The organism is Kribbella polygonati (genome assembly GCF_050320105.1).
Classification (GTDB): Bacteria; Actinomycetota; Actinomycetes; order Propionibacteriales; family Kribbellaceae; genus Kribbella.
On record NZ_CP190129.1, the window covers coordinates 1 to 115343 of the forward strand.

104 protein-coding genes, 1 tRNA gene and 3 rRNA genes (1 of these 108 running past the window's edge) are annotated in these 115343 nt (G+C 68.5%); 65 read left to right on the forward strand and 43 right to left on the reverse strand.

What is annotated here, in order from left to right; all coding sequences use genetic code 11:
* Positions 1–461: 461 nt before the first annotated feature.
* The 3 genes from ACQHIV_RS00005 (at position 462) to rrf (ending at position 5807) form a co-directional block, all read left to right on the forward strand.
* Positions 462–1986, forward strand: a 16S ribosomal RNA gene (locus ACQHIV_RS00005).
* 461 nt (positions 1987–2447) lie between these two features.
* Positions 2448–5563 (forward strand): 23S ribosomal RNA (locus tag ACQHIV_RS00010).
* Between the two features lie 126 nt (positions 5564–5689).
* Positions 5690–5807: ribosomal RNA gene (rrf, locus tag ACQHIV_RS00015) — 5S ribosomal RNA — on the forward strand.
* Together the 16S, 23S and 5S rRNA genes form the textbook arrangement of a ribosomal RNA operon.
* A 59-nt stretch (positions 5808–5866) precedes the next feature.
* Here rrf and ACQHIV_RS00020 read toward each other — a convergent pair.
* Together ACQHIV_RS00020 and ACQHIV_RS00025 are read right to left on the reverse strand one after the other, a co-directional pair.
* Entirely contained in the window at positions 5867–6340 is a 474-nt protein-coding gene (locus ACQHIV_RS00020) for a zinc-binding dehydrogenase (protein WP_427890372.1), read from the reverse strand.
* Positions 6341–6355: 15 nt separating this feature from the next.
* Positions 6356–7501, reverse strand: a complete 1146-nt coding sequence (locus ACQHIV_RS00025; RefSeq protein ID WP_427890374.1) for an alcohol dehydrogenase catalytic domain-containing protein — start codon at positions 7499–7501, stop codon at positions 6356–6358.
* A gap of 19 nt (positions 7502–7520) precedes the next feature.
* On the opposite strand from ACQHIV_RS00025, the gene ACQHIV_RS00030 reads away from it, so the two are divergent.
* From ACQHIV_RS00030 to ACQHIV_RS00050, 5 genes are all read left to right on the forward strand, one after another.
* The gene (locus tag ACQHIV_RS00030) at positions 7521–8099 is read left to right on the forward strand and encodes a TetR/AcrR family transcriptional regulator (RefSeq protein ID WP_427890375.1); all 579 of its coding nucleotides are present in this window, start codon (positions 7521–7523) and stop codon (positions 8097–8099) included.
* 120 nt (positions 8100–8219) lie between these two features.
* Complete coding sequence (gene bioB, locus ACQHIV_RS00035) at positions 8220–9269, forward strand: biotin synthase BioB (protein ID WP_427896376.1); 1050 nt, start codon at positions 8220–8222, stop codon at positions 9267–9269.
* Positions 9270–9959: 690 nt separating this feature from the next.
* A complete protein-coding gene (locus ACQHIV_RS00040; RefSeq protein ID WP_427890377.1) occupies positions 9960–10646 on the forward strand; it encodes a hypothetical protein in 687 nt (228 codons plus the stop codon).
* A gap of 410 nt (positions 10647–11056) precedes the next feature.
* Positions 11057–12088 carry a hypothetical protein gene (locus tag ACQHIV_RS00045; RefSeq protein ID WP_427890379.1) on the forward strand — a complete coding sequence of 344 codons (1032 nt, stop codon included), beginning with the start codon at positions 11057–11059 and terminating at the stop codon, positions 12086–12088.
* A gap of 42 nt (positions 12089–12130) precedes the next feature.
* Positions 12131–12952, forward strand: a complete 822-nt coding sequence (locus ACQHIV_RS00050) for a CHAD domain-containing protein (protein WP_427890380.1) — start codon at positions 12131–12133, stop codon at positions 12950–12952.
* 1 nt (position 12953) lies between these two features.
* Here the strand turns inward: ACQHIV_RS00050 and ACQHIV_RS00055 are convergent, their stop codons facing one another.
* Complete coding sequence (locus ACQHIV_RS00055; RefSeq protein WP_427890382.1) at positions 12954–14099, reverse strand: DUF1015 domain-containing protein; 1146 nt, start codon at positions 14097–14099, stop codon at positions 12954–12956.
* A 24-nt stretch (positions 14100–14123) separates the two neighbouring features.
* On the opposite strand from ACQHIV_RS00055, the gene ACQHIV_RS00060 reads away from it, so the two are divergent.
* From ACQHIV_RS00060 to ACQHIV_RS00125, 14 genes are all read left to right on the forward strand, one after another.
* A complete protein-coding gene (locus ACQHIV_RS00060) occupies positions 14124–15230 on the forward strand; it encodes an HAD-IIA family hydrolase (protein WP_427890384.1) in 1107 nt (368 codons plus the stop codon).
* Between the two features lie 65 nt (positions 15231–15295).
* Positions 15296–15808, forward strand: coding sequence for a phasin family protein (locus ACQHIV_RS00065; RefSeq protein WP_427890386.1), 513 nt, complete (start codon positions 15296–15298; stop codon positions 15806–15808).
* Position 15809: 1 nt separating this feature from the next.
* Entirely contained in the window at positions 15810–16229 is a 420-nt protein-coding gene (locus ACQHIV_RS00070) for a hypothetical protein (protein WP_427890388.1), read from the forward strand.
* 10 nt (positions 16230–16239) lie between these two features.
* Positions 16240–17055: a TlyA family RNA methyltransferase gene (locus ACQHIV_RS00075; RefSeq protein ID WP_427890390.1), complete on the forward strand. Its 816-nt coding sequence runs from the start codon at positions 16240–16242 to the stop codon at positions 17053–17055.
* 11 nt (positions 17056–17066) lie between these two features.
* Positions 17067–17990: an NAD kinase gene (locus tag ACQHIV_RS00080; RefSeq protein WP_427890392.1), complete on the forward strand. Its 924-nt coding sequence runs from the start codon at positions 17067–17069 to the stop codon at positions 17988–17990.
* Positions 17991–17993: 3 nt separating this feature from the next.
* The gene (gene recN, locus ACQHIV_RS00085; protein ID WP_427890393.1) at positions 17994–19724 is read left to right on the forward strand and encodes a DNA repair protein RecN; all 1731 of its coding nucleotides are present in this window, start codon (positions 17994–17996) and stop codon (positions 19722–19724) included.
* A 98-nt stretch (positions 19725–19822) separates the two neighbouring features.
* Entirely contained in the window at positions 19823–21004 is a 1182-nt protein-coding gene (gene steA, locus ACQHIV_RS00090) for a putative cytokinetic ring protein SteA (RefSeq protein ID WP_427890395.1), read from the forward strand.
* A complete protein-coding gene (locus ACQHIV_RS00095) occupies positions 21001–21948 on the forward strand; it encodes a copper transporter (protein ID WP_427890397.1) in 948 nt (315 codons plus the stop codon). Before steA ends, ACQHIV_RS00095 begins: the two co-directional genes overlap by 4 nt.
* A gap of 1 nt (position 21949) precedes the next feature.
* Entirely contained in the window at positions 21950–22759 is an 810-nt protein-coding gene (locus ACQHIV_RS00100; RefSeq protein WP_427890398.1) for a hypothetical protein, read from the forward strand.
* Positions 22756–24402, forward strand: a complete 1647-nt coding sequence (gene murJ, locus ACQHIV_RS00105; RefSeq protein WP_427890400.1) for a murein biosynthesis integral membrane protein MurJ — start codon at positions 22756–22758, stop codon at positions 24400–24402. Before ACQHIV_RS00100 ends, murJ begins: the two co-directional genes overlap by 4 nt.
* Positions 24399–25424, forward strand: a complete 1026-nt coding sequence (locus tag ACQHIV_RS00110) for a glycosyltransferase family 4 protein (protein WP_427890402.1) — start codon at positions 24399–24401, stop codon at positions 25422–25424. Before murJ ends, ACQHIV_RS00110 begins: the two co-directional genes overlap by 4 nt.
* A gap of 21 nt (positions 25425–25445) precedes the next feature.
* Positions 25446–27152, forward strand: coding sequence for a CTP synthase (locus ACQHIV_RS00115; protein ID WP_427890404.1), 1707 nt, complete (start codon positions 25446–25448; stop codon positions 27150–27152).
* The gene (locus ACQHIV_RS00120; protein ID WP_427896378.1) at positions 27152–27802 is read left to right on the forward strand and encodes an NUDIX domain-containing protein; all 651 of its coding nucleotides are present in this window, start codon (positions 27152–27154) and stop codon (positions 27800–27802) included. The genes ACQHIV_RS00115 and ACQHIV_RS00120 overlap by 1 nt, the downstream gene beginning before the upstream one ends.
* 237 nt (positions 27803–28039) lie before the next feature.
* Complete coding sequence (locus tag ACQHIV_RS00125; protein WP_427896380.1) at positions 28040–31246, forward strand: GH92 family glycosyl hydrolase; 3207 nt, start codon at positions 28040–28042, stop codon at positions 31244–31246.
* Here ACQHIV_RS00125 and ACQHIV_RS00130 read toward each other — a convergent pair.
* Complete coding sequence (locus ACQHIV_RS00130; RefSeq protein ID WP_427890406.1) at positions 31236–31820, reverse strand: hypothetical protein; 585 nt, start codon at positions 31818–31820, stop codon at positions 31236–31238. The genes ACQHIV_RS00125 and ACQHIV_RS00130 overlap by 11 nt on opposite strands.
* A 116-nt stretch (positions 31821–31936) precedes the next feature.
* Here ACQHIV_RS00130 and ACQHIV_RS00135 point away from each other — a divergent pair, with 116 nt between their 5' ends.
* Entirely contained in the window at positions 31937–33904 is a 1968-nt protein-coding gene (locus ACQHIV_RS00135; protein WP_427890408.1) for a family 43 glycosylhydrolase, read from the forward strand.
* Between the two features lies 1 nt (position 33905).
* Here ACQHIV_RS00135 and ACQHIV_RS00140 read toward each other — a convergent pair whose 3' ends face one another.
* Together ACQHIV_RS00140 and ACQHIV_RS00145 are read right to left on the reverse strand one after the other, a co-directional pair.
* Positions 33906–34604, reverse strand: a complete 699-nt coding sequence (locus ACQHIV_RS00140; RefSeq protein ID WP_427890410.1) for a DUF4386 family protein — start codon at positions 34602–34604, stop codon at positions 33906–33908.
* 81 nt (positions 34605–34685) lie between these two features.
* Positions 34686–35510 (reverse strand): LLM class F420-dependent oxidoreductase, encoded by an 825-nt coding sequence (locus ACQHIV_RS00145; RefSeq protein ID WP_427890412.1) that lies wholly within the window; start codon positions 35508–35510, stop codon positions 34686–34688.
* Positions 35511–35741: 231 nt separating this feature from the next.
* On the opposite strand from ACQHIV_RS00145, the gene ald reads away from it, so the two are divergent.
* The 8 genes from ald to ACQHIV_RS00185 all read left to right on the forward strand — a co-directional run bounded on the left by ald (position 35742) and on the right by ACQHIV_RS00185 (position 44650).
* Positions 35742–36857 (forward strand): alanine dehydrogenase, encoded by a 1116-nt coding sequence (gene ald, locus ACQHIV_RS00150; RefSeq protein WP_427890414.1) that lies wholly within the window; start codon positions 35742–35744, stop codon positions 36855–36857.
* On the forward strand, positions 36854–37789 hold the full coding sequence (gene xerD / locus ACQHIV_RS00155) for a site-specific tyrosine recombinase XerD (protein WP_427896382.1): 936 nt from the start codon (positions 36854–36856) through the stop codon (positions 37787–37789). Before ald ends, xerD begins: the two co-directional genes overlap by 4 nt.
* 11 nt (positions 37790–37800) lie before the next feature.
* On the forward strand, positions 37801–39054 hold the full coding sequence (locus ACQHIV_RS00160; RefSeq protein ID WP_427890416.1) for a low temperature requirement protein A: 1254 nt from the start codon (positions 37801–37803) through the stop codon (positions 39052–39054).
* Between the two features lie 345 nt (positions 39055–39399).
* Positions 39400–40311, forward strand: a complete 912-nt coding sequence (locus tag ACQHIV_RS00165) for a ParA family protein (protein ID WP_427896384.1) — start codon at positions 39400–39402, stop codon at positions 40309–40311.
* Positions 40296–40655 (forward strand): hypothetical protein, encoded by a 360-nt coding sequence (locus tag ACQHIV_RS00170; protein WP_427890417.1) that lies wholly within the window; start codon positions 40296–40298, stop codon positions 40653–40655. Before ACQHIV_RS00165 ends, ACQHIV_RS00170 begins: the two co-directional genes overlap by 16 nt.
* Complete coding sequence (locus tag ACQHIV_RS00175) at positions 40652–41638, forward strand: segregation and condensation protein A (RefSeq protein WP_427890419.1); 987 nt, start codon at positions 40652–40654, stop codon at positions 41636–41638. Before ACQHIV_RS00170 ends, ACQHIV_RS00175 begins: the two co-directional genes overlap by 4 nt.
* Positions 41639–42150: 512 nt before the next feature.
* On the forward strand, positions 42151–43926 hold the full coding sequence (gene scpB, locus ACQHIV_RS00180; RefSeq protein WP_427890421.1) for an SMC-Scp complex subunit ScpB: 1776 nt from the start codon (positions 42151–42153) through the stop codon (positions 43924–43926).
* Positions 43916–44650: a pseudouridine synthase gene (locus ACQHIV_RS00185; RefSeq protein WP_427890422.1), complete on the forward strand. Its 735-nt coding sequence runs from the start codon at positions 43916–43918 to the stop codon at positions 44648–44650. The genes scpB and ACQHIV_RS00185 overlap by 11 nt, the downstream gene beginning before the upstream one ends.
* A gap of 97 nt (positions 44651–44747) precedes the next feature.
* Here ACQHIV_RS00185 and ACQHIV_RS00190 read toward each other — a convergent pair whose 3' ends face one another.
* Positions 44748–46397, reverse strand: coding sequence for an APC family permease (locus ACQHIV_RS00190; protein WP_427890424.1), 1650 nt, complete (start codon positions 46395–46397; stop codon positions 44748–44750).
* A 166-nt stretch (positions 46398–46563) separates the two neighbouring features.
* Between ACQHIV_RS00190 and ACQHIV_RS00195 the strand changes: the two genes are divergently transcribed.
* Genes ACQHIV_RS00195 through ACQHIV_RS00205 form a run of 3 tightly spaced genes read left to right on the forward strand, consistent with a single transcriptional unit; the run spans position 46564 to position 49705 of the window.
* Complete coding sequence (locus ACQHIV_RS00195) at positions 46564–47673, forward strand: sugar ABC transporter substrate-binding protein (RefSeq protein ID WP_427890426.1); 1110 nt, start codon at positions 46564–46566, stop codon at positions 47671–47673.
* Positions 47670–48428 (forward strand): ATP-binding cassette domain-containing protein, encoded by a 759-nt coding sequence (locus ACQHIV_RS00200; protein WP_427890428.1) that lies wholly within the window; start codon positions 47670–47672, stop codon positions 48426–48428. The genes ACQHIV_RS00195 and ACQHIV_RS00200 overlap by 4 nt, the downstream gene beginning before the upstream one ends.
* Positions 48425–49705 carry a sugar ABC transporter permease gene (locus ACQHIV_RS00205; protein WP_427890430.1) on the forward strand — a complete coding sequence of 427 codons (1281 nt, stop codon included), beginning with the start codon at positions 48425–48427 and terminating at the stop codon, positions 49703–49705. The genes ACQHIV_RS00200 and ACQHIV_RS00205 overlap by 4 nt, the downstream gene beginning before the upstream one ends.
* A gap of 14 nt (positions 49706–49719) precedes the next feature.
* Here the strand turns inward: ACQHIV_RS00205 and ACQHIV_RS00210 are convergent, their stop codons facing one another.
* The 6 genes from ACQHIV_RS00210 to ACQHIV_RS00235 form a co-directional block, all read right to left on the reverse strand.
* Complete coding sequence (locus ACQHIV_RS00210) at positions 49720–50070, reverse strand: response regulator (RefSeq protein ID WP_427890431.1); 351 nt, start codon at positions 50068–50070, stop codon at positions 49720–49722.
* A gap of 49 nt (positions 50071–50119) precedes the next feature.
* On the reverse strand, positions 50120–51496 hold the full coding sequence (locus ACQHIV_RS00215; protein ID WP_427890433.1) for a CHASE3 domain-containing protein: 1377 nt from the start codon (positions 51494–51496) through the stop codon (positions 50120–50122).
* On the reverse strand, positions 51496–52149 hold the full coding sequence (locus ACQHIV_RS00220; protein ID WP_380202458.1) for a response regulator: 654 nt from the start codon (positions 52147–52149) through the stop codon (positions 51496–51498). Before ACQHIV_RS00220 ends, ACQHIV_RS00215 begins: the two co-directional genes overlap by 1 nt.
* A gap of 49 nt (positions 52150–52198) precedes the next feature.
* Positions 52199–53092 (reverse strand): hypothetical protein, encoded by an 894-nt coding sequence (locus ACQHIV_RS00225; RefSeq protein ID WP_427890435.1) that lies wholly within the window; start codon positions 53090–53092, stop codon positions 52199–52201.
* Between the two features lie 42 nt (positions 53093–53134).
* Entirely contained in the window at positions 53135–54190 is a 1056-nt protein-coding gene (locus ACQHIV_RS00230; RefSeq protein WP_427890437.1) for an alpha/beta hydrolase, read from the reverse strand.
* Positions 54191–54272: 82 nt separating this feature from the next.
* The gene (locus ACQHIV_RS00235) at positions 54273–55187 is read right to left on the reverse strand and encodes a hypothetical protein (protein ID WP_427890438.1); all 915 of its coding nucleotides are present in this window, start codon (positions 55185–55187) and stop codon (positions 54273–54275) included.
* 132 nt (positions 55188–55319) lie between these two features.
* Between ACQHIV_RS00235 and pafA the strand changes: the two genes are divergently transcribed.
* The 3 genes from pafA to ACQHIV_RS00250 all read left to right on the forward strand — a co-directional run bounded on the left by pafA (position 55320) and on the right by ACQHIV_RS00250 (position 59113).
* A complete protein-coding gene (pafA, locus tag ACQHIV_RS00240) occupies positions 55320–56681 on the forward strand; it encodes a Pup--protein ligase (protein ID WP_427890440.1) in 1362 nt (453 codons plus the stop codon).
* 51 nt (positions 56682–56732) lie between these two features.
* Positions 56733–57998, forward strand: coding sequence for a GNAT family N-acetyltransferase (locus ACQHIV_RS00245; RefSeq protein WP_427890442.1), 1266 nt, complete (start codon positions 56733–56735; stop codon positions 57996–57998).
* 143 nt (positions 57999–58141) lie between these two features.
* Complete coding sequence (locus ACQHIV_RS00250) at positions 58142–59113, forward strand: FKBP-type peptidyl-prolyl cis-trans isomerase (RefSeq protein ID WP_427890444.1); 972 nt, start codon at positions 58142–58144, stop codon at positions 59111–59113.
* A gap of 210 nt (positions 59114–59323) precedes the next feature.
* Here the strand turns inward: ACQHIV_RS00250 and ACQHIV_RS00255 are convergent, their stop codons facing one another.
* Both ACQHIV_RS00255 and ACQHIV_RS00260 read right to left on the reverse strand, forming a co-directional pair.
* A complete protein-coding gene (locus tag ACQHIV_RS00255; protein ID WP_427896684.1) occupies positions 59324–59971 on the reverse strand; it encodes a hypothetical protein in 648 nt (215 codons plus the stop codon).
* Complete coding sequence (locus ACQHIV_RS00260) at positions 59898–60980, reverse strand: DUF3866 family protein (RefSeq protein WP_427890445.1); 1083 nt, start codon at positions 60978–60980, stop codon at positions 59898–59900. The genes ACQHIV_RS00255 and ACQHIV_RS00260 overlap by 74 nt, the downstream gene beginning before the upstream one ends.
* An 87-nt stretch (positions 60981–61067) precedes the next feature.
* On the opposite strand from ACQHIV_RS00260, the gene ACQHIV_RS00265 reads away from it, so the two are divergent.
* Positions 61068–62024 (forward strand): helix-turn-helix transcriptional regulator, encoded by a 957-nt coding sequence (locus ACQHIV_RS00265; RefSeq protein WP_427890446.1) that lies wholly within the window; start codon positions 61068–61070, stop codon positions 62022–62024.
* A complete protein-coding gene (locus ACQHIV_RS00270; protein WP_427890447.1) occupies positions 62021–62992 on the forward strand; it encodes a helix-turn-helix transcriptional regulator in 972 nt (323 codons plus the stop codon). The genes ACQHIV_RS00265 and ACQHIV_RS00270 overlap by 4 nt, the downstream gene beginning before the upstream one ends.
* Here ACQHIV_RS00270 and ACQHIV_RS00275 read toward each other — a convergent pair.
* Entirely contained in the window at positions 62989–64179 is a 1191-nt protein-coding gene (locus ACQHIV_RS00275; RefSeq protein ID WP_427890449.1) for a winged helix DNA-binding domain-containing protein, read from the reverse strand. The genes ACQHIV_RS00270 and ACQHIV_RS00275 overlap by 4 nt on opposite strands.
* A 129-nt stretch (positions 64180–64308) precedes the next feature.
* On the opposite strand from ACQHIV_RS00275, the gene ACQHIV_RS00280 reads away from it, so the two are divergent.
* The 5 genes from ACQHIV_RS00280 to ACQHIV_RS00300 all read left to right on the forward strand — a co-directional run bounded on the left by ACQHIV_RS00280 (position 64309) and on the right by ACQHIV_RS00300 (position 67497).
* Positions 64309–64449 (forward strand): hypothetical protein, encoded by a 141-nt coding sequence (locus tag ACQHIV_RS00280; protein WP_427890451.1) that lies wholly within the window; start codon positions 64309–64311, stop codon positions 64447–64449.
* A 107-nt stretch (positions 64450–64556) separates the two neighbouring features.
* The gene (locus tag ACQHIV_RS00285) at positions 64557–64841 is read left to right on the forward strand and encodes a twin-arginine translocase TatA/TatE family subunit (protein WP_427890453.1); all 285 of its coding nucleotides are present in this window, start codon (positions 64557–64559) and stop codon (positions 64839–64841) included.
* 85 nt (positions 64842–64926) lie between these two features.
* Entirely contained in the window at positions 64927–65682 is a 756-nt protein-coding gene (gene tatC / locus ACQHIV_RS00290; protein ID WP_427890455.1) for a twin-arginine translocase subunit TatC, read from the forward strand.
* On the forward strand, positions 65683–66555 hold the full coding sequence (locus ACQHIV_RS00295) for a diacylglycerol/lipid kinase family protein (RefSeq protein ID WP_427890457.1): 873 nt from the start codon (positions 65683–65685) through the stop codon (positions 66553–66555).
* A gap of 99 nt (positions 66556–66654) precedes the next feature.
* The gene (locus ACQHIV_RS00300) at positions 66655–67497 is read left to right on the forward strand and encodes a chitosanase (RefSeq protein WP_427890458.1); all 843 of its coding nucleotides are present in this window, start codon (positions 66655–66657) and stop codon (positions 67495–67497) included.
* Between the two features lie 72 nt (positions 67498–67569).
* Here the strand turns inward: ACQHIV_RS00300 and ACQHIV_RS00305 are convergent, their stop codons facing one another.
* Positions 67570–68025, reverse strand: coding sequence for a MarR family winged helix-turn-helix transcriptional regulator (locus ACQHIV_RS00305; protein ID WP_427890460.1), 456 nt, complete (start codon positions 68023–68025; stop codon positions 67570–67572).
* A gap of 71 nt (positions 68026–68096) precedes the next feature.
* On the opposite strand from ACQHIV_RS00305, the gene ACQHIV_RS00310 reads away from it, so the two are divergent.
* Positions 68097–68981 (forward strand): alpha/beta hydrolase, encoded by an 885-nt coding sequence (locus ACQHIV_RS00310; RefSeq protein ID WP_427890462.1) that lies wholly within the window; start codon positions 68097–68099, stop codon positions 68979–68981.
* Here ACQHIV_RS00310 and ACQHIV_RS00315 read toward each other — a convergent pair.
* Positions 68944–70443 carry a carboxylesterase/lipase family protein gene (locus ACQHIV_RS00315; RefSeq protein WP_427890463.1) on the reverse strand — a complete coding sequence of 500 codons (1500 nt, stop codon included), beginning with the start codon at positions 70441–70443 and terminating at the stop codon, positions 68944–68946. The two genes, ACQHIV_RS00310 and ACQHIV_RS00315, sit on opposite strands and share 38 nt — an antisense overlap.
* A 122-nt stretch (positions 70444–70565) precedes the next feature.
* Here ACQHIV_RS00315 and ACQHIV_RS00320 point away from each other — a divergent pair, with 122 nt between their 5' ends.
* Together ACQHIV_RS00320 and ACQHIV_RS00325 are read left to right on the forward strand one after the other, a co-directional pair.
* A complete protein-coding gene (locus ACQHIV_RS00320; protein ID WP_427890465.1) occupies positions 70566–73373 on the forward strand; it encodes a DEAD/DEAH box helicase in 2808 nt (935 codons plus the stop codon).
* Between the two features lie 76 nt (positions 73374–73449).
* Entirely contained in the window at positions 73450–74718 is a 1269-nt protein-coding gene (locus tag ACQHIV_RS00325) for a serine hydrolase domain-containing protein (RefSeq protein WP_427890467.1), read from the forward strand.
* Here the strand turns inward: ACQHIV_RS00325 and ACQHIV_RS00330 are convergent.
* Positions 74715–75560: an NAD(P)H-binding protein gene (locus ACQHIV_RS00330; RefSeq protein ID WP_427890469.1), complete on the reverse strand. Its 846-nt coding sequence runs from the start codon at positions 75558–75560 to the stop codon at positions 74715–74717. The two genes, ACQHIV_RS00325 and ACQHIV_RS00330, sit on opposite strands and share 4 nt — an antisense overlap.
* Positions 75561–75649: 89 nt before the next feature.
* On the opposite strand from ACQHIV_RS00330, the gene ACQHIV_RS00335 reads away from it, so the two are divergent.
* Positions 75650–76252, forward strand: a complete 603-nt coding sequence (locus ACQHIV_RS00335) for a TetR/AcrR family transcriptional regulator (protein ID WP_427890471.1) — start codon at positions 75650–75652, stop codon at positions 76250–76252.
* On the opposite strand, the gene ACQHIV_RS00340 is transcribed toward ACQHIV_RS00335, so the two are convergent.
* Positions 76218–76682: a MarR family winged helix-turn-helix transcriptional regulator gene (locus ACQHIV_RS00340; RefSeq protein WP_427890473.1), complete on the reverse strand. Its 465-nt coding sequence runs from the start codon at positions 76680–76682 to the stop codon at positions 76218–76220. The genes ACQHIV_RS00335 and ACQHIV_RS00340 overlap by 35 nt on opposite strands.
* A 63-nt stretch (positions 76683–76745) precedes the next feature.
* On the opposite strand from ACQHIV_RS00340, the gene ACQHIV_RS00345 reads away from it, so the two are divergent.
* Genes ACQHIV_RS00345 through ACQHIV_RS00355 form a run of 3 tightly spaced genes read left to right on the forward strand, consistent with a single transcriptional unit; the run spans position 76746 to position 78681 of the window.
* A complete protein-coding gene (locus ACQHIV_RS00345) occupies positions 76746–77117 on the forward strand; it encodes a cupin domain-containing protein (protein ID WP_427890475.1) in 372 nt (123 codons plus the stop codon).
* Between the two features lie 40 nt (positions 77118–77157).
* Positions 77158–77631, forward strand: coding sequence for a GyrI-like domain-containing protein (locus tag ACQHIV_RS00350; protein WP_427890477.1), 474 nt, complete (start codon positions 77158–77160; stop codon positions 77629–77631).
* Positions 77632–78681: a DUF5937 family protein gene (locus ACQHIV_RS00355; RefSeq protein ID WP_427890479.1), complete on the forward strand. Its 1050-nt coding sequence runs from the start codon at positions 77632–77634 to the stop codon at positions 78679–78681.
* Here the strand turns inward: ACQHIV_RS00355 and ACQHIV_RS00360 are convergent.
* The 7 genes from ACQHIV_RS00360 to ACQHIV_RS00390 form a co-directional block, all read right to left on the reverse strand.
* On the reverse strand, positions 78646–79713 hold the full coding sequence (locus ACQHIV_RS00360) for an FAD-dependent oxidoreductase (RefSeq protein WP_427890481.1): 1068 nt from the start codon (positions 79711–79713) through the stop codon (positions 78646–78648). The two genes, ACQHIV_RS00355 and ACQHIV_RS00360, sit on opposite strands and share 36 nt — an antisense overlap.
* Before the next feature lie 40 nt (positions 79714–79753).
* Entirely contained in the window at positions 79754–80308 is a 555-nt protein-coding gene (locus tag ACQHIV_RS00365; RefSeq protein WP_427890483.1) for a hypothetical protein, read from the reverse strand.
* Between the two features lie 68 nt (positions 80309–80376).
* Positions 80377–81072, reverse strand: a complete 696-nt coding sequence (locus ACQHIV_RS00370; protein ID WP_427890485.1) for a hypothetical protein — start codon at positions 81070–81072, stop codon at positions 80377–80379.
* A gap of 94 nt (positions 81073–81166) precedes the next feature.
* Complete coding sequence (locus ACQHIV_RS00375; RefSeq protein ID WP_427890487.1) at positions 81167–82702, reverse strand: precorrin-2 C(20)-methyltransferase; 1536 nt, start codon at positions 82700–82702, stop codon at positions 81167–81169.
* Positions 82702–83331, reverse strand: a complete 630-nt coding sequence (locus ACQHIV_RS00380) for a precorrin-8X methylmutase (RefSeq protein WP_427890489.1) — start codon at positions 83329–83331, stop codon at positions 82702–82704. The genes ACQHIV_RS00375 and ACQHIV_RS00380 overlap by 1 nt, the downstream gene beginning before the upstream one ends.
* A complete protein-coding gene (locus ACQHIV_RS00385) occupies positions 83328–84395 on the reverse strand; it encodes a precorrin-3B synthase (protein WP_427890491.1) in 1068 nt (355 codons plus the stop codon). The genes ACQHIV_RS00380 and ACQHIV_RS00385 overlap by 4 nt, the downstream gene beginning before the upstream one ends.
* Positions 84396–84405: 10 nt before the next feature.
* Positions 84406–85575 carry an MFS transporter gene (locus ACQHIV_RS00390; protein WP_427890493.1) on the reverse strand — a complete coding sequence of 390 codons (1170 nt, stop codon included), beginning with the start codon at positions 85573–85575 and terminating at the stop codon, positions 84406–84408.
* Positions 85576–85738: 163 nt separating this feature from the next.
* On the opposite strand from ACQHIV_RS00390, the gene ACQHIV_RS00395 reads away from it, so the two are divergent.
* The 3 genes from ACQHIV_RS00395 (at position 85739) to ACQHIV_RS00405 (ending at position 88351) form a co-directional block, all read left to right on the forward strand.
* On the forward strand, positions 85739–86221 hold the full coding sequence (locus ACQHIV_RS00395; protein WP_427890495.1) for a MarR family winged helix-turn-helix transcriptional regulator: 483 nt from the start codon (positions 85739–85741) through the stop codon (positions 86219–86221).
* 83 nt (positions 86222–86304) lie between these two features.
* The gene (locus ACQHIV_RS00400) at positions 86305–87720 is read left to right on the forward strand and encodes an MFS transporter (RefSeq protein ID WP_427890497.1); all 1416 of its coding nucleotides are present in this window, start codon (positions 86305–86307) and stop codon (positions 87718–87720) included.
* On the forward strand, positions 87713–88351 hold the full coding sequence (locus tag ACQHIV_RS00405; protein ID WP_427890499.1) for a TMEM175 family protein: 639 nt from the start codon (positions 87713–87715) through the stop codon (positions 88349–88351). Before ACQHIV_RS00400 ends, ACQHIV_RS00405 begins: the two co-directional genes overlap by 8 nt.
* Here ACQHIV_RS00405 and ACQHIV_RS00410 read toward each other — a convergent pair.
* The 8 genes from ACQHIV_RS00410 to ACQHIV_RS00445 form a co-directional block, all read right to left on the reverse strand.
* Positions 88305–89843 carry a carboxylesterase/lipase family protein gene (locus ACQHIV_RS00410; RefSeq protein ID WP_427890501.1) on the reverse strand — a complete coding sequence of 513 codons (1539 nt, stop codon included), beginning with the start codon at positions 89841–89843 and terminating at the stop codon, positions 88305–88307. The two genes, ACQHIV_RS00405 and ACQHIV_RS00410, sit on opposite strands and share 47 nt — an antisense overlap.
* A 69-nt stretch (positions 89844–89912) precedes the next feature.
* Positions 89913–90311, reverse strand: coding sequence for a hypothetical protein (locus ACQHIV_RS00415; RefSeq protein WP_427890503.1), 399 nt, complete (start codon positions 90309–90311; stop codon positions 89913–89915).
* A gap of 20 nt (positions 90312–90331) precedes the next feature.
* On the reverse strand, positions 90332–91012 hold the full coding sequence (locus ACQHIV_RS00420) for a DUF433 domain-containing protein (protein WP_427890504.1): 681 nt from the start codon (positions 91010–91012) through the stop codon (positions 90332–90334).
* Positions 91013–91079: 67 nt separating this feature from the next.
* Positions 91080–91850 carry a precorrin-6A synthase (deacetylating) gene (gene cobF / locus ACQHIV_RS00425; RefSeq protein ID WP_427890506.1) on the reverse strand — a complete coding sequence of 257 codons (771 nt, stop codon included), beginning with the start codon at positions 91848–91850 and terminating at the stop codon, positions 91080–91082.
* Positions 91851–91865: 15 nt separating this feature from the next.
* Positions 91866–92738, reverse strand: coding sequence for a hypothetical protein (locus ACQHIV_RS00430; protein WP_427890508.1), 873 nt, complete (start codon positions 92736–92738; stop codon positions 91866–91868).
* Positions 92735–93394 (reverse strand): hypothetical protein, encoded by a 660-nt coding sequence (locus ACQHIV_RS00435; protein ID WP_427890509.1) that lies wholly within the window; start codon positions 93392–93394, stop codon positions 92735–92737. Before ACQHIV_RS00435 ends, ACQHIV_RS00430 begins: the two co-directional genes overlap by 4 nt.
* Positions 93395–93472: 78 nt before the next feature.
* On the reverse strand, positions 93473–94960 hold the full coding sequence (gene zwf / locus ACQHIV_RS00440) for a glucose-6-phosphate dehydrogenase (protein ID WP_427890511.1): 1488 nt from the start codon (positions 94958–94960) through the stop codon (positions 93473–93475).
* Between the two features lie 71 nt (positions 94961–95031).
* Positions 95032–95418 (reverse strand): VOC family protein, encoded by a 387-nt coding sequence (locus ACQHIV_RS00445; RefSeq protein ID WP_427890513.1) that lies wholly within the window; start codon positions 95416–95418, stop codon positions 95032–95034.
* A gap of 60 nt (positions 95419–95478) precedes the next feature.
* Here ACQHIV_RS00445 and ACQHIV_RS00450 point away from each other — a divergent pair, with 60 nt between their 5' ends.
* From ACQHIV_RS00450 to ACQHIV_RS00460, 3 genes are read left to right on the forward strand one after another with little or no spacing between them, the layout of a single operon-like run.
* On the forward strand, positions 95479–95808 hold the full coding sequence (locus ACQHIV_RS00450; RefSeq protein ID WP_427890515.1) for a YciI family protein: 330 nt from the start codon (positions 95479–95481) through the stop codon (positions 95806–95808).
* A complete protein-coding gene (locus ACQHIV_RS00455; RefSeq protein WP_427890517.1) occupies positions 95805–96995 on the forward strand; it encodes an RNA polymerase sigma factor in 1191 nt (396 codons plus the stop codon). The genes ACQHIV_RS00450 and ACQHIV_RS00455 overlap by 4 nt, the downstream gene beginning before the upstream one ends.
* A gap of 18 nt (positions 96996–97013) precedes the next feature.
* A complete protein-coding gene (locus tag ACQHIV_RS00460; RefSeq protein ID WP_427890519.1) occupies positions 97014–97580 on the forward strand; it encodes a maleylpyruvate isomerase family mycothiol-dependent enzyme in 567 nt (188 codons plus the stop codon).
* Here the strand turns inward: ACQHIV_RS00460 and ACQHIV_RS00465 are convergent.
* Complete coding sequence (locus ACQHIV_RS00465; RefSeq protein WP_427890521.1) at positions 97577–99067, reverse strand: serine hydrolase domain-containing protein; 1491 nt, start codon at positions 99065–99067, stop codon at positions 97577–97579. The genes ACQHIV_RS00460 and ACQHIV_RS00465 overlap by 4 nt on opposite strands.
* Positions 99068–99164: 97 nt before the next feature.
* Here ACQHIV_RS00465 and ACQHIV_RS00470 point away from each other — a divergent pair, with 97 nt between their 5' ends.
* Positions 99165–99698 carry a helix-turn-helix domain-containing protein gene (locus tag ACQHIV_RS00470; protein ID WP_427890523.1) on the forward strand — a complete coding sequence of 178 codons (534 nt, stop codon included), beginning with the start codon at positions 99165–99167 and terminating at the stop codon, positions 99696–99698.
* 308 nt (positions 99699–100006) lie between these two features.
* Here the strand turns inward: ACQHIV_RS00470 and ACQHIV_RS00475 are convergent, their stop codons facing one another.
* The 7 genes from ACQHIV_RS00475 to ACQHIV_RS00505 form a co-directional block, all read right to left on the reverse strand.
* A complete protein-coding gene (locus tag ACQHIV_RS00475; RefSeq protein ID WP_427890524.1) occupies positions 100007–100612 on the reverse strand; it encodes a hypothetical protein in 606 nt (201 codons plus the stop codon).
* Positions 100613–100625: 13 nt separating this feature from the next.
* A complete protein-coding gene (locus ACQHIV_RS00480) occupies positions 100626–101372 on the reverse strand; it encodes a very short patch repair endonuclease (protein ID WP_427890526.1) in 747 nt (248 codons plus the stop codon).
* Positions 101369–102676, reverse strand: a complete 1308-nt coding sequence (locus ACQHIV_RS00485) for a DNA cytosine methyltransferase (RefSeq protein WP_427890527.1) — start codon at positions 102674–102676, stop codon at positions 101369–101371. The genes ACQHIV_RS00480 and ACQHIV_RS00485 overlap by 4 nt, the downstream gene beginning before the upstream one ends.
* Before the next feature lie 76 nt (positions 102677–102752).
* The gene (locus ACQHIV_RS00490) at positions 102753–105587 is read right to left on the reverse strand and encodes a Z1 domain-containing protein (protein ID WP_427890528.1); all 2835 of its coding nucleotides are present in this window, start codon (positions 105585–105587) and stop codon (positions 102753–102755) included.
* Positions 105584–106621 carry a PD-(D/E)XK motif protein gene (locus ACQHIV_RS00495; RefSeq protein ID WP_427890530.1) on the reverse strand — a complete coding sequence of 346 codons (1038 nt, stop codon included), beginning with the start codon at positions 106619–106621 and terminating at the stop codon, positions 105584–105586. Before ACQHIV_RS00495 ends, ACQHIV_RS00490 begins: the two co-directional genes overlap by 4 nt.
* Entirely contained in the window at positions 106576–108153 is a 1578-nt protein-coding gene (locus tag ACQHIV_RS00500; RefSeq protein WP_427890532.1) for an ATP-binding protein, read from the reverse strand. Before ACQHIV_RS00500 ends, ACQHIV_RS00495 begins: the two co-directional genes overlap by 46 nt.
* 310 nt (positions 108154–108463) lie before the next feature.
* Positions 108464–108535, reverse strand: a tRNA-Arg gene (locus tag ACQHIV_RS00505).
* Positions 108536–108615: 80 nt separating this feature from the next.
* On the opposite strand from ACQHIV_RS00505, the gene ACQHIV_RS00510 reads away from it, so the two are divergent.
* From ACQHIV_RS00510 to thrC, 7 genes are all read left to right on the forward strand, one after another.
* A complete protein-coding gene (locus ACQHIV_RS00510) occupies positions 108616–109449 on the forward strand; it encodes a hypothetical protein (protein ID WP_427890534.1) in 834 nt (277 codons plus the stop codon).
* A gap of 122 nt (positions 109450–109571) precedes the next feature.
* Positions 109572–109757: a PspC domain-containing protein gene (locus ACQHIV_RS00515; protein WP_427890536.1), complete on the forward strand. Its 186-nt coding sequence runs from the start codon at positions 109572–109574 to the stop codon at positions 109755–109757.
* A 44-nt stretch (positions 109758–109801) separates the two neighbouring features.
* Positions 109802–110329 carry a hypothetical protein gene (locus tag ACQHIV_RS00520; protein ID WP_427890538.1) on the forward strand — a complete coding sequence of 176 codons (528 nt, stop codon included), beginning with the start codon at positions 109802–109804 and terminating at the stop codon, positions 110327–110329.
* Positions 110330–110394: 65 nt separating this feature from the next.
* Positions 110395–112053, forward strand: a complete 1659-nt coding sequence (argS, locus tag ACQHIV_RS00525; RefSeq protein WP_427890540.1) for an arginine--tRNA ligase — start codon at positions 110395–110397, stop codon at positions 112051–112053.
* Positions 112050–113456, forward strand: a complete 1407-nt coding sequence (gene lysA, locus ACQHIV_RS00530; protein ID WP_427890542.1) for a diaminopimelate decarboxylase — start codon at positions 112050–112052, stop codon at positions 113454–113456. Before argS ends, lysA begins: the two co-directional genes overlap by 4 nt.
* Positions 113453–114751, forward strand: a complete 1299-nt coding sequence (locus ACQHIV_RS00535; RefSeq protein ID WP_427890544.1) for a homoserine dehydrogenase — start codon at positions 113453–113455, stop codon at positions 114749–114751. Before lysA ends, ACQHIV_RS00535 begins: the two co-directional genes overlap by 4 nt.
* Before the next feature lie 5 nt (positions 114752–114756).
* On the forward strand, positions 114757–115343 hold the 5' portion of the coding sequence (gene thrC / locus ACQHIV_RS00540; RefSeq protein WP_427890546.1) for a threonine synthase. It continues 478 nt past the right edge of the window; the window shows 587 of its 1065 coding nt (coding positions 1–587); the start codon lies at positions 114757–114759; its stop codon lies beyond the right edge, outside the window.

Genomic DNA, 115343 nt, shown 5'->3' on the forward strand with positions numbered 1-115343 from the left:
TCTTGTTGGAAGCGAGGCGCGGGACGCGAAAGCGGCCGGTCGCTCCAAAACCCCCAAAGGCTAGCTCAGCCGGATCGTGTCTTCGGACTCGGGTCGGTCGACTGGACGCGGGTGGGGATCGAGAAAAACTGGGTCTTGACTCGGTGGATCTGATCCGGTAGAGTAACGCAGGTTGCCCCGGGAGCCTGGCTGCAAGGCCAGACTGCGGTGAGCGTCCGATTCTTGAGAACTCAACAGCGTGCCGAAAGTCAATGCCGAAAGATGCATTAACCCCGTCCACAGGCGTTGAACGATCCTCCTAGCCCCCCTGGTTTCAGGGAAGGGTGCGGGTGGTTGTTTGTCTGTGGCGGATTCCTTTGAAATATTTCTGGATTCAAGTCAGTTTGATTTGTTTCTGATGTTCAAAGGATCTACTCAAAGTAGTCTGTTATCCACAGCTTGCTGTGGTTGACATATAGATTTCAACGGAGAGTTTGATCCTGGCTCAGGACGAACGCTGGCGGCGTGCTTAACACATGCAAGTCGAGCGGTAAGGCCCCTTCGGGGGTACACGAGCGGCGAACGGGTGAGTAACACGTGAGCAACCTACCCTCAACTTTGGGATAAGCCTCGGAAACGGGGTCTAATACCGGATAATACTTCACTTCTCATGGGGTGGGGTTGAAAGTTCTGGCGGTTGGGGATGGGCTCGCGGCCTATCAGCTTGTTGGTGGGGTAATGGCCTACCAAGGCGTCGACGGGTAGCCGGCCTGAGAGGGCGACCGGCCACACTGGGACTGAGACACGGCCCAGACTCCTACGGGAGGCAGCAGTGGGGAATATTGCGCAATGGACGAAAGTCTGACGCAGCAACGCCGCGTGAGGGATGACGGCCTTCGGGTTGTAAACCTCTTTCAGCAGGGACGAAGCGAGAGTGACGGTACCTGCAGAAGAAGGACCGGCCAACTACGTGCCAGCAGCCGCGGTAATACGTAGGGTCCGAGCGTTGTCCGGAATTATTGGGCGTAAAGGGCTCGTAGGCGGTTCGTCACGTCGGGAGTGAAAACTCGGGGCTTAACCCCGAGCCTGCTTCCGATACGGGCAGACTAGAGGTAGGCAGGGGAGAGCGGAACTCCTGGTGTAGCGGTGGAATGCGCAGATATCAGGAAGAACACCGGTGGCGAAGGCGGCTCTCTGGGCCTTACCTGACGCTGAGGAGCGAAAGCGTGGGTAGCGAACAGGATTAGATACCCTGGTAGTCCACGCCGTAAACGTTGGGCGCTAGGTGTGGGGGACATTCCACGTCCTCCGTGCCGCAGCTAACGCATTAAGCGCCCCGCCTGGGGAGTACGGCCGCAAGGCTAAAACTCAAAGGAATTGACGGGGGCCCGCACAAGCGGCGGAGCATGCGGATTAATTCGATGCAACGCGAAGAACCTTACCTGGGTTTGACATATAGGGAAATCCTCCAGAGATGGGGGGTCCGTAAGGGTCCTATACAGGTGGTGCATGGCTGTCGTCAGCTCGTGTCGTGAGATGTTGGGTTAAGTCCCGCAACGAGCGCAACCCTCGTCCTATGTTGCCAGCACGCCCTTCGGGGTGGTGGGGACTCATAGGAGACTGCCGGGGTCAACTCGGAGGAAGGTGGGGATGACGTCAAGTCATCATGCCCCTTATGTCCAGGGCTTCACGCATGCTACAATGGCCGGTACAAAGGGCTGCGAAACTGTAAGGTGGAGCGAATCCCAAAAAGCCGGTCTCAGTTCGGATTGGGGTCTGCAACTCGACCCCATGAAGTCGGAGTCGCTAGTAATCGCAGATCAGCAACGCTGCGGTGAATACGTTCCCGGGCCTTGTACACACCGCCCGTCACGTCATGAAAGTCGGCAACACCCGAAGCCGGTGGCCTAACCCTTGTGGAGGGAGCCGTCGAAGGTGGGGCTGGCGATTAGGACGAAGTCGTAACAAGGTAGCCGTACCGGAAGGTGCGGCTGGATCACCTCCTTTCTAAGGAGCACTTGGCACTCCGCTTAGTGAGTGTCCATGTCATCGCTTTCCAGGACGAGTGTTTCTGGGGTGATGGTGCTTCGGAATGTGGAACATTGACCATTAGGCGGGATGCGGAGTTTCTGCTGCTAGTACTGCTCACTTGTGGGCGTGGAACGTGGACGGGGACCGAGTTGATCGCCGAGGCGCGCTGTTGGGTCCTGAGGAATCGGGCCGGAACCCGTAAGGGTTGTGGACTGTTTCTTCTTGGGTCACGGATCAACTGGTGACAGTTGGTTGGGTGGCTGGGGCCGGCTTCTGTACAGACTGTTGATGGTCTGCTGGATGGGGTGTGTTGTTTCCCTCTGATGGTGGGTTTGTCTTCAAGTGTCAGGTGTGAGCTGGTGTTCCTGCCCGTATTTTGAGAACTGTATAGTGGACGCGAGCATCTCTTTGTAGCGTAATTTTTGCTTTTAGTTTTGTGACAAGCTACTAAGGGCAATCGGTGGATGTCTTGGTACCAAGAGCCGATGAAGGACGTTGGAGCCTGCGATAAGCCCCGGGGAGTTGGCAACCGAGCTGTGATCCGGGGGTGTCCGAATGGGGAAACCCAGCTGGCATTCTAAAGCCAGTTACCAGTGCCTGAACACATAGGGTTCTGGAGGGAACGCGGGGAAGTGAAACATCTCAGTACCCGCAGGAAGAGAAAACAATAGTGATTCCGTGAGTAGTGGCGAGCGAAAGCGGATGAGGCTAAACCGTGTGCGTGTGATAGCCGGCGTGCGTTGCGTATTCGGGGTTGTGGGAGCATTCAGACACTAATGCCGTGGTGTCGGAGAGTTATCAATCGTTGTTGAAGTCGAATCTTCTGGAATGTTGAGCCGTAGTGGGTTATAGCCCTGTAGGCGTAAGACAGCGACTCTCGAGTGTTTTCCCAAGTAGCACGGGACTCTTGAAATTCCGTGTGAATCTGGCGGGACCACCCGCTAAGCCTAAATACTTCTTGGTGACCGATAGCGGACTAGTACCGTGAGGGAAAGATGAAAAGTACCCCGGGAGGGGAGTGAAATAGTACCTGAAACCGGTTGCCTACAATCCGTCGGAGCACTTTCGGGTGTGACGGCGTGCCTTTTGAAGAATGAGCCTGCGAGTTAGTGGTGTGTGGCGAGGTTAACCCGTGTGGGGTAGCCGTAGCGAAAGCGAGTCTGAATAGGGCGAAATAGTCGCATGCTCTAGACCCGAAGCGGAGTGATCTATCCATGGGCAGGTTGAAGCGTGGGTAAGACCGCGTGGAGGACCGAACCCACCAGGGTTGAAAACCTGGGGGATGACCTGTGGATAGGGGTGAAAGGCCAATCAAACTCCGTGATAGCTGGTTCTCCCCGAAATGCATATAGGTGCAGCGTCGTGTGTTTCTTACCGGAGGTAGAGCACTGGATGGTCTAGGGGGCTTACCGGCTTACCGAAATCAGCCAAACTCCGAATGCCGGTAAGTGAGAGCGCGGCAGTGAGACTGCGGGGGATAAGCTCCGTAGTCGAGAGGGAAACAGCCCAGATCACCAGCTAAGGCCCCTAAGCGATTGCTAAGTGGAAAAGGATGTGGAGTTGCCCAGACAACCAGGAGGTTGGCTTAGAAGCAGCCACCCTTGAAAGAGTGCGTAATAGCTCACTGGTCAAGTGATTCCGCGCCGACAATGTAGCGGGGCTCAAGCAATCCGCCGAAGCTGTGGCACTCACACAAGTACTCGGCCAACTTTGTTGGTCCAGGTGTGTGGGTGGGTAGGGGAGCGTCGTGCAGCGTGTGAAGCAGCCTAGTGATGGAGTTGTGGATGCTGCACGAGTGAGAATGCAGGCATGAGTAGCGAATGACGGGTGAGAAACCCGTCCGCCGGATGATCAAGGGTTCCAGGGTCAAGCTAATCTGCCCTGGGTAAGTCGGGACCTAAGGCGAGGCCGACAGGCGTAGTCGATGGACAACGGGTTGATATTCCCGTACCGGCATTAACACGACCCGACCGAACCCGCTGATGCTAAGAGTTGGAAGCCGCAAGACCTTCGGGTTGCGTGGTGGACATCTTGACCCGAGGTGGTAGTAGGTGCATTGAGGAGTGACGCAGGAGGGTAGTCCAACCGCGGCGATGGTAGGCGTAAGCTGATCCGCGGGCAAGGTGGTAGGGCGAGGCATAGGCAAATCCGTGTCTCACATAGCCTGAGAGCCGAGGCGGACCCGTTTAGGGGAAGTGGATGATCCCATGCTGCCGAGAAAAACTTCGCAGTGAGTGTTAGAGCCGCCCGTACCCCAAACCGACACAGGTGATCAGGTAGAGAATACCGAGGCGATCGAGTGAACCATGGTTAAGGAACTCGGCAAAATGCCCCCGTAACTTCGGGAGAAGGGGGACCGGATCCGTGACGCCACTTGCTGGTGGAAGCGGTGATGGTCGCAGAGACCAGGCCCAAGCGACTGTTTACTAAAAACACAGGTCCGTGCGAAGAAGTAATTCGATGTATACGGACTGACGCCTGCCCGGTGCTGGAACGTTAAGGGGACAGGTTAGCTGGTTTTGGCCGGCGAAGCTTTGAACTTAAGCGCCAGTAAACGGCGGTGGTAACTATAACCATCCTAAGGTAGCGAAATTCCTTGTCGGGTAAGTTCCGACCTGCACGAATGGCGTAACGACTTGGGCGCTGTCTCAACCGTGGACTCGGCGAAATTGCATTACGAGTAAAGATGCTCGTTACGCGCAGCAGGACGGAAAGACCCCGGGACCTTTACTACAACTTGGTATTGGTGGTCGGTACAATTTGTGTAGGATAGGTGGGAGACTGTGAAGCTCGGACGCCAGTTCGGGTGGAGTCATCGTTGAAATACCACTCTGATTGTTCTGGCTGTCTAACTTTGGTCCGTTATCCGGATCAGGGACAGTGCCTGGTGGGTAGTTTGACTGGGGCGGTCGCCTCCTAAAAGGTAACGGAGGCGCTCAAAGGTTCCCTCAGCCTGGTTGGCAATCAGGTGTTGAGTGTAAGTGCACAAGGGAGCTTGACTGTGAGACAGACATGTCGAGCAGGGACGAAAGTCGGAACTAGTGATCCGGCGGTGGCATGTGGGAGCACCGTCGCTCAACGGATAAAAGGTACCCCGGGGATAACAGGCTGATCTTCCCCAAGAGTCCATATCGACGGGATGGTTTGGCACCTCGATGTCGGCTCGTCGCATCCTGGGGCTGGAGTAGGTCCCAAGGGTTGGGCTGTTCGCCCATTAAAGCGGCACGCGAGCTGGGTTTAGAACGTCGTGAGACAGTTCGGTCCCTATCCGCTGCGCGCGCAGGAGACTTGAGAAGGGCTGCCCCTAGTACGAGAGGACCGGGGTGGACGAACCTCTGGTGTGCCAGTTGTTCCGCCAGGAGCACGGCTGGTTGGCTACGTTCGGGAGTGATAACCGCTGAAAGCATCTAAGCGGGAAGCACGCTTCAAGATGAGGTCTCCCACCGGGTTAACCGGGTAAGGCCCCCAGTAGACCACTGGGTTGATAGGCCAGAGGTGGAAGCGCCGTAAGGTGTGGAGCTGACTGGTACTAATAGGCCGAGGGCTTGTCTCATACCTATACTTCAAGCCTAGAATTTGCGCTATATGTAACGATGTTCGCGTTCACTGTACGGTTCCCAGGATACGGTCAACCCCAGCCCGTGTGGCTTGTGTTGGTTGATATGTGTTCTCATAGAGTTTCGGTGGCCATAGCGTCGGGGAAACACCCAGTCTCCATTCCGAACCTGGAAGTTAAGCCCTTCAGCGCCGATGGTACTGCGACCGGGAGGTCGTGGGAGAGTAGGACGCCGCCGGACATTCACACTGTTAAGGGCCACCCCCCTGGGGTGGCCCTTAACATTTCCCCAGGCATTGTCTAGAGGTCGATGACGACCTTGCCGTGCACATGCCGCCCGGCCTGAAGCTCAACCGCGGCGCGGATCTGCTCGACCGGAAAGGTAGCCGCGATCGGTACCCGTAGTCGGCCCGCGGCCACCAGCTCGGCAATCTCCTCGAGCGCCCCCGCAGCGGCGTTGGCGCCATTCGCCGACCTGATCCCTTCGACCCGCGCCGCAATGGTAGTGATGCGCTCGTCGGGCACCCCGAGCTCACGTCCGACCTGAGCCGTATCGGCCCCGTACAGATCCATCACCGCACTCACCCCGCCCCCGCGCCGGCCCGCGCTGGCCTCCACGCCGCCCCCGCGCCGGCCCATCACCGCGTCCACGCCGGTCTCGTGCCGGTCCGACGCCGCGTCCACCTTGGTACCGCGCCGGCCGGTCACCCCGTCCACGTCCGTCTCGTGCCGCTCCGACACCGCGTCCGCGCCGGTCTCGCGCTGGCCGGTCATCGCGTCCGCGTCGGCTCAGTGCTGGTCCGTGACCACGTCCACGTCCGCGCCGGTCTCGCGCTGGCCCGTCATCACGTCCGCGCCGGCCCGGTGCTGGCCCGTGACCACGTCCACGTCCGTCCCGTGCCGCTCCGACACCGCGTCCGCGCCGGTCTCGCGCTGGCCCGTCGTCACGTCCGCGCCGGCCCGGTGCTGGTCCGTGACCACGTCCACGTCCGACCCGTGCCGGTCCGCGCTCGCCTCCACGCCGCCCCCGCGCCGGCCCATCACCGCGTCCACGCCGGTCTCGTGCCGCTCCGACACCGCGTCCACCTCCGTACCGCGCCGGCCGGTCACCGCGTCCACGTTCGTCCCGTGCCGCTCCGATGTCGCGTCCGCGCCGGTCCCGTACTTGTCTGTGATGGCGTCCGCGTCGGTCCGGTATAGGGCCGCGGTCGCGTTTGGGTCGGTGGGGGCCAGTGCGCGGAGGCGGTCGGCCAGTGCGGGGCCGTACGTGATCGGTTCGGCGCCGAGGGCGCGTAGGGCATCGGCTGAGGCTGGTGAGCCCGTTCCGATGACTCGTGCGCCCGCGATCCGTGCGAGTTGGACGGCGAAGGCGCCGACACCGCCTCCAGCGCCGCCGATCAGGATCGTCTCACCCGGTGCCGGGTTGACCACGGCGAGGGCTGCGGCCGCTGTGCGACCGGCGATCGTGAGGGTGGCGGCCGTGCGGTCGTCGACGCCGTCCGGCGTACGGTGTGCCTCGCCGCCCAGTGCGATCGTGCCTGTTACGTCCACGACTACATGATCAGCGACGGCGCGCGACATCGCCCCGCCGTAGACCCGGTCGCCGACTGCGTACTCGCTCACTCCATCACCGACCTGGTCCACAACCCCGGCGTAGTCGGTGCCGAAGCCGCATGGCAGGCTCAATCCGAATCGCCCAGCGGTCTCGGCATCAGAGGTCATGTACCAGTCCATCGGATTCAGTCCCGCTGCGGTCACGCGCACGCGGATCTGTCCCGGGCCAGCCTGCGGCGCGGGTACCTCTCGCACGCTCAACGCCTCCGGCCCGCCGAATGACTCGAACTGGACCGCTCTGCTCGTTTCCTTCATGCTCACCTGCCAGCTCGTCACCCAAGATAAACGGAGTATGCTCCGTTTCGATACCGAATCTAGCATAAGTGGAGCGTGATCCGTTTTGCCTGCCGCGCAGAGCCGTCGACCGCGGGCGGACGCGAGCCGCAATCGCCAGCAGCTCCTCGACGTGGCGACCCAGCTGTTCGCCGCGGCCGACGCCGAGCCGTCGATGCGCGCGATCGCGACCGAAGCGGGAGTCGGCATCGCCACGCTGTACCGGCACTTCCCGACCCGCGAGTCCCTGGTCGACGCGGTCTACCAGGACCAGGTCCTGCGACTCACGGCCGGCGCCCGTGAGCTACTCGCCGAACTGGACCCGCCGGAAGCCCTGCGCCGCTGGATGGATCTGTTCGGCGACTGGATCGCAACCAAGAACGGGATGCTCGACACCCTGCTCGCCATGGTCGAGTCGGGCGAGATCGCCCATGCCCACACCCGGACCCAGCTGCTCGCCGCCATCGACGAGCTCCTCGACGCCGGCCGCGCGAGCGGGGAACTCCGCGGCGACGTACCCGCCGAGGACATCGCCGCCGCACTCATCGGCATCTTCACGGTGGCAAGCTCACCCGCGCACAAAGCATTGGCGGACCGCCTGCTGAACCTCTTGATGGACGGGCTCCGGCCCACGCCGGCCAGGTAGTCGACGGCGGCGCCTTGGGCGCCGTCGGCAAGCGGCGTACGCGAAAGTTCGGCGCTGGTGTGTTGTCGGTTTCTGCCAATTGCCGGGGCGTTCCGGTCGGGTCAGGATCGGACGGTGACGATGCTCGAGGAACTCGTACAGACGGCTCGCAACCGCGAATTGCCTTCGCGTACGGCAATGCTTCGGCTGCTGGCCGGGGAGGATGAGCTCGTTGACGTGGTCGCGGCTGCGTTTCGGGTCCGGCGGGAGTTCTTCGGGCGGCGGGTGAAGCTGAACACGATCGTCAATCTGAAGAGCGGACTGTGCCCGGAGGACTGCTCGTACTGTTCGCAGCGGCTCGGCTCGACCGCGGACATCCTGAAGTACTCGTGGATCGATCCTGACGAAGCTGCGCAGCTCGCCGGGCAGGCGGTGGTGGCCGGGGTGAAGCGGGTCTGCCTGGTGGCCAGTGGGCGCGGGCCTGGTGATCGCGACATCCGCCGCGTCGAAGGCGTGATCGGGAGGGTCAAGGACGAGCACCCGGGCGTGGAAGTCTGTGTGTGCCTCGGGCTGCTCCAGGACGGGCAGGCCGAGCGGTTGCGGGATGCCGGCGCGTATGCGTACAGCCATAATTTGAACACCAGCGAGCAGCGGTACGGCGAGATCTGTACGACGCACACGTACGCGGACCGGGTCGAGACGCTGCGGCGGGCGACGATGGGTGGGTTGTCGCCGTGTTCGGGGGCGATCTTCGGGATGGGGGAGTCGGACGAGGAGATCGTCGACCTGGCGTTCGCGCTGCGGGAGCTCGATCCGGACTCGGTGCCGGTGAACTTCCTGATCCCGTTCGAGGGGACGCCGCTCGGCGGGCGCTGGGAACTGACGCCGGAGCGGTGCCTGCGGATCCTCGCGCTGATCCGCTTCTGCTTTCCGGACGTCGAAGTACGCCTGGCCGGCGGTCGGGAGATCCATCTGCGCGGCTTGCAGGCGATGGCGCTGCACGTGGCCAACTCGATCTTCCTCGGCGACTACCTCACCAGCGAAGGACAGCCCGGTGCAGACGACCTACAACTGATCGCCGACGCCGGCTTCACCGTCGAGGGCCTCGACCACCCAACCCTCCCACCCGCCCGCCACGACCTGGTAACCCTCAGACACCGAGGCGCCGGAACCCACCCCCACAACCCCTGACCCAACCCCCACAACCACGAACCCAGCCACCCGCGCCCGACGTGCTCCCGCTGGGCGTGGGGCCGCGGAGTGGTCGCGCCGGGCGTGGGTCCGCTGGGCGTGGGGCCGCGGAGTGGTCGGGCCGGGCGTGGGTCCGCTGGGCGTGGGGCCGCGGAGTGGTCGGGCCGGGCGTGGGTCCGCTGGGCGTGGGCCTGCGGAGTGGTCCTGCCGGGCGTGCTTCCGCCGGGCGTGGGGCCGCGGAGTGGTCGGGCCGGGCGTGCTCCCGCTGGGCGTGGGCCTGCGGAGTGGTCCTGCCGGGCGTGGGCCCGCGGTGTCGTCCCGCGGTGTCGTCCCGCGGTGTCCGCCCAGGGGGTCCGCCCATCGTCCGCTCATCGTTCGCCCGTCGCGGCGAAGGCGTTGGGCCGTTCGGGGAGCACGGGAGGGTGGGGGTGGGACCGGGTGGGGTTGTGAGGGGTTGGGGGTGGGGTTGGTGGGGAGGCGTCGATGCGGTGGATCGTTGGTGGGGACGGTAACGTTTGTCCGATTACTGATCTTCAGCATTGTTAGGAGTCATCGTGGCGACGCCACCTCGCAATCCTCGCTCCGGTTCTGGGGACCGTCGCGGTTCCTCCGGGGGCGCCGGCCGTTCCGGCCGTGCCGGTGGTGGACGTTCTGACTCCGGCAATCGGTCGGGTTCCGGTGGGGCCGGGGGTGGCCGTTCTGGGGCTGGTGGTGCTGGGCGTTCGGGAGGGCGGCCGGCGGGTGGTGCTGGTGGGTCTGCGGGTCGCGGCGGTGCCGGTGGCGCTGGTGGCGGTCGGGCTGGGGCTGGGCGTGGGGCTGCGGGGAGTGGGCGGTCCGAGGCTGGAACTGGTGCTGGGCGTGGTGGTTCGGGGGCTGGGCGGTCTGGGGCTGGTGCGGGCTGGTCGGATTCCGGTGGTGGTCGGTCGGGTGATGGTCGGTCCGGCGGTGGTGCCTCTGGCGGTGGTATGTCGGGCGGTGGTCGGGCTGGGGGTGGGCCGCGATCGTCTGGTGGGCCTCGGGTGGGTGGTGCGCCGCGGTCCGGTGCTGGGCCTCGGTCTGGTGGTGCGCCTCGGTCGGCTGGTGGGCCTCGGGCCGGCGGTGGGGCCGGGTCGGGCGGTGCGGCTCGGTCTGGCGGTGGGGTCCGGTCGGGTGGTGGGGCTCGGGGTGGTGGGATTGCCGGGGGGCGGTCGCGTGGGTCGGGGTACGGCGATCGGGATGAGAACTCGTTCGAGGGTCGGCGGGGGTTTGCCGGGTCTCGGGGGGATGACAAGGCGCGGCGGGATCCGTTCGGCGGGCAGATGGCCGGTGACGAGCGGGCCGGTGGGTATCGGCGGGACGAGCGCGGCGGGCGTGGGCCTGGTGCGGGCCGTGGCGTAGCCGGCCCGCGACGCGACGACCGCGGTGGGTACCGGCGGGACGAGCGTGGTGGCGATGACCGTGGGTTCCGGCGGGACGAGCGCGGTGGTGACGACCGTGGGTATCGCCGTGATGAGCGTGGTGGTGATGACCGTGGGTTCCGCCGTGATGAGCGGGGTGGGGACTCGCGGGGTGGGTATCGGCGGGACGAGCGTGGCGATGAGCGCGGTGGGTTCCGGCGGGACGAGCGTGGGGATTCGCGGGGGCGGGCTGGTGGGCGTGGTGCTGTTGGGCGTGGGGGGCGGCGGGACGAGCGTGGGGAGGAGCGGCGTGGTGGGCCGCGGCGGGAGGACCGGGAGGAGAAGGTTGGGCCCCGGCGGGACGATCCGAAGATTCCGGAGGGGATCACGGGGGCCGAGCTCGATCGTGGGGTGAAGGCTGAGCTGCGGTCGTTGCCGCGGACGTTGGCGGACCTCGTGGCGCAGCACCTGGTGGCGTCGGGGCGGTTCCTCGACGACGACGCGGAGCTTGCGTACCAGCACGCGCGGACGGCGCGGCGGCTGGCGGCGCGGCTCGGCGGGGTGCGCGAGGCGGTCGCGATCACGGCGTACCTGGCTGAGCACTACGACGAGGCGCTGACCGAGTTCCGGGCCGTACGGCGGATGACCGGCAACCACGAGGTGCTCGCGATGATGGCCGACTGCGAGCGTGCGCTCGGGCGGCCGGACAAGGCGCTGGCGCTGACGAAGGACAAGCACGTTCGCGACCTGTCGGAGCCGACGCAGATCGAGCTGCTGATCGTGGCGGCCGGTGCGCGGCGGGATCTCGGGCAGACGGCGGCGGCGATCCAGATGCTCGAGGTGCCGGAGCTGACGAAGCGGACGCGGGCGGACTGGCTGCCGCGGCTGCGGTACGCGTACGCCGACGCGCTGGCGGAGGCGGGCCGTACCGACGAGGCGCTCGTGTGGTTCCACCGGGCGGCCGGTGTCGACGGTGACGGGGTGACCGGGGCGGCCGAGCGGGCGGCGGAGCTCGAAGGGCTGGAGTTCACCGACCTCGACGAGGACGATGTGGTCATGGACGACGAGGACTTCGACGACGTCGAGGACGAGAAGCCGGGCGACGAAGACCTGGACGACGAGTCCAGCGACAACGGAGACGACTCGGGCGAGAAGCCCGGCGAGGGCGACGAAGACCTCGACGGGGAGTCCGGCGACGGCGGCGGCGACTTGGGCGAGAAGCCCGGCGACGAAGACGTGGACGACGAGTCCAGCGACAACGGCGACGACTCGCGCGAGGAGTCGGGCGACGGCGACGACCAGGACGAGAAGTCGAGCGACGGCGACGACGACCTGGGCGGGGAGTCCGGCGACAGCGACGAAGACCTGGGCGGGGAGTCCGGCGACGGTGGGGGCGGGTCGGAGGAGAAGCCTCGCGGCGGCGACGAGTTGGACGCGGAGTAGGGCGTGGGGGTTGTGGGTCTGGTGGCTGAGGACCCTGTTGGTGTGTTGGTGGCGGCCGCGCTCGCGAAGGGAGCGCGGCGGCTGGAGAAGTCGGTGCGGATGGTGGCGGACGGCGAGGACGACGCCATCCACCAGGTGCGGGTGTCCTGCCGCCGGCTGCGGAGTGACCTGAAGCTGTTCCGCAAGCTGCTGGCGGGGGACTGGGCGACCGGCCTCCGGGCCGAGCTTGCCGCGCTGGCCCAGGCCTGCGGGGAGGCCCGCGACCTCGAGGTGATCGCGGACCTCGTCCGGGAGAACACCACCAGCGAGGACAACGCCGAACACGTCGACACGATCCTCACCACGCTCACCCTCGGCCTGGACCGCGCGGCTGCCCGTTCCGCCGAGGTCGTGCTGGGCGATTCGACGAAGGACCTGCTCGCAACCCTCGAGGCCGTTGCCGCGGCACCTGACCTGAAGCCCAAAGCAGACAAGCCCTGCAGCGAAGTCCTACCGCAGCTGCTGCGTTCAGCCACGGACAAGTTCACCCAGGAAGCCGACAAGCTCCAGCCCTGGACCCCTGACGACGACTGGCACGAGGTACGGCTGCTGGCGAAGCGGGTGCGGTACGCCGCCGACACCAGCGCCGCCGTACTCGGTGACGAGGCGAAAGCCACCGCCACGCACGCAGCGACATACCAAGAACTGCTGGGCCAGCACCAGGACCACTGCGCCGCTGCGGACGCTCTGACAGCGATGGCAGAGGATGCTGCCGCTCAGGACGACCCCGAGCTCTCGTTCACGCTAGGACGGCTCACAGAGCGCCACAGGGCCGCGCGGAAGCCGCTACGCGAGCAGTTCCTCAGCCTGTACCACCGGCCCTGACTCAGAGCGTCCGGAACAGCAGCCCTACACGCGGTTTCGGGCCGAACGACGTCGCCTTTTGCGGCAGTACGACGCCTTGCGCGGCGGAGCGCAGTACCTGATCCATGTGAGGTGCTGTGAGCTCTACAGCGACCTGTTGCGCGTCAGCGAGCGCTAGGGCGTCCGCAAGGGTGTGGTGGAAGCTGAGCGTGTCCTCAGCGACTCCCCACGCCGGCAACAGCACCTCGTGCAGCAAGGTGACGGTAGGAGCGTCCGATGCCGCGTGGAGGGTCAGCCAGCTGGAGCCGTCCGTGATCGAGATGCGGTTCGGGTCGCCCCCTACGCGGCCAGGCTGCATCTGCCAGCCGGACGGCGTACGTTGCTGCACCGTGGCGAGGTCCAGACCCGGTATGACGCGGTGGATCGGGTCCAGTGTCAACGGATGCCGTACGTAGTCCACCAGCATCGCCAGACCGACCTGTGTGCTCTCCCGATAGGGCTCGCGCAGTTGCCGTTCCAGGTACGCCGCATAGCGGTGGTGTCCGTCAGCAATGAGCGCCTCGTGCTTCGACAGCTCGTCCGCTATGTCAGCCAGCACAGCGGGGTCGGAGATGCGCCAGATGCGGTGTTCGGCGCCATTGTCGGTTTGTGCCTCCAGCCAGGGCTCCCCGGCGCGTGCTGCGTCCACAGCGTCGCTGGCAACGCCCCCGTCGGAGTACGCGAGCAGGATGGGCTCCAGGTCCGCGTCGGTCGCCTCCATCAGCCGCAGGCGGTCGTCGACCCAGTGCGGCATCACGTCCTCGTGCGGCAGTACGACGTGCCGTGTCGGGTCCAGCTGCAACGAGCCGACGAGCCCGCACAGTACGGCGTCGCCCAGGCGCTGCTCGTACACGTACAGTGCGGGCTGCTCGTCCTGCACCACCACACCGTCCCGCTGCCACCCGGACAGCCGGTGCGCCGGTTCGTCGTACCGGGCAGGTCCGAGGTCGGGATCGCGTGGAAGGATGAGCCTCACCATGTTGTGCAGATCAGAGTCAGTCAGCCGCCGGACGATGGCGGGTTCCAGCACGTCGTACGGCGGCGACGTGACCGCGCCCAGCGCGCTCACCTTGCCTGCCACGAACCGCCAGGCCCGCAAGGGATCGAGTCTCAGTACCGCATCCGGCATGCGCGGAATCGTACGGGGTGATTCATGAGCACGGAACGAACCGCCCCAGAACCGCTGTCGGCGTGTGACGAACCGCTCGCGAGCCGGTACGACGTGGCGCTGCTGGACCTCGACGGCGTCGTGTACGTCGGCCCGGACCCGGTGCCGGACGCGCCCGAGAACCTCCGCAAGGCGGCCAAGGAAGGCATGCGGATCGGGTTCATCACCAACAACGCCAGCCGCCCGGCCGCGATCGTTGCCGAGCACCTCGCGTCGTTCGGGCTGGACGTGATCGCCGACGACGTGGTGACGTCCGCGCAGGCCGCGGCGAAGCTGATCGCGGGCGAGTTCCCGAAGGGCTCGCCGGTGCTCGTGGTCGGCGGCGAGGGGCTGTACGCCGCGCTCGAGGAGTACGGCCTGACCCCGGTCAGGTCGAGCGACGCGCACCCGGTCGCGGTCGTCCAGGGCTTCGACCCGGACGTGAACTGGGTGATGCTCGCCGACGGTGCGCACGCGGTGAACGAGGGGGCGAAGTGGTTCGCGACCAATATGGACGCGACGATCCCGACCCCGGCCGGCAAGGCGCCCGGCAACGGCACGCTGGTACAGGTGATCCGGGCCGCCGTCGACGTCGACCCGGTGGTCGCCGGGAAGCCCGAGCCGCCGCTGCTGGAGACCAGCATCGAACGGCTGGAAGCCAAGCGCCCGTTGATGATCGGGGACCGGCTCGACTCCGACATCGAGGGCGCCCACAACGTCGGGATCGCGAGCCTGTGGGTGGCGACCGGCGTACACGACGCGTACGACCTGGCGCGGGCGCCGAAGAACCGGCGGCCGACGTACGTCGCTGCCGGGCTCGGCGCGCTGGCCGAGAAGCAGCCCGGGGTGAAGGTCGAGGGCGGCAGGCACACCTGCGAGGGCTGGACCGCCGAGGTCGTGAACAACGCCGTCACGGTGAAGGGCGAAGGCGAGCCGTACGACGGTCTGCGCGCGATCCTGTCCGCGGTCTGGGCGGCCGTCGACGCGCCGGCCGAGCCGGCGAAGCCCGCGAAGGCGACCGCCCGGGGCCGGCGGCCGCGGCCGAAGCCCGCGCCGACGGCCGATTCCATTGCGCTCGACGCCGCGCTGCACCGGATCGGCCTCGACAAGTAGGCGGGCCCGGCTGGTATTGCGGGAGCGAGGCGATACCGTTGCTGGGACGACGCTAGGAGGCAGTCATGGTGATGGACGCGCTGCGCGGGTACGTACAACTGGCGAACGGGTTGACCGAGGTCACCAAGCAGAAGGCCCAGTCGGCTGCGAAGGCGCTTTTGCAGCAGACCGGGGCGGACTCGCTGACGACCAGGGTGAGTGACCTGGCCGACGAGATCGTTGCCACCAGCAAGAGCAACCGTCAGCTGCTGCAGGCAATCGTGGCGAACGAGGTCGAGGGCGCGGTCGCGCGGCTCGGGTTCGTCCGGTCCGAGGAGGTCGCGGCGCTCACCCGGCGGGTGAAGGCGCTGGAGACCGAGCTCGCGGACGCGCACGCTGCCGCGGCGGAGCGGGCCGCGGCGCCGGCGCCGGTCGTCGAGGAGGTCGTCGAGGCGACGGTGGTCGAGGACGCGCCCGCTCCGGTGAAGAAGGTGGCTGCCAAGAAGGCCGCGCCGGCCAAGAAGGCCGCTGCCAAGAAGGCTCCGGCGAAGAAGGCGGCCAAGAAGGCGCCGGCCAAGAAGACGGCGAAGAAGGCCTGAGATGACCGAGCATCCTGGCGAGCAGTTCCCGCCGGACGTGGATCCGGACGTCGAGCCCGGGCTCGACCCGTATCGGCCGGACGAGACGCAGGAGCAGCCGGACTACGACACCGAGCCCGGTTCGCAGGACGTGCACGAGCATGTCGATCCGGCGGCGGTGGAGTTCGGCCCGGAGTTCGCGCGGGCGCCGGGGGAGGAGCACGAGCACTCCTTCGAAGCGGGCTCGGCCGAGGACCCGGCGTACGAAGACACTGCGGACGCCGGGGAAGGTGGGCATCCGTTGGTGGAGGAGACGATGGGGCGGCTGGACTCGTTGCGGGACAAGCCGGTCTCCGAACACGGCGAGGTGTACGCCGACCTGCACGAGCGGCTGCAGACCGCGCTGGTCGAGGCGGACGCCGAGCAGAGCGACCGGGGCTGAGCAGCCGCCGGTGGCCAAGGGAGTCAAGCGGTCGCGGCTCGATGCGGAGCTGGTACGGCGGGGTCTCGCGCGTTCCCGCGAGCACGCGAGCGAACTGATCGCGGCCGGCAAGGTGAAGGTGTCCGGGACCGTGGCCGGTAAGCCCGCGACCGGGGTCGGTGCGGACGCGCCGATCGTCGTCGACACGTCCGAGCACGAGGACCCCGGGTACGCGAGCCGCGGCGCGCACAAGCTGATCGGTGCGCTCGAGGCGTTCCCGGACGTGCGGGTGAAGGGCCGCCGTACGCTCGACGCCGGTGCGTCGACCGGCGGGTTCACCGACGTACTGCTGCGCAACGGGGCCGCGCACGTGATCGCGGTCGACGTCGGGTACGGGCAACTGGTCTGGGCGCTGCAGACCGACGACCGGGTCACCGTGATGGACCGGACCAATGTCCGGACGTTGACGCTGGCGGCGATCGGCGGCGATCCGGTCGACCTGGTGGTCAGCGATCTGAGCTTCATCAGCCTGACGCTCGTGCTGCCCGCGCTGCTCGGCGTGGTGAAGCCGGACGGCGAGCTGGTGCTGATGGTGAAGCCGCAGTTCGAGGTCGGCAAGGAGCGGCTCGGCAAGGGCGGTGTGGTCCGGGAGCCGGAGCTGCGGGCGGACGCGGTGCGTACAGTCGCCGGTAAGGCGCAAGAGCTGGGGTGGGGGATCGCGGGGGTGGCCGCCAGCCCGTTGCCTGGTCCGTCAGGAAATGTCGAATACTTCCTGTGGATACGCCGGGTTGCGCCGCCTCTCGATGAGACGATGCTCCGGACGGCCATCGAGCGTGGACCGCAATAAGGAGGCAAGGGTTGGCTGAGCACGAGCCGCGGCGCGTGCTGCTGGTGACGCACACCGGCCGGGAGCAGGCGGTCGAGGTCGCCCGGGAGGCACACCGGCTGCTGACCGACGCCGGGATGCAGGTCCGGCTGCTCGGCGGTGAGGCGGCGGAGCTCAAGCTCGACCCGGCCGAGATCGTCGACGACCCGGAGAAGGCGGCGAACGACGTCGAGCTGATCATGGTGCTCGGCGGCGACGGCTCGATCCTGCGCGGCGCCGAACTGGCCCGCCCGCACGGTACGCCGGTGCTCGGGGTGAACCTGGGGCACGTCGGGTTCCTCGCCGAGGCCGAGGTGGACGACCTGGAGCGGATCGTCCAGGTGGTGGTGAACCGGACGTACACGGTCGAGGAGCGGATGACGCTCGCGGTCGACGTCCGGTACGACGACGAGCTGATCTTCGAGACCTGGGCGCTGAACGAGGCCAGCGTGGAGAAGGCGGCCCGGGAGAAGATGCTCGAGGTGCTGGTCGAGGTGGACGAGCGGCCGCTGTCCCGCTGGGGCTGCGACGGCGTCGTCGTCGCCACGCCGACCGGCAGTACGGCGTACGCGTTCTCGGCCGGCGGGCCGATCGTCTGGCCCGAGGTGGAGGCGATCCTGATGGTGCCGCTGAGCGCGCACGCCTTGTTCTCGCGGCCGATCGTGGTGGCGCCGACGTCGCGGCTGTCGATCGAGCTGGTGCCGTCCTGGCACGGCCGCGGGGTGTTGTGGTGCGACGGCCGGCGGATGGTCGAGGTGCCGCCCGGCGCCGAGATCCAGGTCCGCCGGGGTACGACGCCGGTCCGGCTGGCCCGCGCCCACGAGGCGCCGTTCACCGACCGGCTGGTGGCGAAGTTCGACCTCCCGGTGCTCGGCTGGCGCGGAGCCGCCGAGCGCAAACGCAACGGAAACGGATGACCCATGCTGTCAGAGATCCGCATCACCGGGCTGGGCGTGATCGAGGACGCGACGCTGGACCTCGACCCGGGTTTCACCGCGGTCACGGGTGAGACCGGCGCCGGCAAGACGATGGTCGTGACCGGGGTGAACATGCTGCTCGGCGGCCGCGCCGACAGCGGGCTGGTGCGGCACGGGACGCGGCGGGCGCGGGTCGAGGGTCGGGCGAGCGCCGTACCGCGGGCGATCGTGCAGCAGGCCGAGGACCGGGGCGGCGAGCTGGACGACGACGAGTTGCTGATCGCGCGGGAGCTGTCGTCGGAGGGTCGTTCGCGGGCGTTCCTCGGTGGAGCGTCGGTGCCGGTGTCGGTGCTGGGCGAGGTGTCGGGCGACCTGGTCGCGATCCACGGGCAGGCCGACCAGTGGCGGTTGCTGCAGCCCGCGCGGCAGCGCGAGACGCTGGATACCTTTGCGGGCAAGGCGGTTCTGGTCCCGCTGCAGGAGTACTCCGCGGCGTACAAGCGGCATCGCGAGGTCGAGGCGGAGCTGACCGAGCTGATCACCCGCGAGCGTGATCGGCTGGCCGAGGCGGATCTGTTGCGGTTCGGGCTGGACGAGGTCGCGAAGGCGGAGCCCTTGCCCGGCGAGGATCTCGAGCTGGCCGCTGAGGAGCAGCGGCTCGCGTACGCCGACGGTCTGCGGACGGCGGCCACCACCGCCGCCGACGCGATCGCTTCCGAGGACCTCGACTCGACGCGGCCGAACGACGTACTCGGCCTGCTGGCGTTGACGAAACAGGTCCTGGACGGCGAGCGCGACCACGACCCGAAGCTGGCCGAGCTGGCCGACCGCGCGGGCGAGCTGGGCTACCTGGCGGCCGACCTGGCGCAGGAGCTTTCGTCGTACGCCGCTGATGTCGACACCGATCCGGCGCGGCTGTCCGTGGTGAGCGAACGGCGCGCGTTGCTGACCGCGCTGGTCCGCAAGTACGGCGCCGACGAGGGCATTGTCGACGAGGTGCTGGAGTGGGCGAAGCGGTCCGCGACCCGGCTGGCCGAGCTGGACGGCAGCGACGAACGTGTCGAGCAACTGAACGCCGAGCTGGCCGAGCTGGACGCGACGCTCGCGGACCTCGGGCAGCAGATGCGAGACGCCCGGATCGAGGCGGCCGAGCGGCTCGGTGTCGCGGTGTCGGAGGAGCTGACCGGGCTGGCGATGCCGCACGCGAAGCTGTCGGTCGAGGTGCACGAGACGACCGCCGGCCCGTTCGGGATCGACGAGGTCGAGTTCTGCTTCGCGGCGAACCCGGGCAGTCCGGCCCGCCCGCTGCAGAAGGCCGCGTCCGGCGGTGAGCTGTCCCGGGTGATGCTCGCGCTCGAGGTGATCCTGTCCGACACGCACCCGGTGCCGACGCTGGTGTTCGACGAGATCGACGCCGGGATCGGCGGCCGGGCCGCGGTCGAGGTCGGGAAACGGCTTGCCCGGCTGGCCGAGAAGGCCCAGGTGATCGTGGTCACCCACCTGCCGCAGGTCGCGGCGTTCGCGGATCGCCATGCCGTCGTACTGAAGAGTGACGACGGATCGGTGACCACCAGCGGCCTGGTCGCTCTGGACGACGACGCCCGGCTCAAGGAACTGTCGCGGATGATGGCCGGGCTGGAGAACTCCGAGGCCGCGCAGACGCACGCCGAGGAACTGCTCGCACTCGCCGCGAAACGGCACAAACCGCGCCGGAAAACTCGTTCCAAAGGATGATTTGACGCCACTGTCACCGTTAATTCGGTGCGTGAACAAGGGGCCTGCCGGGTAAATGCGCAGGTAAGGGGCTCTTGACATGGCAGGATGAGAGCGCGATGAAACTGCCCAGCCTGCGGAGAGCACGTACCACTGAACTGCCCGGCGTCACCGGCGTGGTCCGGCTGGATCGGCGTACCAAGAATCTCACCAAACGGCTCAAGCCGGGTGAGATCGCGGTCATCGATCACGTCGACCTGGACCGGGTGAGCGCCGAGGCGCTGGTCGACTGCAAGGTCGCCGGGGTGGTGAACGTGGCCGACTCGATCAGCGGCCGGTACCCGAACCTCGGGCCGGAGATCCTTGTCGACGCGGGCATCCCGCTGGTCGACGGGGTCGGTCGCGAGGTGTTCTCGGTACTGCACGAGGGCGAACACGTCCGGCTCGACGAGGGCACGCTGTACCGCGGCGGCGAGGCGGTCGCGAAGGGTGTCGCCCAAGACAGCCAGACGGTCGCGGAGCTGATGGACGAGGCCCGGTCGGGGCTGTCCACGCAGCTCGAGGCGTTCACCGCGAACACGCTGGAGTACCTGCGGCGCGAGAAGGACCTGCTGCTGGACGGTGTCGGCGTACCGGCGATCCACACGCCGATGGAGGGCAAGCACGTCCTGATCGTGGTCCGCGGGTACGACTACCGCGACGACCTGGTCGCGCTGAAGCCGTACATCCGCGAGTACCGGCCGGTGCTGATCGGGGTCGACGGCGGCGCGGACGCCCTGGTCGAGAACGGGTACGTCCCGGACCTGATCGTCGGCGACATGGACTCGGTCAAGGACGAGACGCTGAAGTGCGGCGCCGAGGTGATCGTGCACGCGTACCGCGACGGCCGCGCGCCCGGCTCCGAACGGCTCGAGCGGCTCGGCGTGGAGTCGATCGAGTTCCCGGCCACCGGCACCAGCGAGGACGTCGCGATGCTGCTGGCCGACTCCAAGGGCGCCTCGCTGATCGTCGCGGTCGGCACCCACAACTCGCTGGTGGAGTTCCTCGACAAGGGCCGCTCCGGGATGGCGAGCACCTTCATCACCCGGCTGCGGGTCGGTGCCAAGCTGGTGGACGCGAAGGGCGTCGGCCGGCTGTACCGGAGCCGGGTCTCGACGTTCCAGGTGGCCGCGCTGATCGTGGCCGGCCTGTTCGCGGTCGGCATGGCGCTGGTCGCCATCGGCGCCGACGATGTGCTCTGGTCGATCCTGCGGGCGCGCTGGAACGACCTCGTCTACTGGATCCGGGAGCTGTTCACGTGATCGACTTTCGTTACCACATCGTCTCGATCGTGGCGATCTTCTTCGCCCTGGGCGCCGGTGTGGTGCTCGGGGCCGGCCCGTTGAAGGGCACCGGAGACCAGTTCGTCCAGGCGCAGGCCGACCGGGATCGCCAGCAGCTCGCCGACGCGCGCGCGGAGCTCGTCCAGGTGAAGGCGCTGGACAAGTACCGCGACGACTACGTCGCCAAGGTGACCGCCGGGCTGACCGACGGCAAGCTGACGAACAAGAAGATCACGCTCGTGCTGATGCCGAACGCGGACAGCAACCTGAGCGACGGCGTCCAGGCCGAGCTGGAGAAGGCCGGCGGCACGGTGTCCACCAAGGTGTCGCTGGACCCGAAGCTGTTCGACACCGGGCAGCGTCAGCTGGTCGAGACGCTGGTCCAGCAGCTGGTCACGGCCGACATGAACATCGCGGCGAACAGCACGACGTACCAGCGGGCCGGTCTGCTGCTGGCCCGCGGGGTCGCGGCCAAGGACGAGGGCAAGTCCGTGGACGCGGACGCCACCAAGGTGCTGAGCGGGCTGACCGGCGCGAAGCTGCTGTCGCTGAAGCCGTCGACGGTGAAGGACCGGTCGAGCCTGATCGTGGTGATCGCCGCGGACCCGCCGACGCCGGTCCCGGACAACTCGACGTACACCGACGCCGTGGAGTTCATCAAGGGCCTGGACCTGGGCAGCGGCGGGGTCGTCGTGGCCGGTACGCCGGCCGCCGCGAACGACGGCGGACTGATCAAGGCCTTGCGGAGTGACTCCGACGCCACCAAGATCGTTTCCTCGGTGGACGTGGCCGATCTCCCCGCCGGCCAGATGACGGTCGTGTTCGCACTCGCGGAGCAGCTGACCGGGAAGGCGGGGCAGTACGGCGCGATCAACGCGAAGAACGGCATCGCGCCGGCAGCCGTACAGACCAAGGGAAACTGACGTGGGACTTCTGAGCGCGGCCGTCGCGGCGGCCGCTGTTTCCGGGCTCGAGCGTGCGGCGGAGAAGCTGCCGAAGGAGAACCGGGAGCCCTTCGAGCGCACGAACCATCGCGGTGAGCCGGTGACGCTGCTCGAGGGACCGGGCGCGGTGCTCGGCGCACTGGCCGGTGTGCTCGCTTCCCGCGGCAGCAACAAGGTCAAGGCCGCCGCGGTGGTCGCGGGCGCGGTGTCGGGCGCGGTCGGTGCGTACGACGATCTGCGCGGGACCACGCAGGCCAAGGGTTTCCGCGGTCACCTGAGCGCCTTGAAGCGCGGCGAGGTGACCAGCGGCGCGGTGAAGATCCTCGGCGTCGGCGCGGCCGGAGTCGCCGCGGCCGCACTGCTGCCACGCAAGTCGCGCGGGGTGAAGGCCTTCGTCGGAGTCGTTGCCGACGGCGCCTTGATCGCCGGTACGGCGAACCTCACCAACCTGCTGGATCTCCGTCCGGGCCGCGCGCTGAAGGCCGTGACCGCGCTGAACGCACCGCTCGCTGTGGTGAACGGTCCCGCCGGTGCGGTCGTCGGAGCGGCGGCTGCCTCCGCCCCGGCCGACCTCGGCGAGCGGGCGATGCTCGGCGACTGCGGCGCGAACGGCCTCGGCGCGATCACCGGTACGGCGCTCGCCGCCTCGCTGCCGCGCCCGCTGAAGATGCTCGCGCTGGCACTGGTCGTCGGTCTGAACCTGGCCAGCGAGAAGGTCAGCTTCACCAAGGTCATCGCCGACACCCCTGCCCTCGACAAGATCGACCAGTGGGGCCGACGACCCCGGTGAGTGAAGACGGCCGGGGCGCCGACCGCCCGGCCGACGCCCCGCACACCTCCTCCGCGCAGAACGGTTCGCCGGGTGGGTTCGGGGGCGCGCGGATCGCGCAGGCCGCGTTGCTGGTGGCTGCTGTCACCGTGCTCGCGCGGGTTGTCGGTTTCGGCCGGTGGCTGGTGTTCTCGAAGACCGTCGGCGCTGGGTGCCTGGCGGAGGCGTACACGACCGCCAACCAACTGCCGAACATCCTGTTCGAGGTCGTTGCCGGTGGCGCGTTGGCGGGCGCGGTCATCCCGGTGCTGGCCGGTCCGGTCGCCCGGGACGACAAGGCCGCGCAGGGGCGGATCATCGGGGCGCTGCTGTCCTGGTCGTTCGTGCTGCTCGCCCCGGTCGCCGTACTGGCGTGGCTGCTGGCCGGCCGGTACACCGACGCGATGCTCGACCCGGGCGCCGAGTGCGGTGGCTCGACGGCGACCGCGACCCGGATGCTGGCGATCTTCGTACCGCAGATCTTCGGGTACGCCGTGGCCGTGATCGCGACCGCGGTTCTCCAGTCCCACAAGCGTTTCGCGGCCGGTGCGCTGGCGCCGCTGATCTCCAGCCTGGTCGTGGTCGGGACGTACTTCGTGTTCGCGGCCGCCGCTCCGGACGCGGATCACGCCTCGCAGGGCGCCAACGACGTACTGGCCTGGGGCACTACGGCCGGTGTGCTCGCTCTTGCGCTCACGGTCCTCGTCCCGATGCTCGTACTGCGCCTGCCGATCAAGCCGACGCTCAGGCTCGACCCTGGCGTCGGTCCGGTACTACGGCGGCTCGCGCTGGCCGGCCTCGCCGTACTGATCGCGCAGCAGTTGACCTTTGTCGTCACGACGTACCTGGCGAACCACCGGGGCGTAGCGGGCAGCATTGCCGTCTACACGTGGGCGAACGCGATCTACCTCCTCCCGTACGCCGTCCTGGCCGTGCCGATCACGACCGCGGTCTTCCCGCGCCTGGCAACGGCCTTCGAGGCAGGGGAGGGGTTCGACCGGTACGCCGCCACCTCGACGCGGGCCGTGATGCTGGCCGGCGGTGCGGGTGCGGCCCTGCTGATCGGTACGGCGGTACCGGTCGCCAGGATCTTCGCGTACGACCACGGCGCGGTGCAGGCGGACAAGGCGACCTCGCTGGCCAACGGCCTGCTGGCGTTCGCGCCTGCTGCTATTGGGTTCGCCGTACTCATGCACCTCGGCCGTGTGCTCTATGCGCGCCACTCGGGGCGTGAGGTCGCTCTTGTCACCTCGGGCGCCTGGGTGGTCGTAGCGGTAGCCGGCGTGGTGCTCACGGCCCACTGGGACGCCGTACCGGCGCTGGCTGCGGCTATGTCGATCGGCATGGTCGTAGGGGCGTTCGTATTGCTGGTGGTGCTGCGTCGCGAGGCCGGTCCGGGTGTTCTGACTGGGGTGCCGCGTGCGCATCTCACAGCGCTCGCAGGTGCAGCCCTGGCAGGTGCTGCGGGCTGGGTGGTGGCACTGCCCGCCGGACACGGTGGAGTCGGCAAGGCGGTCCTGTTCGCGCTCCTGTCCGGGCTGGCCGTTGTCGTCGTGTACGCCGTTGTCGTGCTTGCATTGGACCGCGCGGACGCTCGCGCCCTCGTACGACGGGAGAAACCATGAGGATCGGGCTGCTGCTCGCGGAATCGCGGGGCGGGATCGGGCAGCACGTTGCCTCGCTGGTGCCGCGGTTCGTGAGCGCCGGGCACGAGGTCGTGGTGTGCGCCCCACCTGGTACGGCGGAGCACTTCGACTTCGCGCCCGCGACCGTAGTGGCCCAGGCGACCGGCCTGCGCGGCTGCGACGTGATCCACGCCCACGGGTACCGCGCCGGCATGGCCGCGCTGCGGGACAGGTCCCGCTTGCGGCCTCTTGTCGTCACTTGGCACAACGCGGTGATCGCGCCGGGCCCGCGGGGGCTGGTGATGCGCATGGGGCAGCGGCTGGTTGCCAAGGGCGCTGATCTGACCCTGGGCGCTTCCAGCGACCTCGTGGAGCTGGCCAAGAGCCTGGGCGCCCGCAACGCCCAGTTGGCGCCGGTAGCCGCTCCTGCGATGCCCACGGTGCGTACGTCGCGCGCGGCGGTCCGTCGTGAGCTAGGCCTCCGCGACCAGCCCGTCGTACTCACGGTGGGCCGGCTGGCGCCGCAGAAGGACTACCCGACGCTCCTGTCGGTAGCGGCGCGCGTACACGAGTCAACGCCGGACGCGGTGTTCGTGGTGGTCGGTGACGGGCCGTTGCGGGACAACCTGCAGGCGCGGATCGACGCGGAGCAGCTGCCGGTCCGCCTGCTGGGACACCGCAACGATGTGGCGGATCTTCTCGGGGCCGCGGACGTGTTTCTGCTCACGTCCCACTGGGAGGCCCGCGCGCTGGTCCTCCAGGAGGCGATGCAGGTCGGCGTACCGGTCGTCGCGACCGCGGTCGGCGGCGTACCCGAACTCGTCGACGACAGCGCCGTACTGGCGTTTCCGGGCGACGCGGACGGTCTCGCGGACGGCGTACGGGCGGTCCTGGCGGAGCCCGAGACGGCGAACGCTATGCGGACACGGGGCCGGGAGTTGGCCGCCAGATGGATGGACGAGGACGCGGTGGCAAAGAATCTGCTCGACATCTACGCGGGTCTCGTCGCGACCGGTGCTTGACACGAGGTAGGCTGGAGACCCGTGGACAGGGCTTCGACTTCCCAGCAGACCAAGCACGTATTCGTCACCGGTGGCGTGGCATCCAGTCTCGGCAAGGGACTGACAGCGTCCAGCCTCGGCAGTCTGCTGACGGCTCGGGGCATCCGCGTCACGATGCAGAAACTGGATCCGTACCTGAACGTGGATCCCGGCACGATGAACCCGTTCCAGCACGGCGAGGTGTTCGTCACCAACGACGGCGCCGAGACCGACCTCGACATCGGCCACTACGAGCGCTTCCTGGACCGGGACCTCTCCCAGGTCGCGAACGTGACCACCGGCCAGGTGTACTCGAGCGTGATCGCCAAGGAGCGCCGCGGCGAGTACCTCGGCGACACCGTGCAGGTGATCCCGCACATCACCAACGAGATCAAGGAACGGATGCTCGCGATGGCGGGCCCGGACGTGGACGTCGTACTGCACGAGATCGGCGGGACCGTCGGCGACATCGAGTCGCTGCCGTTCCTGGAGGCGGCCCGGCAGGTCCGGCACGACGTCGGCCGCGACAACGTGTTCTTCCTGCACATCTCGCTGGTGCCGTACATGGCGCCGAGCGGCGAGCTGAAGACCAAGCCGACCCAGCACTCGGTCGCGGCGCTGCGCTCGATCGGTATCCAGCCGGACGCGATCGTCTGCCGCGCCGACCGGCCGATCCCGGACAGCGTGAAGCGGAAGATCTCGCTGATGTGCGACGTCGACGTCGAGGCCGTGGTGGCCGCCGTCGACGCGCCGTCGATCTACGACATCCCGAAGGTGGTGCACGCCGAGGGCCTGGACGCGTACGTCGTGCGCCGGCTGAACCTGCAGTTCCGCGACGTCGACTGGACCCGGTGGGACGAGCTGCTCCGGGTCGTGCACCACCCGAAGGACGAGGTCACGGTCGCGCTGGTCGGCAAGTACATCGACCTGCCGGACGCGTACCTGTCGGTCGCCGAGGCGCTGCGGGCGGGCGGGTTCGACAACGACGCCCGGGTGAACCTGCGCTGGATCGCCTCCGACGAGTGCGCCACCCCCGAGGCCGCGGCCCGGCTGCTCGGCGACGTGGACGCGATCTGCATCCCGGGCGGGTTCGGGGTGCGCGGGATCGAGGGCAAGATCGGCGCGATCCGGTACGCCCGCGAGCAGGGCGTGCCGATCCTCGGGCTCTGCCTCGGCCTGCAGTGCATGGTGATCGAGGTGGCTCGCGACCTGGCCGGTCTGGACCAGGCGAACTCCAGCGAGTTCGACCCGGACGCCGAGCAGCCGGTGATCGCGACCATGGAGGAGCAGAAGCACATCGTCTCCGGCACCGGCGACATGGGCGGCACGATGCGGCTCGGCCTGTACCCGGCGAACCTGGCCGAGGGGTCGATCGTCCGCGGCCTGTACGGCGCACCGTCGATCCAGGAGCGGCACCGGCACCGCTACGAGGTGAACAACGCGTACCGGGACAAGCTGGAGGCCGCCGGACTGGTGTTCAGCGGGCTGTCGCCGGACCACGAGCTGGTCGAGTTCATCGAGCTGGACCGGGCCATCCACCCGTACTTCGTGGCCACCCAGGCGCACCCGGAGCTGCGATCCCGGCCGACCAAGCCGCACCCGCTGTTCTCCGGCCTGGTCGCGGCCGCCCTCGACCGGCAGCGCGAGTCCCGGCTCCCGGTGGAGGAGCCGAAGCCGGCCTCGTCGAAGAAGGCTGCGGTCAAGGCGTGATGAAGGACTACCCGGAGCTCCGGTTCGGCGCCGGCCTCGCCGACCGGCCGGAGCGCTGGCCGGTGTCGGCGTCCGAGACGGTGCACGAGACCGGCCGGGTCATCTCGGTACGCCGCGACACCATCGAACCCCCGGGCGGTACGCCGTTCGTCCGCGACGTCGTCGTACATCCCGGGGCTGTCGGCGTGGTGGCGCTGGACGAGAACAACCGGATGCTGCTGGTCCGCCAGTACCGCCACCCCGTCGGCCACAAGCTGCTGGAGGCGCCCGCCGGGCTGCTCGACGTCCAGGGCGAGCAGTACCGCCTCGGCGCCGAACGCGAGCTGTGGGAGGAAACCGCCACCAAGGCCGCCGACTGGCGGATCCTGGTCGACGCCTTCACCTCACCCGGCCTGACGAACGAGGCCGTCCGGATCTTCCTGGCCCGCGACCTCTCACCCGCCGACGAGTCCTTCGAACGCGAAGCCGAAGAAGCCGACATGGAAACCGTCTGGGCCCCGATCGTCGACGTCGTCGGCGCGGTCCTGGCCGGCCAGCTCCAGAACCCCATCCTGATCATGGGCGCCCTGGCCGCCTGGACCGCCCTCAACGGCCCGGGCTTCGACACCCTCCGCCCCGCGGACGCTCCCTGGCCGGCAAAGGACCGCTGAACTACGCGGAGGGCTTGACCGGTTGCGGTGGGTGCGGGTATTTGTTGCTGACAACGATGTCACCCATCCGTGAAGGTTGGTCCGCCCATGCGTCGTTCTGTGTTGTCGCGTTGTCTGTTGGCCGGTGCGTTGGTGGTGGCGGTTACGCCCGCCGCGCATGCCGTGCCGTCACCGTCACTGGCACCGTCACCTACTGCCTCTCATCCGACGACTGCGACGCCGCCTGATCCGTTGGCGGTGCGGGTATTCGGGCCGGAGGTGGTGGGGGAGAGCCGGATCACCGGGAGTTCGGGGGATCCGACGGAGCAGGTGGATCCGTTGGTGGGGACCTCCAACGCGGGGAACACCTTTCCGGGGGCGGTGATGCCGTTCGGGATGTTGTCGTTCAGTCCGGAGACGAGCCGGGGGAATGCTTACCGGACGGCCGCGCCGGGTGGGTACCTGTACTCGGCGACGAAGATCCGCGGGTTCAGCCTCACGCACATGAGCGGCAGCGGTTGTGCCGGCGGGTCGGGGGACATCCCGATCTTCCCGCTGGCGGGTGACGTGACGACCTCGCCGCAGAGTGATGCGAAGGACGTGGTCTACGCCTCGACGTTCAGTCATGCCAACGAGGTCGCGAAGCCGGGGTACTACAAGGTCGGCCTCGACTCCGGCGTGACCGCCGAGCTCGCCGCGACGACCCGCACCGGTTCGGCAGCCTTCACGTTCCCCGCGGACAAGGCCAAGACGGTGATGTTCCGTACGTCGAACTCCGAGGTCGGGTCGAGCGACGCGCAGCTCAGCATCGACCCGGCGCACCGGACCGTGAGCGGCTCGGTGACCAGCGGGAACTTCTGCGGCTACCTCGCCAGCGTCGGGCAGCGCAGCTACTACACGGTGCACTTCGTCGCCGAGTTCGACCAGCCGTTCGCGAACCAGGGCACCTGGACCGACACGACCGTGACGCCGGGCAGCACGAGCGCCCACGGCGGTACGACGTACGGCAAGGACGGCTGGATGCCGGCCGGCAAGGGCTCCGGCGGGTACGTCGGGTTCGCGAGCGACAAGGTGACGATGCGGATCGGTATCTCCTACGTCAGCGAGGCCAACGCCCGGCGGAACCTCCGTGCCGAGAACCCGCGCGGTACGTCGGTCAGCGTGACCGCCGCGATGGCCAAGCAGGCCTGGCGCCGGGAACTGGACCGCATCGAGGTGACAGGCGGTACGACGGACCAGCGCACGACGTTCTACACCGCGCTGTACCACGCCCTGCTGCATCCCAACGTGTTCAGCGACGTCAACGGCCAGTACTGGGGCTTCGACCAGAAACCGCACACGGTGTCCCGCGGGCAGCAGGCGCAGTACGCGACCTTCTCCGGCTGGGACGTGTATCGCTCACAGCTGCAGCTACTGACCCTGCTCGAGCCACGCCGGGCCGGTGACATCGCGCAGTCTCTGTACAACCAGGCCTCGCAGAACGGCGGGATCTGGGACCGTTGGACGCACGCCTCGGGCAGTACGGCGGTGATGACGGGCGACCCGTCCGCACCGGCTGTGGCTGGCATCTACGCGTTCGGGGGCACGAACTTCGACGTTCAGAAGGCCTTGAAGTCGCTGGTGCAGGCCGCGACCGTTCCGACCGCGAAGGACCTGAGCTCGGCCGGTAAGCCGGTGATGTCGATCGGTGAGCGGCCCTCGCTCGACAAGTACCTCGCGCTGCACTACATCCCCACCAAGTCGAACGCGTGGGGCGGCGCGGTCGAGACGCTCGAGGACGTGACGGACGACTTCGCGCTGGCCCAGCTGGCGCAGCGGACCGGCGACGCTTCGACGTACCAGAAGTTCCTGACCAGGTCGCAGTACTGGCAGAACGTGTTCAACCCGGACAACGGCGGCTACATGCAGAACCGGGACGACAACGGGGCCTGGCCTGCGTTCACGCCGTCGACGTACGACGGGTTCGCGGAGGGCAGCAGTGCGCAGTACACGTGGATGGTGCCGCACAACCGGGCCGGCCTGATCGAGGCGATGGGCGGTACCGACACGGCGAACCAGCGGTTGGACGCCTTCTTCAAGAACCCGGACGGGACGTGGGCGCTCACCGGTGCGGGTGAACTGCACGCGGAGATGGACAACGAGCCGTCGATCAGCACCCCGTGGATCTACAACTACACAGGCCGCCCGTACCAGACGCAGGAGACGTTGCGGCAGGCAATGAACCAGCTCTGGAACACCAGCACTGGTGGGATCCCGGGGAACGACGACTTGGGCGAGATGTCCTCCTGGTACGTGTGGACCGCGCTGGGCCTCTACCCGGACGTACCGAGCCGTGCAGAGCTGCAGGTCGCCGCACCGCTGTTCGAGCGGGCTGTGATCCACCGCGACGGCGGCAAGACGATCCGGATCAACGCTTCCGGTGCGGACGCGCAGTACGTGCAGTCCTTGAAGGTCAACGGGAAGCCTACGAACCAGCCGTGGCTGCCGGAGTCCTTTGTGCAGCACGGGGGAACGCTGGACTTCACTCTTGGTACGACGGCCAACAAGAGCTGGGGTACTGGGCAGGCACCGCCTTCGTGGCGGACCGGGGAGATCCCGTTCCAGACCTCTACCGACACCAGTCGAGTTGTCGTGGCTCCCGGTACCAGTGCATCGATCAAGCTGCAGGCGCACCGGTTGAGTGGGAGCGCGCAGGACGTCACCTACGCGGTCAACACGCCCGCAGGGCTGACAGCAACGCCCGCTACCGGAACCTTTCACGTAGACGAGGAGGGGAGTGCCGCAGTCACCATTGGTGCAGCTGCTGGTGCCCCTGACGGCCGCTACCCGGTGACGGTGCAGATGAAGGCAGCAGACGGGACCGTCCTGCCACAGGTCGGTTTCACTGTGGTCGTGGGTCAGCCGAACTCGTTCTTCGTACTACGGGAAGGCGTAGGCATCTCCGACGACAACGGCGACCACACCGAGGCCGACTACGACGGAGGCGGCGTCAGCTACTCCCGTCAGGCGCTGGCTGCGGCAGGGCTGACTCCTGGCGGGACAGGCATCGTGCAGGGCCTCGGCTTCACGTGGCCCGACGTACCGGCTGGCGACCCCGACAACGTGCCTGCCGACGGCCAGCGGCTCAACCTGAACCTGCCCTCGGGTACGACGAAGCTGTCGTTCATCGGCAGCGCCGTCAACGGCAACCAGCAGACGACCGCGACGCTCAACTACGCGGACGGTACGACGTCGCAGATCGACCTGTCCTTCAGCGACTGGACCCTTGGCGGCGGGGGCGACACCCTGCACTACGGCAACGTGATCGTCGCAACCACGCCGTACCGCAACGAGTCCGGCGGCGGCAAGGACAACGTGACGACCCACATCTTCGCCACCGCACCCGTCACCCTGACCCAGACCCCGGTCAGCATCACCCTGCCCAAGAACCGGGACCTGCGGCTGTTCACGCTCGCTAGCGGCTGATCGCCTCGCCGCCGCTCTCGGCCAGGGCGGCGGCGACCTGGCGGGCGTTCGCGGCGAACTCCTCGGCGGGGATCGGCGGCAGCAGGTCGTCCCAGGCCGCGATCATCGCGCCGCGGAGCTGCATCATCCCGAGCGGACGGGCCTGGAACCACAGGTGGAAGTGTTCGCTGCCGTCGCCCCAGCGGTTGAAGTGGGTGCGGGCGACCGGGTCGAGGTCCTGGATCGCCTTCGCGACCCGCTGGATCGTCGGGCCGAGGGTGGCGGTGAGTTCGGGTGGCAGGTTGTCGAGGCGGTAATGGTCGCGCGGCTCCAGGATCGCGACGAACGGCAGGCCGGACGGCTTGACGGCCTTGAGCTTCCACTGGTCGTCCCGCCAGATCACGTCGCGGTCCGGCTGAGCGCATGACCAGCAGTCCTCGCCGTTCTCGCCGCCGCGGGGCGGCTCGGGGAGCACCGGCTCGGCCAGGGGCACCACCTGGATGTCGCCTTCGAAGGGGAAGAATGGGTGGCCGACGAGGGGCTCGGCGGACATGCGTTCGCCGTACGGGAGCCGGCGGTGGTAGTCGGAGGTCATGCCCGCACTCTGCCCCAGCGGCCGGGCGCGGAGAAGTTTCGGTCGTCGTTTCACTGGTTGACCGGGTGCGGGGCGAGCGGGCACGCTGCGGGGAATCGATTTCCGTGAGGTGGCTGATGGAGCTGAGGCGACGGACTGTGATGCTGGGCGGACTAGGGCTCGCGGCTACCGGGCTGATCGGGCTACCAACGGAGGCACAGGCGGCGGCGTTGACGTGGGTAGGTGCGGGGCCGTTGCGGCACGTGTACGACCCGACGCCGGACGGACCGCCGTACGAGTACCTGAACGACCACTGCGTGATCCAGGGACCTGACGGCATTTGGCACCTGTACGGGATCATCGGCGACTCCGCACCGCCCGGCAGCTTCCCCGACGGTGCGAAGGAGATCCACTTCGCGCATGCGACCGCCCCGGCGCTGGACGGGCCGTGGACGACGCAACCGCCCGTACTGACCGTCGACCCGAACTACTACGGCGAAGTACACCTCTGGGCGCCGCACGTGATCGAAAGTGGCGGCACTTACTACATGTACTACGCAGCCGGCGGTAACGGCTGCGCGATCAACCTGGCAACGTCCACGGACCTCTTCACCTGGACACGGATCCCGCAGGGCCCGGTGTTCCGCGGCCTGGTCGCACGGGACCCGTACGTGACCCGCATCGGCGACCAGTGGGTCATGTACTACTGCGAGCTGAAGGACTGGCAGTCGAACCACATCGTCGCGGCCCGGACCAGCACCGATCTGATCCACTGGAGCGCCGCACGGACCGTCTTCACCGACCCGAGCACGGACGCGAACGCATCGGTCACCGAGTCGCCGGTCGTGGTCGAGCGCGACGGCACCTATTACCTGTTCATCGGCCCACGCTTCGGGTACGTCGGCACCGACGTGTTCCGCAGTACCGACCCGTTCACCTTCCAGCTGTCCAGCTACGCCGGCCACATCCCCGCGCACGCCGTTGAGGTCGTAGGCGACCACGTGACCGCGGCGGGCTCGTTCCAGCACGGCATCTACCTGGCCGACCTCCAATGGCGCAGTACGCCGCCTGTCTGGCACAGCCCGGACAACCCTGCCGCCGGCTTGAACCCGCAGGGCGCCATCGAGCTGTTTGCCCTCGACAACAACCACCGGATCGTACGGCGGGTGCTGCCGGGGGACTGGGAGTTGTTCAGCGACGAAGTGACCACCGTGCCGACCGTAGGCCGCAACGCGGACGGCAGGCTGGAGCTCTTCACGGTTGCGATGGACCAGGGCCTCATCCACCGCGTTCAGCGAGCAGACGGGACCTGGGGCGACTGGGAGGTGTTCGGAGGCGCTGCTGGTGCCGCACCGACCGTGTCACGCAACGCGGACGGCCGGCTCGAGGTGTTCGCGCTCGGCCCGGCCGGGGCGTACATCACGCACCGCTGGCAGAACGGGGGCGGCTCGGCGACCTGGAGCGACTGGGAGAGCTTCGGCGGCGCAGCAGGCGCACCACCGGTCGTCGGTGTGAACGCAGACGGCCGCATGGAGGTCTTCGCACTGGGCCCTGGCGGCGCTTACGTCGCACACCGCTGGCAGAACGCCCCGAACAGCGGCTGGAGCTCTTGGGACACGTCGTTCGGCGGACCGGCTGCTGCACTCAGTACGGTCAACCGTGACGGCCGTGGGCTGCTCAACGTGTTCGCGCTCGCTCCGGTGAGTACCGGCGTACACAGGAGAGTGCAGGCCGCACCGAGCGGTGGCTGGGGCGGTTGGCAGCAGGCGGACTCGTGGGCCGACGCATCCGCGCGTACTGCGGTCAACGCGGACGGCCGGCTGGAGATGTTCTGCATCCCGCCTGGTGGCGCACAGATCACGCATCGCTGGCAGACGACGCCAACCAGTGGTACGTGGAGCAGCAGCGAAGTCTTCGACACACAGCCGGCCGCAGCCAGTCCTACGGTGATCGTGGACGCGAGCGGCCGTCAGCACGTGTTCGCCGTATCACCCGACGGCGTACTGCGCGAACGCGTCCAGGTAGCGCCGAGCAGCGGCTGGGGACCCTGGCAGACGTTGCCAGGAGCCCCCATCGTGCCGCTGCCGACAGGCCACCCCTCCTAGCTCACATCTGCGGTACGGCGGTCTCCGGGCCGGTGGTCAGCTCCGGGAGGTGTTCACGGACCATGTAACCGCTCGCGGCCAGCACCCAGATCGCCGACAGCAGCAACGGGACCGTGCTCATCAACCAGCCCCCGGCCACGAAAGCGCCGCTGGTCGCGAAGACGCCGAACGCGCCGAGGAACGACACCACGGCGGCCAGCAGGGACAGGTAGCCGAGCCAGTCCGGCATCACGTGCGTCCGCAGTACGCCGATGCCGGCCGCGGCCAGCGGAAGCGCCGCGGCGAAGCCGATCAGTGTCGTCGTCAGTGCGCTGAGCTGGAACATCGACATCGTGATCGCCGCGTCCCGTCCACGGATGCCGGACGCGAGCGCTGCCTGCATGCCGGCGTTCACGAAGATCGCGCCGCCGACCAGGACCGCCCCGGCCATCAGCGCCAGGTGGACGTCGCTGCGCTCGGCCCGCTCGCGCATCGCCTCGGCGAACGCGACCGCGAACCAGATCACCAGTCCCGCCGCGGCCGCCCACAGCAGCGAGCTGAACAGGATCGTGGTCCGGTGGTCGCTGACCCAGCTCGAGATCGTGCTGTTCGAGTCACCGACCGTCGGAGGGTTACCGGGCAGGAACCTGCCCAGGATTGCGAGGACGACGAAGGCCAGGCCGGCGAGGCCGCCCCATCGCAACTCGTGTCGCTCAGTCATGGGGAAACACCTCCAACATGCACCACACCGATGTGGTGCACCTACTGCCGATGTTCCCCCGTTTCAGCCCGGAATCAAGACCTACTGGAGGACCGTCGCGAGCGCCTCGTAACCGGGCAGCAGGTCGATGCCTTCGTGGCCCAGCAGCTGGATCGCGACGTGGTCGGCGCCGGCGTCCAGGTGCGCCTTCAGGCCGGTCGCGACCTCGACCGCGGAGCCGTGCAGCACCATCGCGTCGACGAGCCGGTCGCTGCCGCCGTTCGCGAAGTCCTCCGGGGTGAACCCGAGCCGCTGGAAGTTGGTCGTGTAGTTGCTCAGCTGCAGGTACCGCTCCAGCCAGTCGCGGCCGGTGGCGCGGGCGATCTCCGGATCGGTCTCCAGCACGATCGCCTGCCCGGGCGCCAGCAGGACGCCGCCGCCGAGGATCCGCCGCGCCTCCCGGGTGTGCTCCGGCGTGACCAGGTAGGGGAGCGCGCCGGCCGTCCGCGCGCCGGACAGCTGCAGCACCTTCGGCCCGAGCGCGGCCAGTGCCCGCCGGTCCTCCGGCACCTTCGCGTCGTCGAGCTCGTCCAGGTAGCCGACGATCGTCCGGTACGGCGACCTGTACTCGCCGGTCGCTTCCCGGTGCCCGATCCCGACGCCGAGCAGGAACCGCCCGGGGTGCTCGTCCTCGAGCCGGTGGTACGACGCCGCGACCTCGGCCGCCGGCGACTTCCAGATGTTGACGATGCTGGTGCCGACGGCAACCGAGGACGTTGCGGCCAGCAACACCTCGGCGTCGCGGAGGCCGGCCTCCGGCGAGCCGCCCAGCCAGAGCGTGCCGTACCCGGCGCGCTCGAGTCCGGCCGCCAGTTCCGGGCCGTAGTGCTGCCCCGCGTGCCAGATCCCGTAGCGTCCCAGTTCCATCGCCACTCCAGTGTCCTCTCGTCGGGCGTCCTGTTCAAAGCATCCCTGACCACTACGAATAGCCGTCAATGATGGTTGCCGTGTCAGCCGCAGTACGATCAGACCATCCGGTCGAGTGGTATGAACCCGACGGGCATACACTCGGCAGCGACCTGGCAGCGTCCCCTCAACCGCCGGGCCGCGGACACAACGATGTGGGCCGCACACCTGGACGGGAAAGAAGGGCGTGTTGTGAAGGTCGGAGTTCCCAAGGAAGTCAAGAACCACGAGTACCGGGTGGCGATCACCCCGTCCGGCGTGCACGAGTTCGTACGCAACGGGCACGAGGTTCTGATCGAGCAGGGGGCAGGCGACGGTTCACTGATCCCGGACGACGAGTACGTCGCCGCCGGGGCGCGGATCGTGGCGGAAGCGGACGACGTGTGGGCGGACGCCGAGCTCGTGCTGAAGGTGAAGGAGCCGGTGGCGGAGGAGTACCACCGGATGCGCAAGGACCAGGTGCTGTTCACCTACCTGCACCTCGCCGCGAGCCAGGACTGCACCGAGGCGCTGCTCAGGTCCGGTATCACCGGGATCGCGTACGAGACCGTGCAACTGCCGGACGGCACGCTGCCGCTGCTGGCGCCGATGAGCGAGGTGGCGGGCCGGCTCGCGCCGCAGTCCGGCGCGTACCACCTGATGGCGCAGGGCGGCGGCCGCGGCGTGCTGCTCGGCGGCGTGTCCGGCGTCCACCCGGCGCGCGTGGTGATCCTCGGCGCCGGTGTCTCCGGGATGAACGCGGCCGCGATCGCGCTCGGGATGCAGGCGCAGGTGCAGCTGTTCGACCGGAACATCGCCCGGCTGCGGCAGGCCGACCAGATCTACCAGGGCCACCTGCTGACGATCGCCTCGAACGCGTACGAGATCGAGCGCGCGGTGCTCGAGGCCGACCTGGTCATCGGCGCGGTGCTGGTGGTCGGCGCGAAGGCGCCGAAGCTGGTCACCAACGACATGGTCAGCCGGATGAAGCCGGGCAGCGTGCTGGTGGACATCGCGATCGACCAGGGCGGCTGCTTCGAGGACTCGCGGCCGACCACGCACGCCGACCCTGTGTACAAGGTCCACAACTCGCTGTTCTACTGCGTCGCGAACATGCCCGGCGCGGTGCCGAACACATCGACGTACGCGCTCACCAACGTGACGCTGCCGTACGCGATCGAGCTGGCGAACCTCGGCTGGCGGGAGGCGCTGAAGTCGGACCACAGCCTCGCGCTCGGGCTGAACACGTTCGACGGTCACGTGACGTACGGCCCGGTCGCGGACGCACACGACCTGGCCCAGCTCAAGCTGGACGAGGTGCTGGTCTGAGCATCACCAGAGCGGTTGGCGCATACCTGGACCACCTGACGGTGGAACGCGGCCTGGCCGCCAACACTCTGGCGTCGTACCGGCGCGACCTGCGCCGGTACGGCGGCTACCTGGCGGCGGTGGGCATCGACAGCCTCGGCGGGATCACGGAGGCCGTGGTCGCCGACTTCCTGATGCGGCTGCGCGAAGGCGACGCCGACCACCCGCCGCTGACCGCTTCCAGCGCCGGACGGACCGTCGTCGCGGTCCGCGGGTTCCACAAGTTCTGCGTACGCGAGGGGCTGGCCGCAGTGGACCCTGCCGCGGCCGTGAAGCCCCCTGTGCCGCCGCAGCGGCTGCCCAAGGCACTGTCTGTCGACGAGGTCACCCGCATCCTCACAGCGGCCGCTGGCGCCGAGGCCGAACCGGCTGTTCTGGCCACCCGTGACGCGGCGTTGCTGGAGTTCCTGTACGGCACAGGCGCCCGCATCTCGGAGGCCGTCGGGCTGGACGTCGACGACATCGATATAGACGCCGGTGGAGTCCTGCTGCGCGGCAAGGGCAGCAAAGAGCGGGTAGTACCTGTCGGTACGTACGCTCGCGACGCTCTGTCGGCGTACCTGGTGCGTGGCCGGCCTGATCTGGTCGCACGCGGCCGAGGGACGCCCGCGCTGTTCTTGAATGCGCGGGGTGGTCGCTTGTCCCGGCAGAGCGCATGGACAGTACTGCGTCGCGCTGCGCAACGGGCCGGTATCTCCAAGGAGATCTCGCCGCACACGCTCCGCCACTCGTACGCAACGCACCTGCTCGACGGCGGAGCCGACGTACGTGTTGTCCAGGAGCTGTTGGGGCATGCGTCCGTGACGACGACCCAGCTGTACACCCTGGTCACTGTCGACAAGCTGCGCGAGGTCTACGCGACGTCGCATCCACGGGCCCTCTCCTCGTCGTAGTCTTGGCGGCCGTGGCTGACCAAGCTGAGGAACGGCACGCCAGCTGGCTAGAGCTGTTCTTTGATCTGACTGTGGTGGCGGCTGCCGCCCAGATCGCCCACAGGCTGCACGAGGCCGACACCGTTGGGCAGGTGGCCGCGTGTGCTGCGATGTTCTACGCGGTCTGGAGCGTGTGGACGACGACGAGCGTCTACGCGAACGTAGCCGGTGCGCGTACACGTCGCCGTGCGGTACTGCGGACCATGCTGGGCGTCGGCGTGATGGCTGCCGCCGTACCGGGTGTCTTCCCCGGGTTGCTGCCGCACCACGGCGAGACCGATCTGCAGGGGCGTACTGCGGCGTTCACGGTCGCTTTCATCATCTGTAGAGGCATCGCGTCGCGGGCCGCTTCTCGCGACGGGCAGGTGATCGCCTTCTGGCCGGCTACGCAGACGGCGGTGGCAGCTCCGTTCATCGTTTCGCTGTTCACCGACGAGCCCGTGACGTACTGGCTGTGGGGTGTGGGCGTCGTACTCGACCTGGTGACGTCTGTGCTCGGCGCACGGAACCCCCGCTCGATGGAGGAGCGCGCCAAGCGCATCAAGCACGACCTGGAGCAGGGGCAGCACCGAGGCCAGTGGCTCAGCCGCCTGCTGCGTGGTGGCTCGTCTTCAGAGCCTGCGACGCCCGCGTTGGTCACAGTCGCGCAGGCGGAGCGCGGTCACCTAGACGAGCGGCTCGGGTTGTTCGTGATCATCGTGCTGGGCGAGGCCGTCGCGCAGGTCGTCAGTGCGGACACCGGCAAGCCCTGGAACGGTGCTGTGGTCCTCTCGTCGGTCGCTGCGTTCTTCCTGGTCGTGATCCTGTGGCAGCTGACCACGCTGTACGGGTTCACCCCGGCGCCCCGCAGTACCAAACCGCTGGAGCCGTGGCAGGCGCTGCCCGCGCACCTGGGAGTGACCGCGGCGATCGTCTCCGTCGCGGCCGGTCTCGGCGCGCTCATCCCGGAGGCGGAGGGGCACCTGCTCACCAGGGACCGCTGGCTGATCTTCGGCGGGCTCGCGTTGTACCTGGTCAGCAGCGTAGGCGCCGGTGTCGCCGGGCGGGCGCCACTGCGGTGGTACGCCGGGTGGGCCGTGCCGAGCCTGGTGGCCGCCGTACTGCTCGGCGTCCTCGGGCAGGGACTGCAGGCGTGGCTGCTGGCGTCGCTGTCGGTGGTCGTGCTGGGCTGGTTCGCGCTGTACAACTGGTTCGCGAAGGGCCGGACCCCGGTGTCCGCGACCTAGAAACGGTGTGCGATCATCTGGTGACGGTTCGTCACTCGGGGAGGGTGACCGGCCACGTTCGGAGCTTTGTCGACAAACAGCCCCACCCCGGTGCGGAGTGGCTGGTTGAGAGTGCTTGAATGCACGCTTACAGTCGCTGGGATCGCCCGTATCGGTTGAAAGGTTTGACGAGTCATGAACGAGTCGACATTCCCGGGCACCGAACACGTGATGGGCCACTACGCCGCCCCGGAGCAGGCCCATTCGATCAGCACGCCCCTGAACCCTCAGGAGCAGCCTCAGCACAGCACCCCACCCCGGCCGGCCCCCGTGCCGGCGCGAGCCCTGCCCGACAACTATGCGGAGATGCCGAAGCCGACGGCCAAGCTCACCGCGGAGGACCTTGCACCCGTGAAAGACCCGAACGGCCCGCGCCACACGATCGGGCCGACCGGCCGGCCGATGCCGGACCTGCCCGAGCCACAGCCCCCGACCAAGACCGGTCCGGCGCAGGTGATCGCGATGTGCAACCAGAAGGGCGGCGTCGGCAAGACCACCACGACGATCAACCTCGGCGCGGCGATCGCCGAGACCGGTCGCAAGGTGCTGCTGATCGACTTCGACCCGCAGGGCTCCGCCTCGATCGGTCTCGGCGTCCAGCCGCACGACCTCGAACTGTCGGTCTACAACCTGCTGATGCAGCGCGACATCACCGCCGACGAGGTGATCCAGCCGACCAACGTGCCGAACCTCGACCTGCTGCCGGCCAACATCGACCTGTCCGCGGCCGAGGTCCAGCTGGTCCAGGAGGTCGCCCGCGAGTACACGCTGCAGCGCGTCCTGGACCCGATCATCCCGCTGTACGACGTGATCCTGATCGACTGCGCCCCGTCGCTCGGGCTGCTCACCGTGAACGCGCTGACCGCGTCGAACGGCATCGTCGTACCGCTCGAGTGTGAGTTCTTCGCGCTCCGCGGGCTGGCCATGCTGACCGACACGATCGCCAAGGTCCAGGACCGGCTGAACCCGAAGCTCGAGATCGTCGGGATCCTCGGCACCATGTTCGACGGGCGGACGACGCACGCCCGGGAGGTCCTCGACCGGGTGGTCCAGGCCTTCGACGAACGCGTCTTCCACACAGTCATCCGGCGTACCGTCAAGTTCCCCGAGACCACGGTCGTCGGCGAGCCGATCACGACGTACGCCCCGTCATCGAGCGCGGCCGCGCAGTACCGCGATCTCGCCAAGGAGGTGCTGGCGCGTTGTCCCGCCGGGTGAGCCTGCCAGGTGCCAGTGAACTCTTCGGGGGTGCGGCACCGAAGCAGACCCAACCCGAGAAGCGCACCGTGGACGGACCGTCGGCCACCGTACGGTCCCGTACGACCGTCGTCGACGAACGGAAGTCCAGCGGTCGGATCCGGCACGACACGAAGATCACCGTGTACGTGACCGAAGAAGAGCTGATCGGTTTGGAGAAGACCAGACTCGCGCTGCGCGAGGAGCACGGCCTGAACGCCGACCGGGGCCGGATCGTGCGCGAGGCGATCGACGTGCTGCTCGCCGACTTCGTCGACCACGGGCCGGACTCGGTGCTCGTACGGCGGTTGAAGGCCTCGGAGTGACCGTGTCCGCCACGGACCCGCTGGACCCCGTCGCCGACGGTGCTGTTGCCGACGGTGCTGTTGCCGAGGGCAAGGGGTTCAGCGTTCACCTGGTGAACTTCGAAGGACCGTTCGACCTGCTGCTGCAGCTGATCTCGAAACACAAGCTGGACATCACCGAGATCGCGCTGTCGGTGATCACCGACGACTTCATCGCGCACATCAAGGCGCTGGGGTCGGAGTGGGACCTCGACCAGACGTCGGAGTTCCTGCTGATCGCGGCGACCCTGCTCGACCTGAAGGCGGCCCGGCTGCTGCCCAAGGGCGAGGTCGAGGACGACGAGGACCTGGCGCTGCTGGAGGCGCGGGACCTGCTGTTCGCGCGGCTGCTGCAGTACCGGGCGTTCAAGCAGATCGCGGCGCTGATGCAGGAGCGGATGGCGCTCGAGGCGCGGCGGTTCCCGCGGGCCGTCGGGGTCGAGCCGCGGTTCGCGGAGCTGCTGCCCGAGGTGCTGCTCGGGATCGACCCGGCCGGGCTGGCCGCGCTCGCGGCGCGGGCGCTCGCGCCGAAGGACGACGTACCGCCCGGGGTCTCGCTGGCGCACCTGCACGCGCCGGCCGTCACCGTGCGGGAGCAGGCGGTCGTGATCGTCGACCGCTTGCGCCGGCAGCGGAGCGCGACGTTCCGCTCGCTGGTGGCGGATTCGCCGGACACGGTGACCACGGTCTGCCGGTTCCTGGCGTTGCTGGAGCTGTTCCGTGAGGCGGCGGTGTCGTTCGACCAGGTGACACCGTTGGGTGAGCTGACGATCCGGTGGACAGGCACCGACCAGGGCGACATCGACGTCAGCGACGAGTTCGACGAAGAACACCAACCCGAGGACGAGTCCGGCGAGGCCCCCCGCGTCGAGGAGGACCCCACCTTCCTCGAACCCGGCCCCAGCGCCACCGACGAATCCGACCTCCCCCCGCCCCCCACACCCGACGAGACGGCAAACCAGTGACCGACAACCCCACCCCCCACGAACCTGCCGCCAAAATCCCCGAGAACCACCAGCCGCCGGTCGCGGACGCCGACACCCCCCAGCCGACACCGGCCGCGGCGGACAAGCCCGACCGACCGTCCGCTGCAGAGGACGAGGATGCTCCCGCCCTCGGCGAACAGTCCTCGGCTGCAGCGGAGGCTTCCGCTTCCAGTGGACAGGCGTCAGCCGCGGCGGACGCTTCCGCCTCTGGCGCTTCCACTCCCGGCGACCGGCCCGCGCAAGACGCGTCGCCCGCGGCGGAGCGGGCACAGCAGGTGTCCGAGGGCGACCAGCCGTCAGTCGCAGACGACGAGGATGCACCCACCTCCGCCGATGGCTCGGCGCAGCCAGCACCCACCGACACCACCACCGTTGGCGTGGTCGGCGCGGGGGATGAGCCGGTAGCTGTGGAGGGCGAGGAAGGGTCCGCCTCTGGTGAGCGGCCGTCAGTTGCTGCTGGCGAGGATGGTTCGGGGGCCGGCGATCGGGCGGTGGAGGATGCGTCGGCCGGCGGTGCTGCTGGTGGGGATGAGGACTTCCTGCCGGCGGGGCAGTTGGTGTTGGGGGACGAGGGGGTTGTCGACGACGAAACGATGCGGCGGGCGCTCGAGGCGATCTTGATGGTGACGGATGAGCCGTTGCCGGTGTTGACGTTGGCGCGGGCGGTGGGGCGGCCTACCGGGGATATCGCGGCGGCGCTCGCGGGGCTGGCGGCGGAGTACACCGAGCAGGGGCGTGGGTTCGACCTGCGGGAGGTCGGCGGCGGGTGGCGGTACTACACACGCCCGGACGCCGCGCAGTACGTCGAACGCTTCGTGCTCGACGGCCAGCAGTCGCGGATCACCCAGGCGGCGCTGGAAACGCTGGCGGTGGTCGCGTACAAGCAGCCGGTCAGCCGGGCGCGCGTCTCCGCGATCCGTGGGGTGAACGTCGACGGCGTCATGCGTACGCTCGTCGCCCGCGGTCTGGTGGAGGAGGCGGGCTCGGACACGGAGTCGCAGGCCACGCTGTACCGCACCACGACGTACTTCCTGGAACGCATGGGCATGCAGTCCCTCGACGACCTCCCGGAGCTGGCGCCGTACCTCCCGGAGATGGACGACATCGAGGAAGAGCTGGCCGCCCAAACCCTCCCACCCGCCGAGCCCTCGGACACAGCCGAAGAACCCGGCGCCTCGGCCGACGACCCCACCACCGAACAACCCCAGCTGACACCCGCCGCCCCCACGGACGACGCGAACGACGAGCTCGAGCCGGGTACGCCGAACCCCACAGCAGCTGGCGACGCCTCGGCGAGCGAGCCGAGCGAGGATCCCGCGGAGGGTACGCAGGTCGACCAGTCGATGGCGGAGGAGCCGAGCGACTGGTCCGCGGGTGGTGCGCCGGCGGATCACGCGGCGGCGGACCACCTGTCGGCGGACCACGCGCCGGCTGACCACGGGTCGGAGGGTGAGCCGAGCGAGGATCCCGCGGAGGGTACGCAGGTCGACCGGTCGATGGCGGAGGAGCCGAGCGACTGGTCCGCGGGTGGTGCGCCGGCGGATCACGCGGCGGCGGATCACGCGCCGGCTGACCACGGGTCGGCGGGTGAGCCGAGCGAGGATCCCGCGGAGGGTACGCAGGTCGACCGGTCGATGGCGGAGGAGCCGAGCGGCTGGTCTGCGAGTGGTACGCCGGCGGACCACGAGCCGGCGGACCACGAGCCGGCCGACCACGGGTCGGCGGGCGAGCCGAGCGAGGATCCCACGGAGGGTACGCAGCCCGACCAGTCGATGGCGGACGAGCCGAGCGACTGGTCCGCGGGTGGTGCGCCGGCCGACCACGCGTCGGCGGACCACGAGCCGGCGGACCAGGCGGGTCATGGGCCCGCGGATGATGGGCAGATGGACGACGTGTTGGTGGAGGACACAAGCGAGCCTGGTGCGCACGCGGGGGAGCGGGTGGAGCTGGTTGGGTCGGCCTTGGTGGGTGCTGGGGCTGGCGGTGACGTCGTCGGTGGTGTGCCGGCGGACGAGGTGTTGGTGGACGACTCGAGCGATGAGTCTGGTGCGCACGCGGCGGAGGGGGACCGCGAGGAGCTGGAGCCGGGAGGGGTTACCTCCGGGGGTGGTGGTGTGCAGGTGGATGACGAGCCCACGGTTGAGGTGGACGAAGAGGTGTCCGTGGGTGACGGGGCCGACAGAGGCGTCGTCGGTGGTGGGGACGGCGTAGGTGAGCTGCACTCCGACGGTGAGTCGGCTGGGGATGGGGTGCGGTATGGGGGATGAGGCCGGGGTTCGGTTGCAGAAGGTGCTGGCTCGGGCGGGGGTGGCTTCGCGGCGGAACGCGGAGTTGATGATCGAGGAGGGGCGGGTCGAGGTCGACGGGCGGGTGGTGACCGAGTTCGGGGTGCGGGTCGATCCGGAGACCGCGGTCATCCGGGTGGACGGGGAGCGGATCCCGCCGGTCAGCGCGAACGTCTACCTGGTGCTGAACAAACCCCGCGGCGTCGTCACCACGATGTCCGACCCGCAGGGGCGGCCGTGTATCACCGACTTCGTCCAGGACCGCCCGGAGCGGCTGTTCCACATCGGGCGGCTGGACACCGACACCGAGGGCCTGCTGCTGCTCACGAACCACGGTGAGTTCGCGCACCGCCTCGCGCATCCGTCGTACGAGGTCTCCAAGACGTACGTCGCCGAGGTCGACGGCAACGTCAAACCGGCGGTACTGCGCCGGCTCCTGGACGGTGTGGATCTCGAGGACGGACCGGCGCGCGCCGACACCGTGAAGATCGTGTCCACCGTCCCCGGCCGGACGCTGGTGGAGATGAGCCTGCACGAGGGCCGGAACCGGATCGTACGGCGGATGTTCGACGCGGTCGGGCATCCGGTGAAGCGGCTGACCCGGACCGCGATCGGCCCGGTCCGCCGCGGCAACCTGCACACCGGGCAGCTGCGCGAGCTCGATTCCAAGGAGCTCGGGCAGCTGCTCGACCTGGTCGAGCTGTAGGCGCGGACCTGCACGCCATCACAACCGCACGCGATCGGCGCAGCTGAGCGTAGATCAGCTGCGCCGACGGCGATTGTGATGGCCTGGGGATCCGCCATCACGTCTGCAGGTCGGCCTCCTCCGGCAGTACGACCTGGTTGACCATGTCGGTGATCCGCTCGGACGGCAGCGCGACCGCCATCGCCCAGTAGTAGATGACCAGGCTGAAGACCGCCACCGCGACGATGTCCCACCAGAGCGGGAACCACGGGTGCTTGAGCGGTCCGAAGTCGCTCAGGTACACGATCAGCCCCATCCCGACCAGGTACACCGGCAGCCACTGCGCGGCCTTCAGGTCGAGCTGCGGCGTGATCGGGTTCATCTTGAAGACCCGGTTGGCGACCAGGATCACGTACCCGATCAGGATCGCGACGCCGAGCTTCCAGTCGGTGACCCAGCCGGACCACAGGATCAGCAGGTTCGCGACCACGAACGCCAGCGGCGACATCCACGACGCCCCCGGCAGCCGGTACGGGCGGGTCGCCTCGGGCAGCCGGCGCCGGAACACCCCGAGCGACAGCGGCGCCCCGGCGTACATCAGCACGCTCGCGCTGGTGATCAGCCCGACCAGCGACCGCCAGCTCGGGAACGGCAGGAAGCACACGCAGCCGATGACGAAGGCGGTGATCAGGCCGACCCACGGTACGCCGCGCTCGTTGGTCTTCTCGAACACCGACGGGACGTACCCGTTGCGGCTCAGCCCGTACGAGACCCGCGAGCTGCCGGTGATGTAGATCAGGCCGGTACCACCGGGCGAGACGATCGCGTCGATGTACAGGATCGTGGCCAGCCAGCCGAGTGACGCCAGCGTCGCGACCTGTGCGAACGGGCCGGTCAGCGTGTTGAACGCCGCGGTCGCCCAGGTGCCCTGGACCTGCGACGCGGGCAGCGCGCCGAGGAACACGACCTGCAGCGCGATGTAGATCAGCGCGCCGATCACGATCGAGCCGATCACCGCGCGCGGGATGTCACGGCGCGGGTTGCTGCTCTCGCCGGCCAGCTGGTCGGCCTGTTCGAAGCCGAGCAGGGCGAAGATGATGCCGCTGGTGGAGACCGCGGACAGGATGCCCTTCGCACCACCCGGGTTGAAGCCGTCGGCGGCGGTGAAGTTACTGCCGTGGAACTGCGCGATCGCCAGCACGAAGATGGTCAGCAGCGGGATGCCGACCTTCCACCAGGTGGCGGCGCTGTTGGTCCGGGCGAGCAGCCGGATGCTGAGGAAGTTGATCGCGGTGATCGCGGCCATCAGCAGCACGGCCACCACGATTCCCGGTCCGGTGAGGATGTGCTCGCCGCCGCTGGTCCGCTCCCACCCCTTTGCGAACGAGTAGTGGGTGCCGTAGGTGATCATGGCGAGCACCTCGATCGGTGCCACGGTGGCCGCCTGCAGCCAGGAGAACCAGCCGAACGAGGCCCCGGCCGCGCCACCGAAGGCGTAGTGCGGGAACCGCGCCGTACCGCCGGAGACCGGGTACATGCCGCCGAGCTCGGCGTGCGTCAGCGCCAGGATGAGGATCGCGACACCGCCGATCACCCACGAGATGATCGCCGCGGGGCCGGCCGTGGCCAGCGCGCCCTGGGCGCCGAACAGCCAGCCGGAGCCGATGATCGATCCCTCGGACGCCCAGATCAGGCCGACGAAACCGATGTCCCGTCGCAGTCCGGGCCGGCTCCGCTCCGTCGAGGGATGTGCAGTGGAAGTGGCCATACCTGCACCATCGCTCCGGTCCGCGACGGGTGCAGTCACGCTGGCTGGAGATCCGACCCCCTGCTAGCAGGTACGGCGGTGTTCCGGCCTGCAGCGAGGACGCGACGGCGTACCGGATCGCATGCTGGCGGGAAGAGAACCCTGCGGCGATCACGAAGGACGGACGATGCGAACATCATCCAGAGCTGTCGCGCTGACCGGGACCACCGTGGTACTGCTGGCCGGTCTCGTTGCTTGTGGCAACAGTAACAACAACTCGTCGTCGAGCGGCGGTACGACGGCGCCGCCGGCGAACGCGAAGGTCGGCGTGCTGCTGCCGGACACCGCGACCTCGCCCCGCTGGGTGTCGGCGGACCCGAACGAGCTGCGCAAGCAGTGCACCGACAACAAGCTGACCTGCTACATCGACAACGCCAACGGCAGCGCGACGAACATGGAGTCGCAGGCCCAGGCGCTGATCAACAAGGGCGTCGGCGTACTGCTGGTGACGAACCTGGACTCCGGGTCCGGCAAGGCGATCGAGTCGCTGGCCAAGCAGCACAACGTCGTCACGATCGACTACGACCGGCTGACCGCCGGCGGCTCCGCGGCGTACTACGTCTCGTTCGACGGCGTGAAGGTCGGCCAGGAGCAGGGCACCGCGCTGACGTCCTGCCCGCAGGTCGCGGGGAAGAGCGCGGTCGGGTACGTCGAGATCGACGGCGCGCCGACCGACAACAACGCGACTCTGTTCGCGGAGGGCTACAACTCGGTGCTGTCCAAGCAGAAGGGCTGGACGAAGCTCGGCGACCAGACCGGCAACTGGGACCCGGCGACCGCGCAGGCGGTGTTCACCACGATGCTCGGCAAGAACCCGAACCTGGGCGCGGTGATGGTCGCGAACGACACCATGGCGCAGTCGGTGATCAACGTGCTGAAGTCGCAGAACCTGTCCGGCAAGGTGGCGGTGTCCGGTCAGGACGCGACCGCGGGCGGCCTGGACAACGTGATGGCGGGCACCCAGTGCTTCACGATCTACAAGCCGGTCGCCGGTGAGGCAGACGTGGCGATCAAGCTGGCGGGCCAGATCCTGTCCGGCCAGAAGCCGACGGCTCCGGCGACGATCAAGGATCCAGCCAGCGGCCGTCAGGTCCCGTCGTACCTGGCGACGCCGACCGTGATCACCAAGAAGAACGTGGCGCTGCCGGTGACGGACGGGTACGTGCCGGCGAAGTCGGTCTGCCCGACGGCAGCACTGGTTCAGTTGTGCGCCCAGAACGGGATCCACACCCCGTGAGAACCCTGGAACTGCACGGCATCGGCAAGTCGTTCGGCCCGGTGATGGCGCTGACGTCGGTGGACTTCGGCGCCGAGGCCGGCGAGGTGACCGCGCTGGTCGGGGACAACGGCGCGGGCAAGTCGACGCTGGTGAAGTGCATCGGCGGCATCTACCGGATCGACGAGGGCGAGATCCTGGTCGACGGTACGGCGCACCAGTTGCACGAGCCGCGCGACGCCGCCCATCTGGGGATCGAGATCGTCCACCAGGACCTGGCGCTGTGCGACAACCTCGATGTGGTCGGCAACATGTTCCTCGGCCGGGAGCGGATCAGCCGGCTGCACACGCTGGACGAGAACTCGATGGAGCAGCTGGCCGCGCAGACGCTGGCGTCGCTGTCGGTCCGGACGGTGCGTTCGGTCCGGCAGAAGGTGGCCAGCCTGTCCGGTGGCCAGCGGCAGACGGTGGCGATCGCGAAGTCGGTGCTGTGGAGTTCGAAGATCGTGATCCTGGACGAGCCGACCGCGGCCCTCGGGGTCGCGCAGACCGAGCAGGTGCTGGAGCTGGTCCGGCGGCTCGCGGACCGCGGCGTCGCGGTCGTGCTGGTGTCGCACAACATGAACGACGTGATGCAGGTGGCGGACTCGATCGCCGTGCTGTTCCTGGGCCGGATGGCGACCCAGGTACGGCGTTCGGACGTGACGCAGACGCAGGTCGTCGAGCTGATCACGTCCGGCCGATCGGGCGACCTGGGACTGGCGGGAGCCGTATGAACACGGTGGTTGCCGACACACCACGGCACGACGACAAGGCACCGCGGCATCGGGAGGCGGCCGCGCTGAGTTCCTACCTGCGCGACTACCTCGCCCGGCTGCGCGGCGGCGAGCTGGGCTCCGCGCCGGCGATCGTCGGGCTGATCGTGATCACGGCGTTCTTCGCGATCGTCCACCAGGGCTTCCTGAGCGCGTACAACCTGGAGGCGCTGGTGATCCAGGCCGCGCCGATCATCGTGATGGCGATGGGTCTGGTGTTCGTGCTGCTGCTCGGTGAGATCGACCTGTCGGCCGGCACCACCGGCGGGTTGTGCTCGGCGATCACCGCGGTGCTGATGCTGCGGCACGGGTGGTACTGGTGGCTGGCGATCCTGGCCGGGCTCGCGGTCGGGCTGGTGATCGGGTTCGTGATGGGCTGGTTGCGGGCGCGGGCGGGGATCCCGTCGTTCGTGATCACGCTGGCGACGTTCCTGGCGTTCCAGGGCCTGACGCTGATCCTGATCGGCGGCCAGGGTTCGGTGACGCTGCCGGCAGGTACGCCGCTGATCTCGCTGGAGAACAGCTTCGTGCCGCTGTGGCTCGGCTGGGTGCTGCTAGGCGTGTACGTGCTCGGGTACGCCGCCTTGAAGCTGACCGACGCGCGGTCGCGGCGGCGGAACGGGCTGCCCGCGACCCCGGTGGTGGTGATTGCCGCGAAGGTGATCGGCGTGGGCCTGCTCGGCGTCGCGTTCACCTACGAGATGGGCATCAACCGGAACCTGGTCAGCAACGCGTTCTTCAGCAACAAGGCGGAGGGCGAGCCGTGGGTCGTCGTACTGCTGGCGGTGCTGTTCGTGGTCTGGCACTTCACGCTCAGCCGGACGCGGTACGGGCGGCACGTGTACGCGGTCGGCGGCAACGAGGAGGCGTCCCGGCGTGGCGGCGTCGCGGTCTCCCGGATCCGGATCTCGGTGTTCGTGCTGTGCTCCGGGATGGCGGCGATCTCGGGTCTGGTCGCGGCGTCGCTGCTGCAGTCGGTGCAGTCGAACGCGGGGGCCGGCAACACCCTGCTGCTGGCGGTCGGCGCGGCGGTGATCGGCGGTACGTCGTTGTTCGGCGGCCGCGGGCGGATGATCGACGCGGTCCTCGGCGGCCTGGTGGTGGCGGTGATCATCAACGGGATGAGCGACCTGATCCAGGGCTCGAACTCGTCCGGGTACGAGTGGGTCGTGACCGGCGCCGTACTGCTGCTGGCGGCCGGCTTCGACGCCGTCGTACGGCGTGGCCGAACAGCATGATCGAGCCGGCGTGATCAGGTGTTGAGGAGGCGGCGGATCGCGCCGGCCGAGAGGCTGGTCTTGGCGACGAACCCGATCGCCGGGCTGGCCGCGATCAGCTCCGCGTAGTCCTGCTCGGCGTGGCTGGAGATCAGGATCATCGGCGCGGACTCGCCGGCCGCGCGCAGCCGGGTGATCAGGTCGAACCCGCTCTCGCCGCCGAGGTCGATGTCCACCAGGACGACGTCCGGGCGGAGCTGCCCGATCAGTCCGGCGGCCTCGGCGGTCGTGGTCGCCGTACCGACGACCGCGACGCCCTCGCGGACCAGCAGTCGGTGAGCCGCGTCCAGGAAGCGCCGGCTGTCGTCGACGATCACGCACCGCATGGCACCAGGATCGCAGCGCCGGACCGCGGCGGCATCCCTGCTGCCTGTACTACACCGGCAGCGTCGCGGTGAGCGTAGTGCCTTTACCTGAAGGGCTTTCGACTTTCAGCGTGCCGTCGAGGGTCGCGATCCGGTCGGCGAGTCCGACCAGACCGGAACCTTTCGCCGGGTCCGCGCCGCCGCGGCCGTCGTCGCGGACCGAGAGCCGCAGCCGGTCCTGTTCGAGCCGTACGTCGACCACCGCGCCGGACGCGTCCGCGTGCTTGGCGGCGTTCGTCAGCGCCTCGGAGACCACGTAGTACGCCGCCGCCTCCACCGCTTCGGGGAGCCGGGCCGGTACGTCGACCGTGACCTCGACCGGGAGCTTCGAACGGCGGGCCAGCATCCGGACCGCCGGGGCGATCCCGCCCTGGCTGAGGATCGCCGGATGGATGCCGCGGGCAATCTCGCGGAGCTCGTCCAGGGCCGCCGCGAGACCGTTGGCCACGCCATCGAGTTCGGCGGCCGCGCCGTCGGCCTGCAGGGCGCGGACGTCCAGCGTGAGCGAGACCAGCCGCTGCTGGATGCCGTCGTGCAGGTCGCGCTCGATCCGCCGCCGGGTCTCGTCCGCGGACCGCACGATCCGGGCCCGGGACGCCTCCAGGTCCGCGCTCGCCCGGCCGAGGGAGGCCGCCATCGTGTTGAAGGTCCGCTCCAATGTGCGGATCTCGCCGACGCCGGTCTCCGGGACCCGGACGGCGAGGTCGCCCGCGGCCAGCCGGTTCGCCATCTCGGCGGTGACCCGGACCGGCCGGACGATCGCGCGGGTCAGGTACATCGTGAACCCGAGCACCAGGACGACGGAGCCGAACAGCCCCTCGACCGCCGCCACCACCGCCCGGTCGGCGATCGTGTCGGTCTGTTGCTGCTGGGTCGTGGACAGCTGCTGTTCGGACGTGATCAGCGCGTCCAGCACCGAACGGATGGCGGTGACCCGTTGCGTGCCTTCGGCAATGGCTGTCGCGGTCCGGGCCGAGTCCGGGTCCTTCTGGGCCGCCTCGATCTGCGGGAGCGAGTAGTTCTGCAGGTACGACGTGATCATGCGTCCCGCTTCCTGGACGCGGGAGAGCTCGTCCGGGGTGCCGGCCACCAACTGCTGCAGGCCTTTGGTCTGGGCAGGCAGTGCCTCGGCCGCCTGCTCCCACGGCTGCAGGAACTTCTTCTGACCGGTGATGACGAAGTCACGCTGCCCTGTCGCCAGGTCGGACACCAGCCGCTCGACCTGGTGCGCGCTGGCCAGTACTGCGGACGTGTGCTGCGCCTGGTGCTCCGACGTACGCAGACCCTGCACAGACACCAGCAGTACGACGAAGCCGGAGCCGACCAGCACCATCAGCAGGCCGCTGGCGATCACCACCCGTCCGGCAACGCCGGCGTGGCGGTTCATCAGCGGCCGTCCAGGTACCTCAGGACGGCCAGGACGCGACGGTGGTCATCAGTCGTCTCCGGAAGGTCCAGCTTGGTGAGGATGCTGCGGACATGCTTCTCCACGGTCCCCTCGGTGACCCAGAGCCGGCGGGCCACTCCGGCGTTCGAACGCCCTTGTGCGACAAGCGAAAGCACCTCCCGCTCGCGCTCGCTGAGCACGGCCAGGGGGTCGTTGCGGTGCTGGGCGTCGACCAGCTCCTGCACCAACGCCGGGTCGACCACGGACCCGCCACGGGCTACGCGGCGGAGGCTCTCCAGGAACTCCTCGACGTCGGTCACACGGCTCTTGAGGAGGTAGCCGACGCCGTGTCCCGCGGCCATGAGCTGTAGGGCGTGTTCGACCTCGACATGGGCGGACAGCAGGACCACGGCGGTGTCCGGGCGTTCGCGACGGATCACGTCCGCCGCGTCCAGTCCTTCGGTGAGGTGCTCCGGCGGCATGCGGATGTCCACCACGACCAGGTCCGGCCCGTGCCGCCGTACCAGCTCCAGCAGCTCCGGGCCGTCGCCCGCCGTACCGAGGACCGCGAACCCGGATCGCTCGAGCAGGCTGGCAAGTCCCTCGCGCAGCAGGACGTCGTCGTCCGCAATAGCCACTCGGGTCCGGGTCACGGTCTACCCCTTGGTTGCCTGGTGATTCCAGTGTCACCAGGCACTCAAGTCACTCTCCGTACAGCAGTGCGTCCGCTTCTGTGCTCGACGGGTAGTAGCGGAAGTACGCCTTGTCCTCCGGGGCCGCCAGCTGGTTGCCGACCTGGCCGAGGCCCTTGATGACGGTGGCCGCGCCGTTGGCGTGGCTCACGGCGTACAGGTAACCGGCCCTAGTGTCCTTGTCGATCGCCAGCAGCAGGGTGCTCTGCTTGCCGCACTTCTCCGCGACGAGCGTCTCGAACTTCTGCCAGGTCGCCGTACGCACCTTCTTGACGACAGGGGCGCCGCTCGACGGGATGCGGATCGTGTAGAGCGCCCCGCCGCGCGTATTGGCCAGGAACGTGTCGTAGGTCCGCGTCTGACTGAGCAGGGCCATCGTCTTGACAGCAGAGAACCCGGTGTACGTCGCCTTGTTGCGCCAGACGGACCCCTCCACCGTCCAGCGCGTGATGACGTTGCCTTCCAAGGCGTACGTGTGGTTGGTCGAGTTCTCGAAGTACGTCTGGTGGATCCAGCCGCCGCCCACCTTCGTCTTCTCGACTGACGCCGGGTCGAGCTGGCCTGTTGTCGTGTCGGTGACGTACCGGAACCGGTAGAGGTCGTTGACGATTCGTACGTACCCGCGGTTCGCCATGCCCGACGGTGGATCGGGCTCCCAGCCGACCGACGACGCGAGTCGTACCTGGTCCACCGGGAACAGCGCCTTCGGTCCCACGTGGGGCGCCCCGACCGTGATCGGTGCGGTCGCCGTGATCCGCTGGAACTTGTGATCGCCCTGCACGGTCACGGTGCCCAGGGTCATCGAACAGGCAGCTGTTGCCTGTTCAGTGGTGGCTTGTGCGGGCGCAGGTACAAGCGCCGCCACCGTCATCACCGCCCCCACGGCGATCGCCGTTCTGGCCATCCGGCCTCCTTCGGAGAGTCGTGTCACCCACCTCGATGCACGTCAACGCCGAAAGGTTGGGCCGAAGAATCCGCGGACCAGCCGCCGTACTTCGGGAACGCCGCAGGACGAGGAGCCGATCAGCTTGGCGCGTTGGGCCGCGGTCATCAGGCCGGCTGACTGCAGCTGGGGTGCCAGGGCCGCGTAGTCGGTCCAGATCCAGTGGTTGGCGTCGGTCAGTTGGACCCGGCGTACCGGACCGCCTTGGGCCATCACGGCGGACCAACTGCGGTCGAAACGGGCGTCGCGGAAGCCGTCGGTTCCGGCCAGTAGCAAGGGCTTCTTGGCGATGTCGTAGAGCTCGCCGTCCAGTGTGTCGAGATAGCCCTCAAGGTTGATGGCTGCGCGCACGTTTGGATGTGCCAACGAGACCGCGGCCGTGGCTCCGCCGGCCGAGTGCCCGTACACCCCGACAGGCTCGTCCAGCTGGTCCAGGACGAAGCGCATGTCCGCGAAGCGCGTGTCCATCATCAGCCGCGACTGCACCGGGTCCGTTTGAACGTCAGGGCTGATCTCGATGGTCCGCAGGCGCCCGTCCGGGAAGACGACCTCGCTGGCCTCACCAGGGTGGTCCATGGTCATCACGACGTACCCATGGCTCGCCAGGTCCTCGGCCAGTGAGGTGCCGATGGTCCGCGGGTCCGCGCCGGCCGGGCTGTACAGCAGGGTCGGGCGTCGGCCGGGCAGAGCGGGCGCGTCGACGTAAGAGTGCGTCAGGGTGGCTGCCCAGTCCACGCCGCTTGTGGGGAGCTCTGGATGCAGCAGACCGGCGTCCAGCTGCTTGAACACCTCAGCCGCGGCGGGGGCGAGCTGCGGTGCGCGTTGACACCCACGTACTCCGGTTGCCGGGTAGAACACGGTCAACGCGATCTCACGAGTGGGGGAGCCGTTCCACGGGTCGGAACGCGCCCGGTCAGTCAGGGCCCGGGTCGTCGTACCAACGGGCCACGGTCCGGTCGGAGCGGGCAGGCGCAGGATGCGGTCGGTGGCCGCGGACGCCGTCTGGATCCCTGTCAACGAAGCAGCGGCAACCGAAGCGAGGAAAGTACGTCTTCTCATGCGTCCGACGGTGTCAGCCGCGGACGGGCGCGTCAGTACCCATGAGGGCATCTCCACCCGGACTTCCAGCCCCGGGTGGAGGTCAGGCCCCGGCGAGGACGGTGCCGGCGTTGTAGTAGCGGAAGTACGAGTCGGCGGCGGGGAACGTGGTCGGGACCTTGCCCAGGCCCTTGATGACGGTGGCCGCGCCGTTCGCGTGGCCGACCGCGTACAAGTAGCCGGCGCCGGTGTCCTTGTCGATGCCGAGCAGCAGCGTCCCGTAGTTGCCGCACTTCTCCGCGATCAGCGTTTCGAACCCCTGCCACGTCGACGTGCGGATCTTGGTCACCACCGGCTTCCCGGAGCCCGTGGGTACCTTGACGGTGTAGAGCGCGCCGCCCTTGGTGGTCGCGAGGAACGTGTCGTACGTGCTGCCCTGACCGATCAGCACCATCGTCTTGACAGCACCGAAGCCGCCGAAGGTGGTGTAGTACTTCCAGCCGCTCGGCGTCACGGTCCACCGAGCGATGAGCCCGTCGGTGAACTGGTTGATCAGCGTGTACACGTTCGAGCGCTCGATGCCTCCGGGAGCGGCGTGGCTTAGCTCGACGTATCTGTGTAGGTCGTCCCAGCCCCCACCGATCAGGGTCTGCTTCAGAGTCCCCGGTACGACGGCTGTGCCGGTGGCGTCGGCGAAGTAGCTCGTCGAGTACATCCGGACGCCGAGCACGACCAGACCTTCGCGCTGCTCGAGGCCGTCCCACGGCTGGAACGACGTCCGGACGGAGGTCGGCAGGTGCGCCTGGCCGTCCGGATACAGGTCCTTCGGTCCCACGATGCGCGCGCTCGCCGACGGCGCGGCGGTGATGGTCTGGACCGTGTGGTCGCCACCGGTGGTGACGGAGCCGAGCCGCAGCGAGCAGGCCGCGGCGGTGGTGGCCGGTGCGGCGTGGGCCGGTGCGGTGAGACCGGCGGCGAGCAGCGCCCCGGCCGCGAGCGTTCGCCCGTATCTGATCATCTGAACACCTTTCGTCACCTGTCTCGATGCGGGCGGCCGGACCATTGTTGCGGGCATCAAAGGGATAACGGGAAACGACGGCGCGCCTGCGACAGCACCCGGTTGTCGGAGGGGCGCCGTAGTGTGGGTGATGTGAACCGGCGAATCTTCGGTCTCGAGAACGAGTACGGCGTCACCTGTACGTTCCGCGGGCAGCGGCGACTGACCCCGGACGAGGTCGCGCGGTACCTCTTCCGGCGCGTCGTGTCCTGGGGACGGAGCAGCAACGTCTTCCTCCGCAACGGCGCCCGGTTATACCTGGACGTGGGCTCGCACCCGGAGTACGCGACCGGCGAGTGCGACTCGGTCACCGACCTGATCGCGCACGACAAGGCCGGCGAGCGGATCCTCGAGGGCCTGCTGGTGGACGCGCAGAAGCGGCTGCACGACGAGGGCATCTTCGGCGACGTCTACCTGTTCAAGAACAACACCGACTCGGCCGGCAACAGCTACGGCTGCCACGAGAACTACCTGGTCTCCCGGCACGGCGACTTCGCCAAGCTCGCCGACGTACTGATCCCGTTCCTGGTCACCCGGCAGCTGATCTGCGGCGCCGGCAAGGTCCTGCAGACCCCGCGCGGCGCGGTGTACTCGGTCAGCCAGCGCGCCGAGCACATCTGGGAGGGCGTGTCGTCCGCGACCACCCGGTCCCGGCCGATCATCAACACCCGCGACGAGCCGCACGCCGACGCCGAGCGGTTCCGCCGGCTGCACGTGATCGTCGGCGACTCGAACATGTCCGAGACCACGATGCTGCTCAAGGTGGCCAGCACCGACCTGGTGCTGCGGATGATCGAGGCCGGCATCGTGATGCGCGACCTGACCCTGGACAACCCGATCCGGGCGATCCGGGAGATCAGCCACGACATGAGCGGCCGCCGCGAGGTCCGGCTGGCGAACGGCCGCGAGGCGTCGGCGCTGGACATCCAGACCGAGTACCTGACCAAGGCGCGCGACTTCGTCGACCGCCGCGAGCTCGGGACGCCGGACGTCGAGCGGGCGCTGTCGCTGTGGGAGCGGACGCTGAAGGCGATCGAGTCCGGCGACCTGTCCGGGATCGAGCGCGAGATCGACTGGGTGATCAAGTACCGGCTGATCGAGCGCTACCGCTCGCAGAACAACCTCGGCCTGGCCAGCCCGCGGGTCGCGCAGCTCGACCTGGCGTACCACGACATCCACCGGCCGCGCGGGCTGTACTACCTGCTCGAGCGCAAGGGCGCGGTCACCCGGGTCGTCGACGACCTGCGGGTCTTCGAGGCCAAGTCGGTGCCGCCGCAGACCACCCGGGCCCGGCTGCGTGGCGAGTTCATCAAGCGCGCCCAGGAGCGGCGCCGCGACTTCACCGTCGACTGGGTGCACCTGAAGCTGAACGACCAGGCCCAGCGGACCGTGCTGTGCAAGGACCCGTTCAAGTCCCACGACGAGCGAGTCGAGAAGCTCATCGCCAGCATGTAGTCGGGAACTAAATGAAGTGCTCGGTTGTCCTGCGCTGCTTAGAAAGGGCGCATGACGATCGAGATCCGGCCGGTGACTCCGGCTGAGGTAGTCGACTATTTGCGCGTGCTGCCGTACGTGAACGGCTTTCCACAGGAGGAGCCGGAGCCGTCGGCATGGTACGCCGGGAGCGCGGCCTGGCCGCCGCAGGTCCCGAAGACCGCTGCCGACCTGGAGCGGTACGCCGCGGAGCTGCAGGCGGACTGGTTCCGCCCGCAGGCCGCGTTCGTGGACGGGAAGATCGCGGGCGGATCGGCGATCGTCTCGGTCCAGCTGACCGTTCCGGGCGGTCGGCAGGTGGCACTCGGCGGCGTGACCTCGACGGCCGTGCTGCCGACGTACCGGCGGCGTGGGCTGTTGCGGAAGATCATGGCCGCGATGCTGGACGACTGCCGCGAGCGCGGTGAGTTCCTGGCGGGGCTGAGCGCGAGCGAGGGGAGCATCTACGGGCGGTACGGGTTCTCGCCGGCCACGTTCCAGCACCGCTGGGAGGTACGGCGTACCGACGTGGCGTTCCGCGACGACTTCACGGATCCCCGCCGGCTCGAACTGGTCGATGCCGGAACGGCGGCCGAAGTATGGCCGGTGCTGCACGAACAGGTGCGGGCCGAGCGCGTGGGGGAGATCAGCCCGCTGCCGGGGAAGTGGGACGGGCTGGACGGGTTGCCGGCGGACGGCTCCGGGCCGGGGCACCACCTTGTTCATCGGGATGTGTCCGGTGCGGTCGACGGGGCCGCGATCTTCCGGCTGCCGTGGTCGCCCGGCCCGGCGCAGGCCGGCGTACTGCGGGTGGAAGCGTTCGAGGCGCTGACGGCGGACGCTTACCGAGCGCTATGGGGCCTGTTGCTCGACTTCGACCTGACCAAGCGGGTCGTGGCCGCGCGCAGGCCCGTGGACGAGCCGCTGCGGTGGATGCTGACGAACCCGCGGGCGCTCAAGCTCACCCGTACGCGGGACAACCTGTGGCTGCGGATTCTCGACGTACCGGCTGCTTTGGAGGCACGTACGTACGCCGCGACGGACGCGTTGGTGCTGGAGGTGGAGTCGGCGCGATGGCTGTTGGACGCAGGGCCGGACGGTGCCGGCTGTACGGCGACCGACCGGGCCGCGGACCTCACGCTCGGGATGAACGAGCTGGGGTCGCTGTACCTGGGCGGCGTACGGGCGAGCGAGTTCGCCTACTCGCGCCGCGTCGTCGAACACACACCCGGAGCCGTGTCCCGGCTGGACGCGATGCTGCGACCGGATCGCGCACCGCACAACGCGGTGGGTTTCTGACCGTTGTGACTGTGTGTGGTGTGACGCAACGGTGACTCGGGCGCCTGCTGATCCGGTTGAATCCGCAAGCTAGGGTGGTCCGCGTCGTTGACCGGAGGCAATCGGCGCACACTCGCGCCGGGATGGTTCGAGGTGCTGGTTTCGTGCGCAAGCTGTTGAGTCTGGTCGTTGTCGCTGCGCTGGGGTCGTCCCTGGTGGCGTGCGGATCGGACAAGAAGAACGATTTCGACGCCGCCGGATTCAAGGTGACCTCCGACTTCGGCCAGAAGCCGACCGTCACGCACCGCGAGGGTGACCCGGACAAGCAGCTGGTCACCGAGGTCCTCAAGGAGGGCGACGGCCCGGAGGTGAAGAAGGGCGAGCTGCTCACCGCGAACTACCTCGGCCAGATCTGGCGGGACGGCAAGGTCTTCGACAACTCCTACGACCGCGGCGCGCCGTCGTCGTTCCCGATCGGGGTCGGCAGCGTCATCGGCGGCTGGGACGAGGGCCTGGTCGGCAAGAAGATCGGCAGCCGGGTGCTGCTGTCGGTCCCGTCCGACAAGGGCTACAAGTCCACGGGCAACTCGCAGGCCGGCATCACCGGCACCGACACGCTGATCTTCGTCGTCGACCTGGTCGGCGCGGCCGGCAACGACACCCCGCTGAACGCCGCCCCGGTGACCCCGTCGACGCCGACCAAGATCAGCGTCACCGGCGCCCTGAACGCCGAGCCGAAGGTCACCGTCGCGCCCGGCACCAAGCCGCCGGCGAAGCCCGGCAAGCCGATCGTGTTCGCGCTCGGTAAGGGCAAGCCGGTCGAGAAGTCCAGCCAGCTGATCGGCCGCTACGTGGTCTACGACTACACCGGCAAGAAGCAGGCCAGCACCTGGGAAGCCCAGCCCGCGACCGCGCAGAGCGCCGCCCAGCCGGCCGCCCCGACCGACCAGCTCCAGGTCGGCCCGGGCCCGAACGGCCAGACCGGCGCCCTCGACGGCCTCGCCGGCGTCCCGATCGGCAGCCGCGTCCTGGTCGAGCTCCCGGCCTCCAAGGACCAGGCCGGCAAGACGGTCAACGCGTTCGCCGTGATCGACATCCTGAACGCGTTCCCCGCAGCAAAGTCCACCGGCCAGTAAAAAGCACCGGCCTTCGGCCGGGGGTGGCGGCGAGTCGACCGGCCGGTAGAAGCACCGGCGTCCGGCCGGGGTGTGGGGGTGGCGGCGAAGTCGACCGGCCGGTAGAAGCATCGGCCTTCGGCCGGGGTGTGGGGGTGGCGGCGAAGTCGACGGGCTAGTAGCGCACTCCGAAGGGCCGGCTCCCAGTGTGGGAGTCGGTCCTTTGGTGTTTCAGTGGGTGCGGCGGACTGCGCGGCGGCTGAACCAGCGGTTCGCGTCGGGGTGGAAGCTGAGCAGGATCGCCGTGATCACCGCGGTGATGTGCACACAGCGGACCGCGCCGAACGCGATGAACGAGGCCGACCAGTGCAGCGTGCCGAAGTCGCCGTTGTGCAGCAGCCAGCCGATCGGGCCGACCACGAGCGACGCGATGCCGACCGTGCCGAGCAGTCCGGTCAGCAGCCACCGGGACCAGCCGACCCCGAGGCGGAAGTAGCGGTCGATGACGACGAACAGGCCGCCGTACACGATCACCCGGAAGGCGATCTGCATCGCCAGGCCGAGGAGGGGTGCGCCGTCGGCGATCGCGCCGGCGACACCGAGGACCGACTCCGCGACACCCGCACCGACGGCGGTGAGCCACAGCATGGTTGCTCCCCGGACGGCGAGCGGCGGCTGCGGCCGGGCGACGTCGTGGATCGTGAGGTTGCGGTGCTTGGTGCTGTTCATACCACCACTGTCGCGGCGGACGGCCTCCTGATCAGGAGTGCTGCGACCCCAGCCCGGGTAGACCTGGATCCACCGCTCAGCGACGTGCAGGCACGTCCACCAGTCCGGCGGCGTGGCGTCCGGCGGCGGCAGCGGCCTCGAAGTACGCACGGTCCTCGTCCAGGCCGCGGCCCATCGTCGACAGCTTCACAGGCGCGGCCTGCATCGCTTCGTACAGCCCGTCGACGCCTACGCGGACCACGTGGTGCCTGGCCTTCAAAGGCTCGGCTGCATCGCGTACGGCGTCCCCAAAGTCGCCGGCGAGATCCGGTACGACGACATCGGCCGGCTGGAGCGCTACCCGGCCGTACGCGGTCAGGCTGTGGTGGGAGATGCCACGGTGTCGCGGCCGCGGGTCTGCCTCGGAAATCCGGAGCGAAGCGACCGCCCTGCCGCCCAGGGTGCCAACGGCGTTCACAGCCTCGCCCGACTGCACACCGGAGAAGCCCCAGCGCGTACCTGTCCCCAGGTTGCCCGGGCCTTGCGTGATGACGACCAGCTCGGCTGCCAGCACCTGTACGGCGGTCAACAGCCCGGTGTGGACCGTTACGGCCTCACGGTCTCCGCCGTACGCCTGGCCGACTGTCACGGTGCCGCTGAGCCAGCCGGCGTCCCGTAGCGTCGCGACGTTCCGGGAGAACGCAAGAGGGAGCGCACCGCCGTCCGTCATCACGTACACGACCCGGGTGGTCGGCCTGGCCTCGTAGACCCCGGCCAGCACGGCCGGCAGCGCGGAGTGCAGGTCAGCGACGACCACGGGGGTACCGAAGAGGTCGTCCGCATCCCGCAGTACGTCGTGGTCGGGGGAGTCCTGCTCGTCCGCACCCATCACCATGGCCTGCAGCGGCGTGTAGCGCGCCTTCACCAGGTGACCGTGCTCCGGCGGGTCCTCCGGGAGCCTGTCCGGTACGGCGACCACCAGGGCGTAACCGCCCGTACCCAGACCGCGGTCCAGCGCGCCTACGTTCAACAGCACGCGATCGCCCACAACCGGCGTACCGACGAGCTCCGGGTACGCCAACGCACGCACGGTCTGTTCGACAACCGTCACACTCAGCTCAAGCGCCCCGGCCCAACTCTTCCCGACCTGTGACACCACACCGTCCCGCCAACGAATCACAGGGCCGACCCTACTGGGTCGAACCGGTGTTCGAAGTTTCGGTGCGGTAAGGCGGGTTTTGGACGCCCGAGGCCGTAAGGTGGTCGGGTGTCGGCGCGGAAGAGTGAGCGGCTGCTCAACGTGGTCATCTGCCTCCTGGTCGCGCGCACCTATGTGACCAAGGAGCGGATCCGCGAGGTCGTCGAGGGGTACGCGGGCCAGACCGACGACGCCTTCGAGAAGATGTTCGAGCGGGACAAGGACGAGCTGCGCGAGCTCGGGATCCCGATCGAGATGGGCACCATCGACAAGTTCTTCTCCGACGAGGTCGGGTACCGGATCCGCCGCGACGTGTTCGAGCTCCCCGAGGTGCACCTGGAGCCGGACGAGGCCGCGGTACTGGGTGTCGCCGCCCGGGTCTGGCAGCACGCCGGCCTGTCCGAGGCGACCACGTCCGCGGTACTGAAGCTGAAGGCGGCCGGCATCCAGACCGACCAGTCGGCGCTGAGCGCGATCGAGCCGCACGTCGGCGCCTCCGAGCCGTCGTTCGACCCGCTCTGGGCGGCCGTGGTGGCGCGCCAGGCGGTCCGGTTCCAGCACCTGCGCAGCGGCGCCTCCGAGCCGACCACACGCACCCTCGAGCCGTGGGGGATCGTCTCCTGGCACGGCCGCTGGTACGTCGTCGGGCGCGACCGCGACCGGCAGGCGACCCGGATGTTCCGGCTGTCGCGGATCGGCGGCGCCGTGAAGACGGTCGGCCAGCCCGGCGCGTTCACCGTGCCGCCCGGGACGGATCTGCGCTCGCTGGTGACCGAGCTGGCCCCGCCGCGGCCGACCTCCGAGGCGAAGGTCCGGGCGCGGACCGGATCCTGCGTCAGCCTCCGGCGCCGCGCGAACGCGATCGAGCCGTACGAGGAAGGCTGGGACCTCTTGCACGTCCCGTACGCCGACTCGTCGGTGCTGGCCGAGGAGATCGCGTCGTACGGAACGGACGCGGTCGTGGAGGGCCCGGGCGACGTACTCGACGGTGTGCTGTGGCGGCTGCGGACGGTGGCGGCCGGATGAGCAGTGCGCGTGACCAGGTGCAGCGGCTGCTGGCGTTGGTGCCGTACCTGCAGGAGAACGACGGCGCCCGCGTCGACGACGTCGCCAAGGAGTTCGGGGTCCGGCCGAAGCAGATCATCGCGGACCTGAAGGTCCTGTGGTTCTGCGGGCTGCCCGGTGCGCAGATGGGCGACCTGATCGAGATCGACATCGAGGCGGCCGAGGGCGACGGCGTCATCCACATCAACAACGCCGACTACCTGGCCCGTCCGCTGCGGCTGGCCGCGGACGAGGCGCTCGCGCTGCTGACCGCACTCCGGACGCTGCGTGAGGTCACGGCCGGGCCCGACCGGGACGCCGTCGACCGCGCGATCGCGAAGCTGGAACGCGCCGCCGGCGAGGCCGCCGCCGCGAGCGAGGGCGCCGCGGCCCACGTCCACGTCGAGCCGGCCGCGCCGGAGATCGCCGAGACCGTCAACCGCGGCCTCGCGACCAAGCGCCGCCTGCACCTGACGTACGACGTGCCGTCGCGCGACGAGACGACCGAGCGGGACGTGGACCCGATGCGGCTCGTGGTGTCCGAGGGCCGCACGTACCTCGAGGCGTGGTGCCGCCTGGCCGAGGACGTCCGGCTGTTCCGCCTGGACCGGATCGCCGGCGTCGAACTCCTCGACCTGCCGAGCGAACCGCCGCCGGAGGCGACCCCGCGCGACCTGTCGAACGGCATGTTCCAGCCCTCTGAGCAGGACCTGCTGGCGACCCTCCGCCTGGCCCCGCCCGCGCGCTGGGTCGCGGAGTACTACCCGAACGAGTCCGTCGAAGAGGGCCCGGAGAACTCGCTGATCGTCAGGCTCCGGGTCGCCGACACCAACTGGCTGCAACGCCTGGTCCTCCGCCTCGGTGGTGCCGCCACGGTCCTCGACCCACCCGACCTCAGCACCCAGATCGCCGCCACCGCCCGCGACGCCCTCTCGGCGTACGACGTCTAGCCTTTGCTGAGCTGCTTCTCCAAGGGGGAGCGGAAGCGCGGCGTGACGCGGACGCCGGCCAGCCAGGTGGTCCAGCGGTCGGCCTCGGACTCGACCCGCGCGGTGACGTCGGCGCCGACGTCTTCGAGGAGCTCGTACCGGACCTCGCCGGACTCGGGCTGGCCCCAGCCGCCGATGATGCGGCCGTCGGACCAGATCGTCGGGCCGATGTTGCCGGTGGTGTCGAACAGCTTGGACTTGTGCGGGCCGAGGAACCAGTCGCGCTCCTTCCAGCCCATCGGTGTCGGGTCCAGCCCGGGCAGGAAAGCGACCCATGGGTCGACCACGGCCTCAGGCTCTTCGTCTCCGGGCAGCACGTACCCGACCTGGCCGTCCAGGTCGACCTCGACGGCGTCCACGGCGGCCAGCGCCTTCCGGGTCTGCCCGAGCGTCCAACCGGCGTACCACTGGAGATCGGCCGCGGTGCCGGGGCCGAACGACGTCAGCCAGGCGCGCGCGAGCGACGTACGCGCCTCCTCCGCCGGCGGCTTGTCGCCGAGCCCGCCCGGCAGCCAGTCCGCGCTCGGTGACCACTGGTGCTGGCCGCTCAGCCAGGTCCCGATCGGGCGGCCGCGGACGATCCGGCCCTCGGCGGACAGCTGGAACAGGATCCGGCTCGTCACGTACGGCTGGGCGGCGTACGACTTGCCGGCCGCCATGCTCAGCCGGGTTCGCAGCCGTGGCTCGTCGGAGGACAGCTCCTGCGCGGTCGCGGACCCCCGCAGCGCCAGCGCCGTCGCCGTGGACTCCTCGACGGCCGCGAGCCAGCGCCCGCAGGAGTCCGCGTCCTCGGCGACCCCGGCCTCGGCCAGGTGCTTGACCAGCAGTTTCCGCTGTTTCACCGCGATGTCGTCCGTACACGCCGCCTGGACGACCGGCGCGAACGGCGTCGGTACGACGAACACGGTCCGGCGCATGCCCAGCATCCGGATCAGCGCCCGGTCGTCGTACAGCGCACGCTCCGTGCCCGCGACCTCACTCCCAGGCACCCGCGCGGCCACGCTCAGGTGCACGGTGGCCGGATCGGTCGCGTGCAGCGCGACCATCGACGCGGCCGCCTCGACCGGGTCCGCCGCCTGGCAGCCCGCGCCGAGCCGGTGCCGGCGCCCCAGCCGGGCCTGCCGCTCCGGCACCGCGATCCGCCTCATCCGCACCCCTTCGACCTGTCGAGAATCCCTGCGCGACACTCGGTTTTACCATCACGTTCCGACACCGTTGTCCGCGGAGACGCACCGCGGGTCGTGGGCGGCGGGCGGATACCGGCTAGGCTCCTGGGTATGTACTGGTTCCTGCTCTTCGTCGCGGTCGTGGTGGTGTGGACGGTCGTCCTCGCCCTGCTCGCGCTGAAGCTGTGGCGCCAGGGCAAGGCACTGACGCGTGAGTTGGTCGCCGCCCAGTCCAAGCTGGATGCTGCGTAGTCCTCGGCCGGGTCTGGACAGACCCGTGATCACTCAGCAGCCCCGGCGTAGTATTCGGCCACGAACTCAGGCTCGAGTCCCGAGCTGAAGGTGAAAGGGAGATCGACATGGCAGCACCGCTCCTCGGTATGCCCCAAGGCGCAGAGTGGCTCGTGATCCTCGCGATCGTCGTGCTGCTGTTCGGTTCGGCGAAGCTGCCGCAGCTGGTCAAGCAGCTCGGCAAGTCGAAGAAGATCTGGGAAGACGAAGTCGGCCCGAAGAAGAAGGATGCGGAGCTGACCGAAGAGGCCTCGCAGGCCCCGGCCCAGGTCCAGCAGCCGGTCCAGCAGGCGCAGGCGCAGCCGAACCAGACGCCTGGCGACGGCCTGCCGCCGACGCACACGGCCAACTGAACAGAACGCCTCACCTGTGTCAATGGTGAAGTTCGGGCGACGGAAGGCAAAAGAGGACCGCCGCCCGAAGGACCCAGAGGGTCGGATGACCCTGCGCGAACACATTGTCGAGCTCCGTAACCGGCTGCTCATCAGTGTGCTCGCGATCGTGGTGTGCACGGTCGCGGCCTGGTTCATCTACTACCAGGCGCTGGAGATCCTGAAGCACCCGTTCGAGATCGCCGTCAAGCCGTTCGCGGAGAACCGCGGCCTGAAGCCGCAGCTCACCTTCCAGGGCGTCGGTGACCCGCTGACGTTCCGGATCAAGGTGTCCGCGCTGCTCGGCCTGGTCGTGGCGGGCCCGATCTGGTTGTTCCAGCTCTGGGCGTTCATCGCGCCGGGTCTGCACCGCAACGAGAAGAAGTGGGCGTACCTGTTCGCCGCGATCGCCGCGCCGCTGTTCGCGACCGGTATCGCGCTCGGCTACTGGACGCTGCCGAAAGGCATCCAGATCCTGCTGGGCTTCACCCCGGACCAGGTGCAGAACCTGATCGAGCTCGGTCACTACCTGGACTTCGTGATCCGGACGTTGCTGGTGTTCGGGATCGCGTTCCTGATCCCGCTGGTGGTCGTGCTGCTGAACATGGTCGGCGTGGTGCCGGCCGCCGCGCTGGCGAAGTTCCGGCCGTACATCATCCTGGTGATCTTCGTGTTCGCCGCGGTCGCGACGCCGTCCGGCGACCCGTTCACGATGTGCCTGCTGGCGATCCCGATGTGCCTGCTGTTCTTCGCGTCCGAGGTGATCGCCCGGATCAACGACAAACGCCGCAAGGTGCGCAACGACGAGTTGCTGGCGGACTAGATGAGCCGTCGGATCGCGCTGGTGGTGAACCCCTCCAGCGGGCGGGGCCGTGGTGCCCGGATCGCTCCGGTGGTCCGCGAGCGGCTGGCGGCCGCGGGGCTGACCGTCGACGTCCACACCACCACGTGCGCCGACGACGTCGGGCGGATCGCGGCCGAGGTGGTCGCCTCCGGGGCGGACGCGGTCGCGCTGATCGGCGGCGACGGCACGATCCACCTCGGCGCGCAGGTGCTGGCGAACTCCGGGATGCCGTTCGGCGTCATCCCGGCCGGTACCGGCAACGACTTCGCCCGCGGCATCGGCGTACCGCTGGGTGATCCGGGCGCCGCGGCCGACCTGGTGATCGGCGGCCGGACCCGCGCGATCGACCTCGCGGTGGCGAAGGACGTGTTCATCACCACGGTCGTGGCCGGCGGCTTCGACTCGCTGGTGAACAAGCGCGCCAACGCGATGTCCTGGCCGAAGGGCAGTTCTCGCTACACACTCGCCACCTTCGCCGAGCTCCGGACGTTCACCCCGATCGAGTACGTCGTGACCGTGGACGGCGAGCCGATCGAGACCGCGGCGATGCTGGTCGCGGTCGGTACCGGGCCGACGTACGGCGGCGGGCTGCAGATCTGCGCCGGCGCCGAGATCGACGACGGGCTGCTGGACGTCACGATCATCAAGCCGGTCTCCCGGCTGACCCTGCTGCAGCTGTTCCCGAAGCTGTCCAAGGGCACCCACGTCGGCCACCCGGCGGTGCACGCCCTGCGCGGCCGTTCGGTGCGGATCGAGGCGCCGGAGATCACGGCGTACGCCGACGGCGAGCCGCTCGGGCCGCTGCCGGTGGAGATCGGGATCGCGCCCGGCGCGCTCACCGTGTTCCACTGAGACGAAAACATGAGGTTCCCAGGTATTCCGTTGCACGGCTCCGGTCTGATAGGAAAGGTTCCTAACAGTTCATTCCTCGGACGCCCCTCGGAGGACCCCATGGAAAACCGCCCCACCCGCCGGACCACGCTGCTGCTCGGTCTGTCGCTCGCCGCCGTACCGGCCGCCGGGCTCGCCGCCTCCCGCTACGCGTCGCCCGCCGGCGCCGCCGAATTGCCAGCGCGGGTGAAGGCGACCGGCCTGGACGATCCCGCGAAGAAGGAGATCGCGATGGAGATCGTCTGCAGCGCGGAGAACTCGTCGCTGGACTGGAAGGCGCAGTACAAGTACATCGAGGACATCAAGGACGGCCGCGGGTACACCGCGGGCATCATCGGGTTCTGCTCGGGTACCGGCGACATGCTCGACCTGGTCGAGCTGTACTCGAGCCGGAAGCCGGGCAATGTGCTGGAGAAGTACCTGCCTGCGCTGCGCAAGGTGAACGGCAGCGACTCGCACAAGGGTCTCGACCCGAACTTCACCCGGGACTGGAAGACCGCCGCGAAGGACTCGGCCTTCCAGAACTGCCAGAACGACGAGCGTGACCGGGTGTACTTCAACCCCGCCGTCAAGCAGGGCAAGTCCGACGGGATCGGCACCCTCGGGCAGTTCTGCTACTACGACGCGATCGTGATGCACGGCGACGGCGGCGACCCGACCAGCTTCGGCGGGATTCGCAAGCGTGCGCTCAGCCACGCGAAGCCGCCGTCGCAGGGCGGGAACGAGACGACCTACCTGAACGCGTTCCTGGACGCCCGCGTCTGGGCGATGAAGCAGGAGGAGGCGCACAGCGACACCAGCCGCGTCGACACCGCGCAGCGGGTCTGGCTGAAGAAGGGCAACCTCGCGCTGAACACCCCGCTGGACTGGAAGGTGTACGGCGACCCGTACCACATCAGCTAGTCACCCACCGGACCGCAGCCGGGCTCTCATCGGACCACCAGGGAAGAGAGCCCGGCTGCGTCATGTCTGGGGTCATGTCTCGGCGCGGTCCGTCCGCGGATCGACCTCCGCTCGCTGGCGGAGCATGGAGAGGTTGGTGGCGAGCTGCTCGAGGACCGGCGCGGGCAGTACCGAGCCGAGCCAGATCTGGAGTTCCGCCTCGACGGTCGGCGTCGCGGCCTCGAGTACCTCCCGGCCTTCGGTGGTGAGTTCGAGCAGGGACGAGCGGCGATCGGAGGGGTTCGCCGTCCGCCGGATCCGCCCGGCCGCCTCGAGCCGGTCGACGGCCTTGCTGGTGGCGCCGACGGTGATCGCCACCTCGCGGGCGAGGTCGAAGACCCGGGCGGTGTCGCGGGAGGCGACGTACCGGAGGAACTCGAACTGCCCGAGCGGCAGCTCGTGCTCCGCCTTCAGCCGGGTGTCGACCGCGTTGTAGATCCGTGTTTCCAGGCGGACCAGGTCCGTGAACAATGCTATGAGATCAGTCACGGAATTAGATTCCTCGGAATGTAGTTGGAGAGAACTATATTCCTTGGAACCTATCACCCTGGAGTCGGACGATGAGCGTTGAAGACCGGGCAGCAGCACGCGGGATGATGCAGAAGGGTGTGGTCGGGCAGTCGCCGGAGCAGCAACGGGCCGGGTTCGACGAGCTGTTCGCGAGCCGCCCGCTGGGCGACGACGTGACGCTGGCCGAGAGCACGTACGGCGGCGTACCGGCGCTCGACGTACGGGTCGACGGCGCGGACGCGGCGGGCGTGATCCTCTACCTGCACGGCGGTGGTTATGTGGTCGGCTCCGCGCGGACCGGGGCGAACCTGGCCGCCCCGCTGTCGCGGCGCAGCGGCGTACCGGCCGTCTCGCTGGAGTACCGGCTGGCGCCGGAGCATCCGTTCCCGGCCGGGATCCACGACGCGCTGGCGGCGTACCGGGAGCTGGCCGGGCGGCGGGTCGTGATCGCGGGCGACTCGGCCGGCGGCGGGCTGGCGCTGGCGACGGTGCTCGCGGCCCGCGCGGAAGGCCTGCCGATGCCGGCCGGGGTGGTGCTGTTCTCGCCGTGGACCGACGTGGCGCTGACCGGGCCGAGCATCGACTCGCGCGGCGACTTCGACCCGCTGTTCAGCCGCCCGAACATGGCGGAGTCCGCGGCGCTCTACCTCGGCGGCGCGGACCCGCGCAACGAGCTCGCCAGCCCGGTCCTCGCCGACCTGACGGGCCTGCCGCCGCTTCTGGTCCAGGTCGGTACGGCGGAGGTCCTGCTCGACGACTCGCTCCGCCTGGTGGCCCGGGCCGCCGAGCAGGAGGTCGACGTCAGCCTCGACGTGATCGCAGGCGCGCCGCACGTGTTCCAGTACTTCGCCGGCTACCTCCCCGAGGCCGACGAAGCCCTCGACCACGCGGCGACGTTCATCGCGACCAGAATCCGCAGTGGTGCTGCGAGCTGAGGTCGATCGGCACCGGGCGGCCGAGCTGGAGCGCCTGGGTGGTCCCGCCGCCACGGAAACGCGGCCACTCCGGCAGTCCTGATCCGTTGGGATTGCCGGAGCGGGCGAAGTTCGTCCAGTACTTCGTCATCTGCCGCGACAGCGCCGCCTGCCGCGGGGTGAACGTGACACCGGCGTCGAACAGGTACGGGACCTCCGACCCGTGGTACGCGCCCGGTACGTACCCGGCCGGGAACCCGATGAAGTCCGGCGCGGTCCGATCCGCGAACGAGAACGAGTAGACCTCGGTGAAGCGGGACATCGTCGTACTGCTGCGCACGGCAGGGCAGACCCACCCGCGGTCGGTCGTGACCGCGTTCCACGCCGTGATCCCGGTGCTCGTGTACTCCCGCTCCACCGCCGGGGCCCGGCTGCCGAAGCTCTTCACGAGATTCTCGCGGTACGACGCTGCCGTCATCGGGCCGTCCACTTCGTAGAGCCATCCGAAGAAGCCCTGCTCGTCACGGGTGTTGCCCTCCATCACCGGGACGTGGTTGAACAGCCCCGTCTTCAGGGCCGTCCGCGGGTCGAGCGGGAGCAGCGCCGTACCGGTGCCGGCCTGGGTGAAGTCGCCCATCCGCTGGAGTTTCAGCGGATCCGCCGTGCGCAGGCAGTCGAGGTCCGAGCAGCCGATCTTCAGCGCGGCGGCCTTGCCCTCGGCGGCGATCTGGTTCCGCGGCGCCCACCACTGCTTCACGGGGTTGTCCGGAAAGTTGCCGTTGGCCGGGAAGTTCGTCTCGCACGAGCCGCTCTCGATGATCGCGCGGTCCATCAGCGGGCCGGCGGCGGGCGAGGCGAGTTGCGCGCAGGTGGACAGCCCGCCGGCGGACTCGCCGAGTACGGTCACGTTGCCCGGGTCGCCGCCGAACGCGCGGGCGTTCCGCCGTACCCAGCGCAGCGCGGCCTGCTGGTCGGCGAGCCCGTACGTCCCGGAGTCGGGCAGGCCCGGGTACCCGAGGAAGCCGAACGTCCCGAGCCGGTAGTTGATCGTGACGACCACGACGTTCCCGGTCTCGGCGAGCCGGCGGCCGTCGTACTCGCTGCCGTTCCCGCTGTTCCAGCCGCCGCCGTGGATCCAGAACATCACCGGCCGCGGCCTGCCCGTGGTGCCGGGGGTGGTCACGTTGAGGTACAGGCAGTCCTCGGACGAGCCCGGTGCGAGCGCCGTACCCGTCTCGTCGAGCTGCGCGCACGGCGCACCGGGCTTGCTCCCGTCGCGGATCCCGGTCCACGCCGCGGCCGGTCGCGGCATCGTCCAGCGACGCTCACCGGTCGGCGGAGCGGCGTACGGAATGCCCTCGTAGACCTGCGAACCGCCCTTCACGACACCGCGAACGGCGCCCTCGTCGGTCTGCACGACCGGAGGCGCCGCACTCGACGGCACGGCGCCCGTGGCGAGCACCCCTGCGATGACGACTGCCAAGCTTCGAACACGAAATGTGGTCACCTCGCCACCGTAGGAAGTCCACCTGGCTCCTCGGATCAACCTTTGGTATCTGGCTGGGTACCCATGGGTTTGTCCGTGGCGTCGCATAGATTGGACCCATGAGCACCCCGTCCGAGAAGTACGCCACATTCCGCTCGGACCAGGAGCATCCCGCCGTGAAGGAGTTCCGGGCGCTCTACGACTTCGAGCTGGACGAGTTCCAGCTGCGCGCCTGCGCCGCGCTCGAGGACGGGCACCAGGTGCTGGTCGCGGCGCCGACCGGGTCCGGCAAGACGCTCGTCGGCGAGTTCGCCGTGCACCTGGCGCTCGAGCGCGGGCAGAAGTGCTTCTACACGACCCCGATCAAGGCGCTGAGCAACCAGAAGTACGCCGACCTCGTCAGGCGGTACGGCGCGGACAAGGTCGGGCTGCTGACCGGCGACAACTCGGTCAACTCCGAGGCCCCGATCGTGGTGATGACCACCGAGGTCCTGCGGAACATGCTGTACGCCGGCTCGCAGACCCTGCTCGGCCTGTCGTACGTCGTGATGGACGAGGTGCACTACCTGGCCGACCGGTCCCGCGGCGCGGTCTGGGAAGAGGTGCTGATCCACCTGCCGGACTCGGTGTCGGTGGTCTCGCTGTCGGCGACCGTGAGCAACGCGGAGGAGTTCGGCGACTGGCTGGAGACCGTCCGCGGCAACACGGTCGTCGTCCTGGAGGAGAAGCGGCCGGTGCCGCTGTTCCAGCACGTGATGGTCGGGAAGCGGCTGCACGACCTGTTCGCGGGTGAGGCGCCGACCGCTCGGGTCGGCGCTCCCGCGAAGTCGGGCAATCCGGCGAAGGCCGCCGCGGTGAAGGCCGATGTGCGCGACCTGGTGAACCCTCAGCTCGTCCGGATCGCGCGCGACGACAACCGGATCTTCCGGGACGACTCGCGCAAACCCCGGCGGCGCCGGGACCTGCCGAAGGGCCGGCCGGCCAAGACCCACTTCACGCCGTACCGCTCGGACGTCGTCGAGGAACTGGACGCCGGGGCGCTGCTGCCGGCGATCTACTTCATCTTCTCCCGCAAGGGCTGCGAGGACGCGGTCGTGCAGTGCCTGCGGTCCGGGCTGCGGCTGACCAAGCCGTCCGAGCGCGACGAGATCAAGCGGGTCGTGGCCGAGCGTACGGCCGACCTCCCGGACGAGGACCTCGGCGTGCTCGGGTACCACGACTTCGCCGAGGCGCTGTCCCGCGGGATCGCGGCGCACCACGCCGGCATGCTCGCGGCCTTCAAGGAGGTCGTCGAGGAGCTGTTCGCGCGCGGGCTGATCAAGGTCGTGTTCGCGACCGAGACGCTTGCCCTCGGCATCAACATGCCGGCCCGGACCGTCGTCCTCGAGAAGCTGTCCAAGTGGAACGGCGAGGCGCACGTCGACATCACGCCGGGGGAGTACACGCAGCTCACCGGGCGGGCCGGGCGGCGCGGCATCGACGTCGAGGGGCACGCGGTCGTGCTCTGGCAGCCCGGGTTCGACCCGCGCGCGGTGGCCGGGCTCGCGTCGACGCGTACGTATCCGCTGCGGTCGTCGTTCTCCCCGTCGTACAACATGGCCGTCAACCTGGTCCGCCAGGTCGGGCGGACGCGGGCGCGGGACATGCTGGAGCTGTCGTTCGCGCAGTTCCAGTCCGACCAGGCCGTGGTCGGGCTGGCGCGGCAGGTGCAGCGCAACACCGAGGCGCTCGAGGGGTACAAGGAGTCGATCGAGTGCCACCTCGGCGACTTCCTCGAGTACGCCGCCCTCCGCCGCCGGATCGGCGACCGCGAGGCGTCCGGATCGAAGCGCCGCAAGCTCGACCGCCGGGTCGAGGCGCAGGAGTCGATCGAGAAGCTGAAGACCGGCGACATCATCCGGATCCCCGCCGGGCGGAGCGCCGGCTGGGCCCTCGTGCTCGACCCGGGGATGCGGTCCGAGCGCGAAGGCCCGCGGCCGACCGTGCTGACCCTCGACCGGCAGGTGCGGAAGCTGTCGATGGTCGACTTCCCGGCACCGGTGGAGGCGATCGGGTCGCTGCGGATCCCGCGCAAGTTCAACCCGCGGAACCCGCAGCAGCGCCGCGAACTGGCCCAGGTACTGCGGACCCGCACCGACCTGCTCGGCGAGGACGGCCCGCCCTCGCGGCACCGCGACGTGATCTCGCACGCCGACGACCCGGAGCTGCAGGAGATGCGCGCCGCGTTGCGCGCCCATCCGTGCCACGGCTGCTCGGACCGCGAGGACCATGCCCGCTGGGCGGAACGGTACTTCCGCCTCGACCGCGAGAACCGCGACGTACAACGCAAGATCGAGCAGCGCACCAACACCATCGCCCGGCAGTTCGACCGGGTCTGCCAGGTGCTGGACGCGCTGCACTACCTCGACGGCGACAAGACCACCGAGGCCGGCGACCGGCTGGCCCGCATCTACACCGAGCTCGACCTGGTCGCCGCCGAATGCCTCCGCCAGGGCATCTTCGACGACCTCACCGTGCCGGAGCTGGCCGCCTGCCTGGCCGCGCTGGTCTACGAGTCCCGCTCCAAGGACGACCCGACATCACCCCGCCTGCCACGCGGCGACGTACGCCAGGCCCTGGAGAAGATGGGCGCCATCTGGCGCGACCTGTCCGCCCTGGAACGCGACATGCGCGTCGACTTCCTCCGCTCCATGGACCTCAACTTCTGCTGGCCCGCCTTCCGCTGGTCCTCCGGCGCCTCCCTCGCCGAAGTCCTCTACGAATCCGACCTCGCCGCCGGCGACTTCGTCCGCTGGGTCAAACAACTCATAGACCTCACCGAACAAATAGCCGACGCCGCCGGCCCCACCCCCCTCCGCACCACCGCCCGAGCCGTAGTAGACCAAATCCGCCGAGGCGTCATCTCCTACGCCACAGTCGTCGACTAGGTGACTTCGTCACCGGAGTGGACCTCTCGGGGTGAAAGACTTGCGGAGTCGTCCACCCCTGAAGGAGAAAACGTTCGTGGAGTTGTCGCGCCGGAGTCTGGGCAAGTTGGCTGTCGCAACCGGGGCCACCGCTGCGGTGGGTACGGGGGCTGGGTACTTGATCGGGCGGCCCGCCGACGCGGCCGCGACCTGGAAGGTGACCGGTACGGCGGTGCCCGCGCTGGCCGGGTTCGACAGTCAGATGAAGGCGTTCATGCAGGCCCGCGGGATCACCGCCGGGCAGGTCGCGGTGACGTACAAGGGCCGGCTGGTGCTTGCCCGCGGCTACAGTGCGTCGACCGCGCTGAGCGTGCAGCCGACCTCGCTGTTCCGGATCGCGAGCCTGTCGAAGTCGCTGACCGCGGCCGCGATCGTGAAGCTGGTCCAGGACGGCAAGGTGAGCCTGTCGACGCCGGTCGCGAACATCATCGACGTCAAGCCGGCGACCGGGCTGACCCGGGACGCGCGCTGGTCGAAGATCACGCTGTGGAAGGTGTTGCAGCACCTCGGCGGCTGGGACCGGGACGTGTCGGGCGACCCGGAGTGGAAGGACGCCACGATCTCGCGGACCCTCGGCGTACCGATGGAGCTGCACACCTCGGACGTGATCAAGTACGTCGCCGGGCAGAAGCTCGACTTCGACCCGGGCACGAAGTACGCGTACTCGAACTTCGGGTACACGCTGGCCGGCCGGGTGATCGAGAAGGTCAGCGGGCTCAGCTACGAGAACTACGTGAAGCAGAAGCTGCTCGCGCCGCTGAAGATCAAGCGGATGGCGCTCGGCTACTCGATCGCGAAGCACACCGGTGAGACCTCGTACGAGTCGCAGTACACCGGCCGGACGGTCCTCGACATGTCCGGGAAGACGGTGCCCGCGCCGTACGGCTCGTTCAGCATGCGGATCCAGGACGCGAACGGCGGCTGGATCGCGAGCGCGCCGGACCTGGTCCGCTGGGCGAAGATGTTCGACGCGCCGTCGAGCGTGCTGAACAGTACGTCGCTGGGCCACGTCTGGGCGAAGCCGTCGATCGGCGTGAACTCCGACGGCTGGTACTACGGTCTCGGCTGGCAGATCCGCCCGGTCACCGGCGGCACCGGCCGGAACACGTGGCACACCGGCAGCATGCCCGGCACCTACTCGATCGTCGTCCGCACGTACAACGGGATGAGCTGGGCGGCCGTCTTCAACCGCCGCGACGACGCCAGCGGCAAGTCGTACGGCGACATCGACGCGGCCCTGTGGACCGCCGCGAACGGCGTGAAGACCTGGCCGACGAACGACCTCTTCCCGCAGTACTTCAGCTAGCGGCTCTTGGCCTGCCGGACAGCATCCAGCGACGAAGCTGGGCGTCGGCCGAGCAGGTCGGCCAGGTCTGTGGTCGGTGCGCCGGCCCAGCCGGAGCGGAACGCCGCGTAGTAGTCGAGCAGCATGCCGACCGCTTCCGGTGGGAAGCCGGCCGCCTCGGCCTGAGTACGGAACTGGTCGTCGTCGATTGCGCGGTAGTCGACGCCGGCCAGTCCGGCCAGGTCGTTCCAGTCGATGGCGTCCGGGCCGGTCAGGTCGTAGGTCCGGGCCGCGGCCGCCGCCGTGAGTACGGCGTTCGCGGCGGCTGCCGCGAGGTCGTCCGTCGCGGCCGGGGCGACGCGCGCGGCACCGGCCGGAGCGGTCAGTACTCCCGTCGCTTCGGCCCACTGGACGTCGCGAGCGACCGAGGCGGCCATGCCGTACGTCATTCGCAGCACGATCGCCGTGGGGAAGGCGTTCCGGGCCAGGTCCTCGACGGTGCGGAAGTCCTGGGCGTACGGCAGTGGGCAGTTGTCCAGGTCCTGCCAGGTGGTGATCACGAGCCGTTCGGCGCCCGCCGCCTTGGCCGCTTGAAGGACGGGCGACAGTTGCGCCACGATCCGGCCGCTGACCGCCGACCCGTAGTTCGTCGCGTTGATCAGGATGGTTTCGGCGCCTTCGTACGCCTTGGCCAGCGTCTCGGGGACGTCGAAGTCCCCGTGCCGTACGTCGACGCCCTTGGCGGCCAGCGCCGCCGCCCGGGCGGGTTCGCGAACGCTGACGGCCAGTTTCGCGGGCCGGTCCAGCAGGTACTCGACGATGCGACGGCCGAACGCGCCGTTCGCCCCGGTGACCAGGATCATGGTGCTCCCATCGGATAAAGTGGGGCGCACGCCCCGGTTTGTGAATATACGGGGCGGTCGCCCCGGTTTTCAAGGGAGGTGTGTGTTCGTTGGCTGATCGGCCGCTGCGCGCGGATGCGCGGCGCAACCGGGACCGGATCCTCGAGGTGGCGCGCGCGGTCTTCGCCGCCGATGGTCCGGGGGTGAGCCTCGACGACCTGGCCCGCCGGGCGGGCGTCGGTCCGGGCACGCTGCATCGCCACTTCCCGACCAAGGCCGCACTGATCGCGGCGGTCATCGGCGATCGGCTGACCGGGCTCGCCGAGATCGCCGAGGGTTCCGCTACCGCGGCCGACCCCGCGGAGGCGTTCTTCGGGTTCCTGGAGCGGGTGGTCGCGGACTCTGCCCGGAATCTCGCGCTGGCGGCTGCGCTCGGTGATGGGGAGCAGGCCGAGCCTGGGCGTGCACGTGGTGCGCTGACTGCTGCGGTCGAGGGGCCGGCTGAGCGGGTGTACGCGGCGTTCGCGGCCTTGCTGACGCGGGCTCAGGGGGCCGGCGAGGTGCGTTCCGATGTCGCGGCCGATGAGTTGCACGCGATCGTCTCGGGTGTCCTGGTGATGGAGCAGGCGCTGCCCGAGCGGTCGCGCGGCCGTGGCATGTCGATCCTGGTCGCGGGCCTCAGAACATCAGCGCCCGGAAGTGCGGCGCACTGATCTGGGCCTCGCCGGCCATTTCGGTCAGTACGTCGCGCAGGGTGTCGACCGCCTCGTTGCCGAGCCGTTTGCGGAGCCGGCGTTCGTAGTCGCGGTGGAACCGGCGCGCCTCGGACAGCGCGGCATGGCCGCGGTCGGTGAGGTGCAGGAGGCGGGCGCGGGCGTCGGACGGGTCGGGCCGGCGCTCGACGTACCCGCGGCGTTCCAGGCCGTCGGCGATCTGGCCGGCGCCCTGCTTGGTGATCTCCAGCCGCTCGGCGAGCCGGCTGATCGTGGTCGGGCCGTCGGCCAGCGTGCGGAACACGAAGCCGTCCGAGCGGCCCTGGTCCTCGTACCCCTGCGCGGCCAGCTGTGTCCGCAGTTCACGGACGAACTCCTGGTCGGCCAGCAGCAGCAGGATGCCGATATCCGGCTTGCCCGATTGCGTCATGCCCGTCATGATAGTCAAGCTGACTTGGTCAAGTCAGCTTGACTAAATGGGAAGGGGAGCGGGATGCGGGTCATCCATGCGGACGAGGCGGCGCGGTTCCGGCTGCCGGGGGTCGAGTTTACCGGGTACGCCGCGCCGAGCCGCGGGTCGGCCGGGCTCTGCACGTGGCGGCTCACGGTCGACGCCGGCCACCGCGGCGACGCGCCACACACGCTCGACCGGGACGAGGTGTTCATGGTGCTCAGCGGCACCGTGCAGCTCGGCCCGGACGGCGACAAGCTCGGCCCGGGCGACGCAGCCGTCGTACCAGCCGGTGAGCCGATCTCACTGAGCAACCTGGGCGAGGTCAAGGCCGAGCTGATCGTCGCCATCACGGCAGGCTTCACCGGATACCTGGCTGACGGCACGGCTGTGCAGCCGCCCTGGGCGCAGTAGGTTGTCCCTGCTGGGACTGTCGAGCCGGAAGGGGCGGGTCATGCCGGAGATCGTGGAGTTGGGGGAGCGGCCGTACGTCGCGCTGCGGGGGACCGTGCCGATGGACGGGATCGCGGCGTTCGCGGATCGGTTGCGGGAGGTGATCGACTGGCTGGCGGCGCGGGAGATCGCGCCGAACGACGCGCCGTTCTTCAAGTACGACGTGGTCGACATGGAGCACGAGCTGACGATGGAGATCGGCTTCCCGGTCGACGACGAGCACTCCGGGGAGGGCGAGATCGTCACCGGCGTACTCCCGGCCGGCCGGTACGCGACCGTCACGTACCACGGCCACCCCGACGGTCTGGTCAAAGCCACCGGCGCCCTGCTCGACTGGGGCGCCGCGCAGGGTGTCGAGTGGGACGCCGAGGGCGACAACTGGGCCGCCCGGCTGGAGATCTACCGCTCCGACCCACGCGAGGTGCCGAACATGGACGACTGGGTCACCGACCTGCAGTTCAAACTGAAGGACTGAGTGCCGACCGTTCTCGCGGGTGTCAGCCGGCTCGATCCTGAGCGGATCCGGCATGTCGCCTCGCCGCTGATCGAGCTCGGCAGCGCGCTGCACGTACTGGCGGAGCCCGCACACCACGGCCGTGCCGACTGGGCGGCCGCGGTGCCGCTCCCGGACGACCTGCGTGGGGAGCTCGCACAGTGGACTTGGACGGTACGAGCGGTCCGGGCACGCTTCTTCGCGACGTCGAGCGCCACCGGTATGCCGTTGTGGGACGACGAACTGGCAGCGCTGCGTGAACGTCCGCCCGAGGACGTGGCCGCAGAACTCGTCCGCCCGCTGCATGGCCGTCCGCTGAGTTCAACCGACAACACCGCAGCACTGCATTGGGCGCGTAGCCGAGGCCGTGCGACCGCTGCACTGGTCGAGTCGCTGCTTACGGACCCAGCCGAGCCTGTACGTCGTTTTGTGGAGCTACTGGACGCCTGCTGGCGAGAGTGGTTCTGCGGCGTTTGGGAAGAGTCACGGGACGCCCTTGCGGCACGAGGTCGTCAGGACCGCGACCTGGCGGTACGGGACGGCGTCGGGGCGATGCTGCGTTCGCTGGACGCGTCGCTCGACGTACGGGACAAAGACAGCGTTGTGGTGCAGAAGGTGCAGAGCAAGCGGATCGACATCAGCAGCCGCTCGCTGTTGCTTGTCCCGAGCAACTACATCGCGCCGCATCTGTTCATCGGGGAGATCCCGGGCGAGCCGATCACCGTCATCTACCCGACCGGCGGGCGTACGGCCGGCGTACCGACGGCGCAGCAGATCCGGGCACGCCTGGACGCGCTCGCGTCGCCGGATCGCCTACAGGTGTGCCGTGCCGTGGCCAGCGAGCCGCGTACTGCCGGTGAGATCGCCGCGTTGTGGGGTCTGCACCCAACGCAGGTCACCCGTCATCTGCGGGCGCTCACGAGAGCCGGTCTGGTCACGGCTGAACGCGAGGGCCGGTTTGTTGCCTACAGGTTGAACAACGACGCGCTCACGACGCTAGGCGCTGACCTGCTGACGCTCATCATGCGCTAGCAGATCGCGTAGCGCTCTGGCTGCTGCAAAGCCGGCCCGGTTGGCGCCGATGGTGCTGGCTGACGGGCCGTAGCCCACCAGGCGGATGCGTGGGTCGGCTGCGGTGGCCGTGCCGTTGATCCGGATGCCACCGGACGGCTCACGCAGGTGAAGGGGCGACAGGTGCGCCAGGTCGGCGCGGAACCCAGTAGCCCAGAGGATGGTGTCCACGTGCTGCTTGCTGCCGTCGGCCCACTCCACACCGTCCGGTGTGATCCGCGAGAACATCGGCAGCCGCGTGTAGACGCCACGGTCCCAGGCAGCCTGCTCCTGTTGCCGCAGATGCAGTCCTGTCACGCTGACGACGCTGCGCGGCGGTAGACCCGCACGGACGCGTTCCTCCACTCGGGCCACGACCTGACGCCCGTACTCCGGTGTGAAGTCCACCCCGGTGCGCCACTCGGGAGGACGTCGAGTCACCCACGTCGTGGTCGCAACCTCCGAGACCTCCGCCAGCAGCTGTACCGCGGACGCTCCACCGCCAACGACGAGCACGTGCTGCCCGGAGAGCTCAGCCGCGCCACGGTAGTCGGCCGTGTGCAGTTGCCTGCCGCGGAACGTCTCGATCCCCGGGTACCACGGGATGAACGGCCGGTCCCAGGTCCCGGTCGCGTTCACCAGCGCGGCAGCGGCGTACTCCCCGGCGGACGTGTCCAGCGCGAACCCGCCGTCGATCTCCCGCACGCTCTCCACCGCCACCGGCCGTACGACGGGAAGCTCGAAGCGCTTCTCGTAGTCCGCGAAGTACGCCGGCACGAACGCGTTCGCCCGCTCCGCGCCCACGCTCTCCGGCACGGGTACACCGGGCAGGTTGGCGATCCCGTGCACGTCATGCATCGTCAACGAGTCCCACCGGTGCTGCCACGCACCACCCGGCGCCGGGTTGCGGTCCAGCACGACCACCTCGTCGTACGGCGTGAACCCGAAGCGCACCAGGTGGTACGCAGCCGACAACCCAGCCTGCCCCGCCCCGATCACCGCTACGTCAAGCACACTGACAGCAACGCGATGCAAGCCTCAGGTCTTCCCCGAGCTACTCGACCCGTCGCTGCCCTGACCGCCCGCCGGCAACCGCCGCGATCAGTGTCACCAGCACCGCGGCGCCAGCCGCGACCATGCCACCGGTCGTCAGCGTCCGGTCGGCGATGGGCAGCCCCAGCCGGTTCAGGACGTTGTACTCCGACCCGGCGAGCCCCGCGAGTACGGCGACGATCGCGGTGACGACCACACCGAGCAGCCAGACACCGAAGCCGTGCCGGGCACCGTGCGTGCGGGCCAGGCGTCCGGCCACCGATCCACCGCTGTAGTAGGCGATCGCCAGGATCAGCAACAGGACCGCACCGGACGCGATCCCGATGGTGCCGGCGCTGCCCTTGGCGTCGTTCCAGTTGAACGTCACCGCGTAGCCGACGGCCGCCGCGGCCGCACCGACGACCACGGTCAGTAGCCCGACCATCCCCAGCGCGACCAGCCAGCCGTAGAACGTCGCCCCACCGGTGGAGGCCCGGTGTGCGGGTTCAACGCGCTCATCGTCCGCGTAGAGCTCGGACGGCCCGACGCGGGTGTCTTCCTGATACTGCTGCGTCATGTCAGCTTCTCCTTACCGGACAAGCCCCGTGTGACTACCAGGTACCCGGGTGGGAAACCGACGATGACTCAGAGCAGTTCGTCGATGCGGTCGTGGTAGCGGCGGCCGGCTTTGCCGCCGATGATCGCGGCGAGGAGCGTGAGGACCAGCAGGGCGGCGGCTGCGGCGGCGCTGCCGAGCAGGAGGGTGTTGTCGGACAGTGACACGCCGCTCGGGCGGTGGACGTTGCCGAAGAGGTCGTACTGGCCGTCCAGGAACCAGATGAGGCCGCCTGCGACCGCTCCGACGAGTACGGCGATCATCCAGACGCCGAAGCCCTGCCGGCCACCGTCGAAGCGGGCCAGCCGGCCGGCGACGTACCCGCCGGTGTAGAACGCCAGCGCGAGCATGAAGATCGAGACCGCGGCCGCGGTGATCGACGCCGCGCCGGCCTGGGCCTTCGCGTCGCTGGTCGTGTAGTCGAGGACCTGCGCGGTCCCGAACGCTGCGGCGGACGCGGCCGCCATCAGCAGCACGGACATCGAGATGGCGATCAGCCAGCCGAAGAACGCCGCGCCGAACTTGAACCCGCGGTACGACAGCAGGTCCGGATCGACCTCGGACTTCGCTGCGGCCGGCGGCGGCGTGCGCAACGGCTGGTCCGCCGGCACGGTGATCGTGCTGATCGCCCGGCTGGCCGCGGCCCGTGCCTCCTCGTACCGCTGGGTGCTGTCACCGGCGGGCGTGGTGATCGTGGCGGTGTCACCCGGGTACTGCTGACTCATGTCCGCTGGCTCCTCACTGGTCTGCCGAATATCAAGCGCTGTGCGGACGCCCCCTACCCGTCCGAACGCTTCCTGACACAGGCGGAGTGCGGATTTAACCGACTCCTGGTGTGGTTTCACTGACCGTCGCCGGGTATCGGCGCGGAGTGAAGACCAACGGTCCGGCCGGACGGGGCACGGTACGCGTCTGTGACGAGCCGACCAGCAGCAGGCACCGCATGTCAACCGTTTGAGTGTCCAGTTGGCCCAGAGTTGTCACAGTGATCTCCTCCGCGGGGCCGCCGACATCACGCCCGACAACCACCGGTGTGTCCGCGGAACGGTGTTCCAGCAGCAGGTCCCGGGTGGCAGCCACCTGCCAGGTACGGGACCTCGAGGCAGGGTTGTAGATCGCGATGGCCAGGTCTGCCTGGGCCGCCGCGGTCAGCCGCTGCGCGATGACTTCCCACGGCTTCAGCCGATCCGAGAGCGACAGCACACAGTAGTCGTGCCCCAGCGGTGCTCCCACGCGGCTGGCGACCGCTTGTGCCGCGGTCATACCCGGCAGCACGTGTACGGCGATGTCGGCGTACTCCGGCTCCGCTGCCACCTCGGTGACCGCACTGGCCATCGCGAACACGCCAGGGTCGCCGGACGAGACCACGACGACGCGGGAGCCCTTACGTGCCAGGTCCAGCGCGAACGCGGCCCGCTCCGACTCAACCCGGTTGTCGGACCCGTGCTTGCGCTGCCGAGCCCTGTCAGGCAGCCGGTCGACGTACGTCGTGTAGCCGATCACGTCGTCCGCACCGGCGATGGCGGCGCGTACTTCGGGTGTCATCCACTCCGGGCCGGCCGGGCCGAGGCCTACAACGGTGACGGAGCCCTCGGTCGCGGTCTTGGTGGCTGGGGGCGTGAACGTGTTGTTGATGGGACTAGGGAGGAGTGCCAGCGAGAAGTACGGGACCTGGTCCGGGTCGACCTCGTTGAGGGGGGCCGTGCGCTGGGCGTCGGTGGTGGCGCGCTCGACGTACCAGGCCTCGTCGGCGCGGCCGGCCAGCTCGAACGCCTCCCGTACGCTCGCGAACGTACGGCCGAGCTTCATTACCGCGGCCGCGTCCGTCGAGCGGAGCCGGTCGGCGAGGACATCCGGCGGCAGGGTCCCCGGAAGGACCGTGAGGATCTCGTCGCGTTCGCAGAGCGGACGGCCGAGTACGGCGGCGGCCGCGCTCACCGACGTCACGCCGGGCACCACCTCGCACGGATAGCGGTCGGCGAGCCGTTTGTGCATGTGCATGTACGAGCCGTAGAAGAGCGGGTCGCCCTCCGCCAGCACGACGACGTCCCGGCCCGCGTCGAGATGGGCCGCCAGCCGGGCGGCGCAGTCGGCGTAGAAATCGTCCATCGCGCCCTGGTAGCCGCCCGGGTGGTCCGTGGTCTCGGTGGTGAGCGGATAGACGAGGTGCTCCTCGAGCTGCCCTTCGGTCAGGTACGGCGCGGCGACCGACCGCGCGATGCTGCGCCCGTGCCGCGCGCTGTGGAACGCGATCACGTCCGCGGCCCCGATCAGCCGCGCCGCCTTCACCGTGACGAGCTCGGGGTCCCCGGGACCCAGGCCGACACCCCACAACCGCCCAGTCGTCACCGTCATCACTCCGCCTCGCTTGCGATCGCGTTGACGGCGGCCGCGGTGATCGCGCTGCCGCCCCTGCGCCCTCGGACCACCAGGTACTCGAGGCCGAGCTCGTTCCCGGCCAGCGCCTCCTTGGACTCGGCCGCGCCGATGAACCCGACCGGGATCCCGAGCACCGCGGCCGGCCGCGGACCGCCCGCCGCGAGCACCTCCAGCAACCGGAACAACGTCGTCGGAGCGTTGCCGATAGCAACAACCGCGCCGTCGAGGCGGTCCGCCCACAGCTCCACGGCCGCCGCGCTCCGGGTGGTCCGCAGCTGCTGCGCCAGCTCGACGGTGCGCGGGTCCCGCAGCGTGCAGATCACCTCGTTGTCCGCGGGCAGCCGGCGCCGGGTGATGCCGGCCGCGACCATCTGCGCGTCACACAGCACCGGGGCACCGCCCTGCAGCGCGGCGCGGGCGTTCTGCACCACGTCCGGCGACCAGGCCAGGTCCGCGACCAAGTCGGTCATCCCGCACGCGTGGATCATCCGTACGGCGACCTGCAACACGTCGGCGGGCAACCCGTCGAGCGCCGCCTCGGCCCGGATCGTCGCGAACGACCGCCGGTAGATCTCCGCGCCGTCCCGCTCGTACTCGTCACTCACAGCCGTTCCCCGTCCACCAGATATCCGTCACCGACAGCAACCACGTCCACGAACTCGCCGGCCGGTTTCCCGCACCGCCGTTCACACCCCGACCAGTGCACCCGACCACCACGGGGGATGAGGTGCTTGGCCGCGTCCGTTCGTACGTCGGCCAACGCCTTCGCGCACCCCGGGCGGCCGGCACACGCCGTGACGCCCTCCCACGGGGAGTCCGGCGTGGTGACCAGCCCGACCTCCTCCAGCCCGCGCGTACCGGCCGGCACCACAACGGACCGCCAAGGCGTGACCCGTACCTCTCCAAGCGCGGCGGCCTGTTCCTGCGTGAGACTCCCGAGCGGCACCGTGACAACCAGAGCGGTCCCGTGCACACCAGCAACGACCCGTGTGCTCTCAACAGGTGCGACGTCAACCGACCGCAACCCAAGGCTTTCAAGAATCCGCCCGGCACCACCAGCAACCTCAGCGACCCGCCATTCCTGCTCACGCACCCGCAGGAACGCCTCAGCCGCAGCAAGCATCAGCTCAGGCACCGTGCTCCAGCCGACCCGGACACCCAGGTCGCCAACGCTCAGCAGTGCAGTCCGTTCGTCCAACGCCCGCACAGCCACATCCGCCTGCAGCTCAGCCAGGTCCCCGCGCCCGTCGTCCAGTGCGAACAAGAATCGTCCCGGCAGCTCAGCCAGCACAGGGCGGTCGCACAGCGCCTCGTCAAGCGCAGCCACCACCGGCATCACGTCGTACCGCGTCTCTCCGTCCAGACCGGACAGCGGGGACGCCATGATGTTGCGGACGCGCTCGTGGGCGATCGACGGCAGCAGATCGGCGGCGTACAGCCGGTCGGACAGCTCCCGCGGTCCATCGGCGGCCAGCCCGCGCAGTTGGATGTTGGCGCGCGACGTGAGCTCCAGCCGCCCGTCACCCAGCTCAGCGGCAGCAACACGCAGTACGTCGAGCTGTGCGGCGGTCAGGCGTCCACCAGGCAGCCGTACGCGGGCGAGACCGCCGTCAGCGGCCTGGTGCACCGCCAGCACGCCAGGGCACCGATCGCCTTCAGTCCTCGCCACAGGCGTGATGCTACGTGCCCGAAACCCGCTGTGTTCTGGACCACAGCAGCACCGCGACGGTCAGCACCGCGCAGCAACCGCCGGCCACCATCACCACCGACACCGACGACGCGTCCACCACCAGACCGCCCAGCAGCGCGCCCGTCGACAGCACGGCCTGGAACGACGACGTGAACCACACCGTCGCCGCCTCCCGCGACTCCGGCGCGGCCTGGGCGAACATCGTCATCGAGCACACCGGTACGCCGCCGTACCCGAGGCCCCACACCACGAGCAGCAGCAAGGCTCCCGCCGTACTGCGACCGAGGACTGGCATCAGCAACGTCGACACCGCGATCAGCCCGGCGCAGGTAATGAACGTGGCCGTGAGGTTGCGCGCGGCGTACGTCCCAGCGACAGCGTTGCCGACCAGACCCGCGGCGCCATACACGAGCAGGAACAGGCCGATGAGCTCCGGGCGGATCACCTCCCGTAGGAACGGCGTGATGTACGTGTAGGTCGCGAAGTGCGCCGTGACGATCAGACAGGTGACAAGCAAGGCCTTGGGACTGCTACGAAGAGCCCTTGCGAGTACGGCGGCCCGGGTGACCTGCAACGGCGGCAGGGGAGGGACCGTGGTCCGAAGCGCGACCAGGGCCAGTAGTGCGAGTACGCCGAGCGCGGCGAACGACGTACGCCAGCCGGCCAGCTGGCCGAGGAACGTGCCCGCCGGTACGCCGAGCACCGACCCGAGAGGTACCGCCGAGAAGATGACCGCGGTGGCTCTTGTCGACTGTGGTCCGGGTACCAGTCGGCCGGCGAGGCTGGCGCCGATCGACCAGAAGGCGCCGAGCGTGAGGCCGACGAAGAACCTGGCGACCAGCTCCAGCCAGAACGCGGGCGCCGCGGCCGCGAGGAAGCCCGCGGTGGCCAGCAGGACCATGAGCGCGCACAGCATCAGCCGCCGGTCCAGCCGGGCGGTGACGAGTGTGACGACCGGAGCGGAGACGGCCGCGACCAGCCCGGGCATCGTCATCAGTAGTCCGGTACGGCCCGGGGTGAGTGCGAACGACGTGCCGATCGGAGTCAGCAGGCCGATCGGGAGGATCTCGGTGGTGGCGATCGCGAAGATCCCGAGCGTCACCGCGCCGACGCCGTACCAGCGCACCGCCGGCGACCTGGTTGCCGTCTGGAGTGTCATGTCCTCCAGGCAACCGGCACCACCCGCCGCAGGCTCGCGGTTTCGCGACAGCTCGGTCCGGCCCGAGCAAGCCGTCGCATTCCCGCGATTGACCGACGGTGCGACGGGAATGATCCGGATCGAGATCATCTGTGGGTAGACGGTTCCGCGTTACTCTCGGAGTATGGCGGAACTCCCGGAACGCACCGTGCCCGACCTCACCGGCTACCTGACCCACGCCGGCCACGTCCTGGAGACCCAGTTGTCCGCGGCGCTGGCCGAGATCGGGCTGACGCTGCGGATGCAGTGCGTCCTGCGGCACGCCCTGGAGGCGGAGCGGACGCAGATCCAGATCGCCGAGCTGTCGTACATGGACAAGACCACGATGGTGGTCACGGTCGACGCGCTCGAACAGGCCGGGTACGCCGAGCGCAAGCCGTCGGCCACCGACCGGCGCGCGCGGATCATCGCGGTCACCGACGCCGGCGCCCGGATCGCCGCCGAGGGTCAGCGGATCGTCGACCGTGTCCACGCCGACGCCCTGGCCGCCCTCGCCGCGCCGCAGCGGCAGCCGTTCGTCGAGGCGATGACGACGCTCGTCGACGGCCCGCTGGCGAACCCGGTCACCGCGCAGCCCGTCCGCCGCTCACGGCAGCGGGCAGGGTAAGAGGTAGTTCGCTAAAAGATCGTCCGCTACAGAACTATCTGTTATGGTCTCTCCTGTCGGTACAAGGACAGGAGAGGGCTGTGGTGACGGACGTTGCGGTACGGGGCCGGGCGAAGGCGCTCGTGGTGCTCTGCGTGATGCAGTTGATGATCATCCTCGACGGGACCGTGGTGACGGTCGCGTTGCCCACGATCCAAGGGGATCTGGGCTTCTCGCAGGCCGGGCTGGCCTGGGTGATGAACTCGTACCTGATCGCGTTCGCGGGCCTGCTGCTGCTCGCCGGGCGGATCGGCGACCTGATCGGCAGCAAGCGGGTGTTCCTCGCCGGGCTCGGGCTGTTCACCGCGGCCTCGCTGCTGTGCGGTCTGGCGACCAGCGCGGGGACCCTGATCGCCGGGCGCTTCCTGCAAGGCGTTGGTGGAGCCCTGGCATCGGCGGTGATTCTCGGGATGATCGTGAGCCTCTTCCCGGCTCCTGCCGAACAAGCGCGTGCCATGGGCGTCTACAGCTTCACGGCCGCCAGCGGGGCGTCGATCGGGCTCATCTTCGGTGGCGTGATCACCCAGACCGTCGGCTGGCACTGGGCGTTCCTCATCAACGTGCCGATCGGCCTTGGTGCGCTGGTGTTCGCCGTGCGGCTCCTGCAGCGGCAGCCTGGGCTCGGTTTGGCCAACGGGGCCGACGTATTAGGGGCCGTGCTGGTCACGGCTGGGCTCTCGTTGGGCGTCTACACGATCGTCCAGACAGCAGAGCCCCACGCGACGCTCACGCGCACCCTGGTGCAAGCAGGCGCGGCAGTCGTGCTGCTGGCGGCGTTCGTCGTACGGCAGGCGCGGATCAAGCACCCACTGCTTGCCCTGCGCATCTTCCGGCGCCGTCAGCTCAGCGTCGCGAACGGTATCGTCGTACTGCTGTTCGCTGCCGGCTTCGGGTTCCAGTTCACGACCGCTCTCTACGTGCAGCGTGTGCTCGGCTACGACTCCCTGACGACCGGCCTGGCCTTCCTGCCGTCGCCCCTGATGAACGCGCTCATGTCCCTGTCCCTGGCGCCGCGTCTGACGGTCCGCTTCGGCCCTCGCAAGATGCTGATCGCCGGGCTGGTCGTCTTCATGCTCTCCCTGCTCTGGATCAGCAGGGCGCCGGTCGACGGCACATACCTCGTCAACGTCGGGCCCGTGCTCGCCGTGATGGGTGCCGGGATCGGTGTGGCCATTCCTGCCTCGATCATGCTGGCCATGTCCGCCGCAGACCCGGCCGACGCCGGACTGGCCTCAGGACTCAACAACACCGCCCAACAAACCGGAGCAGCCATCGGTACGGCGGTACTCGCCACCCTGGCTGCCTCGACGACGGCGCACCGTGCCGCAGAAGGCGAGCTGCTCGCTCTGCGGGACGGCTACGGCGCCGCCTGGCTCGCTGCGGCCGGGTTCGTGCTCGCCGCGGTAGTGTTGTCGATCACCCTGCTCCGAAGTACGGCTACTGTTGTCGGCCGTGAGTAGGACGAGAGATCCCGACCGCTTGGTGCTGTTCACGGACGCGGTCGTGGCGATCGCGATCACGCTGCTCGTCCTGCCCTTGGTCGACCTGGTCCCGGAGGTCAAGAGCCACGGCGGCGACGCGGTCAGCGTGATCACCGAGCACCGGCAGGAGATCTTCACGTTCCTGCTGAGCTTCGTGGTGATCGCCAACTTCTGGCTCGGACACCACCGGGTCTTCGAGCACGTCCGCGCGTACACCCCGGCCATCATGCGGCTGAACCTGCTCTGGCTGCTGACGATCGTCGTCCTGCCGTTCCCGACGGAGATCGTGGGGGCGTTCCACAGCGACCGGTTCACCGCCGGGGTGTACACCGGCACGATCCTTGCCCTCAGCATCACCCAGACCGCCATCACCTGGCTGGTGAGTGGTCACAAGGAGCTCGAGAACCCGGCCGACCCGGTCGGCAGGCGGGAGCTCATCGGCTCCTTGCTGCTGACCGGGCTGACCGCTGTCGCCTTTCTGCTGGCGTCTCTGGTGCCAGGGGTGGCTTTCTACGCGTTGTTGCTGCTACTCCTGTCGCCGATCACCATGCGGGTGTGGCGCGTTACGCACCCAGAGCAGCCCAGAACCGACACTGGTGTTCAGAGCTGAGACTGACCTGCTGGATGCCGGTCTGGTCGGTCGGCGCGAGTGAAAGACCCTTGACGTTGCTGCTGCCGGTCGGGGACCAAACCGGGCGGCCAGGGCCGTTCGGGTCGCCGGTTCGGGCGAACGCGGTCCAGTAGTCGATCATCTGGTTCGACAGTTGCTGCTGTGGCTCCGACATCGGGAAGTCGTAGCCGCCCAGCCGGAACAGGTAGGGCAACTCCATGGCGTGTGCAGCCCCCAGGCCGGGTGTTGCGATCGGTGAGTGCTTGTCGGCGAACTCGTACGCGTATACCGGCACCTTGCGCGCTGCTTGCTGGTCTGACGCGACCTGGGTGCAAGACCAGATCCTGTCCGTCGTCACCGCACCCCAGGCCGCCGCGGGCGACCCGTAACGGGACTGCCGGTAGTGCTGCAGTACCTGTGCCGCCTTGGACTCGCCGACCATGTTCTTCACCAGCGCCGGGTAGTCCTTGATGTCACCGAACGCGGCAAGCCACCCGTTGGCCTCGTCGTGGTTGTTGCCCGAGATGATCGGCACCCGGTGGAACAGCCCTGCCTGCAGGGCCTTCGCGGGGGAGTACGGCATGACCGCGGTCCCGCCGTACCCGATCTGGGTGAAGGCGAGCGTGTCGTCGACGAGTGCATCGGCCTTGAGCGCGCGGAGGCAGTCGATCGTCGTACAGGCCAGCTTCTTGCCGGCGGCCCATTCCTTGCCGTTCGCCTCGACCTGGCGGACCGGGATCCACGGGGAGTCCGCGGTCTGGCCCGGGTACTGGCTGCTCGCGGCCCAGTTGAACGCGCACGAGCCGCTCTGCATGACCGCCTTCGCGAACAGGCCCGTCGACGTCGGCGAGGTCAGCTGCGCGCAGACGCTCATCCCGCCGGCCGACTCGCCCGCGACCGTCACGTTGCGGGCGTCGCCGCCGAACGCGGCGGCGTTCCGCTGCACCCACCGCAGCGCCGCCTGCTGGTCCTGCAGGCCGAACGTGCCGGAGCCGGGCAGACCCGGGTACCCGAAGAAGCCGAAGATGCCGAGCCGGTAGTTGACCGTGACAACGACCACGTCGCCGCGGGCCGCGAACTTCGACGCCTCGTAGCTGCTGCCGGCCCCTGAGAAGAACCCGCCGCCGGGCAGCCACACGACCACCGCGCGCGGCTTGGCGGACGGTCTCGCGGGCGTGGTGACGTTCAGGTAGAGGCAGTCCTCGGCCGTCGAGCCCTTCGGCGCCTCGGAGTTCGCCTGCTGCGGGCACACGTCCCGGATCTCCGACTGCCGTACGCCGTGCCACGCCGCCGCCGGCTGCGGCGCCTTCCACCGGAGCCCGCCGACCGGGGGAGCGGCGTACGGAATCCCGTCGTACACCATGGAATCGCCGACGGCCTTGCCGGCGATCAAACCCTTGTCTGTTCGTATGGATTGCGCAGCCTCACCGGGGCCCGCGAAGGCCACCAGCAAGCTGCCTGCTGCTGCCGTTATCGCCAAGATTCGCTTCATGCCGACAGCCTCGGCCGGGAAGCACCTGGCCGACTTCGGTCGGGCGGCCAGACCCACTAAGACTTTGGTCTACGGCTCGCGCAACTGCAGGGGTCTGACGCCTGACGCACTCATTGCCAAGGCCCACGGACCGCGTCCACGCTTGATGATCTCGCGTTGGAGCCGAGCCTCGTGCTGCAGAAACAGCTCGAACTGGTCGCGTGGCCCGAGGTCCTGCTTGGCGCCGATCCAGACAGAGCGGATACCGAACTCCGTGTACGCCCGCAGCTCGGCCGGTCTGGTGCGGATGCGACGGTCTCTGGTCACGACAACGAATCCGCGTCGTGCCACCACAGGCATCCAGTCAAGATCCGGCATTCCGAGTGGCACCTCGTCCAGGTCCTCGTGGCCCGGATAGACGATGTCATCGCGCCCGGTGCGGCGGAGCAGCTTACCGAGGCCCAGGGTGTTCTCGTCGGTGAAGTACACCGGTCCGAGAGCCCCAGGCATCAGGAGGCGCGCTCGCTGCCGGCGATCAGTTCGAAGCGGATGGCCTCGTCAACCTGGCCCGCGCTCAGATCGTACAAGTCGGCCAATTCCTCCCGAGTCGTGCCGGCGCGGAAGTCCTCAGCAAGAGCGTCGGTGCGCACATTGCGGACAGCAGGCTGTCCGAAGGATCGACTCGGGTCCATCAGGACATCCGGCGTACGGGCGTCCGGCTTCAGCCGACCGACTACGTCGCCGACGTATTCGACGGCTGTTCTGAACCGCGCCGCGGACTCGGCGAGCACAAGTTGTCCGTTGCGGATCACTACCAGTTGCAGGGACCGCTCCAGCCCAACCTGCTCCTGGACGATCCTCACCAGCTCGCGGCCATCGACGTCGAGGAACGGACGGGCGTGTGCGAGCGGGTATCGACCGAATTCCTTGCGGAGCCTGATGATGGCGGGGCGTAGCCGCTGCACCGGTACGTCGCGGCTACGGAACTCCGCCAGCAGCCTGGCCTCGACCATCTCACCCCAGGTGACCACGTCCCCACCCGTCGGCTCCACACGCAGCACGGGGTCGTAGAACCGGCCGGACCGTTGATACCCCTCAAGCCAGCGCCGCGCGGTCCCGGACCGCAAGCCGACGAGACGGTCCACATCCGGGTACGAGTAGATCGCTCGATCGAGCAGTGAGTCGGCCATGAAGACAATCCTGTCACCGACCTGGGACAAAGTACGAAACGTACCGCTCGTGTCGACGTGTCCGCTCTCAGGAAGCACCCGCGCTGTGTCTGCGCAGCAGGTAGGTATCCATGATCCACCCCTTGCGCTCACGAGCCTCCGCGCGGACCTTCTCGATCTCCGCCGCCACCTCGCGCACCGGCCCCGAGATCAGCAGCTCGTCCGGTGTCCCCAGATACGCACCCCAGTAGATCACCGCATCCTGCTCCAGATGCTCCGTGAACGCCGTCTGCGCGTCCAGCATCACCACGACGTCGTCGACCCCGTCCGGCCACCCGGCCGCCAGCCGCCGTCCGGTGGTGATCTGGATCGGCCGCCCCACCTGGTTCAGCCCGACCCGGTGCCGGGCCGCCAGTGTCGACACGCTGCTGATCCCCGGAATCACCTCGACCTCGAACGCCAGCTCGCCCCGCGCCGCGATGTCGTCCAGAATCGCCAGCGTGCTGTCGTACAGCGCCGGATCGCCCCACACCAGGAACGCCCCGACCTGGTCCTCGCCGAGCTCGGCCGCGATCATCCCCGCGATCACGTCGGCCCGGCGCCGCCGCCAGTCGTCCACGGCCTCGACGTACGCCGGCGTCGTCCGGTCCCGCTCCGGGTCCTGCCCGACGACGACGCGGTACTCCTTCGACGTCGCGTACCGCCGCAGGATCTCGGCGCGCAGGTCGACCAGCTCCTGCTTGACCTCGCCCTTGTCGAGCACGAAGAACACGTCGGCCCGGTTCAGCGCCGACACGCCCTGCATCGTCACCTGTGCCGGATCGCCCGCACCGACGCCGATGACCAGAATCTCCCGCATGACCGGGAGCCTATGTCAGCGAGAGAACTGCCAGCGGATCTGGTCGCTGTCCGGCAGCACGATCACCGTCCCGTGCCGCGGCGTCCAGCCGTCGTGCAGGAGGAACATCCGGCCGCCCGACCCGGCGAGCAGCCGCAGGCCAGTGGTGCGGTAGTACAGCACCTTCCCGCCTTGGACGACCGGGGTCTCGGTCACACCGGGGCCCTGGACGCCGAGCGAGGTCGTGCTGATCGCGGTCACCCGGGGCAGCTGGGAGACGCCGGCCTGGATCTGCAGCGCGTACCCTCGTCCGACGATCGTCGCGTAGTCGGAGACCGCCCAGAACAACGCGGCCGTGACGACGGCGCCGATCAGCAGCATCCGCAGCGCCCGGTGCCAGACCGGCAGGACCTCCGGTGCGGCCGCGGCCGCCGCGTTCCGGAGCCAGCCGCCGTACGCCGCGACAACGGTGCCGATGGCAACTACCAGCGGGGCGAACAGCTGGACGCCGCTGCGCAGTACCGCGGCGAGGACGACGGCGGCGGCGATCGCCACGAGTCCGCCGATCAGCGCGACCAGCGCCGACGTCCGCAGGACCGGTCGGGCTTCCGGACGCCGGAGGGCGGCGTCGACCCGGCGATGGACGGCCAGGCCGCCGAGGGTGAGGCCGGCGATCACGAGCAGCGGCAGGTACAGCGAGCTGATGCTGTTCATGATGTAGTCCTGCGCGGAGAACCCGAACAGGCTGACGTCCAGCCCCATCTCCCGCGCCTGCGTGTCGCTCCGCGCCCAGCCGAAGTAGATCATCAGGGCGGTCGCGATCGTCAGCGGCGGGCCGAGCGTGGTGAGTACCGACAGCACCGCCTGGAGCGGCGACTCCCGCGACGGGCCGCCGGCCGCCTCGGTCATCCCGGTGACTCGCTCGGGCCCGGCACGGACTCAGGACTCGACGACGAACCCGGCGACCCTTCGTCGGTCGGCTCGGTGCTCGGGGCCTCGGCCTGCCCGCACTGCGTCTGACCCGTCGTCCGTCGGTACTGCACGGTGACCTTCCCGGCCGGATGCGCCTGATGCCAGGCGACGGCGCGGGCCAGCAGGTCGGTCACCAACGCGGCGAGACAGTCGTTGCCCAGCGGCGCCGGATCAGCGCCCACGTTCTGCTCGACGGCCGGCCACTGGGCGGTGTCGCCGTCCACGGCCGCCCGGCAGACCGCCAGCATCGCCGTCGCGATCCCGGTGCCCTGGAGCCCGCCGGTGTCGTGGCTCAGGTAGTCCTGCAGCTCCGGACACTTCCCGGCCGCCAGCGCGTTGTACGCCGGCCAGGACGGCGTCGGGAACTGCGGATCCTTCGGCCCGAACGGTACCCAGGCCAACGATCCACCGCCTTGGCCGCCACCGCCTCCAGTGTTGCCGCCAGTGTTGCCGCTGCCTGGCCCGCTGCCCTGTCCGCCGGGCGTCGACGTGCCGATCTCCGGCGTACCGGAGCCGGACGAGTCGTTGGTCGCGCCACAGCCGGCGAGTACGCCGGCCAGGACCAGCAGCGCGACGGGACGGCCCCATGCCATCGCCCCACCCCCAAAGGAACTCCACCCCTCTGGAATCTCAGGGTGCCCGGGCCACGGCGCAGCGTCAACGACGAACGGCTACTCGCGCCACTCGCGTTCGAAGGGGAGCCGCCAGGCGCGCGGGGCGATCAACTGGTGGATCGCGTTCGGGCCCCAGGTGCCCGGCTGGTACGGCTTCGCGGGCGGCGGGTCCTCCAGCAGCGGCGCCGAGCGGTCCCACAGGGACTCGATGCCTTCGGCCGTGGTGAACAGCGTGTGGTCGCCGCGCATCGCGTCCAGGATCAGGCGCTCGTACGCCTCCAGTACGTCGGCCGCGCCCGCGGTCTCCTGCGTCGAGAACTGCATCGACAGCTTCTCCAGCCGCATCCCGGGCCCGGGGCGCTTGCCGTAGAACGACAGCGAGACCCGCGACGAGTCGGCGAGGTCGAAGGTCAGGTGGTCCGGCCCCTCGGAGCCGACACCGGAGCCGGCCGGGAACATCGTCTTCGGCGCCTCCTTGAACGCGATCGAGATGATCCGCTGGCCCTCGGCCATCTTCTTGCCGGTGCGCAGGAAGAACGGCACGCCGGCCCAGCGCCAGTTGTCGATCTCGACCTTCAGTGCGATGAACGTCTCGGTGTCGGAGTCCGGCGCGACGCCCTCCTCGTGGCGGTACCCGGTGTACTGCCCGCGGACCACGTCGCCGGGGTTGATCGGCAGCATCGACCGGAAGACCTTGTTCTTCTCCTCCGAGATCGCCCGCGGCTCCAGGGCGGTCGGCGGCTCCATCGCGACGAACGACATCACCTGCATCAGGTGCGTGACGACCATGTCCTTGAACGCGCCGGTCGGCTCGTAGAACGTCGCCCGCTGGTCCAGGCCGAGCGACTCCGGGATGTCGATCTGCACGTGGTCGATGAAGTTCCGGTTCCAGATCGGCTCGAACAGGCCGTTCGCGAACCGGAACGCGAGGATGTTCAGCGCCGCTTCCTTGCCGAGGAAGTGGTCGATCCGGAAGATCTGCGACTCGTCGAAGGTCTCGTGGACGAAGTCGTTCAGCTCGATCGCGCTGGCCAGGTCGTCGCCGAACGGCTTCTCCATCACCACCCGGGCGCGCTCCACCAGGCCGGCGTCGCGGAGCATCGCGATCACCGACTGGGCCGCCTTCGGGGGCACCGACAGGTAGTGCAGCCGCCGGGTGTCCGGGCCGAGCAGCTCCTCGGCCTTCTGTACCGCGGCCGCGAGCGCCTCCGGACCCGCCGTCACCGGCACGTACTCCAGCCGGTCGGCGAACTGTGCCCACTGCTCGTCGGTCATCTTGTGGGTGCCGAACTTCTCCACCGCCTGCCGGGCCCGGTCCCGGAACTCGTCGCAGGTCAGGTCCTCGGTCGCGGTCCCGATGATCCGCACGTCCGGCGCGAACTTGGACTGCTGCAGGTAGGCCAGCCCGGGCAGCAGCTTGCGCTTGGCCAGGTCGCCGGTCGCGCCGAACAGCACGATCACGTGCGGCGCCAGCGGCTCGGGATCCCGCCGCGACGGACGCGACCCGGGGGCCGGGTACGCGATGGTCTGGGTACGGTCTGGCATTTTGCGGTCCTCCCGAGGACGTCACCGGAGCCAACTGTCGCAGTCTAGGTGGCTCCGGTGACGCTCAGGCGTCAGGCTGATTGCCAGAGGCCGAGGATGTTGCCCTCCGGGTCCTTGAAGTAGGCGGCGAAGCCCATGTCGCCGACCGGGAGTTTCTCGCCGACGCGCTCGCCGCCGAGACTCTCGATGGTCTTCCAGGCGGCGTCGATGTCCGGTACGTCGACGGTCAGCACCGGCCGGGTCAGGTCGGTGTTCTCGGCGCTGCGCTGGAACATCCCGCCGTTGATGAAGCCCGGTTCGGCCGGCATCTGCTGCTCGTCCACCGGCCCGGTGGACACCATCGTGTAGTTCATCTCGGGCATCTCCATCAGGCTCCACCCGAACGCCTCGCGGTAGAACGCCCGCGCTCGCTCACCGTCGTCGTACGGCACCTCGAAGTGCACGATCCGACCAGTCATCGCCCGTACCTCCCCCAAAGAGTTCCTTGCTGCCGACGCTAGACCTGCGAGGATGAGGGCGTGAAGTACCTGCTGATGATTGCCGGCGACGAGTCCGCGGCCGCGCACGCGAACGACGGGTGTGGTGGCTGGACCGAGGAGATGGAAGCGCGCGGCGTGGTCGCCGGCGGGGCCGGGCTGCGGCCGCCGGACGAGGCGACCACGGTCCGGGTGCGGGACGGCGACGTACTGCTGACGGACGGGCCGTTCGCGGAGACCAAGGAGCAGATCGGCGGCTTCGTGCTGATCGACTGCGCCGACCTGGACGAGGCGATCGAGATCGCGGCGAAGCACCCGGCGGCGGGCTACGGCACGATCGAGATCCGCCCGGTGCTCGAGCCGCCGGTGTGACGTTCGAGGAGATCTACCGGCAGGAGTGGGGCCAGGTGGTCGCCACCCTGATCCGCGTGACCGGTGACTGGGAGCTGGCCGAGGAGTGCGCGCAGGAAGCGTTCGCGGCGGCGCTGCAGCGGTGGCCTTCCGATGGTGTGCCGGATCGCCCTGGCGCGTGGCTGACGACGACCGCGCGCAACCGTGCGATCGACTGGTTGCGGCGGGAGGCTGTGGGCGCTGCCAAGCTGCAGCAGGTGGCCGCGCTGGGCGTTGAGCCGTCAGAGCCGGCGTACGACGTACCTGACGACCGGCTGCGGCTCATGTACACCTGTTGTCATCCCGCGCTGGCGATGGAGGCCAGGGTGGCGTTGACGCTGCGGACACTGGCTGGTCTGAGTACGGCGGAGATCGCACGCGCGTTCTTGGTCCCGGAAACGACCATGTCCAAGCGGTTGACCCGGGCGAAGCAGAAGATCCAGCACGCCGGCATCCCGTACCGCGTACCGCCCGCACACCTGCTGCCCGAGCGCACACCCGCCGTACTGGCCGTTCTGTACCTGCTGTTCAACGAGGGGTACTCCGACGTCGTCCGGAGCCAGCTGAGCAGTGAAGCGATCAGGCTGGCGCGGCTGCTCGTCCAGCTGATGCCCTCCGAGCCGGAGGCCGGTGGACTGCTCGCGCTAATGCTGCTGCATGACTCCCGCCGGAACACCCGGCTGGCGCCCGACGGCGCACTGGTCACGCTTGAGGAGCAGGACCGCACCCAATGGGACCACGGCCAGATCGCTGAGGGCACCCAGGTCCTGGACACCGCGCTAGGTCTCGGTGCGCCCGGTCCGTACCAGATCCAGGCGGCGGTTGCGGCCTGCCACGCGACCGCGCGTACTGCGGACGACACCGACTGGCCCCAGATCGCCGGGCTCTACGCCCAGCTCCCACAGACGCCTGTGGTCGCATTGAACCGGGCCGTGGCGATCGGTATGGCGGACGGTCCCGCTGTAGGTCTACGCCTGGTCGAGGAGCTCGCGGCCGGCCCACTGACCGGCTACCACCTGCTCCCGGCGACCCGTGCGGACTTCCTCCGCCGGATGAACCGTCCGACCGAGGCGGCCACCGCCTACCGCGAGGCCTTCGATCTCGCGGCCACCGAAGCCGAACGCCTGTACCTGCAGAAAAGGCTCAAAGAGGTGTCTGTCCCGCGCTGACCCGTTCGTCGGTGGGGTATGACGGACATCAGAAGTGCTGTGGCGGGTGAACGGACCGACCTGGCGAACATCCTGGCCGGGCTGACCGAGAAGGACTGGGACAAGCCGTCCCTGTGCGCCGGCTGGCGGATCCGTGAGGTGGCCGCGCACATCACCATGGCGTACCGGATCCCGATGCCGCGGTTCCTGGCCGGGATGGTGCGGGCCGGCGGCAACTTCAACCGGTACGCCGACCGGCAGGCGCGGCAGGACGCGGCGACGCTGACGTCGGCCGAGCTGGTCGACTGTCTGCGGCAGAACGTCGACAGCCCGTGGAAGCCGCCGGGCGGTGGCTACGAGGGCGCCCTGTCACACGACGTGATCCACGGGCTCGACATGACCGTTGCACTGGGCATCGACCGCCAGGTACCGCTGGATCGGCTCCGGCTCATCTTCGACGCGATGAAGCCACGGCAAATCAAGTACTTCGGCGTGGACCTCACCGGCGTACAGCTGCAGGCTACGGACCTCGACTGGGCCCACGGTGCCGGTGAGCCACGCACCGGCACCGCCCAGGACCTCCTGCTGCTGCTGAGTGGCCGCTAAAGAACGCGGCGGCTGTAGGCCGATGCCTTGCGTGTGCCTGCGGCGTGGAAGCGGAACAGCCGACCGCCGTCGCGCAGCCACGCCACCTTGCCGTCGGCGCCGCGGACGAAGTTGGCGCGGGTGTGCGAGGGTCTACCGTCCGGGTTGAGCGCCAGGACGTAATCCTTGCGGTAAAAGACGAAGCGGAGCATCGTCTGACCGCCGACACTCGCCACCAGCTCGCCGTTGTCGGCTGTGACGTCCAGCCCGATCTCCTCGGGCTTACCGTCGAAGCCGATCTGTTGGGCGACGTACGTACCGACGTACTCCTCCACCCGGCGTGGACGCGGTACGGCAGGCAGGTTGTTGACCCCTGCGAACTCCTGCAGCGCCCAGTCGTCCGCGAACAGCTCGGCCACCAAGAACGGCCCGCTCTCCGAGTTGGTGAGCAAGGTGATCGCGAAGTCCCGCTGCGGTACGAACAGGAACCCGGAGTGCTGGCCCGACCAGTCACCACCGTGCTGCACCACCGTGGGGCCCTGTGCGGTCGGCCGCAGCATCCAGCTGACACCAACGCCGTTCAGCTCGACGAAGAGCGTGCCGCCGGGACCAGGGTGCGACTGCATGGACAGCCTGGTGCGGTCGCTGATCACCTGGGGGAGACCGCGGTGGCCCAGGTGGAACCGTGCGTACCGCAGCTGGTCCCGCGGGCTCGAGATCAGCCCACCGGCCGCATGCAGCCCGCGCGGCACGCGGTCGAACGACGGCTCCACCACGGGCTTGCCGTCCACGATGTTGTGCGACGCGGCGACGCTGAACCCGGTCAGCTCGCTACGGAAGTACCTGCTGTGGTCCAGCCCGAGCGGATCGATGACCAGCTCGCGTACGGCGGTCTCGTACGTCTTCCCGTACACGGTCTCGAGGATCAGCCCGGCGACGCCGATCGCCGCGTTGTTGTACGAGAACACCTTCCCGAGTGGTGTCAGCTGCGGGACCTTCGTCATGTCCGCGACGTACTTCCGCAGCGCGTCGTCGCCGTCGCCGGTGTCCTCGAAGTAGTCGCCCTGCCAGCCGGCCGAGTGGTTCAGCAGCTGCCGCACCGTGACCCGGGCGGAGACGGCCGGGTCCGCGGTCGCGAAATCCGGCAGGTACGCGCGGACCGGCCGGTCCAGGCTGATCCGGCCGCGCTCGGCGAGCCGCATGATCGCGGTCGCGGTGAACGTCTTGGTGGTCGAGCCGATCCGGAACACGGTGTCCGCGGTCACCGGCTCGTTCGTGTCCACGCTGGTCACGCCGAAGCCGCGGAGGTACTCGCGGCCGCGGTACCAGACGCCGAGCCCGGCGCCGGGGATCGCGTACTTGGCCATCCCGGCCTGGATCTTCTCCGCCAGCCGCCCGATCGCGGCGGGTTCGGTGACAGTGGTTGCGGAGGAGGGCAGAGTTCTGGCCGCGGCGACCGGAACGGCAGCGGCGGCGGACTTGAGCACGGTACGACGAGTGAGCGACACGTCAACGTCTCCTTGGGCGAGTGAATGGTACCGATGCCGCTATTATTACCACTGTTGGTATCAATGGATACCCTGAAAGAACCCTGATGGAGAGCCGATGGAGGAGTCACCGACCCCGGTGCTGGACGTCCTGCTGCACCCGATCCGCTGGCGGATCGCGCAGCGCGTACTGGGCCGCGAGGTCACCACCACCGACCTCAAACGGGACCTGCCCGACATCCCGACGACCACCCTGTATCGGCACGTCGCCGCACTGATCGACGCCGGCTATCTGACCGTCGTCCGGGAACGCAAGGTCCGCGGCACCACCGAACGAACCCTCAGCCTCGACCAGACCACGGTCGGCCGCATCGACGCCCGCGAGGCCCGCGCGATGACCCCCGACCAGCACCGCCAGGCCTTCCTCCTGCTGCTCACCCGCCTGGCCGCCGACTTCGACCGCCTGGTCGACAGCGGCGACCTCTATCCCCGCATGGACCAGCTCGGCTACTCCCAACTGGCGATGTACCTGAGCCCGGAGGACCTGACCGACTTCCGCACCCGCTTCGCCGCCCTGATCGCCCCCTACCTGGCCGAGTCCCCAGGCAAGGACCGAGTCGTGCTGTCGATGTTCTCGCTCCCCGACAGCTGATCCCAGTCGGCCGCGGCTGCGCGGCGTCGACGGGCCCCGGAGGCGAACCGCTTCGCTGTAGGCCAGGCAGAACTTTCAGGTACGGCGGAACGTTTCGTCGAACCTCTGTGCCCGGACCGCTGCCCAGCAAACAACGAAGCTCCGCCGCCGCAGCCACCGCCTAGACAGCATCGAACCTGGAAGTCGTCCTCGACCGCCAGCGTCGTGTGGGTTATCACTGGGTTGAGCAACGAATCAAACAAGCATTCCATGATCGTTGGAGCACGGATGCTGCTCCGGACGCCCGGCCTCGGATGGCAGCACCTATCTCAGGCCGGATCGTGCTGCTTCCAGCGCCTTTCCACGTACATAAGCTCAACGCCGCAGTGTTCGGCGAGTTGCTCCTGCTGCTTCTGCTGGGATTTCTGAACCTGCTCACCCTCGAAGGTGTACACGACGATCAGGGGTACCGCTCGCAGCCGCACCGCCTCGTTGATCGCCGCCCAGAGAAGGTCGCGATACGTTCTCTGGCCACCCCAGCAGACGTATCGTTGGGTAATCTCGTTAGAGATGAGGCAGTGCATGGGCTTCTCGCCGATGCTCTCGGGAACCACGCGCCACTGCTGGCCAAGGAGCGCTCGCAGGAACCCGGAGGGCGGCGTGAGGCGCCTCGTGGTGTACCGGGCGTAGGGTCCCACCCCCTCGATCGCGCGTGCGTACTCCTTCAAAGGGCCGTCCTTCAGCCAGACGCGCATTCCTTCGGCCGTCTGATAGTCCGCCAGCTCACCCCCGATCGAGGGGTCCTCGATCCATTCGGAGTACCACCGCGTCTTCTGCCGGCCCGGCATCATCATCCATGGCAATTCGCCGATCTGTCGGTACAACTCGGTCAACACCGCGTCGCGGACGTCTTTAGGCAATGAGATGTCTGGCATCGGCATCCTTGAGCTAGGTTCGGCGGGCAGGGCGTTGATTTACGGCGGCGATCACTTCGTCGGCGACGACCTCGGCGTCATCATGTTCCCAACGACGGATAACCGTCCAGCCCGCGTCGGCAAGGAGACGGTTCGTGTCGCGGTCACGCCGCTTGTTGCCTTCGATTTTCTCGCGCCAGAACTGAGAATTGCGGGATGCCGCACGGTAGTGTTCTGCGCAGCCATGCCAGTAACAACCGTCGATAAAGACAGCGACCTTCGCTCTGGTGAACACGATGTCAGCCGTCCGCGGGACGTCGGGGAGCGGCCGAGCTGAGACGCGGTAGCGAAGACCGCGACCGTGGAGCAGTCGGCGTATTCGCAGCTCGGGGCTTGTATCCCGAGGGCGGTTCCCGCGCATGGAGGCCCGCACCTCGGGGGAGGCGGCCCACGACGCGCTCGGCACCTCCTCATCGCCCACTAGATCCCGCTGCCTGGCGAGGCTCCATGCCTCAGCGAGGGCGGCCGATCGGCGGTTAATGGCAATGAAACCGAGCGAGCGAGTCATCGACTTACCGCCCGCCCGCCATCGGAGCTCAGCTAGGAACCCTTGTCTGTTGGCAGGCTGACGAAGGCCGATAGTGCCCTTAGCTGACGAGCCATCCGGAAGCCGCACCTGTCGACGGCGCCCACCACCCGCGGCCTTGTTCTGTTCCACCTGGGCGCCCGCTGACGATCGGCCACGTCGGGCGCTCCCCCGGGGCAGCCGAGCATTGCTCATGCCCTGAGCTCAGCGTCCTTCAGAACCTCAGAGACCGCCGAGGCGAACTTGTGGCCGAGTAGCACCGGTACGGCGTTTCCGAGTTGACGCATCTGCTCGCCTCGTGGGCCGCAGAGCTTCCAGGTATCAGGGAACGTCATCACCCGCGCGGTCTCGCGAACGGTCATGTAACGATGTCTATAGCGCTGACCCGACTCAGGATCGACCCTTTTCAGCAGCGAGTCTGTCAGCATGACCGACTCGCCGCCTGGAACTCCGTGGACGCCTGCCTTGACAGTCTTTGCCGGCCTATCCAGGACATTCGGCGTGTGTCCGACGTAGATGCGGGCATCGGGCCAGCCGATGTGGTCGGTCGGCATCGAGTCGTACTGGACGCGATCGAGCCGGTCCCACCGAATCTTTGGCAGCGGAGACTCGGACTGACCGTCGATTCCCGCGATCGCGTCCCGCAGTGTCCGCCAGGGTTTCCGGCCGTCGTCCAGGTCAATTGGCAATTCGGCCGGAAGAGCCGCGTCGACGGCCGTTCGCACATGCTTAGGAACGCTGGAGTGCCGCTCCCAGTAGCTTCCGTTCCGGATCGATGCGTGCAGCGCGGCCTCGGAATGCGTCGGTCGCACACACCTGCCAAGGAGGTCCTTGTTGATATTCAGATCAGCGCGGAACGCGACCACGATCACTCGATTGCGGACCTGCGGTACGCCGTAGTCGGCGGCGTTCACCTCATACTTGTAGACGTTGTATCGCTCGCGAGGCTCGCCATGATCCTTTTTCTCCCGTTCCCGGAGGATGGCATCGTGTTCGTACCACCTGGCAGCAGGATCGCGCTCCTCGAAGGGACGAGCCAGCTCTCGCAAGATGTAGTCGAAGTACGGCAGGAACGACGGGCGCAGGAGGCCACGGACGTTCTCGCAGATGACCGCCTTGGGCTGAATCTCGCGGATCGCTCGGAACATCTCCGGGAACATATTTCGCTTGTCCTCGTCGCCCTTGCCGATGCCCCCGAGAGAGAACGGCTGACATGGCGGCCCACCCGCCAAGAGGTCGACGTGACCTTCTAAGTAGCCCATCTTCAAGTCACGAACGTCACCACGCACCAAGGGCCATGGATCGCCTGACTCGGGAATCGTCTCTTCCTCGCCGCGAGCGACCGCGCCGTTGGCCTCCAGAGTGTCACAGGCCGCCTTCATGAACTCATTGACGAGCAACGGCTGGAATCCAGCGCGGTGGACCGCCATGGCCAAGCCACCGCCACCCGCGAAGAGCTCAACTGAGGTGCGCCGCGTCGGCGATGGCTGATCCGACATGACCGAACCTTATCTCAACCCCGATGCCCTGCGGCCGACCGCGTCCACAACACCGTCGTGTCGCATCGCCTGCCGCTTACTCTGTGCGATCAACGATCGCGTAGTTGGGCTTGTCCGGCGATACCACCTTGTATACGAGCGGTCGACGGTCCGCTGGAACCGCGGCCTCGGGCAGATGCAGCCGGACAGCCATGACTGGGACTGTGCTAGCCGTTGTGGCGACATCGCGATCCTTATTCATGACCGGGTAAACGATCAATGAGGCGGTTCGTTCCTCCGCGTTGGTCAACGCGTCTACTACGACTCTATGGATCGGATCCGCGTTACCACGGATCCCGGAGGCGTCCGCCTGGCGTCCGTGAATCGTGAATCCCGGCTCGCCGTTGAGGCTGTACTGGGCGTCCTTGCCTTGTGGAAACACTACGAGCCATTTTCGTAGGACGGCGTCGGGTAATCCTTCGATCCACGCGAGGTCCGGGGCGAACGTCTCGGGACCGCCCCACTTCAGCGCCCGCAGAACCTTCAGAACCGTCGCGTTGTCGAACTCTTTGAACCTCGCGCTGAACTGGCGCGATACCCCCTTCACCTCAGCCTGTAGCCACACCGTCTCCTTCGAAACTCCCTCGATGAGTGGGGCGAACGCTCTCAGGTTGTGGGCCAGCGAGTCCTTGTCATCAAGCTGTGGATAGCCGGAGCTTGGCTCCTTGTTCGGGGTACGTCGCTCGACGAGGCGCGCGTTGTACATCTTGTTCGCCGCGGTCGGTCGTAGGCCGTGCCGCATGACAAGTGGCTGGATATCCGCGGGCCGTATGTTCGGCCGGCCGTCGTACATCACGGCGTACTGCCGCAACTCTTCCCGGAAGTCCATCTCGTCTAGGCAAGCCGCTTTGAAGGCATCCCGTACTACGGGCGGCACGAACAACCGGACCAGGTCGCGGTACCCCTGCCTGAAGCCGAACCAGCGGCCCATCTGCATAAGTGCTTCGGCATGACCTACATTGCGGGAGTAGTAGGTGATCGTGAGTCCCTCGACAGTGAAACCTCGAGCCAGTTTGTTGCCTCCAACAATGATTCGCCAAACCGATCGGCTGTCGAAGTCGAGCTGCTCGGTCTCGGCGTCCTTGTCGCTATTTACGACGATCACCGGGTCGCCAGTCGGCGCGATCCGTCGTGCTGCGACAGCGATGTGCGGCTTGACCTCATCGAAGCTCCGGGGTCTGGGGTCATCGAAGTCCAATCCATCCATGACCGGCAGGAAGTCCGTCTCGAACAGGTCTCTAAGTCTGGCCAGTGCGCCGGTGGACAGGTAGCCCGCCTGAGCCCAGAGATCCCTGAGATCTCTCGCGCGCTGGCTCTGCGCCGCGGTGCGCATGGTCTCATGCACGAGCATTGTGTGGTGCTTGAAGGGTTGCAGTCCGTTGGCTTCCCGGTAGAGCTTGATAGCGCCGGAGAGCACGAAGGAGTCCAGCGCTAGCTGCAACTCGGCTTCCTCGTCTTCAGACGCGGGCAGCCGGATATGAGCCTTCTCCTTGGAATTCGCGTACGTACGTTCCGCTCGTGGCATCGTCAGGTCCAGGTCGTGGAAATCCTCAACTCCCATGTAGCCGCGCGGGCGTTCAAGCGAGATCAGATAGTCGCTGGGGAAGATGTCCTCGGCGTCCTCCGGGTCCACGAATACATTCGCGAACGGGGTGGCCGTGTATCCAACGTACTGCGCTCTCGGGAGCACCTTCAGTAGGTTGGAGAGGTGCCGATTGATAGCAGTGCGCTTCTTGTTCTCCTCAAGCCACTTCTTTGGGTTCGTGGTGTTGATCGAGGCCTGGTCTGACTCATCATCAATGATCAGCGCCGGGATGTCGCTCAAGTCGTCGGAACTGTTCTTCAGATCCTTGAGCAGGTTGTTCAGGACGGACGAGTTCTTCTTGACGATGATGAGTCGCGCGTTGCTCGGGAAGAGATTCGTCGGATTCCATAGCTTCTTGCTTCGATCGACGCGCTCGAACTCGAGTGCTGGCAGGCCTTGCTGCAGCCGACGGTAGTCGAAGTTCCGAGTCGTCATACGGCGGATGTCCGGCAGGCCGACGTCGGCGGGCCGGACTCCGTGACGGACAAACCGGTCGTTGTTCCAATCGTCGTCGTCCGCGTAGTCAGCCTGGCTGTCGGTACCCGGCAGGAGATTTTCACGACCTACAAGCTCCATGTCGAGACGACGCTGTGTTTGCTCGCGGAGCATGTTGGTGGTTCCGGTCAGGACAATCACGAGGCGGTAGCCCGCGTCGATCGCCTTGGCGATGACACCGGTGAAGTTGGCGGTCTTACCACTCTGGACATACCCGACAACCAGGCCCTTGGTTTGTCCCGATTCCCTGCGCGTCGGGTCCGCTAGCCGCTCGACGACTCGCGTGCTGGCAACGTCAAGACTGGTAATGGCATCTGACTTCCAGTTGCGTTGCGACGCCAGGTAGTCCATGTAGTGCTGCCAGTAGAAGTTGTGTGCACGCTGCACGTCCGGCGTGTACCACGGGTTCCACTCGGGGGCGATGATGATGGGGCCGCTGTCGATCTCGACCGGGAACTTCTCGGCGAATAGGCCTTCGGTGGTCGAATCGAGTCCCAAAGCGTCCACGACCAGGGCCCGGCGTTCGTAGCTCTTGTCGGCGGTGTCTTTCGCCCAGGCGTTGAGCTCGCGGGGCGCGTTATCCCACCAAGCCAAGGCGATGTGCAGACTGACCATCAGACTGTCGTTTGGGCCAGCGTTCTTGATGTAGTCACGCAGCGCGGCCTCCGACACATCAGGTATCGGATCGAGCTCCTCGGATTCCAGACTGGCCCGCTTGAGCAGGGACTTGGGAGTGCCACGCTCGATCGCCCGGAGTGCTGCACTATAGGCCTCGACCAGTTGGTTTCTCATGTCAGTCCTTCATAATCGCGCAGGTCAGTGAGCAACTGGGGGGCGGATGACGCTTCCTCAAAACCTCCAAGATCGACTCGGTACCGGACATCGGGAATCCGGTCGAGCTCGACGCCGGCGGATTCGAGAACAGCCGGAGTCAGTTGGGGGAAGCCATCGATGACTTCGTAGGCGGCGCTCGCGGAGCGACGTGTCCAGCGCGTTGTGATCCTTGCTCGCTGGTCCGGTCGCCACCCGGCGGCTGACAGTGCGTTGTCGAATTCGCTGGCGACCGCCGATATCTTGACCTTTGCGGTCAGACAGTCAACAAGCTCTGGCAACGTCCAGCCATGTCCAGTGCCAGCCATAGTCAGCTGATGTGATAGCAGCCAGAGGGGACGTGTTTGCGTCGGAACCAGCTGGGTGAGCGACTCGATCCAATGCATACGGCGTTCGCTGGTTGTCGTCTTGACCTCGAGATCGAAGTCGGCGAGACCGAAATCGTGCTCCTCGCCCAACACACCGCGCCAAGCCTCGATCGCGGCTCGCGGGCCTCGTTTGTTTACCAGACCGGTGACAGTGAGGAGTTCGCCCACGAGTCCGATCTCGCGCTCTCTTGAGATCACATCCGGACTGCTGAGCAGTGCCGAGAGTGAGTCGAGAGTTGACTGCAGCGCGGTGCTGGGGTCGAGATGCGTGAGTTGTATGCGATCAGCGAGGGTGCAGAGCATCGGATATGCGTCCCTGAACAGACGTGGAGTCACGATCGCGACCTCGAGGAACCTGCGGTTATCCCGTCTCGCAAGCCGACACACGACGTGCCGAAGCTTGAGATTCGGTGCTTCGGTCTCAGCGGAGACCTCGACACGAAGGCCTAGCTCCGGTGTCGCCGGTTCGATGAAGAGCTGGACTTCCGGCGTCCCCGGAACTCCAAGCGCGACTGGTGCCGAGCTGGACAGATAGCGCTCCAGCGTGTCCATCGAGCGATGCCGGTCTTCGGGCCCGCCGCTCATCGCCGCTCCGCCTGGACGGCGGCGGTCAAGATCGTCTGCCACAGATCGATGTTGTCCTTATCGCGAGGTCCGAAGTAGTCGCCTTCAAAGGTGTTGGCAACCAAGAGGTATAGGAGAGACTTGAGCAGGGGGAGATCGTTGAGGCCGCCGTGCTTGCCGCCGAGCAGCATCGTGCGATACCGCTTGTTGAGCCACAGCGTTCGTTCGTCGCGATCCACGTAGAAGAACGTGTCATCGGGGAACATGTCCCACCGAATGTCGATGGCGTCCTCACCCTGAAGGCCTGGGACCTCTTGCTGAATTGTCTTCCGGACCCTGGGCGGGAGCCCAGCACCTGGGTGGATCATCGGCTTGCGTTTCGCGGAGCGCGCGGTTGAGGCCCGGTAGACCTCCTCGGCGACGGTCAGGTAGTCGGACAACGACGTACCGTCCTCGGCTCGCGCGGCGGCGGCGAGTTGCGCGAACTCGGGACCGACCAGCACCCTGGACTTCTCGGGATTCATCTTGAAGATGCCGACAATGTCATTGTCAATCTCAACCTCGACCCGAGCGAGCTGCAGCCGGGGATGGTCAGAATGAACACCGACCCAGTCACCGGCCTGCAGGAGCCGATCTCGACGGTAGAAGTACAGTCCCTGCATCTTCACGCCGTCGCCGCCGAGCCTGAATTGAGGCTTGTTGGAGCGGCCCGGCCAGAGGTGGCAATGGAACGAGATCCGTCGGCCGTCAAGGTCCGCGCGGAGTACTTTCGGATAGTCCGGGCGGCCTGAGGATCCGTATGCGAAGGGGTCCAGCGGCGTCACCGGTGCTGGCGCGCCAACAAGATCCGCGTCCACATCCTGGACATCGATATCTACCTGGATCCGGTTGCTCTCCAAGAAGCGATGGAAAATCAGTCCGAGGTGCTGACAGATCTTGGCGACTTTCGCGTCGATGAAGCGTTCCGTCTGCTCTGCGTTGTCATTCGCGGGAAACGCCGCGACGTCATCCCAGCGAATGACCGTGCCGTGGTCACCAAGCGGGTGCGGCCACGGCTTGCCGAGCTCCGCCGCGGCGAACTCGCTCGGCACCAGCTCACACGAGAACCCATACTCGGAGACCCGATCGAGATTCCACTGCCGTCCGACGGCGGCATGTCCAGATGCTCGCGACATGACAGTCAAGCACTTGGCTTGGCTGAAGGACGCGGCCTTCAGACCAAGGCCGAAATGACCGAGATCTTGGGCGTTGTACGAACGGCGGCCGCCCACTGTCATCGCGGCGTCGATGGAGTCGGGCGCCATGCCACGTCCGTTGTCCACGACGTACAGGGACCGGAGCCTGCCCTGGGTCCGAACGAAGCGAATCAGGACGCTGGTCGCGCCGGCATCGATCGAGTTGTCGACCAGGTCTGCCAGCGCCGTTTCCAGTGAATGGTTCCTGCCGATCGCGTCAAGCGCACGCGGATCAGGCGGCAGTTCGATCGCGCCCTCGGTCGGTACGCTCTCGCTCCAGCTATCCATTGTTCCCCCCAGTACATCAGCGGGCCGGTATGCCTCGAACCGTTTCGCCACCGCCCGATCGCCGCGATCCATACCAACCACATCCCCAGCTCGCCAGACTGACGAGCGACCACTCCCCTGATCGCTCTCTCGTCGCCAGACGTTACTGACAACATCGCCGTATGTCAGCCCGCGGCGGCCAAAGTGTCACGATCCGTGATCGTCTCGGGCAATGAGTTCACTGTCGGATCGTGATCCTCGATCGACTGGGCGCGAGGACTCGGGCACTGAGGTGGCGCGCCTACCGCCGACTGTCCCGGCGTCGTGAAAGACGGCTCCGCAGAAACACGACGGGCGATCCAGCGCGCTCTGCTCAGCGCACAAGGATCGCCCAGATCGGTCGCGCCCCCGGCAGGATTCGAACCTGCGCACCCGCCTCCGGAGGGCGGTGCTCTATCCCCTGAGCTACGGGGGCTCAGGAACGAGCAGAACATTAGCAGCATGTTCACGCCATCTCCGAATCGGGGGCGTCCGGCGTGGGGTAGAAGTCTTGGCATGCGCAAACTAGGGATCTCTCTTGTTGTCGTGCTAGCCGCCCTCCTTCTACCCACCCAGGCCCAGGCCGTCACCGGATGGCACGTTGTCGGTTCTGACAACGCCCGCCCGCTGGACGAGAGCCAGGGCCTCGCCACGGTCACTCGTGGCGGAAGTACGCAGTACCGCTACACAGGCATCGGCACCATCCCGGCGGACCTCCTGGTCCGCGGCTGGAACCATGTCGGCGACCCAGGCGCGTCGCAGGGCTGGTACGTCGAGCCGTACCAGCGTGACGACCGTGGCGGGAAGCTGTATCGCGTGCAGTCGCCGTCCGGTGTCTGGTCCACCTACACGCACGCCCTGGAGTCCTGGGAGGCGAACAACAACAGCTTCGCCGCGGTGAGCCCGGACGCCCAGCGGCTGGTCACGGGGGAGTGGGGCACGATGGACCGCCTCCTGGTCCTCCCGATGCCCGGGGCGGCCGCCACGGACCCGTCGAAGAACCTCCCGTACGCCGCTGCGATCCGCCTCGACCACCAGGTCCGCGACGTACAGGGCTGCGACTTCGTGAACGCCACTCAGCTCCTGTGCTCCTCCGACGACCCGGACGGCAGCCTCTTCGGTACGACGAAGCCGCTGCTGCAGGTGGATCTGTCCGCGCCCGTGGGCTCGAGCGACGTCACCGGCCATGTGACGTCGCTGGGCCAGCTCCCCTTGCAAAGTAGCTGCTCCGGCAACTTCGAGGTGGAGGGCATCGACTACTACGAGCCCGACGGCACGCTGCGCGTCGTGGTGATGTCGCCGGGCGCCTGCGTCGGGATCGACAGCAAGACGTACCGGTTCCAGCGCTGAGCTCGGGAGCCCCACCCATCGGCCCCTGAGTCGACCCTGGAACCGCGGCGCGGTGGCATCCGGGCCGCCTCGAGCACCGTCATAGTGGAGGTAAGCCCCACGGTGGAAAGGAAACGGTACTCATGGCTAGCTCTCTGGTCCGCCCGTCACACGATCGCTGGATCGGCGGTGTCTGCTCCGGACTCGCTCGCCGGTTCGGTATCTCGTCCAACACGATGCGGCTGATCTTCGTGATCAGCTGCCTGCTCCCGGGCCCCCAGTTCCTGATCTACATCGCGCTCTGGATCTTGATGCCCGCGGAGCGCTGACCCCGGCGACCGGCCGTCCCGGCGTACCTGGCAACCTGGCTCCCATGAGAGCTGGCAGGTGGCGCCGGACGGTCGGGACGGCGGCCGTCCTGCTGGTTGCCGGCGTCCTGCTGGCTGGTTGCCAAATCGGCCCCGCGGCGCCCGCGGCCGCCGACCTGCGGACCGCCGCGCCGCCCTGGGACGCTCCCCGGGACGCGGTCTCGTATATCGACAAGGCCGGTTTCGAGCGGCTCCCGCTGGACTTCTCCGGCCCGGCGCCGTACACGCTGACCATCGCCGTCACCCTCGACGGCAAGCCGGTCCAGGTCGCGGCCGGGATCGGCATCGACAAGCTCCGCGCCGAGCAGGCCGCCGTCCACACCCACAGCACCGACGGCGTCGTCTGGGTCGAGGCGAAGACCGCCGCCGAACGACCCACCCTCGCCCAGTTCTTCACCCTCTGGGGCATCCGGTACGACGCAACCTGCCTCGCAGACGCCTGCGCCGCCCTAACAGTCACGGTCGACAACCAGCCCGCCACCTGGAACACCCCACTAGTGCGCAACAGCCACATCACGGTGAGTGCTCGGTAGGGTCGCCGTACCGGGCTGTGGATAGCGAGTCAAGGGTTTCGGGTGGGGCCCATTAGGCTGATCCGGTGACTCCGGAACAGCTCGCTGAGAAGATCCTGCAGGCCCTGGCCGCGCTCGCCGCCGACGGCACCATCACCGTCGAGGGCGGGCTGCCGCGCGAGCTGAAGGTCGAGCGACCCAAGAACCCCGAGCACGGGGACTACGCCACCAACGTCGCGATGCAGCTCGGCAAGCGTGCCGGGCTGAACCCGCGGCAGTTCGCCGAGCTGCTGGCCACGAAGCTCCGCGACGACGAGGCGATCACCGCGGTCGACATCGCCGGCCCCGGTTTCATCAACCTCCGGGTCGCGGCCGATGCCCAGGGCAAGGTCGCGCAGTCGATCCTGGAGGCCGGCGACAGCTACGGCACCAGCGACAGCCTGAAGGGCCGGGCGATCAACCTCGAGTTCATCTCGGCGAACCCGACCGGTCCGCTGCACCTCGGCCACACCCGCTGGGCGGCGGTCGGCGACGCGCTGGCCCGGGTGCTGGCGGCCGCCGGCGCGAGCGTGACCCGCGAGTTCTACATCAACGACCGCGGCAACCAGATGGACAAGTTCGGCGCCAGCCTGCAGGCCGCCGCGCACGGCGAGCCGATCCCCGAGGACGGGTATCACGGGGAGTACATCCTCGACCTGGCCCAGCGGATCGTCGACGAGGTGCCGGGGATCACCGAGCTGCCGGTGGACGAGCAGCTGGTCGCGTTCCGCGAGGCGGGGTACGAGCGGCAGCTCAAGGAGCAGCAGGACCAGCTCGAGCACTTCCGGACCAAGTTCGACGTGTGGTTCTCGGAGCGCAGCCTGCACGAGCAGGACGGCGTACCGCACGCGATCCAGAAGCTCCGCGACCAGGGCCACCTGTACGAGGCCGACGACGCGCTGTGGATGCGGACGACGGACTTCACCGACGACAAGGACCGGGTGCTGATCCGGTCGAACGGCGAGCCGACGTACTTCGCCTCCGACGCGGCGTACTACGTGAACAAGCGCGAGCGCGGCTTCGAGACCTGCGTGTACATGCTCGGCGCCGACCACCACGGCTACGTGAACCGGCTGAAGGCGATCGCGGCCTGCGCCGGCGACGACCCCGAGCACAACATCGAGATCCTGATCGGCCAGCTGGTGAAGATCCTCAAGGGCGGCGAGGAGATGCGGCTGTCCAAGCGGGCCGGCACGATCGTCACGCTCGCCGAGCTGGTCGAGGAGGGCGGCGTCGACGCGCTCCGCTACACCCTCTGCCGGTACCCGGCCGACTCGCCGCTGACCCTGGACATCGAGGAGATGACCCGCCAGGCCAGCGAGAACCCGGTGTTCTACGTGCAGTACGCACACGCCCGGCTCGCCTCGATCCTGCGGAACGCCGACGAGCTCGGCATCAAGCTGGACGAGTTCGACCCGGGCCTGCTCAGCCACGAGCGCGAGGGCGACCTGCTTCGCGCGCTGGCCGAGTTCCCGCGGGTGGTCGCGACCGCGGCCGAGCTGCGCGAGCCGCACCGGATCGCGCGGTACCTCGAGGACACCGCGGCGGCGTTCCACAAGTTCTACGACAGCTGCCGCGTGCTGCCACGCGGCGACGAGGAGGTGGAGCCGGTGCACAAGGCTCGCCTGACCCTGGTCTCCGCGACCCGGACCGTGCTCGCCAACGGGCTCGACCTGCTCGGCGTCTCCGCACCGGAGCGGATGTGAGGGCGCACGAGGCGGGCGCGCTGCACGCCGACCTCGGCCACCGGGCACCGCCCTGGCTGCGCGCCCCCCGCGACCCCAACGAACTGGTCCCGTCGCTCTGGTCGACGAACACGAAGAAGGACGCCGAGGGCGCGCTCGTCGTCGGCGGTGTCGACGTCCGGGACCTGGTCGCCGAGCACGGCAGCCCGGCGTACGTCCTGGACGAGGATGACTTCCGCGCCCGGGCCCGGGCCTTCAAGCACGCGTTCAAGGACGTCGACGTCTACTACGCGGGCAAGGCCTTCCTGTGTACGACGGTCGTCCGCTGGGTGATGGAGGAGGGCCTGAACCTCGACATCTGCAGCGGGGGAGAGCTGGCCGTCGCACTCCGGGCCGGCGCCGACCCGAAGCGGCTCGGGTTCCACGGCAACAACAAGTCCGAGTCCGAGCTGGCCCGCGCGCTGGACGCCGGTGTCGGCCGGATCGTCGTCGACTCGCAGTACGAGATCACCCGGCTGATCGCCTTGGCCGCCGAACGGAGCACGGTCGCCCCGGTGATGGTCCGGGTGACGGCGGGCGTCGAGGCGCACACCCACGCGTACATCGCGACCGCGCACGAGGACCAGAAGTTCGGCTTCTCGATCACCTCCGGCGCGGCGTTCGAGGCCGTTGCCCGGATCAACGAGGCGCCGGAGCTGGAGCTGCTCGGGCTGCACTCGCACATCGGCTCGCAGATCTTCGACTCGTCCGGTTTCGAGGTGGCCGCGAAGCGCGTGATCGCCTTGCACGCAAGGGTTTCCGAGGAGATCGGCGTGGACATGCCGGAGCTCGACCTGGGCGGCGGCTTCGGGATCGCGTACACCACCCAGGACGATCCGTCGGACCCGGCGCAGCTGGCCACCGAGATGGGCAAGATCGTCGAGCACGAGTGCCACGAGCACGACGTACCGGTCCCGCGGGTCTCGGTCGAGCCCGGCCGCGCGATCGTCGGCCCGGCGATGTGCACGGTGTACTCGGTCGGCACCGTCAAGGAGGTCGAGCTGGACAACGGCGCGGCCCGGACGTACGTGTCGGTGGACGGCGGGATGAGCGACAACATCCGCGCCGCGCTGTACGACGCCGACTACTCCTGCACGCTCGCCAACCGGTACTCCGACGCCGGGCCGACGCTGGCCCGGGTGGTCGGCAAGCACTGCGAGGCCGGGGACATCGTCGTCAAGGACGAGTTCCTGCCCGCCGACGTCCGGCCCGGCGACCTGGTCGCCGTGCCCGGTACCGGCGCCTACTGCCGGTCGATGGCGAGCAACTACAACCACGTGCCGCGGCCACCGGTGATCGCGGTCAAGGACGGCCGAACGCGCGTCGTGGTACGCCGTGAGACCGAAGACGACCTGCTTCTCCTCGACATGGGGGCCGCCGAATGAAGAACGACGACAAACCTCTCAAGGTAGGCCTGCTCGGTTGCGGAGTGGTCGGCACCGAGGTGGTGCGGATCCTGACCGAGCAGGCGGACCATCTGGCGGCCCGCGTCGGCGCCCGGCTGGAGATCGCCGGGATCGCCGTCCGGCGGGCCGGCCGCGAGCGCGACATCGCCGTCGACCCGGGCCTGATCACCACCGACGCGCAGGCGCTGGTGTCCCGCGGTGACCTGGACCTGGTGATCGAGGTGATCGGCGGCATCGAGCCCGCCCGCGGGCTGATCCTGACCGCGCTCGAGCACGGCGCCTCGGTCGTCACCGCGAACAAGGCGCTGCTCGCCGAGGACGGCCCGACGCTGTTCGCGGCCGCCGAGAAGTACCAGCGCGACCTGTACTTCGAGGCCGCGGTGGCCGGCGCGATCCCGATCCTGCGACCGCTGCGCGAGTCGCTGGCCGGCGACGACGTGGTCCGGGTGATGGGCATCGTCAACGGCACCACGAACTACATCCTCGACAAGATGGACAGCACCGGCGCCGGCTTCGACGAGGCGCTCGAGGAGGCCCAGGCGCTCGGGTACGCCGAGGCCGACCCGACCGCGGACATCGAGGGCTTCGACGCCGCCGCGAAGGCCGCGCTGCTCGCCAGCCTCGCGTTCCACACCCGGGTGTCGATCGCCGACGTACACCGCGAGGGCATCACCGAGGTGACCGCGACCGACATCGCGTCCGCCCGGGAGATGGGCTGCGTGGTGAAGTCGCTGGCGATCTGCGAACTGGACGAGCAGACGGACTCGGTGAGCGCCCGGGTGTACCCGGCGATGATCCCGGTCACGCACCCGTTGGCCAGTGTTCGGGACGCGTACAACGCGGTTTTCGTGGAAAGCAAGGCAGCCGGGCGGCTGATGTTCTATGGTCGTGGTGCCGGCGGCGCCCCGACGGCCAGTGCCGTCCTCGGGGATCTGGTGTCCGCCGCGCGCAACCGGCTCAAGGGTGTGCCGGGAGTCGGCGAGTCGTCGTACACCCAGCGGGCCGTGCGGCCGATGGGCGACGCGACGACCCGCTACCACGTGTCGCTGGACGTGGCCGACAAGGCCGGTGTGCTGGCGGCGGTGGCCCAGGCGTTCTCCGAGCACGACGTGTCGATCCAGACCGTCCGCCAGGAGGGCCGGGGCAGCGACGCGCAGCTGGTGGTGGTCACCCACACCGCGACCGATGCCGCGTTGTCCGCGACCGTGGAGTCCTTGCGGGACATGGACATCGTCCGTGAAGTCAGCAGTGTGATGCGGGTAGAAGGCGAGTAGGTCTGATGGTTCACCAGTGGCGTGGCGTGATCGAGGAGTACAGAGACCGGCTTCCCGTCTCGGCGGACACGCCGGTGGTCACGCTCGGCGAGGGCGGGACGCCGCTGGTGGCCGCGCAGTGGCTGAGCGAGCAGACCGGCTGCGAGGTGTGGCTGAAGGTCGAGGGCAACAACCCGACCGGTTCGTTCAAGGACCGCGGGATGACGGTCGCGATCTCGCTCGCCGCGCAGGCCGGGGACAAGGCCGTGGTGTGCGCGTCGACCGGCAACACGTCGGCGTCGGCGGCGGCGTACGCCGTCCGGGCCGGGATGCTGCCGCTCGTGGTGATCCCGGCCGGGCGGATCGCGAAGGGCAAGCTCGCGCAGGCGGTCGTGCACGGCGCGAAGCTGGTGCAGATCGACGGCGGGTTCGACGACTGTCTGCGGATCGTGCGGGAGCTCGGGAAGAACTACCCGGTCGCGCTGGTGAACTCGGTGAACCCGGTGCGGCTCGAGGGGCAGAAGACGGCGTCGTTCGAGGTGTGTGACGCGCTGGGCGACGCGCCGGACCTGCACTTGCTGCCGGTGGGGAACGCGGGGAACATCGCGGCGTA

Coding starts and splice junctions, on each gene's coding strand:
- ACQHIV_RS00020 (WP_427890372.1), bottom strand. CDS start 6,340: ATGACCGGCCAGCGCGAGACCGGCGCGGACGCGGTGTCGGAGCGGCAC.
- ACQHIV_RS00025 (WP_427890374.1), bottom strand. CDS start 7,501: ATGCTAGATTCGGTATCGAAACGGAGCATACTCCGTTTATCTTGGGTG.
- bioB (WP_427896376.1), top strand. CDS start 8,220: ATGCTCGAGGAACTCGTACAGACGGCTCGCAACCGCGAATTGCCTTCG.
- ACQHIV_RS00055 (WP_427890382.1), bottom strand. CDS start 14,099: ATGCCGGATGCGGTACTGAGACTCGATCCCTTGCGGGCCTGGCGGTTC.
- ACQHIV_RS00060 (WP_427890384.1), top strand. CDS start 14,124: ATGAGCACGGAACGAACCGCCCCAGAACCGCTGTCGGCGTGTGACGAA.
- ACQHIV_RS00065 (WP_427890386.1), top strand. CDS start 15,296: ATGGTGATGGACGCGCTGCGCGGGTACGTACAACTGGCGAACGGGTTG.
- ACQHIV_RS00070 (WP_427890388.1), top strand. CDS start 15,810: ATGACCGAGCATCCTGGCGAGCAGTTCCCGCCGGACGTGGATCCGGAC.
- recN (WP_427890393.1), top strand. CDS start 17,994: ATGCTGTCAGAGATCCGCATCACCGGGCTGGGCGTGATCGAGGACGCG.
- steA (WP_427890395.1), top strand. CDS start 19,823: ATGAAACTGCCCAGCCTGCGGAGAGCACGTACCACTGAACTGCCCGGC.
- ACQHIV_RS00110 (WP_427890402.1), top strand. CDS start 24,399: ATGAGGATCGGGCTGCTGCTCGCGGAATCGCGGGGCGGGATCGGGCAG.
- ACQHIV_RS00120 (WP_427896378.1), top strand. CDS start 27,152: ATGAAGGACTACCCGGAGCTCCGGTTCGGCGCCGGCCTCGCCGACCGG.
- ACQHIV_RS00130 (WP_427890406.1), bottom strand. CDS start 31,820: ATGACCTCCGACTACCACCGCCGGCTCCCGTACGGCGAACGCATGTCC.
- ACQHIV_RS00135 (WP_427890408.1), top strand. CDS start 31,937: ATGGAGCTGAGGCGACGGACTGTGATGCTGGGCGGACTAGGGCTCGCG.
- ACQHIV_RS00140 (WP_427890410.1), bottom strand. CDS start 34,604: ATGACTGAGCGACACGAGTTGCGATGGGGCGGCCTCGCCGGCCTGGCC.
- ACQHIV_RS00145 (WP_427890412.1), bottom strand. CDS start 35,510: ATGGAACTGGGACGCTACGGGATCTGGCACGCGGGGCAGCACTACGGC.
- ACQHIV_RS00165 (WP_427896384.1), top strand. CDS start 39,400: ATGCCGAAGCCGACGGCCAAGCTCACCGCGGAGGACCTTGCACCCGTG.
- ACQHIV_RS00185 (WP_427890422.1), top strand. CDS start 43,916: ATGGGGGATGAGGCCGGGGTTCGGTTGCAGAAGGTGCTGGCTCGGGCG.
- ACQHIV_RS00190 (WP_427890424.1), bottom strand. CDS start 46,397: ATGGCCACTTCCACTGCACATCCCTCGACGGAGCGGAGCCGGCCCGGA.
- ACQHIV_RS00195 (WP_427890426.1), top strand. CDS start 46,564: ATGCGAACATCATCCAGAGCTGTCGCGCTGACCGGGACCACCGTGGTA.
- ACQHIV_RS00205 (WP_427890430.1), top strand. CDS start 48,425: ATGAACACGGTGGTTGCCGACACACCACGGCACGACGACAAGGCACCG.
- ACQHIV_RS00210 (WP_427890431.1), bottom strand. CDS start 50,070: ATGCGGTGCGTGATCGTCGACGACAGCCGGCGCTTCCTGGACGCGGCT.
- ACQHIV_RS00215 (WP_427890433.1), bottom strand. CDS start 51,496: ATGAACCGCCACGCCGGCGTTGCCGGACGGGTGGTGATCGCCAGCGGC.
- ACQHIV_RS00225 (WP_427890435.1), bottom strand. CDS start 53,092: ATGGCCAGAACGGCGATCGCCGTGGGGGCGGTGATGACGGTGGCGGCG.
- ACQHIV_RS00230 (WP_427890437.1), bottom strand. CDS start 54,190: ATGAGAAGACGTACTTTCCTCGCTTCGGTTGCCGCTGCTTCGTTGACA.
- ACQHIV_RS00235 (WP_427890438.1), bottom strand. CDS start 55,187: ATGATCAGATACGGGCGAACGCTCGCGGCCGGGGCGCTGCTCGCCGCC.
- ACQHIV_RS00245 (WP_427890442.1), top strand. CDS start 56,733: ATGACGATCGAGATCCGGCCGGTGACTCCGGCTGAGGTAGTCGACTAT.
- ACQHIV_RS00270 (WP_427890447.1), top strand. CDS start 62,021: ATGAGCAGTGCGCGTGACCAGGTGCAGCGGCTGCTGGCGTTGGTGCCG.
- ACQHIV_RS00275 (WP_427890449.1), bottom strand. CDS start 64,179: ATGAGGCGGATCGCGGTGCCGGAGCGGCAGGCCCGGCTGGGGCGCCGG.
- ACQHIV_RS00280 (WP_427890451.1), top strand. CDS start 64,309: ATGTACTGGTTCCTGCTCTTCGTCGCGGTCGTGGTGGTGTGGACGGTC.
- ACQHIV_RS00285 (WP_427890453.1), top strand. CDS start 64,557: ATGGCAGCACCGCTCCTCGGTATGCCCCAAGGCGCAGAGTGGCTCGTG.
- tatC (WP_427890455.1), top strand. CDS start 64,927: ATGACCCTGCGCGAACACATTGTCGAGCTCCGTAACCGGCTGCTCATC.
- ACQHIV_RS00295 (WP_427890457.1), top strand. CDS start 65,683: ATGAGCCGTCGGATCGCGCTGGTGGTGAACCCCTCCAGCGGGCGGGGC.
- ACQHIV_RS00300 (WP_427890458.1), top strand. CDS start 66,655: ATGGAAAACCGCCCCACCCGCCGGACCACGCTGCTGCTCGGTCTGTCG.
- ACQHIV_RS00310 (WP_427890462.1), top strand. CDS start 68,097: ATGAGCGTTGAAGACCGGGCAGCAGCACGCGGGATGATGCAGAAGGGT.
- ACQHIV_RS00320 (WP_427890465.1), top strand. CDS start 70,566: ATGAGCACCCCGTCCGAGAAGTACGCCACATTCCGCTCGGACCAGGAG.
- ACQHIV_RS00330 (WP_427890469.1), bottom strand. CDS start 75,560: ATGATCCTGGTCACCGGGGCGAACGGCGCGTTCGGCCGTCGCATCGTC.
- ACQHIV_RS00340 (WP_427890473.1), bottom strand. CDS start 76,682: ATGACGCAATCGGGCAAGCCGGATATCGGCATCCTGCTGCTGCTGGCC.
- ACQHIV_RS00345 (WP_427890475.1), top strand. CDS start 76,746: ATGCGGGTCATCCATGCGGACGAGGCGGCGCGGTTCCGGCTGCCGGGG.
- ACQHIV_RS00350 (WP_427890477.1), top strand. CDS start 77,158: ATGCCGGAGATCGTGGAGTTGGGGGAGCGGCCGTACGTCGCGCTGCGG.
- ACQHIV_RS00365 (WP_427890483.1), bottom strand. CDS start 80,308: ATGACGCAGCAGTATCAGGAAGACACCCGCGTCGGGCCGTCCGAGCTC.
- ACQHIV_RS00370 (WP_427890485.1), bottom strand. CDS start 81,072: ATGAGTCAGCAGTACCCGGGTGACACCGCCACGATCACCACGCCCGCC.
- ACQHIV_RS00375 (WP_427890487.1), bottom strand. CDS start 82,702: ATGACGGTGACGACTGGGCGGTTGTGGGGTGTCGGCCTGGGTCCCGGG.
- ACQHIV_RS00390 (WP_427890493.1), bottom strand. CDS start 85,575: ATGACACTCCAGACGGCAACCAGGTCGCCGGCGGTGCGCTGGTACGGC.
- ACQHIV_RS00395 (WP_427890495.1), top strand. CDS start 85,739: ATGGCGGAACTCCCGGAACGCACCGTGCCCGACCTCACCGGCTACCTG.
- ACQHIV_RS00410 (WP_427890501.1), bottom strand. CDS start 89,843: ATGAAGCGAATCTTGGCGATAACGGCAGCAGCAGGCAGCTTGCTGGTG.
- ACQHIV_RS00420 (WP_427890504.1), bottom strand. CDS start 91,012: ATGGCCGACTCACTGCTCGATCGAGCGATCTACTCGTACCCGGATGTG.
- cobF (WP_427890506.1), bottom strand. CDS start 91,850: ATGCGGGAGATTCTGGTCATCGGCGTCGGTGCGGGCGATCCGGCACAG.
- ACQHIV_RS00430 (WP_427890508.1), bottom strand. CDS start 92,738: ATGACCGAGGCGGCCGGCGGCCCGTCGCGGGAGTCGCCGCTCCAGGCG.
- ACQHIV_RS00435 (WP_427890509.1), bottom strand. CDS start 93,394: ATGGCATGGGGCCGTCCCGTCGCGCTGCTGGTCCTGGCCGGCGTACTC.
- zwf (WP_427890511.1), bottom strand. CDS start 94,960: ATGCCAGACCGTACCCAGACCATCGCGTACCCGGCCCCCGGGTCGCGT.
- ACQHIV_RS00445 (WP_427890513.1), bottom strand. CDS start 95,418: ATGACTGGTCGGATCGTGCACTTCGAGGTGCCGTACGACGACGGTGAG.
- ACQHIV_RS00460 (WP_427890519.1), top strand. CDS start 97,014: ATGACGGACATCAGAAGTGCTGTGGCGGGTGAACGGACCGACCTGGCG.
- ACQHIV_RS00470 (WP_427890523.1), top strand. CDS start 99,165: ATGGAGGAGTCACCGACCCCGGTGCTGGACGTCCTGCTGCACCCGATC.
- ACQHIV_RS00475 (WP_427890524.1), bottom strand. CDS start 100,612: ATGCCAGACATCTCATTGCCTAAAGACGTCCGCGACGCGGTGTTGACC.
- ACQHIV_RS00480 (WP_427890526.1), bottom strand. CDS start 101,372: ATGAGCAATGCTCGGCTGCCCCGGGGGAGCGCCCGACGTGGCCGATCG.
- ACQHIV_RS00485 (WP_427890527.1), bottom strand. CDS start 102,676: ATGTCGGATCAGCCATCGCCGACGCGGCGCACCTCAGTTGAGCTCTTC.
- ACQHIV_RS00490 (WP_427890528.1), bottom strand. CDS start 105,587: ATGAGAAACCAACTGGTCGAGGCCTATAGTGCAGCACTCCGGGCGATC.
- ACQHIV_RS00500 (WP_427890532.1), bottom strand. CDS start 108,153: ATGGATCGCGGCGATCGGGCGGTGGCGAAACGGTTCGAGGCATACCGG.
- ACQHIV_RS00510 (WP_427890534.1), top strand. CDS start 108,616: ATGCGCAAACTAGGGATCTCTCTTGTTGTCGTGCTAGCCGCCCTCCTT.
- ACQHIV_RS00515 (WP_427890536.1), top strand. CDS start 109,572: ATGGCTAGCTCTCTGGTCCGCCCGTCACACGATCGCTGGATCGGCGGT.
- ACQHIV_RS00520 (WP_427890538.1), top strand. CDS start 109,802: ATGAGAGCTGGCAGGTGGCGCCGGACGGTCGGGACGGCGGCCGTCCTG.
- ACQHIV_RS00535 (WP_427890544.1), top strand. CDS start 113,453: ATGAAGAACGACGACAAACCTCTCAAGGTAGGCCTGCTCGGTTGCGGA.